Annotated in this window: 112 protein-coding genes, 3 pseudogenes and 1 riboswitch (1 of these 116 cut by a window edge); of the genes and pseudogenes, 69 read left to right on the top strand and 46 right to left on the bottom strand. The window is 61.9% G+C overall.

Translation table 11 applies throughout. From position 1 onward, the window contains the following. Positions 1–1,173, top strand: partial view of a DUF1501 domain-containing protein gene (locus K6N12_RS23285; RefSeq protein ID WP_097625856.1) — the 3' portion only. Its footprint begins 12 nt before the window's first position; only the last 1,173 of its 1,185 coding nucleotides appear in the window; its start codon lies beyond the left edge, outside the window; the stop codon is at positions 1,171–1,173. Positions 1,174–1,442: 269 nt separating this feature from the next. Here the strand turns inward: K6N12_RS23285 and K6N12_RS23280 are convergent, their stop codons facing one another. Together K6N12_RS23280 and K6N12_RS23275 are read right to left on the bottom strand one after the other, a co-directional pair. Then, the gene (locus tag K6N12_RS23280) at positions 1,443–2,030 is read right to left on the bottom strand and encodes a hypothetical protein (RefSeq protein ID WP_097625855.1); all 588 of its coding nucleotides are present in this window, start codon (positions 2,028–2,030) and stop codon (positions 1,443–1,445) included. A gap of 25 nt (positions 2,031–2,055) precedes the next feature. Then, positions 2,056–2,442: an acyl-CoA thioesterase gene (locus K6N12_RS23275; RefSeq protein WP_097625854.1), complete on the bottom strand. Its 387-nt coding sequence runs from the start codon at positions 2,440–2,442 to the stop codon at positions 2,056–2,058. 291 nt (positions 2,443–2,733) lie between these two features. Between K6N12_RS23275 and K6N12_RS23270 the strand changes: the two genes are divergently transcribed. The 3 genes from K6N12_RS23270 (at position 2,734) to K6N12_RS23260 (ending at position 6,506) form a co-directional block, all read left to right on the top strand. After that, positions 2,734–4,554 carry a methyl-accepting chemotaxis protein gene (locus K6N12_RS23270; RefSeq protein WP_097625853.1) on the top strand — a complete coding sequence of 607 codons (1,821 nt, stop codon included), beginning with the start codon at positions 2,734–2,736 and terminating at the stop codon, positions 4,552–4,554. A 151-nt stretch (positions 4,555–4,705) separates the two neighbouring features. Beyond that, the gene (locus K6N12_RS23265) at positions 4,706–6,022 is read left to right on the top strand and encodes an extensin-like domain-containing protein (RefSeq protein ID WP_097625852.1); all 1,317 of its coding nucleotides are present in this window, start codon (positions 4,706–4,708) and stop codon (positions 6,020–6,022) included. Positions 6,023–6,158: 136 nt separating this feature from the next. Further along, positions 6,159–6,506, top strand: a complete 348-nt coding sequence (locus K6N12_RS23260) for a CAP-Gly domain-containing protein (protein WP_097625851.1) — start codon at positions 6,159–6,161, stop codon at positions 6,504–6,506. Positions 6,507–6,555: 49 nt separating this feature from the next. Here the strand turns inward: K6N12_RS23260 and K6N12_RS23255 are convergent, their stop codons facing one another. Continuing rightward, complete coding sequence (locus tag K6N12_RS23255; RefSeq protein WP_097625850.1) at positions 6,556–7,353, bottom strand: class I SAM-dependent methyltransferase; 798 nt, start codon at positions 7,351–7,353, stop codon at positions 6,556–6,558. 250 nt (positions 7,354–7,603) lie between these two features. On the opposite strand from K6N12_RS23255, the gene K6N12_RS23250 reads away from it, so the two are divergent. Together K6N12_RS23250 and K6N12_RS23245 are read left to right on the top strand one after the other, a co-directional pair. Continuing rightward, positions 7,604–7,999, top strand: a complete 396-nt coding sequence (locus tag K6N12_RS23250; protein ID WP_097625849.1) for an Ohr family peroxiredoxin — start codon at positions 7,604–7,606, stop codon at positions 7,997–7,999. Positions 8,000–8,106: 107 nt separating this feature from the next. Continuing rightward, positions 8,107–9,147 (top strand): DUF3095 family protein, encoded by a 1,041-nt coding sequence (locus K6N12_RS23245; protein WP_097625848.1) that lies wholly within the window; start codon positions 8,107–8,109, stop codon positions 9,145–9,147. Between the two features lie 198 nt (positions 9,148–9,345). Here the strand turns inward: K6N12_RS23245 and K6N12_RS23240 are convergent, their stop codons facing one another. The 3 genes from K6N12_RS23240 to K6N12_RS23230 form a co-directional block, all read right to left on the bottom strand. After that, entirely contained in the window at positions 9,346–9,747 is a 402-nt protein-coding gene (locus K6N12_RS23240) for an NUDIX hydrolase (protein ID WP_097626054.1), read from the bottom strand. 27 nt (positions 9,748–9,774) lie between these two features. Further along, positions 9,775–10,266 (bottom strand): MarR family winged helix-turn-helix transcriptional regulator, encoded by a 492-nt coding sequence (locus K6N12_RS23235; RefSeq protein WP_097625847.1) that lies wholly within the window; start codon positions 10,264–10,266, stop codon positions 9,775–9,777. Between the two features lie 147 nt (positions 10,267–10,413). After that, on the bottom strand, positions 10,414–11,184 hold the full coding sequence (locus K6N12_RS23230; RefSeq protein WP_097625846.1) for a siderophore-interacting protein: 771 nt from the start codon (positions 11,182–11,184) through the stop codon (positions 10,414–10,416). A gap of 264 nt (positions 11,185–11,448) precedes the next feature. Between K6N12_RS23230 and K6N12_RS23225 the strand changes: the two genes are divergently transcribed. The 4 genes and pseudogenes from K6N12_RS23225 (at position 11,449) to K6N12_RS23210 (ending at position 14,473) form a co-directional block, all read left to right on the top strand. Then, the gene (locus tag K6N12_RS23225; protein ID WP_097625845.1) at positions 11,449–12,066 is read left to right on the top strand and encodes an O-methyltransferase; all 618 of its coding nucleotides are present in this window, start codon (positions 11,449–11,451) and stop codon (positions 12,064–12,066) included. 208 nt (positions 12,067–12,274) lie between these two features. Then, entirely contained in the window at positions 12,275–12,670 is a 396-nt protein-coding gene (locus K6N12_RS23220; RefSeq protein ID WP_097625844.1) for a Rap1a/Tai family immunity protein, read from the top strand. A 116-nt stretch (positions 12,671–12,786) separates the two neighbouring features. Then, a complete protein-coding gene (locus K6N12_RS23215; RefSeq protein ID WP_097625843.1) occupies positions 12,787–13,746 on the top strand; it encodes an acetylxylan esterase in 960 nt (319 codons plus the stop codon). Next, positions 13,743–14,473 (top strand): annotated as a pseudogene (locus K6N12_RS23210) (esterase family protein). Before K6N12_RS23215 ends, K6N12_RS23210 begins: the two are co-directional and overlap by 4 nt. Positions 14,474–14,487: 14 nt before the next feature. On the opposite strand, the gene K6N12_RS23205 reads toward K6N12_RS23210, so the two are convergent. From K6N12_RS23205 to K6N12_RS23145, 13 genes are all read right to left on the bottom strand, one after another. Next, on the bottom strand, positions 14,488–15,480 hold the full coding sequence (locus tag K6N12_RS23205; protein ID WP_097625842.1) for a dihydroxyacetone kinase subunit DhaK: 993 nt from the start codon (positions 15,478–15,480) through the stop codon (positions 14,488–14,490). A 50-nt stretch (positions 15,481–15,530) separates the two neighbouring features. Further along, positions 15,531–15,941, bottom strand: coding sequence for a hypothetical protein (locus tag K6N12_RS23200; RefSeq protein WP_097625841.1), 411 nt, complete (start codon positions 15,939–15,941; stop codon positions 15,531–15,533). A gap of 1 nt (position 15,942) precedes the next feature. Next, on the bottom strand, positions 15,943–17,550 hold the full coding sequence (locus K6N12_RS23195) for a putative PEP-binding protein (protein WP_097625840.1): 1,608 nt from the start codon (positions 17,548–17,550) through the stop codon (positions 15,943–15,945). After that, the gene (locus tag K6N12_RS23190; RefSeq protein ID WP_097625839.1) at positions 17,534–17,878 is read right to left on the bottom strand and encodes an HPr family phosphocarrier protein; all 345 of its coding nucleotides are present in this window, start codon (positions 17,876–17,878) and stop codon (positions 17,534–17,536) included. Before K6N12_RS23190 ends, K6N12_RS23195 begins: the two co-directional genes overlap by 17 nt. Then, positions 17,878–18,276: a dihydroxyacetone kinase phosphoryl donor subunit DhaM gene (gene dhaM / locus K6N12_RS23185; protein WP_097625838.1), complete on the bottom strand. Its 399-nt coding sequence runs from the start codon at positions 18,274–18,276 to the stop codon at positions 17,878–17,880. Before dhaM ends, K6N12_RS23190 begins: the two co-directional genes overlap by 1 nt. Then, positions 18,273–18,893 carry a dihydroxyacetone kinase subunit DhaL gene (dhaL, locus tag K6N12_RS23180; RefSeq protein ID WP_097625837.1) on the bottom strand — a complete coding sequence of 207 codons (621 nt, stop codon included), beginning with the start codon at positions 18,891–18,893 and terminating at the stop codon, positions 18,273–18,275. Before dhaL ends, dhaM begins: the two co-directional genes overlap by 4 nt. Positions 18,894–18,940: 47 nt before the next feature. After that, positions 18,941–20,581, bottom strand: coding sequence for a dihydroxyacetone kinase subunit DhaK (locus K6N12_RS23175; RefSeq protein WP_097625836.1), 1,641 nt, complete (start codon positions 20,579–20,581; stop codon positions 18,941–18,943). A 53-nt stretch (positions 20,582–20,634) separates the two neighbouring features. Beyond that, entirely contained in the window at positions 20,635–21,663 is a 1,029-nt protein-coding gene (locus K6N12_RS23170; RefSeq protein WP_097625835.1) for an ABC transporter ATP-binding protein, read from the bottom strand. Beyond that, the gene (locus K6N12_RS23165) at positions 21,656–22,753 is read right to left on the bottom strand and encodes an ABC transporter ATP-binding protein (protein WP_097625834.1); all 1,098 of its coding nucleotides are present in this window, start codon (positions 22,751–22,753) and stop codon (positions 21,656–21,658) included. Before K6N12_RS23165 ends, K6N12_RS23170 begins: the two co-directional genes overlap by 8 nt. A 3-nt stretch (positions 22,754–22,756) precedes the next feature. Then, a complete protein-coding gene (locus K6N12_RS23160) occupies positions 22,757–22,969 on the bottom strand; it encodes a hypothetical protein (protein WP_097625833.1) in 213 nt (70 codons plus the stop codon). Then, positions 22,966–23,919 (bottom strand): carbohydrate ABC transporter permease, encoded by a 954-nt coding sequence (locus K6N12_RS23155; RefSeq protein WP_097625832.1) that lies wholly within the window; start codon positions 23,917–23,919, stop codon positions 22,966–22,968. Before K6N12_RS23155 ends, K6N12_RS23160 begins: the two co-directional genes overlap by 4 nt. Beyond that, positions 23,916–24,884: a carbohydrate ABC transporter permease gene (locus tag K6N12_RS23150; RefSeq protein WP_097625831.1), complete on the bottom strand. Its 969-nt coding sequence runs from the start codon at positions 24,882–24,884 to the stop codon at positions 23,916–23,918. The genes K6N12_RS23155 and K6N12_RS23150 overlap by 4 nt, the downstream gene beginning before the upstream one ends. A 119-nt stretch (positions 24,885–25,003) precedes the next feature. Further along, positions 25,004–26,329: an ABC transporter substrate-binding protein gene (locus K6N12_RS23145; RefSeq protein ID WP_097625830.1), complete on the bottom strand. Its 1,326-nt coding sequence runs from the start codon at positions 26,327–26,329 to the stop codon at positions 25,004–25,006. 537 nt (positions 26,330–26,866) lie between these two features. Here K6N12_RS23145 and K6N12_RS23140 point away from each other — a divergent pair. From K6N12_RS23140 to K6N12_RS23120, 5 genes are all read left to right on the top strand, one after another. Further along, a complete protein-coding gene (locus tag K6N12_RS23140) occupies positions 26,867–28,312 on the top strand; it encodes an MFS transporter (RefSeq protein ID WP_097625829.1) in 1,446 nt (481 codons plus the stop codon). 276 nt (positions 28,313–28,588) lie between these two features. Continuing rightward, positions 28,589–29,653 (top strand): sensor histidine kinase, encoded by a 1,065-nt coding sequence (locus tag K6N12_RS23135; protein WP_097625828.1) that lies wholly within the window; start codon positions 28,589–28,591, stop codon positions 29,651–29,653. Between the two features lie 122 nt (positions 29,654–29,775). Further along, on the top strand, positions 29,776–30,327 hold the full coding sequence (locus tag K6N12_RS23130; protein WP_097625827.1) for a DUF924 family protein: 552 nt from the start codon (positions 29,776–29,778) through the stop codon (positions 30,325–30,327). Positions 30,328–30,417: 90 nt separating this feature from the next. Continuing rightward, positions 30,418–32,949 carry a mechanosensitive ion channel family protein gene (locus K6N12_RS23125; RefSeq protein WP_097625826.1) on the top strand — a complete coding sequence of 844 codons (2,532 nt, stop codon included), beginning with the start codon at positions 30,418–30,420 and terminating at the stop codon, positions 32,947–32,949. 112 nt (positions 32,950–33,061) lie between these two features. Continuing rightward, positions 33,062–33,328 carry a hypothetical protein gene (locus tag K6N12_RS23120; protein WP_097625825.1) on the top strand — a complete coding sequence of 89 codons (267 nt, stop codon included), beginning with the start codon at positions 33,062–33,064 and terminating at the stop codon, positions 33,326–33,328. Between the two features lie 6 nt (positions 33,329–33,334). On the opposite strand, the gene K6N12_RS34820 is transcribed toward K6N12_RS23120, so the two are convergent. After that, positions 33,335–33,919: a thioredoxin domain-containing protein gene (locus K6N12_RS34820; protein ID WP_331813643.1), complete on the bottom strand. Its 585-nt coding sequence runs from the start codon at positions 33,917–33,919 to the stop codon at positions 33,335–33,337. Between the two features lie 464 nt (positions 33,920–34,383). Here K6N12_RS34820 and K6N12_RS23110 point away from each other — a divergent pair, with 464 nt between their 5' ends. After that, positions 34,384–35,214, top strand: coding sequence for a response regulator (locus K6N12_RS23110; RefSeq protein WP_003593930.1), 831 nt, complete (start codon positions 34,384–34,386; stop codon positions 35,212–35,214). Between the two features lie 186 nt (positions 35,215–35,400). Continuing rightward, complete coding sequence (locus K6N12_RS23105) at positions 35,401–36,732, top strand: diguanylate cyclase (protein WP_097625824.1); 1,332 nt, start codon at positions 35,401–35,403, stop codon at positions 36,730–36,732. Positions 36,733–36,785: 53 nt separating this feature from the next. On the opposite strand, the gene K6N12_RS23100 is transcribed toward K6N12_RS23105, so the two are convergent. Further along, positions 36,786–37,808 carry a GlxA family transcriptional regulator gene (locus tag K6N12_RS23100; protein ID WP_003564299.1) on the bottom strand — a complete coding sequence of 341 codons (1,023 nt, stop codon included), beginning with the start codon at positions 37,806–37,808 and terminating at the stop codon, positions 36,786–36,788. 295 nt (positions 37,809–38,103) lie between these two features. Continuing rightward, positions 38,104–38,304, bottom strand: a complete 201-nt coding sequence (locus tag K6N12_RS23095) for a hypothetical protein (RefSeq protein ID WP_003593933.1) — start codon at positions 38,302–38,304, stop codon at positions 38,104–38,106. 274 nt (positions 38,305–38,578) lie between these two features. Here K6N12_RS23095 and K6N12_RS23090 point away from each other — a divergent pair, with 274 nt between their 5' ends. The 3 genes from K6N12_RS23090 to K6N12_RS23080 are packed head-to-tail and all read left to right on the top strand — an operon-like array spanning position 38,579 to position 39,291. Next, positions 38,579–38,812, top strand: a complete 234-nt coding sequence (locus K6N12_RS23090; protein WP_012557983.1) for a DUF2171 domain-containing protein — start codon at positions 38,579–38,581, stop codon at positions 38,810–38,812. Positions 38,813–38,862: 50 nt separating this feature from the next. Beyond that, the gene (locus K6N12_RS23085; protein WP_097625823.1) at positions 38,863–39,072 is read left to right on the top strand and encodes a hypervirulence associated TUDOR domain-containing protein; all 210 of its coding nucleotides are present in this window, start codon (positions 38,863–38,865) and stop codon (positions 39,070–39,072) included. A gap of 33 nt (positions 39,073–39,105) precedes the next feature. After that, entirely contained in the window at positions 39,106–39,291 is a 186-nt protein-coding gene (locus K6N12_RS23080) for a DUF3008 family protein (RefSeq protein WP_097625822.1), read from the top strand. Between the two features lie 39 nt (positions 39,292–39,330). Here K6N12_RS23080 and K6N12_RS23075 read toward each other — a convergent pair whose 3' ends face one another. Next, positions 39,331–40,050, bottom strand: coding sequence for an MgtC/SapB family protein (locus K6N12_RS23075; RefSeq protein WP_097625821.1), 720 nt, complete (start codon positions 40,048–40,050; stop codon positions 39,331–39,333). A 228-nt stretch (positions 40,051–40,278) separates the two neighbouring features. On the opposite strand from K6N12_RS23075, the gene greA reads away from it, so the two are divergent. Continuing rightward, positions 40,279–40,761, top strand: coding sequence for a transcription elongation factor GreA (gene greA / locus K6N12_RS23070; protein WP_097625820.1), 483 nt, complete (start codon positions 40,279–40,281; stop codon positions 40,759–40,761). Between the two features lie 131 nt (positions 40,762–40,892). Beyond that, complete coding sequence (locus K6N12_RS23065; RefSeq protein WP_097625819.1) at positions 40,893–41,252, top strand: hypothetical protein; 360 nt, start codon at positions 40,893–40,895, stop codon at positions 41,250–41,252. On the opposite strand, the gene K6N12_RS23060 is transcribed toward K6N12_RS23065, so the two are convergent. After that, on the bottom strand, positions 41,243–42,151 hold the full coding sequence (locus K6N12_RS23060) for a LysR family transcriptional regulator ArgP (RefSeq protein ID WP_097625818.1): 909 nt from the start codon (positions 42,149–42,151) through the stop codon (positions 41,243–41,245). The genes K6N12_RS23065 and K6N12_RS23060 overlap by 10 nt on opposite strands. Before the next feature lie 99 nt (positions 42,152–42,250). Here K6N12_RS23060 and K6N12_RS23055 point away from each other — a divergent pair, with 99 nt between their 5' ends. Continuing rightward, the gene (locus K6N12_RS23055) at positions 42,251–42,859 is read left to right on the top strand and encodes a LysE/ArgO family amino acid transporter (RefSeq protein ID WP_097626053.1); all 609 of its coding nucleotides are present in this window, start codon (positions 42,251–42,253) and stop codon (positions 42,857–42,859) included. A gap of 149 nt (positions 42,860–43,008) precedes the next feature. Here the strand turns inward: K6N12_RS23055 and K6N12_RS34180 are convergent, their stop codons facing one another. Then, positions 43,009–43,227 carry a hypothetical protein gene (locus tag K6N12_RS34180; RefSeq protein WP_097625817.1) on the bottom strand — a complete coding sequence of 73 codons (219 nt, stop codon included), beginning with the start codon at positions 43,225–43,227 and terminating at the stop codon, positions 43,009–43,011. Between the two features lie 73 nt (positions 43,228–43,300). Between K6N12_RS34180 and K6N12_RS23050 the strand changes: the two genes are divergently transcribed. Together K6N12_RS23050 and K6N12_RS23045 are read left to right on the top strand one after the other, a co-directional pair. After that, the gene (locus K6N12_RS23050) at positions 43,301–44,242 is read left to right on the top strand and encodes a LysR family transcriptional regulator (protein WP_172643288.1); all 942 of its coding nucleotides are present in this window, start codon (positions 43,301–43,303) and stop codon (positions 44,240–44,242) included. Positions 44,243–44,341: 99 nt separating this feature from the next. Further along, on the top strand, positions 44,342–44,497 hold the full coding sequence (locus K6N12_RS23045) for an entericidin domain-containing protein (protein ID WP_003540537.1): 156 nt from the start codon (positions 44,342–44,344) through the stop codon (positions 44,495–44,497). Between the two features lie 75 nt (positions 44,498–44,572). On the opposite strand, the gene K6N12_RS23040 is transcribed toward K6N12_RS23045, so the two are convergent. Together K6N12_RS23040 and K6N12_RS23035 are read right to left on the bottom strand one after the other, a co-directional pair. Further along, positions 44,573–44,923, bottom strand: coding sequence for a hypothetical protein (locus K6N12_RS23040; RefSeq protein ID WP_097625816.1), 351 nt, complete (start codon positions 44,921–44,923; stop codon positions 44,573–44,575). A 34-nt stretch (positions 44,924–44,957) separates the two neighbouring features. Continuing rightward, entirely contained in the window at positions 44,958–45,959 is a 1,002-nt protein-coding gene (locus tag K6N12_RS23035) for a glycine betaine ABC transporter substrate-binding protein (protein ID WP_179867119.1), read from the bottom strand. 724 nt (positions 45,960–46,683) lie between these two features. Here K6N12_RS23035 and K6N12_RS23030 point away from each other — a divergent pair. The 3 genes from K6N12_RS23030 (at position 46,684) to K6N12_RS23020 (ending at position 50,524) form a co-directional block, all read left to right on the top strand. Continuing rightward, complete coding sequence (locus K6N12_RS23030) at positions 46,684–48,138, top strand: cobyric acid synthase (RefSeq protein WP_222148977.1); 1,455 nt, start codon at positions 46,684–46,686, stop codon at positions 48,136–48,138. Between the two features lie 265 nt (positions 48,139–48,403). Beyond that, on the top strand, positions 48,404–49,174 hold the full coding sequence (locus K6N12_RS23025) for an SDR family oxidoreductase (RefSeq protein ID WP_097625814.1): 771 nt from the start codon (positions 48,404–48,406) through the stop codon (positions 49,172–49,174). A gap of 261 nt (positions 49,175–49,435) precedes the next feature. Beyond that, the gene (locus tag K6N12_RS23020; RefSeq protein ID WP_097625813.1) at positions 49,436–50,524 is read left to right on the top strand and encodes an adenylate/guanylate cyclase domain-containing protein; all 1,089 of its coding nucleotides are present in this window, start codon (positions 49,436–49,438) and stop codon (positions 50,522–50,524) included. 7 nt (positions 50,525–50,531) lie between these two features. Here K6N12_RS23020 and K6N12_RS23015 read toward each other — a convergent pair whose 3' ends face one another. Next, positions 50,532–52,322 carry a chloride channel protein gene (locus K6N12_RS23015; protein WP_097625812.1) on the bottom strand — a complete coding sequence of 597 codons (1,791 nt, stop codon included), beginning with the start codon at positions 52,320–52,322 and terminating at the stop codon, positions 50,532–50,534. Between the two features lie 279 nt (positions 52,323–52,601). Further along, positions 52,602–52,994: riboswitch (cobalamin riboswitch) on the top strand. Between the two features lie 284 nt (positions 52,995–53,278). On the opposite strand from K6N12_RS23015, the gene cobU reads away from it, so the two are divergent. Genes cobU through cobO form a run of 4 tightly spaced genes read left to right on the top strand, consistent with a single transcriptional unit; the run spans position 53,279 to position 59,408 of the window. Then, positions 53,279–53,803: a bifunctional adenosylcobinamide kinase/adenosylcobinamide-phosphate guanylyltransferase gene (gene cobU / locus K6N12_RS23010; RefSeq protein ID WP_097625810.1), complete on the top strand. Its 525-nt coding sequence runs from the start codon at positions 53,279–53,281 to the stop codon at positions 53,801–53,803. 4 nt (positions 53,804–53,807) lie between these two features. Continuing rightward, on the top strand, positions 53,808–54,857 hold the full coding sequence (gene cobW, locus K6N12_RS23005; protein WP_097625809.1) for a cobalamin biosynthesis protein CobW: 1,050 nt from the start codon (positions 53,808–53,810) through the stop codon (positions 54,855–54,857). A gap of 4 nt (positions 54,858–54,861) precedes the next feature. Next, on the top strand, positions 54,862–58,776 hold the full coding sequence (gene cobN / locus K6N12_RS23000; RefSeq protein WP_097625808.1) for a cobaltochelatase subunit CobN: 3,915 nt from the start codon (positions 54,862–54,864) through the stop codon (positions 58,774–58,776). Continuing rightward, positions 58,773–59,408 (top strand): cob(I)yrinic acid a,c-diamide adenosyltransferase, encoded by a 636-nt coding sequence (gene cobO, locus K6N12_RS22995; RefSeq protein WP_097625807.1) that lies wholly within the window; start codon positions 58,773–58,775, stop codon positions 59,406–59,408. Before cobN ends, cobO begins: the two co-directional genes overlap by 4 nt. Positions 59,409–59,411: 3 nt before the next feature. Here the strand turns inward: cobO and K6N12_RS22990 are convergent, their stop codons facing one another. From K6N12_RS22990 to K6N12_RS22980, 3 genes are all read right to left on the bottom strand, one after another. Continuing rightward, positions 59,412–60,206, bottom strand: a complete 795-nt coding sequence (locus K6N12_RS22990) for a helix-turn-helix domain-containing protein (RefSeq protein ID WP_097625806.1) — start codon at positions 60,204–60,206, stop codon at positions 59,412–59,414. Then, a complete protein-coding gene (locus tag K6N12_RS22985) occupies positions 60,206–60,571 on the bottom strand; it encodes a nuclear transport factor 2 family protein (RefSeq protein ID WP_097625805.1) in 366 nt (121 codons plus the stop codon). Before K6N12_RS22985 ends, K6N12_RS22990 begins: the two co-directional genes overlap by 1 nt. A gap of 110 nt (positions 60,572–60,681) precedes the next feature. Further along, on the bottom strand, positions 60,682–61,467 hold the full coding sequence (locus tag K6N12_RS22980) for a TSUP family transporter (protein ID WP_097625804.1): 786 nt from the start codon (positions 61,465–61,467) through the stop codon (positions 60,682–60,684). 147 nt (positions 61,468–61,614) lie between these two features. On the opposite strand from K6N12_RS22980, the gene K6N12_RS22975 reads away from it, so the two are divergent. The 8 genes from K6N12_RS22975 (at position 61,615) to K6N12_RS22940 (ending at position 68,258) form a co-directional block, all read left to right on the top strand. Then, complete coding sequence (locus tag K6N12_RS22975; RefSeq protein WP_097625803.1) at positions 61,615–62,034, top strand: cobalamin biosynthesis protein; 420 nt, start codon at positions 61,615–61,617, stop codon at positions 62,032–62,034. A gap of 69 nt (positions 62,035–62,103) precedes the next feature. Further along, positions 62,104–63,054 carry a nucleoside hydrolase gene (locus tag K6N12_RS22970; protein ID WP_097625802.1) on the top strand — a complete coding sequence of 317 codons (951 nt, stop codon included), beginning with the start codon at positions 62,104–62,106 and terminating at the stop codon, positions 63,052–63,054. Positions 63,055–63,244: 190 nt separating this feature from the next. Continuing rightward, positions 63,245–64,084 (top strand): uroporphyrinogen-III C-methyltransferase, encoded by an 840-nt coding sequence (gene cobA, locus K6N12_RS22965; RefSeq protein WP_097625801.1) that lies wholly within the window; start codon positions 63,245–63,247, stop codon positions 64,082–64,084. Continuing rightward, positions 64,081–65,388: a cobyrinic acid a,c-diamide synthase CobB gene (locus K6N12_RS22960; protein ID WP_097625800.1), complete on the top strand. Its 1,308-nt coding sequence runs from the start codon at positions 64,081–64,083 to the stop codon at positions 65,386–65,388. The genes cobA and K6N12_RS22960 overlap by 4 nt, the downstream gene beginning before the upstream one ends. After that, complete coding sequence (cobD, locus tag K6N12_RS22955) at positions 65,385–66,428, top strand: threonine-phosphate decarboxylase CobD (protein ID WP_097625799.1); 1,044 nt, start codon at positions 65,385–65,387, stop codon at positions 66,426–66,428. The genes K6N12_RS22960 and cobD overlap by 4 nt, the downstream gene beginning before the upstream one ends. After that, positions 66,425–67,405 carry an adenosylcobinamide-phosphate synthase CbiB gene (gene cbiB / locus K6N12_RS22950; RefSeq protein WP_097625798.1) on the top strand — a complete coding sequence of 327 codons (981 nt, stop codon included), beginning with the start codon at positions 66,425–66,427 and terminating at the stop codon, positions 67,403–67,405. Before cobD ends, cbiB begins: the two co-directional genes overlap by 4 nt. Before the next feature lie 93 nt (positions 67,406–67,498). Continuing rightward, positions 67,499–67,699 carry an ECs_2282 family putative zinc-binding protein gene (locus K6N12_RS22945; protein ID WP_003594021.1) on the top strand — a complete coding sequence of 67 codons (201 nt, stop codon included), beginning with the start codon at positions 67,499–67,501 and terminating at the stop codon, positions 67,697–67,699. 130 nt (positions 67,700–67,829) lie between these two features. After that, a complete protein-coding gene (locus K6N12_RS22940) occupies positions 67,830–68,258 on the top strand; it encodes a L,D-transpeptidase (protein WP_097625797.1) in 429 nt (142 codons plus the stop codon). On the opposite strand, the gene K6N12_RS22935 is transcribed toward K6N12_RS22940, so the two are convergent. Next, positions 68,248–68,970, bottom strand: coding sequence for a Crp/Fnr family transcriptional regulator (locus K6N12_RS22935; RefSeq protein WP_097625796.1), 723 nt, complete (start codon positions 68,968–68,970; stop codon positions 68,248–68,250). The two genes, K6N12_RS22940 and K6N12_RS22935, sit on opposite strands and share 11 nt — an antisense overlap. Positions 68,971–69,397: 427 nt before the next feature. On the opposite strand from K6N12_RS22935, the gene K6N12_RS22930 reads away from it, so the two are divergent. From K6N12_RS22930 to K6N12_RS22900, 7 genes are all read left to right on the top strand, one after another. Further along, positions 69,398–69,676 carry an acyl carrier protein gene (locus K6N12_RS22930; protein ID WP_003540486.1) on the top strand — a complete coding sequence of 93 codons (279 nt, stop codon included), beginning with the start codon at positions 69,398–69,400 and terminating at the stop codon, positions 69,674–69,676. A 116-nt stretch (positions 69,677–69,792) separates the two neighbouring features. After that, positions 69,793–70,275 (top strand): 3-hydroxyacyl-ACP dehydratase FabZ family protein, encoded by a 483-nt coding sequence (locus K6N12_RS22925; RefSeq protein WP_097625795.1) that lies wholly within the window; start codon positions 69,793–69,795, stop codon positions 70,273–70,275. Further along, on the top strand, positions 70,272–71,477 hold the full coding sequence (locus K6N12_RS22920) for a beta-ketoacyl-ACP synthase (protein ID WP_131711501.1): 1,206 nt from the start codon (positions 70,272–70,274) through the stop codon (positions 71,475–71,477). Before K6N12_RS22925 ends, K6N12_RS22920 begins: the two co-directional genes overlap by 4 nt. Before the next feature lie 12 nt (positions 71,478–71,489). Further along, on the top strand, positions 71,490–72,776 hold the full coding sequence (locus K6N12_RS22915) for a beta-ketoacyl-ACP synthase (protein ID WP_012557954.1): 1,287 nt from the start codon (positions 71,490–71,492) through the stop codon (positions 72,774–72,776). A 157-nt stretch (positions 72,777–72,933) separates the two neighbouring features. Next, positions 72,934–73,962, top strand: coding sequence for a zinc-binding dehydrogenase (locus tag K6N12_RS22910; protein ID WP_097625793.1), 1,029 nt, complete (start codon positions 72,934–72,936; stop codon positions 73,960–73,962). Between the two features lie 7 nt (positions 73,963–73,969). Beyond that, complete coding sequence (locus K6N12_RS22905) at positions 73,970–74,905, top strand: lipid A biosynthesis lauroyl acyltransferase (protein WP_097625792.1); 936 nt, start codon at positions 73,970–73,972, stop codon at positions 74,903–74,905. A 287-nt stretch (positions 74,906–75,192) separates the two neighbouring features. Further along, positions 75,193–75,909 (top strand): PAS domain-containing protein, encoded by a 717-nt coding sequence (locus tag K6N12_RS22900; RefSeq protein ID WP_097626051.1) that lies wholly within the window; start codon positions 75,193–75,195, stop codon positions 75,907–75,909. A gap of 31 nt (positions 75,910–75,940) precedes the next feature. Here K6N12_RS22900 and K6N12_RS22895 read toward each other — a convergent pair whose 3' ends face one another. From K6N12_RS22895 to K6N12_RS22885, 3 genes and pseudogenes are all read right to left on the bottom strand, one after another. Further along, positions 75,941–76,300 carry a VOC family protein gene (locus tag K6N12_RS22895; protein WP_003594033.1) on the bottom strand — a complete coding sequence of 120 codons (360 nt, stop codon included), beginning with the start codon at positions 76,298–76,300 and terminating at the stop codon, positions 75,941–75,943. Further along, on the bottom strand, positions 76,301–76,699 hold the full coding sequence (locus K6N12_RS22890) for a polyketide cyclase (protein ID WP_097625791.1): 399 nt from the start codon (positions 76,697–76,699) through the stop codon (positions 76,301–76,303). A 79-nt stretch (positions 76,700–76,778) separates the two neighbouring features. Next, a pseudogene (locus K6N12_RS22885) lies at positions 76,779–77,561 on the bottom strand (DUF6597 domain-containing transcriptional factor); the annotation flags it as partial. Between the two features lie 204 nt (positions 77,562–77,765). On the opposite strand from K6N12_RS22885, the gene gndA reads away from it, so the two are divergent. Next, positions 77,766–79,217: an NADP-dependent phosphogluconate dehydrogenase gene (gene gndA / locus K6N12_RS22880; protein ID WP_179610373.1), complete on the top strand. Its 1,452-nt coding sequence runs from the start codon at positions 77,766–77,768 to the stop codon at positions 79,215–79,217. 169 nt (positions 79,218–79,386) lie between these two features. Here the strand turns inward: gndA and K6N12_RS22875 are convergent, their stop codons facing one another. Next, the gene (locus tag K6N12_RS22875; RefSeq protein WP_097625789.1) at positions 79,387–79,764 is read right to left on the bottom strand and encodes a VOC family protein; all 378 of its coding nucleotides are present in this window, start codon (positions 79,762–79,764) and stop codon (positions 79,387–79,389) included. A gap of 236 nt (positions 79,765–80,000) precedes the next feature. Here K6N12_RS22875 and K6N12_RS22870 point away from each other — a divergent pair, with 236 nt between their 5' ends. The 3 genes and pseudogenes from K6N12_RS22870 (at position 80,001) to K6N12_RS22860 (ending at position 81,736) form a co-directional block, all read left to right on the top strand. After that, the gene (locus tag K6N12_RS22870; protein WP_097625788.1) at positions 80,001–80,495 is read left to right on the top strand and encodes a GNAT family N-acetyltransferase; all 495 of its coding nucleotides are present in this window, start codon (positions 80,001–80,003) and stop codon (positions 80,493–80,495) included. A gap of 22 nt (positions 80,496–80,517) precedes the next feature. Continuing rightward, a pseudogene (locus K6N12_RS22865) lies at positions 80,518–81,025 on the top strand (GNAT family N-acetyltransferase). A gap of 93 nt (positions 81,026–81,118) precedes the next feature. Beyond that, complete coding sequence (locus K6N12_RS22860; protein ID WP_097625787.1) at positions 81,119–81,736, top strand: class I SAM-dependent methyltransferase; 618 nt, start codon at positions 81,119–81,121, stop codon at positions 81,734–81,736. A 17-nt stretch (positions 81,737–81,753) separates the two neighbouring features. Here K6N12_RS22860 and K6N12_RS22855 read toward each other — a convergent pair whose 3' ends face one another. The 4 genes from K6N12_RS22855 to K6N12_RS22840 all read right to left on the bottom strand — a co-directional run bounded on the left by K6N12_RS22855 (position 81,754) and on the right by K6N12_RS22840 (position 85,855). Next, the gene (locus K6N12_RS22855; protein WP_097625786.1) at positions 81,754–82,287 is read right to left on the bottom strand and encodes an AAA family ATPase; all 534 of its coding nucleotides are present in this window, start codon (positions 82,285–82,287) and stop codon (positions 81,754–81,756) included. A gap of 3 nt (positions 82,288–82,290) precedes the next feature. Continuing rightward, positions 82,291–83,367, bottom strand: a complete 1,077-nt coding sequence (locus K6N12_RS22850; protein ID WP_097625785.1) for a D-alanine--D-alanine ligase family protein — start codon at positions 83,365–83,367, stop codon at positions 82,291–82,293. A 33-nt stretch (positions 83,368–83,400) separates the two neighbouring features. Then, positions 83,401–84,018 (bottom strand): C39 family peptidase, encoded by a 618-nt coding sequence (locus K6N12_RS22845; protein ID WP_097625784.1) that lies wholly within the window; start codon positions 84,016–84,018, stop codon positions 83,401–83,403. Between the two features lie 796 nt (positions 84,019–84,814). Further along, positions 84,815–85,855, bottom strand: a complete 1,041-nt coding sequence (locus K6N12_RS22840; RefSeq protein ID WP_097625783.1) for a LacI family transcriptional regulator — start codon at positions 85,853–85,855, stop codon at positions 84,815–84,817. A 455-nt stretch (positions 85,856–86,310) separates the two neighbouring features. Here K6N12_RS22840 and K6N12_RS22835 point away from each other — a divergent pair, with 455 nt between their 5' ends. From K6N12_RS22835 to K6N12_RS22780, 12 genes are all read left to right on the top strand, one after another. Then, positions 86,311–87,546 carry an ABC transporter substrate-binding protein gene (locus K6N12_RS22835; protein WP_097625782.1) on the top strand — a complete coding sequence of 412 codons (1,236 nt, stop codon included), beginning with the start codon at positions 86,311–86,313 and terminating at the stop codon, positions 87,544–87,546. A 173-nt stretch (positions 87,547–87,719) separates the two neighbouring features. After that, on the top strand, positions 87,720–88,625 hold the full coding sequence (locus K6N12_RS22830) for a carbohydrate ABC transporter permease (RefSeq protein ID WP_097625781.1): 906 nt from the start codon (positions 87,720–87,722) through the stop codon (positions 88,623–88,625). Next, positions 88,618–89,562: a carbohydrate ABC transporter permease gene (locus K6N12_RS22825; protein ID WP_003594053.1), complete on the top strand. Its 945-nt coding sequence runs from the start codon at positions 88,618–88,620 to the stop codon at positions 89,560–89,562. Before K6N12_RS22830 ends, K6N12_RS22825 begins: the two co-directional genes overlap by 8 nt. 4 nt (positions 89,563–89,566) lie before the next feature. Next, a complete protein-coding gene (locus K6N12_RS22820) occupies positions 89,567–90,673 on the top strand; it encodes an ABC transporter ATP-binding protein (protein ID WP_097625780.1) in 1,107 nt (368 codons plus the stop codon). 295 nt (positions 90,674–90,968) lie between these two features. Then, entirely contained in the window at positions 90,969–93,428 is a 2,460-nt protein-coding gene (locus K6N12_RS22815) for a beta-mannosidase (protein ID WP_097625779.1), read from the top strand. Positions 93,429–93,467: 39 nt separating this feature from the next. After that, on the top strand, positions 93,468–94,229 hold the full coding sequence (locus K6N12_RS22810; protein WP_097625778.1) for a sugar phosphate isomerase/epimerase family protein: 762 nt from the start codon (positions 93,468–93,470) through the stop codon (positions 94,227–94,229). A gap of 8 nt (positions 94,230–94,237) precedes the next feature. Next, the gene (locus K6N12_RS22805) at positions 94,238–95,371 is read left to right on the top strand and encodes a Gfo/Idh/MocA family protein (protein WP_222148976.1); all 1,134 of its coding nucleotides are present in this window, start codon (positions 94,238–94,240) and stop codon (positions 95,369–95,371) included. A 209-nt stretch (positions 95,372–95,580) separates the two neighbouring features. After that, the gene (gene mgrA / locus K6N12_RS22800; RefSeq protein WP_097625776.1) at positions 95,581–96,612 is read left to right on the top strand and encodes an L-glyceraldehyde 3-phosphate reductase; all 1,032 of its coding nucleotides are present in this window, start codon (positions 95,581–95,583) and stop codon (positions 96,610–96,612) included. Between the two features lie 200 nt (positions 96,613–96,812). Continuing rightward, positions 96,813–98,426 (top strand): glycoside hydrolase family 43 protein, encoded by a 1,614-nt coding sequence (locus K6N12_RS22795; protein WP_097625775.1) that lies wholly within the window; start codon positions 96,813–96,815, stop codon positions 98,424–98,426. A gap of 459 nt (positions 98,427–98,885) precedes the next feature. Further along, positions 98,886–99,812 (top strand): ABC transporter ATP-binding protein, encoded by a 927-nt coding sequence (locus K6N12_RS22790; protein ID WP_097625773.1) that lies wholly within the window; start codon positions 98,886–98,888, stop codon positions 99,810–99,812. Continuing rightward, the gene (locus K6N12_RS22785; RefSeq protein WP_012557935.1) at positions 99,809–100,570 is read left to right on the top strand and encodes an ABC transporter permease; all 762 of its coding nucleotides are present in this window, start codon (positions 99,809–99,811) and stop codon (positions 100,568–100,570) included. Before K6N12_RS22790 ends, K6N12_RS22785 begins: the two co-directional genes overlap by 4 nt. Positions 100,571–100,680: 110 nt before the next feature. Continuing rightward, positions 100,681–101,418 carry an SDR family oxidoreductase gene (locus K6N12_RS22780; RefSeq protein ID WP_097625772.1) on the top strand — a complete coding sequence of 246 codons (738 nt, stop codon included), beginning with the start codon at positions 100,681–100,683 and terminating at the stop codon, positions 101,416–101,418. On the opposite strand, the gene K6N12_RS22775 is transcribed toward K6N12_RS22780, so the two are convergent. The 5 genes from K6N12_RS22775 to K6N12_RS22755 form a co-directional block, all read right to left on the bottom strand. Beyond that, complete coding sequence (locus K6N12_RS22775; RefSeq protein WP_097625771.1) at positions 101,381–102,304, bottom strand: LysR family transcriptional regulator; 924 nt, start codon at positions 102,302–102,304, stop codon at positions 101,381–101,383. The two genes, K6N12_RS22780 and K6N12_RS22775, sit on opposite strands and share 38 nt — an antisense overlap. Before the next feature lie 117 nt (positions 102,305–102,421). Next, entirely contained in the window at positions 102,422–102,859 is a 438-nt protein-coding gene (locus K6N12_RS22770) for an EamA family transporter (RefSeq protein ID WP_097625770.1), read from the bottom strand. 185 nt (positions 102,860–103,044) lie between these two features. After that, positions 103,045–103,746 carry a TIGR02281 family clan AA aspartic protease gene (locus tag K6N12_RS22765; RefSeq protein ID WP_097625769.1) on the bottom strand — a complete coding sequence of 234 codons (702 nt, stop codon included), beginning with the start codon at positions 103,744–103,746 and terminating at the stop codon, positions 103,045–103,047. Next, positions 103,743–103,961, bottom strand: a complete 219-nt coding sequence (locus K6N12_RS22760) for a DUF1289 domain-containing protein (protein ID WP_097626050.1) — start codon at positions 103,959–103,961, stop codon at positions 103,743–103,745. The genes K6N12_RS22765 and K6N12_RS22760 overlap by 4 nt, the downstream gene beginning before the upstream one ends. 18 nt (positions 103,962–103,979) lie before the next feature. After that, a complete protein-coding gene (locus K6N12_RS22755; RefSeq protein ID WP_097625768.1) occupies positions 103,980–104,762 on the bottom strand; it encodes an adenosylcobinamide-GDP ribazoletransferase in 783 nt (260 codons plus the stop codon). A gap of 188 nt (positions 104,763–104,950) precedes the next feature. On the opposite strand from K6N12_RS22755, the gene cobT reads away from it, so the two are divergent. Then, a complete protein-coding gene (gene cobT / locus K6N12_RS22750; RefSeq protein WP_097625767.1) occupies positions 104,951–105,967 on the top strand; it encodes a nicotinate-nucleotide--dimethylbenzimidazole phosphoribosyltransferase in 1,017 nt (338 codons plus the stop codon). A gap of 233 nt (positions 105,968–106,200) precedes the next feature. Beyond that, on the top strand, positions 106,201–106,590 hold the full coding sequence (locus K6N12_RS22745; RefSeq protein WP_097626049.1) for a diacylglycerol kinase: 390 nt from the start codon (positions 106,201–106,203) through the stop codon (positions 106,588–106,590). 48 nt (positions 106,591–106,638) lie between these two features. Here the strand turns inward: K6N12_RS22745 and K6N12_RS22740 are convergent, their stop codons facing one another. Continuing rightward, positions 106,639–108,174, bottom strand: coding sequence for a sensor histidine kinase (locus K6N12_RS22740; RefSeq protein WP_097625766.1), 1,536 nt, complete (start codon positions 108,172–108,174; stop codon positions 106,639–106,641). A gap of 106 nt (positions 108,175–108,280) precedes the next feature. Between K6N12_RS22740 and K6N12_RS22735 the strand changes: the two genes are divergently transcribed. The 4 genes from K6N12_RS22735 to K6N12_RS22720 all read left to right on the top strand — a co-directional run. Further along, positions 108,281–108,838: a thermonuclease family protein gene (locus K6N12_RS22735; RefSeq protein WP_097625765.1), complete on the top strand. Its 558-nt coding sequence runs from the start codon at positions 108,281–108,283 to the stop codon at positions 108,836–108,838. Between the two features lie 4 nt (positions 108,839–108,842). Beyond that, positions 108,843–109,475, top strand: coding sequence for a uracil-DNA glycosylase family protein (locus tag K6N12_RS22730; protein WP_097625764.1), 633 nt, complete (start codon positions 108,843–108,845; stop codon positions 109,473–109,475). Between the two features lie 69 nt (positions 109,476–109,544). Next, a complete protein-coding gene (locus tag K6N12_RS22725) occupies positions 109,545–110,033 on the top strand; it encodes an Lrp/AsnC family transcriptional regulator (protein WP_003540387.1) in 489 nt (162 codons plus the stop codon). Positions 110,034–110,703: 670 nt separating this feature from the next. Beyond that, positions 110,704–110,941, top strand: a 238-nt coding sequence (locus K6N12_RS22720; RefSeq protein ID WP_222148975.1) for a porin, incomplete at its 3' end; no start/stop codon positions are given.

The raw sequence follows: 110,941 nt of genomic DNA, 5'->3' as shown, positions 1-110,941 counted from the left end.
ATGAACCGGATCTCGCTTTCCCGCCGCGGTTTTCTGACCTCAGCCTGCTGTCTCGCTGCCGCTCCCGTCTTCACCCCGGTCACCTTCGCGGCGATGCCGGGTGACAACCGCTTCGTCACCATCGTGCTGCGCGGCGCGATGGATGGGCTGGATCTGGTGCAGCCCTATGGCGATGCCGGCTTTGCCGCGCTCCGGCCGACCTTGGCGCTGACGCCCGATACAGGGCTTCTCGACCTCGATGGACATTTCGGTCTTAATCCCGCCGCCGCCGATCTGATGCCGCTGTGGAAGAGCCGGGAACTCGCCTTCGTGCAGGCGGTGTCGACGCCCTATCGCGACCAGCGCAGCCATTTCGACGGTCAGGATATGCTGGAATCGGGCGGTGAACATGTCGCCGAGGAAAAGACCGGCTGGCTGAACCGGGCACTTGCGGTCATTCCGCGCTCGGATGCGCGCAAGGCAATCGACGTCAATACCTCGACCGAGCTGATCCTCTCCGGGCCGAACGACGTCGATGTCTGGGCGTCGGATTCCAATCTGGCGCCGGCGCGCGACGAGATGCAGTTCCTGGTGCGGCTCTATGCCGGCGATCCGCCGTTTGCCGCGGCACTTGCCGAGGCGACGCGGGCCGACGCCGCCTTGATGATGGTCGAGCCGGATGGCCAGCGCGGCGAGAAGGTTGCCGATGTGGCGGCGCTCGCCGCCAACATGCTGAAGGGCGATTACCGCATCGCCAGTTTCTCGATCACCGGCTGGGATACGCATATCGGCCAGGCCAGCCAGTTCAAGCGGCCGGCACAGGATCTCGTCCAGGCGATCAACACGTTGAAGACGACGCTCGGGCCTGAGATCTGGTCAAAGACCGTGGTGCTCGCCATGACAGAATTTGGACGCACCGCCCGCCAGAACGGCTCCGCCGGCACCGACCACGGTACCGGTGGCTGTGCGCTGCTGGCGGGCGGCGCGATCAACGGCGGCCGTATTCTCGGCAAGTGGCCCGGCATCGGCGACGGCCAGCTGCTCGACGACCGCGACCTGATGCCGACCGCCGACGTGCGCGAGGTGGCGGCGGCGATGCTCTATCGGCTGTTCGATGTCGGGGTGGACGATCTGACGGGGAAGATCTTTCCGGGTTTGGGGTTTGATAAGGGATCGCAGTTTTTGAGAGGGTGAATGGGCTGCTCTCTGTTCTCCCCAGCGGGGAGAAGGTGGCCCGAAGGGTCGGATGAGGGGGCCGCGCGGTACGCCATTCATTGCCCTTCGCTTGCGCTCCGCGCATTCGCGGCCTTGCCGCTCACCCCCTCATCTGGCCTGACGGGCATCTTCTCCCCGCTGGGGAGAAGAGGGAGCAAGCCGCTGCCCGGCCCTTCGCTTGGGCTCAGGGCGTTCGTCGCTGCAATCGATTCACTGGATCGATTGCTCGGGCCGCTCCCGATCGCTCCTCACCCCAGCACATCATAGAGCCGGAAGATGAAACTGACCTGATAGACCAGGTTGGCGATGATGAAGCCGGTGTGGAAGCGGCGGTTGGGGGTCCAGGCGGCGAGGACGCACAGCAGGATGTAGACGATGTTGCGGGCGGGATATTCCCAGCCGAGCGAGAGGATGCGTTCCGGCCCCTTGATCGCCGTGTCGAGGATATCGACGGCATAGATCAGGCCGAGGATGCCGAAGAACCATTTGCGCCGGGAAATGAAATACTCCTCGTAGCCGCCATATTCATCGAGGCTCGCCGGGAAGAGCAGGGCGCAGAGCAGGAAGAACAGGCTGCAGAAGCAGACGAGGAAGAGATAGATGCCGAAGCCGATCGCAGGCACGGCCTGCAGGCGATATTCCCACCACCAGATGTGAATGATGAAGAGGAACAGGGAGAGCGCCCAGCCGAGATGGACGGCATAGACTTTCGCCTTGCCGGGATGCTGGACGATGCCGGCAACGCCGGTCAGCAGCCTGGCAAGCGAAAGGCTGATGACCATGCCCATCACCACCTTGATGTGAAGGAAGACTTCCGGCGCGCTGACCGTTTCCATGCCTTATCCCTCGGTTTCGAGAGTGTTACTCCTCGGGGACGGCCTTCGGTTTGCCCTCTTCGTCGAGCGCCACCATGATGAATGTGGCGGCGGTAACCTTCTCCATCTTGGCGTAACGGGCACGATGCGCCCAAGCTTCGACGATCAGCGTGATCGAGGTGCGGCCGACGCGCTCGATGTCGGTATAGACCGACAGCGTGTCGCCGATTTTGACCGGCAGTTCGAAGGCCATCTCCTTGACGGCGGCAGTGACGACGCGGCCCCTGGCGCGCTCGGCGGCGCGGATACCCGATGCAAGGTCCATCTGCGCCATGACCCAGCCGCCGAAGATATCGCCGGCCGGGTTGGCATCACCCGGCATGGCGAGCGTGCGCAGCGTCAGTTCGCCTCTCGGCTTGGCGGCATCGGTCATCAAGGGTTCTCCATCTGGTGCGGGTCATGGACCGGCGATTCACTGATGAGTACCCTAGTGCAAAGGCTGGAGGCTGTAAAAGACTGCCGGACCAGATCCTTGGGGTAGACGGCGGCCGAAAGATGCCGAACCGGGCACCGATCCAAATTCCATTCAATTTCAATTGGTTGAATATTAAAGCCAATACCTCCCTTACGTTATTTAATTGTCTTCTAATCAAACTTTACGCTCCAGTAATTCTGATGGGCCAGTATGTGAACGATTTCACATAGAAGACTCGCCGGGAACCTCATGCGCAACATCAAGATTTCCACACGCCTTTACTGCCTCGTCGGCTTCACGCTTGCCGTGCTCGCAGCAACGATGGTGTTCTTTCTGAACTATTCCTATTCCGAGCTTCAAGCGGAGCGGAAGGCGGGGTTGGAGAAGATGGAGGCGACGGCGATCGGCATCTTCGACAAATATTACAAGATGGAGCAGGCGGGCACGATGACCCGCGAGCAGGCTCAGGCAGCCGCCAAAGACGTGATCGGCGCGATGCGCTACGGCGCCGACGGCTATTTCTGGATCAACGACATGCATCCCACCATGGTGATGCATCCGATCAAGCCGGCACTGAATGGCACCGACATTTCGCAGATGAAGGATCCGAACGGCAAGTTCCTGTTCGTCGAATTCGTCAACAAGGTGAAGAAGGACGGCAAGGGCTTCGTCGACTATTACTGGCCGAAGCCGGGCGCCGACGAGCCGGTGTTGAAATATTCCTATGTCGCCGGCTTCGAGCCCTGGGGCTGGATCGTCGGTACCGGCGTCTATGCCGACGACCTTGCCGCCCTCTATCGCCAGAATGCGATCTGGGCGGCGGTGCTCTGCCTGCTCGGTGCGGCCGCCACGATTGCCATCGCCTATGCCATCGTGCGCAGCGTCACCGTGCCGATCGCCCGGCTGAAGACGGCAATGAATGCGATCGCCGCCGAGGAAGCATCGGTGGAGATCGCCGGCAGCGATCGTCGCGACGAAATCGGCCAGATGGCCAAGGCGCTGCTGGTGCTGCGCGATTCCGTCGACGAGCGCAGCGCGCTGCGCGGCCGGGAAGACGAAAGGCAGCGGCAGATCGAGGACGAGCGCCGCGGCAACGAGGCGAGCCTGCGTTCGGCTTCCGAGCGGCAGACACTCGCGATGCAGGCGCTCGGCGTCGGCCTGGAAAAGCTTGCGGGCGGCGACCTGACGGTTGCGATCGGCGATATCGGCGAGGATTACGCCAAGCTGAGGGGTGACTTCAACGCCGCCGTCGATGCGCTGAACGGCGTCATCCACGCGATCGCCGAATCGAGCCGCGTCGTCAACGACAGCGCTTCCGATATCAGCGAAGCAACCGGCAACCTGTCGAAGCGGACGGAACAGCAGGCGGCGGCCCTTGAAGAGACGGCGGCAGCGCTCGACGAGATCACCGCCACGGTCAAGACGGCATCCGAGCGGGCGAACGAGGCGCGCGAGATGGTGGCCGAGACCAAGGCGAGCGCCGGACGCTCCGGCGAGATCGTCCGCAATGCGGTAACGGCGATGGGCCGGATCGAGGAATCTTCGAGCCGGATCAACCAGATCATCTCGGTTATCGACGAGATCGCCTTTCAAACGAACCTGCTGGCGCTCAATGCCGGCGTCGAGGCGGCGCGGGCAGGCGAGGCGGGCCGCGGCTTTGCCGTCGTCGCGCAGGAAGTGCGCGAACTCGCCCAGCGTTCGGCCAATGCGGCTAAGGAGATCAAGGAACTGATCAGCCGGTCGGCGACGGAGGTCGAGGGCGGGGTGGCACTGGTGCGCTCGACAGGCGAGGCGCTGCTGGAGATCGAGTCGCTGGTCAACAAGGTCAACGACCACGTCGCGTCGATCGCTACGGCGGCACGCGAGCAGTCGACCGGGCTGAACGAGATCAACGGCTCCGTCAACCATATGGATCAGATGACGCAGCAGAATGCCGCAATGGTCGAGGAGACGACGGCGGCAAGCCGCACGCTGGCCGACGAAAGTACCCAGCTGGAGACGCTTCTTTCGAATTTCCGGCTGCGCGGAGCAGGGCAATCGCCTGGAGCCCGGTACACACGGGCAGCGTGAGTTAAACGACAGATCAAAGGCCGCGAAAGCGGCCTTTTTCATCTCCGTCGCGTTCAGATTGTGCCGGTAAGTTTTCATTCACCGTTTTTAATTAAAATTGGAGTGAGTTTTTTCTGTCACTGCCCAGTCGGCCTGCGGAAGCGATAAGAGTATGGCGTTTGTTTCCTTTCCTCGGCGATCCCTTTTGCCCCTGCTGCTCTCGGCGACGCTGACGACCTGTTCGATCAGCGACGGGCTGGTGCCGCCGGCCAATGTCGACAGCGGCACCAGAGTCAGCTCGATCTCGCCCGCACGGGCGCCGGCGGCACGCATGGCGCCCTCGGTGCGCATGGCGCCGGTGGAAAGTCAGGCTTCCTATCCCGTTTCCAATGCGCCGGTCGGCAATAGCCAGGGCTCGGTCGATTACCTCAATACGCCGAACCTTGCCGGCACCGGTCATGCCGCGCCCTCCCAACCGGCGGCGCGCGGGGGGCGGCTGCCGATGATCGACAGCGATGAGGCGCTGGCGGCGGGCCAGCCGAGCGGCAACTGGGGCGGCACGCAGAACCTTGCGATCCCTTCCGGTGGCGTCAATATGGATGACGAACTTGGAGCAGAGCCGGTCGTCGGGTTGGCGCAGGAACAACAGCAGCAGATCGCCGAGGGCAATGCGACCGAGCCCGTCGTTGACGGCATCGGCACCGATAGTCCTAAGCAGGTGAACCAGCCGCTACGCCAGCCCGCACCGCAGCCGATGCCGCAGCCGGCGGCACAGGCACAGATGAGCCGGGCGCCCGCCTGGAACGACGGCAGCCCTGTGGTGGCGCCGGCACGCGTTCCGGAAGAGGATGAAAGCGAAGAGGTCGCGATGTTGCGGCCGAACAATCCGATGATGAGCGAACCGGCCGCACCCGTCGATCCCAGCGTCATGCCGACCTCCGAGCTTGCCTGCCGGCGCGAGCTGAAGCGCATGGGCGTGCTCTTCGACGAGAAGCCGCCGATCTCGAACGGGCCGGCCTGCCAGGTGCCCTATCCGGTATCGCTGAAGGGGCTTTCCGGCAGTATCGGTGTCAAGCCGGCGGTAACGCTGAACTGTCAGGTGACGCTCGCCTTCGCCAAATGGGTGAAGAACGAGTTGGCGCCGTCAGCCCGCTACCGCTACTGGAGCGGCATCAGGACGATCCAGCCTCTTGGCGGCTATTCCTGCCGCCGCATGAACAACAGCCGGCAGCGATACAATCCGATGTCTGAACACGCCCACGGCAATGCCATCGACGTCGGCAAGTTCGTGCTGAAGAACGGCCATGAGATCGATGTGCGCAAAAAGGGCCTGTTCTCGCTGCGCGAGGGTCGGCTCTTGAAGGCGGTGCGCACTGACAGCTGCCGCTATTTCAACACCGTGCTCGGGCCCGGCAGCAACCCGGAGCACTGGAACCACTTCCACTTCGACCTTCGTTCCCGCAAGAGCGGCAAGGTCTATTGCGACTAATATCTGTCCCCTTGAACCGTGCGGCGCGGGTGCGGCTGTGGTCGCGGCAAATAGGCCTGCTGGCAGAAAATGGTTCATCCTGGCCGCCCGGCGCGCTATAGATTGCCGGGCGGATTGCCGTTTGAGAGTTAGATCCATGAGCTACGATTTCCATGTCGGCCAGAAGGTCGTGTGCATCAATGATACCTTCAAACACGTCAGCATCGACCAGCTCATCCGCAAAGGCGAGATCTATACGATCCGCTGGGTGGGGGAATATACCCATTATGTCGACGGCACATTCATCGGGGTGAAGCTCGCGGAAATCCATCGCGGCAATGACGACGGGCCGGAAGGTTACGGCGCGGCCGACATGCCTTATCGCGCGACGCGCTTCCGGCCGCTGGTGAAGGACAAGATCGCATCACTGCGCAAGCTGCTCGCCCCGACGCCCGATGCACCGGCGGAGCCAGAGGAAAAGGTCAGGAATAAAGAGAAGGCCTGAGGGCCGCTCCTGTACCGGCCTGTCGCCATCTTGAAAGGTGGTGATCCGATCAGACTGGCTTCCTGCTGAGGAACAGGCCGGTCTCCCTGCTGACATCGAGTGCGCCGCTGCCTTGCCTGAAGGCATCGGCGATCGCTTGGCGGAAGCGGGTGAGTTGAGGCTCGCCGGCGCCTTCGCCGGGCGGATAGGAGGTGAGGGCCAGGAAGACATCTTCGGGCTCGGTAATCCGCATGCTTGCCGGATACTGCAACATGGCGACGTTTCCGAATTGCGTCCGCATCATTTGCTCGGCTGCGTCATATCCAAAGGCTACGGCGGCCGGATCGGTCGGCGCGCTGCCGAAGACGGTCGTCAGGCGATAGATCTCGCGCATATTGCCGATGCCGTTGGTGGTGACCGCGAGAAAGCCGCCCGGTTTCAAGACCCTTGCCATCTCCGCGATGCCGGCGGCCGGGTCGGGCAGGTGATAGAGCATATGCATGGCGATCACCAGATCGAAGGCGCCGTCTTCGAAGGGAAGTGCGGCGGCATCGGCCCGGCAGCCTCGAACGGAGCTGAAGGGCAGCGCGCTGCAGCGCGCCACTGCCTCATCGACCATGCCTGACGAAAGGTCGGTCAGCGTCACAAGTAGATCCTCCGGCAGCAGACTTGCCGTTGCCGCCCAGAACCATGCCGGCCCGCAGCCGACGTCGAGTACGCGATCTCCAGGTTTCAGGGGCAACTGCCCGGCAACCCACGGAAACCAGCCGGTTTTGGCGATGGTATATTCGGTATGGAGTCTGGCGCGGGCGGCGAGCTTGCGGCTGTCGCCATACTGCACGGCATTGCCTTCGGCTATGGAGGACATCTCAATTCTCCGTCTTCCTCGTCAAGTCCCGGGGCCTTAAGGCAGAGCCTATAGAGGGCTTCGTTCCCGGACAAGACGCGACTATGCGCCGCTTGGGCCTGCCTGCACGGCAGGCTCAAGCCCTATGGGGGGATAATAAATCGCATCCGATTAAATCGGAATAATGTTGACATCAAAATCGGCTCGGCGTATTAGAGCGCATCCGATTAAATCGGATACGCTAAAAATATCAAACCGGAAGGATACGACAATGACTGAGAAGCTTCTTTTCGCCGGCAGGACCCATATCGCCGGCGGCCGCAACGGCTATGCACGCAGCAGCGACGGCACGCTCGACATCAAGCTGCCGCAGCCGCATCCGGCGGCCGAAAACCTGTTCGGCGCCGCCTGGTCGGCCTGCTATATTGGCGCCATCGAACTCGCCGCCGCGCAGCGGAAGATCACCTTGCCAGCCGGTCCCGAGGTCGATGCAGAGATCACGCTCAACGGCGATAACGGCTCGTACTTCCTGCGCGCACGGCTCAATGTCAGCCTGGCAGACATCGATCGCGGGATCGCGCAGGAGTTGATCGAGGCGGCCCACGGCATCTGCCCTTATTCCAAGGCGGTCCACGGCAATATCGACGTCGAAACCAGGCTCGTCTGAACGGGAAGGGCCGGCCTCGCGCCGTCACCTTCAAGCGGGGGTCTGCCGATTGGCGGCAGACCCGTTTCTGAGCCAACAGTCCAACCTGCCGATCCGGAGGATGCGCCATGATCAACAGCCAGGCCGAGCCGCACCAAGCCTATGACGAGTTTTCGCTTGTGCTCGATCCCGATGTCTACGAGCCGTTGCCTGACGATTGGCTGATCGGCATCACCGACGTCGTCAGCTCGACCGCGGCAATCCGATCGGGGCGCTATGAAGACGTCAACTATGCCGGCGCATCGATCATCGCCGCTCTCGGCAATGCCTGGGGTTCGTTCGATTTTCCCTTTGTGTTTCGCGGAGACGGAGCAGCCTTCGCCTTGCCGGAAAACGGCATCATGGCCGCGACATCGGCCTTGCGTGATGTCGCGGGCTTTGCCAAAGCCGAGCTTCATCTCGACCTGCGTGTCGGGCTCGTCACCGTCGGCGAAATCCGCGCGAACGGGCGCGACGTCAGGATCGCGCGCTATGCCGCTTCCGAGAGTGCGACCTATGCGATGTTTGCCGGAGGCGGGCTCAAATGGGCGGAACAGCAGCTCAAGAAGGGACGCCTTCTGGTCAAGCCCGGCCGTTATGCGATGAAGCCTGACCTGACGGGCTTGAGCTGCGACTGGGCACCGTTCCCGAGCCAGCTCGGCGAGATACTATCGTTGTTGGTCGAGCCGCGCTACCAGACGCGCCCGGAAGTCTTTGCGGCGCTGGCGAAACGCGTACTCGCGGTTTTCGACGCCGCGCCGCGCCGGTCTCATCCGCTGTCCGGAGGGACGAATATGGCAAGAGAAAAGCAGGTCAGCGCGAAACGCTGGTCGGACGTTGCCTCCAATTCGGATTTCCGCAAGTTCGACGACGGCCTGCGCCTGACGCTGGACTGCGCGCCGGAGCAGATCGACAGTGTCGAAGCCATGCTCATTGCGGCCCGGGCACGCGGCGAGATTGATTTCGGTCTGCACCGCCAGTCTCACGCGCTGATGACCTGCCTCGTGCCATCGGGCCGGCCGGATTCGCATCTGCATTTCCTCGATGGAATGGGCGGCGGTTACGCGAAAGCGGCCGAGATGATGGAGGAGGGCGCACTTGCGGAGGTGGCGCGGTCCTGCCCGTTGTAGGCTGGGGTTCGCACTACTTGTCCTCCTTCATTCCTGTGCTTGTCATAGGAATCCAGTGCGCCCAAGTCCTTGGGCGCGGGAGAATATTAAAGGTAAAAAGGAGTCGTTCACCGCGCGGACGCGCGGTGGCTGGATTCCTGTGACGAGCACAGGAATAAGGAGGGTGGGAATGCACTCTCCTTCATCGTGTCTTGCGGGTCACTCCCGCCTGAGCAGCTTTAGGAGCATTTCACCAAGCTGAGGCGGCGCCAGTTCCGCTTCGCATTCTATCTCCGCGGCGGTAAACCATCTGAGCGCCGTGTGTTCATCGCCGATAAGTCGCGGAGAGCCCTGCCATCGGTCGACGTGATAGACATGGAAGATGGCGGATGCCCCAGGCGGGCTTTCCGAAACGAACTTTCCGGCAAACAGCCAGCGCTGCGGCGTCACGCCGATTTCTTCCAGCAATTCGCGGCGCAGTGCGGTCTCGGCATCTTCGCCGTCTTCGACGTGACCGCCCGGCAGGCTCCACCGATCCGGGTGCGTCCTGCGCTCCGAACTTCGCCTGGCGAGAAGAACGCTGCCATTCCCGATCAATGCGCCGATCGCGATCTCGGGCATGTCACCGAATGTCGACATGTGTCGCGATCATGGTTTTTGCGCCCGCGCCCGCAGCAGGTTGTCGCGCAGCCGCGTCACCGATTTCTGCACGATGGGGAAATCGTCGCCGAGGCCGACGGCGTCGATCAGGACAGAGCCGGGATCGGTGTCGAGAAGATCGCGCCCCGCCGGCGTCAGGCTGACACGCACTTGGCGTTCGTCGGCGGGGTCGCGATGACGGGTGATAAAGCCCGAGGACTCCAGCTTCTTGAGAATGGGCGTCAGCGTGTTGGATTCGAGGAACAGTTTTTCCCCCAGCATACTCACCGTCTGATCGTCATCCTCCGAGAGGGCCACCATGGCGATATATTGGGTATAGGTCAGGCCCAGTGCGTCCAGGACCGGCTTGTAGGCGCGGCCGAAGGCGAGATTGGCCGAATAGACCGCGAAGCACAGGAAAGTCGAAAGCTTACGGCGGTCCGCACCTGGGGCGGGGGGTGCAGGCATCTCGGGCTTTTTCGCGGTTTTGGTGGTGGGCATAGGAATCCTATCGACGCTCTGGTTGCTTACGAATACATATATATCGCATCCGATTAAATCGCAATGTGTATCCGGCTGCTTTTCTGACAGTGTATCCGGCCGTCGCTCCGGCTTCCGGAGCGGCGGCCAGCGTCGGCGTCCTACGGGTTAACTGAACTTCTCCGTCGTATCGGCCTTGCCGAATACCCAATAGCCGGATGCCTTGATCCAGCTCAGCGGGTAGCCCCGTTCCAGCAGATGGGCGCGGATCTCGCGTGTCACCGAGGCTTCCGCCGCGACCCAGACGAAGGTTTCCGGCTTGATGTCGATCATGCTCAACAGTTTAAGCAGTGCCGCGGCATCGGTTGCCTCGGAGAGAGGCCGGTGCGCCCAATGGATATCAAGGTCCGCTCGGGTCTCGAAGCTCTGCTCTTCCAGCGGGCCGGTGACGGCGGCGATCGCGGTGATGGCAGTTTCGGCCGCACTCTCCTCGATCCGGCGGCCGATCGCCGGCAGCGCGGTCTCGTCGCCGATCAGCAACCATCGCGTCACCGCCTTCGAAACCACGGCGGAGCCCCTTGGCCCGCCGATCTCGAGCCGGTCGCCTGGGCGTGCGCCGATCGCCCATTGCGTGACCGGACCTCCCTCGTGCAAGGCGAAGTCAATGGTCAATCTGCGCGCGGCATTGTCATAGCGGCGCGGCGTGTAATCCCGGCGCTCTTCTCCGCCATCGGCGGCGGGAACAAAGATCTTGATGTGGTCGTCGGGCGCAAGGCTGGTGAAATCGGCGAGATCGTCGCCGCTCAATGCGATGCGGCGCATGCCGGGGGTGATGTCGATGACGCTTTCGACCGTTAGGGTGCGCCGCCGTGTGTCGTGGCGCACCCGCTCGATGCCGGGGGCCGGTGAAGTCTGCTCTTTGAATTGATTGTTATCCATGTGTCCTCATGAGCTTTTGAAACTCGATCCGCAGGACACAGTCGCGCAGATCGAAGCCGCAAAGCCGTTCGATCATACGCGTTGAGTGACGTTAACGCTTACGTGGCTGGGTGACCCGGCCATTGACGGGTTTGATGTAGCGGAGCGCGGCGGCATGTGCAACCGCAGCGAGGCCGCAAAACCCGATGATTGCCGAACTTTAACTTTTCGCAGCCCGTTCGGTCGGGCAATGTCGGCCAACAATCGAGACAGAAGGGCGGGCCGATGGACAACAGGATCGAGGAAGTGCTCGATATCTATCACAGCATGATCGACACGGAGCGCAACAGCCCGCGCGAGCTGCCTCCCGGCGGCCGCGACGGAGGGCAGGACCAGCGGCTGCGCGCGGTCGGGCCGGAGACCGGGCAGTTCATCAACATCCTCGCCAGGAGCCTCAGGGCGCCGACCATTCTCGAACTTGGCACCTCCTTCGGCTATTCGGGGATATGGCTGGCGGAAGCCGCCCGCGCTTCAGGCGGCCGGCTGATCACCATGGAAATGCACGATTACAAGTCGGCCTATGCGCGCGATATGGCCGTCAAGGCGGGCCTTGCCGACCATGTCGAGTTCAAAGTCGGCGACGCCGTCCAGATGATCGACGCGCTTTCTGAGGGCATCGACTTCGTGCTCGTGGATCTCTGGAAGGATCTCTACCTTCCCTGCCTCGAGGCCTTCTATCCCAAGCTCAATTCGGGCGCGATCATCGTCGCCGACAATATGATCCGGCCCGGGGGCGAGGATGTAAGGCGCTACGGCGAAGCCATCCGCGCCAGGCCGGGAATCTCAAGCGTGCTGCTGCCGGTTGGCAGCGGACTTGAGGTCAGCCGTTTCGACCGCGGTTGACGGCGGGCGATCACGAGAATCCGGTGCGTCCAACTCCTTAGGCGAGGGCGTATCGTGGGATTGCACCGCGTTTTGTCGACCTCGTAACCGCACACATATTGCCGCTCATTGCTACTTTTGAATGCGGCACAAAAGATGACACGTTTGAAGCTCATTTCCGACATTTTCCCGATCGAAGCTCCGCGCCATTGAGACTTGGGGAGATGTGATGTCGGGCATTCTTATCGCCACCCTGTTGGCAACGGTTTCAGCAAAGATTCCCGCCGGATTATCTGGCGGTGACGTTCTCTATTCTGATTGCAGCGGGTCCCGGCAGTTTGTCGTCGGGTATGTTGCCGGCTGGTTGGACAAATGGAATAGTGACGAGTATCTCGCCCGTCGCATTTTTACCGAGGCCGCTCCCACACCCAGCAGGATGGTGAACTCGGCGCATTTTGCAATCGCCGTTGGAGTTAACGTCTGCATTCCAACCGGGGCCACGGCGGAAGCGATCGGCAATGCGCTATGCACGTTCCTCGAAGAAAATCCCGGCATACGCGAGGCGACGGGCGACGAGCTGATGATGACCTTGGCTCACTATAAATACCACTGCCCGATCCCTTAGGGGAATTCACATCGGCTTATTGGCCTGCGGGCGCATGAGCGCTGCTGGTGAGAGCGGGTGGGCAAGTGCCGCCACATCGTCTTGCGCGCCGGGCGCTTTCACGCGACAAAGTCCGGATGAGCATTCCCATAACCCATCCCTTCTCCTTCGATCCGACCTACGGCATGCGGCTCGAGGAACTCCTTGCGGTCGAGCCGCCGGAGGAGCCTGATGGTTTCGACGCATTCTGGAAGGCACGCTATCAAAAGGCGCTGACGGTCGATCCGCAGCCGGTTCTTTCCCGGAGCCAGCTCACCCATCCCGATTGGCACGTGCTCGACCTCGTCTATCTCTCTACGAATGCGTTCCGGATCGGCGGCTGGCTGCTCCTGCCGCGCGGCGGGCAGGTGCGGCGCGGTCTCGTCGTCGGCCATGGTTACGGCGGGCGCGACCGGCCGGATTTCGACCTGCCGGTCGAGGAAACGGCGCTGATCTTTCCCTGCTGCCGCGGGCTGTCGCTCAGCGCCCATCCGCCGATTTCGCAGAATCCTTCCTGGCACGTGCTGCACGAAATCGACAAGAAGGACTCCTATATCATCGGCGGCTGCGTCGAGGATATCTGGCTTGCCGTCTCGACGCTCGCAGCTCTCTATCCCTGGCTCTCGGGGCATATCGGTTATAGCGGCATCAGCTTCGGCGGCGGTATCGGAGCGATGGCGATCGCTTATGATCCGCGCATCGACCGCGGGCATCTCGCACTTCCAAGCTTCGGGCACCAGCCGCTGCGCCTCGAACTGCCGAGCGCCGGCAGTGCGCAAGGAGTGCAGGAATATCAGGCGGAACATGGAAACGTGCTGGAGACGCTGCGCTTCTTCGATGCGGCGACAGCCGCGCGGCGGATCAGGGTGCCGATGCTGACGGCGGTGGCGCTTTTCGATCCTTCGGTCGCGCCGCCCTGCCAGTTCGCTGTCGCCAATTCGATACCGAAATTTAATGAAATCTTCATCCTGGACGCCGGGCATTTCGACTACCCTGGAAGTGCTGAGCAAGAAGCGGTGCTCCGCGACGAGATCGGACAGTTCTTCAGGGTGCCATGAACCGCGAATATCTGCGCTGGTACAGTCAGCGTCTGCATCGAGACATGGAGATGCTGGTGCTCGGCCATGCCGGCGCAAAGGTGCTGGTCTTTCCGACGCGGGAAGGGCGCTTTTTCGAATATGAACAGCTCGGTCTGGTCGCAAGCCTTGCAGACAAGCTGCAGGCCGGTCATCTCCAGCTTTATTGCATCGAGGGACTGGCAACCGAGAGCCTTTACGGCTTCCACCGCCATCCGGCCGATCGCATCCGCCGGCATGCCGCTTTGGAGGATTATATCCTCAACGAGGTGCTGCCGCTGATGGCGGCGAAGAACCCGCATGACTGGACCATCGTGCAGCACGGATGCAGCCTCGGCGCCTTCCAGGCGGCAAGCCTCGTCTTCCGCCACCCGCATCTCTTCCGGAAGCTCGTCGCCTTTTCCGGGCGCTACGATCTGACGATGAAGGTGGAATCCTTCGGCGACCTGTTTGATGGCTATTACGACGTCGGCGTCTATTTCCACACGCCGATGCATTTCCTGCCCGGTCTCGGCGGCGACTGGCGGCTCGACAGGCTGCGCGACGCGACATCGTTCTCACCATCGGCGATGCTGATCCTTTTCTCGACAACAACCGGCATTTCAGTCGGCTGCTCGCGGACAAGAATGTCGGCCATCAGCTGCATGTGTGGGATGGTCGCGCCCACCGTGCCGGCGCATGGCGGAAGATGGCAGCGCTTTACCTCTGACGCCTGGGGAACTTTTACGGCCAATTTAGAGCTGCGGTCGCCACCGGGGCATCCCACAGCGCGATCTCCTCGTTGGTCAGGAGGGCGAGGGTGATGGACAGGCCCTGCATGTCGAGCGAAGTGACATAGGTTCCCACAAGCGAGCGCTCGATCGAGATGCCTCTTTCCTCGATAAAGCGGCGGGCGCCGTTGTAGGCCAGGTAGAGTTCGGCCGGCGGCGTGCCGCCGAGGCCGTTGACGAAGAGCAGTGCCCTTGCGTGAGGCGCTGCCGCGATGTCGCCGGCGATGGTCTCGCAGAGATGGCCGATGATGGCGTCGGAGGCTGCGAAGGGCTGCCTGGCATGGCCGGGCTCGCCATGGATGCCGACGCCCATTTCCATCTCGCCAGGCCCGAGCGCAAACGTCGTGCGCTCGGTCTGCGGCACCGTCACGCCGTTCAGCGCCACACCCATCGAGCGGATGCGGGTGTTCAACCCCTCGCCAAGCTGCTTCAACTCGGCCAGCGGCATGCCGCGCTCGGCCGCTGCACCCAAGAGCTTTTCGACGATCAGTGTTCCGGCGACGCCGCGTCGGCCTCTGCCTTCGCCGATCCGCGACGTTTCGATGTCGTCGCTGACGACGACCATGTCGATGTTGTGGCGGTCGCCGGCCATCTCGATCGCCATTTCGAAATTCATCAGATCGCCGTCATAGTTCTTGACCACGAGCAGGCAGCCGGCGCCGGTATCGGCCTCTTCGATGGCGGCGATGATCTGGCTCGGTGTCGGAGAGGTGAAGATATGGCCGACGCACGCGGCATCCAGCATGCCTTGGCCGACGAAGCCGATATGCATCGGCTCATGGCCGGCGCCGCCGCCTGATATGAGAGCCACCTTGCCAGGGGTGAGATGGCGGCGGCGGATGCATCTGCGCTCAGGCCCGAACACCACGAAGGCCTCATGGGCGCGCACGAAGCCTTCGACGCTTTCGGCGACCATGGATTCCGCAGTGTTCATGAACTTCTTCATCAAGCCCCTCCCAAGGCCAAAGGCATTACGTTACGTCAACCTGCTCACCACTACTCACTCGCCCCTGAAATCGCGACGATCTTCTGCACCAGATCGGAGATCGCCTCTTCCAGCAGCCGATTCTTCCTGTCGTCACCGAAGTCGGGCACCATTAGCGACAGGTGTCGCAATTTCTCGGAATGGCCGAGATCCGGCAACTTGCCGGGATGGGCGGCCTGATAGGCTTCGAGAAAGCGCTCCTCTTCGGCAGCGCTAAAATGGCAGACGCGGACGATGGTCGCGAGATGGCGCGCCGGCAGCGGCGTTGCATAGGTCGGGCTGGTGATCTGGGTGACGAAGCTGCGATGTTTTCCAAGCGCCGTCGCCAGGCGCTGACGCGTGCCCGATGGCCTGTTGTCGATGATCTGCGCCAGAATGGACTTGTAGGCGATAATGGCGTCTTCGGTGTCTTCGCGCGCCATCCTATTCTCCGGCTGCCTTTGTGCCATCGGCGTTGAGGCCGATGATCGCCGATCTTATCGCGGGACGCCGGGCCGGCGCCACGGAAAAATGCCGAAGGCCGGCGGCGAGCAGCCCTGGCAGATAGCTGGGATTGCCGGCCATGTCGCCGCAGATACTGGTGGGCTTGCCGGCGGCAAGCTTCACAGCCTGAGCAATCAGCCGGAGCACGGCGGGTGCGGTCTTGCCGGCATCGGCATCGATGTCGTCGCGCGTGGAGGCGGCAAGATACTGCGTGAGATCGTTGGTTCCGAACGAGAAGAACGCCGCCGCGCCGAACGTGTCGAGCATCAATGCGGCTGATGGCACCTCCACCATCATGCCGATCGGCGGCATCCGGTGGGGAAGCGAACGGCGGCCAAGCTTTTCGGCTTCCTCGCGGAATAGCTCGCGCATCCTGTCGACCTCATCAGGGTAGGTCACCATCGGCAGCATCACCGACAGCCTGCCGAAGACGGCGGCGCGCAGTAGGGCGCGGGCCTGGACGCGGGCAATTTCCGGCTGGGCAAGCAGCAGCCGGATACCACGCAGACCCGAGGCGGCGAGAGCCGGCAGGTCTTCCAGGCCGGCGAGCGGCTTGTCGCCGCCGATATCGAGCATGCGGATCGTTACCGGCTTTTCGCCCGCCTGCTCCAGCACGCGGCGATAGATTGCCAGCTGTCGTTCCTCGTTGGCGGCATCGGCGACCGAGGCAACTGAAAACTCCGAGCGCATCAGGCCGACGCCTGCCGTTGCCGGATCGAGCGCGCCGATCTCGGCAGGATCGTTGATGTTGATGGAGAGCAGGATCGGGACGCCATCCGCCGTGCGTAGCTCGCCGCTTGCTGTTTGCTTGTCGGTGGCAGGAGTTCGTGCGGGCGCCGGCAAGGGGATCAGCATGCCGCCGGCCTTCAGGACGACCGTGCCGGCATCGCCATCCACGCGAACGGGATCTCCATCTGCTGCCGAAAAGCGGCCCGTGCCGACCACCATCGGCACTGATTTCGCCCTGGCAAGCAGGGCGACGTGGCCGGCGGTGCTGCCTGCAAACAGCGCGATGCCGCCGCCTTTCGACCAGTCATGGGCGAGAAAGCGGCTCGGCTCCATATCCTTCCCAACGAAGACCGAGCCGGGCGGGAAATCGGCGATCGGGGTGCCGGCGAGCGCCCCGAGCACGCGGTTCTTGATGTCGAGAATATCGACGGCGCGTGCCCGCATTTGTTCTTCGTCGGCCGCTTCGAGTTCACCGATATAGGCGTCGAGGGTGGCGACCCAGGCGAAGACGACATTCTCGTCGGCCTCCATGCGCGCGCCCGTCGCTTCCGCGATCGTCGGATCGCGCAGCACCTCGATCTGGAAATCGATGATATCCCGGCTTTCGGCATCGGCTCCATCGGCAAGGTGCTCGAGTTCGCCGATCGAGATGTCGATCGCCTTCTCCAGCGCGCTGTATCCACCGACGGCTCGGGATGCAGGGGCGGCGTCCGGCCGCTCGGCAGCGGAAGGAGCCTTCGGCTCCTCCGCGAGAAAGGCCGGGCCGGATGCGATGCCCGGGGATGCGCTCTTCGCTTTCAGTCTAAGCGGTTCGGCCATGCTTCTTTTCCTCATCGAAGTTGCGCTCGATGAGTTCCTTCAGCGCGCGGATCGCCTCTTCGGCGAGAATGCCGTCGGCGCGGATCCTGAGGATCGAACCTTTACGGATTCTCGCGCCCATGATCTTGATGATGCTCTTGCCGTTCAGCCAGATATCGCTGCCGTTGACGGCGACCTCGATCGAACAGGGGAAGGACTTGGCAAGCCGCGTGAAGGTGACGGAGGGGCGGGCGTGCAGCCCGACACCGTGCTTGACTTCCACCTCCGTCTGGCAATTCACGTGCAATGGATCGGGCTCCTGTTTTTCACTACGCAATCCTGGTGTCATCAGGGGGACAGTTCCTCGGCTGTGGCGACGACCTTGGCCAGCGACGCGCCCCCCGACGCCTCGGCAGCAGCGATGACGGCGCCTTCGACGAGCGGCGCGTTGCATATGGAGACGAGGGCCGAGCGGGGAAGGCCCAGCATTTCGATCGCCATCTCGCTGTTGGTTTCGGCGCCGCCGAGGTCGACGAAGACGGCGACGCCGGCCTCGGACCAGGCGGCCTCGATCGCTCTCAGGATGCCGCCGGCATCGGTCCCGAGATCGCCATGGACATTGCCGCCTGACCAAGAGAGCGGCACGCTGTCGCCCACCATCTGCCTGACCATGTCGGCGATACCCCTTGCCACCAGCGGCGAGTGGGAGACGATCACGATACCCACATTTGCGGTCTTTCCATTCATTGCGGACGATGCTCCCCGAGATAGCGGCAGATTGCCGTGGTCAGCAGCGCGCAGCTCGACGCGCCGGGATCGACATGGCCGATCGAGCGGTCACCGAGATAGGCGGCGCGCCCGCGCATCGCCTTCATCGCGGCGGTTCTGTTGGCCGAGCGTTCGGCCTTGCGGGCGACGTCACCGAGTGGAGACCTCTTCGCTAACGCGGCATGCACGGGATAGAGCACGTCGAGCAGGGTCTTGTCGCCGGCATGCGCCCGACCGCGTCTCGCGACGGCGTCGATAGCCTGCTTCAGCACCAGCGAAAAATCGGCCGTCTCGTCGCTTTTGCGAAGCTCGCGACCGATCTCCATCAGCAGCGTGCCGTAGAGCGGCCCGGCCGCTCCGCCGACATTCATCACCAGCGTCAGGCCGATCTTTTCCATGGCGTCGGGGAAGGGCAGGCTGGACAGGCTTTCGCCTTCGGCGCTGACTGCCTCGCAGCCGCGCCGCATATTGGTTCCGTGATCGCCATCGCCGATGGCGCGATCGAGCGCGCAGAGGTGATCGCTGTTTGCCGCGATCGTCGCGCGGCACACCTCGATCAATCCTGCCACAAGCACCGGTTCCGCCTGCACTGTCATCCTCCCTGTCGCCGCATCTCCCGTGCGGCTCTCAAACTTTACTCAGGTCAGGCGAGGCTGGCCACCACCCCGAACGCGCCGGCAACCGCGACGGCGCCGGGATCGGCGACGCCCGCCAGATCTCTTTCGCCGATATAGGAGGCGCGCCCGGCTCTCGCCTTCGTCATCGTCTTCGTCGACTCGGCGCCTGATGCCGCAGCCTTTGCCGCCGCAGCGACATCGCCCGACGCGAGCGCCTGCAGGGCGGGCGACAGCGCATCGACCATCGTCCGGTCGCCGACTCCGGCGCCCCCATAGAACGTCATCCTGTCGAGCCCTGCAAGGAGAGCGGCGGCGAATTCGGCCTTGTCAGCCATCGCCTTTGCCGCCGCGGTGAAGAAGATCGATAGCAGCACGCCGCTCGACCCGCCCATGCTGGTGCCGAGGATATCGCCGAGCGAGGCGAGCGTTGCCGCCGGACGATCTAGCGGCAGCGTGTCGAGGCGGGCAAGCACGCTGCGGGCGCCCGCCGACACTGTCGAGCCGGTATCGCCGTCGCCGACGCGGCCGTCCAGCCTGTTGAGTTCGCTTTCCTGCGAGATCAGATGCTCGCAGAGCGCCGTGATCAAGCGACGGTTGCGCGTGTTTTCCCCGGCTGCGGCCGCGCCATTCATGCCGGCCGGCGTTCTCGGTGCGGCGATGATGTTGATCTCGTGGCGTTCGACGGCAGGCATCCAGGCATGCGGTTCCACCGCCGCCGTCAGCGCCGCCTCGCGAACGTCATCCAGCCGGATCAGCGACAGCGAGAAGCCGTTCATATTGAGCGCGGTCATCATCGGCGCCGGCCCGATGATCAGTCGGACGTGACGGCCAAGCCGCGAGGACAGCACGGCATTTGCGATGACCGCCATTTCGAGCGGCGGCACGGCGCCGAGATTGTTGACGAGGAGGGCGTGGCTTACCCCTTCGCGCAACGTCGGCGACAGGCGCGCCACCATGGTGGCGACGATATCGGCGACCGGCTGCAGCGTGATGCGCTCGATGCCAGGTTCGCCGTGGATGCCGAGGCCGAGTTCGCCCTCGTCGGCTCCGAGACGGTCCTCATGCGCCTGGCCGGGCACGCTGCAAGTGGAGAGCGACATGCCAAGCGAAATGATGTCGCCTGCGGCACTAGCGGCATAGGTTGCGACCGTCTTCAGGTCCTCGCCCCTTTCGGCGTGATAGCCTGCGATCTTGTGGACGAATAGCGTGCCGGCCACGCCGCGCGGCTGGTTGATGCCGGGGATAGCGATGTCGTCGGCGACGATGACCATCTCGACATCGAAGCCTTCGGCGCGCGCCTTTTCGGCGGCGAGGCCGAAATTCAGGCGGTCGCCGGTATAGTTTTTGACGATCAGCAGGGCGCCCTTTTCGCCGGCGACGGCGCGGATCGCCGTCAGCACGGCATCGACACTCGGCGAGGCGAAGATTTCGCCGGAGACGGCAGCCGTTAGCATGCCCTTACCGACGAAGCCGGCATGGGAGGGCTCATGACCGGCGCCGCCGCCTGATATGATCGCCACCTTCGACTTGTCCCAGTCGGCGCGCAGGATCACCTTGATGTCGGGATAGCTGTCGAGGCGGGCAAGACGGCCAGCACCGCTCGTCAGAAGCAGACCGTCCAAGGATTCGGTGACGATGTTTTCCCTGCGGTTGAAGAAATGTTTCATCGATTGACACCCGTCTGTTTGTTTTTCATGCCATCACCACGTCTGTTTGCCGGTCAGGAAAGGCGCTGTCCACTCGCGTCGAAATAAAGCGGATCGCGCAGCGTCAGGCTGATCCGGTCGCCCGGTGCGATCGCCAGATATGGATCTGCAAGTGTGACGAGCTTGTGATCCCGCGCTGGCTGTTTGGGATCGGCAACCCTGATGTGCAGGTGGTTCTGGTCGCCGAGATGCTCGATCCAGTCGATCTCGGCATTGGCATCCTTGCCGACGATTATGTCGAGATGTTCGGTGCGGGCGCCGACTGTCTTCGTGCCGGCCGGCGGCCGGCCGCCCGGCAGGAGGTCCGCCGGCAGAAGGTTGATGTGCGGCTGGCCGAGGCGGGCGGCGACGTGCAGATTGGCGGGATTGCCATAGATCTCGCGCGGTGTTCCGACTTGCATCAGCCGGCCCTCGGCGACGATGCCGATCCGGTCGGCCATGGTCATGGCTTCCACCTGGTCATGGGTGACATAGAGCAGCGTCGAGCCGAGTTCCTTCTGGATGCGCTTCAGTTCCAGGCGCAGTTCGGCGCGCAGCTTCGCATCGAGCGAGGACAAGGGTTCATCCATCAGATAGATCGCCGGCCGGCGCACCAATGCCCGTCCGATCGCGACACGCTGCATCTCGCCGCCGGAAAGCCTGGTCGAGCGGTTCTCCAGCTTGTGGTCGATCCTGACCATGCGGGCGACCTCGCGGACGCGCCGGTCGATCTCCACCGCACTCAGCTTGCGGACCGGCGCCTTCAGCGGGAAGGCGAGGTTCTCGTAAACCGTCATGTGCGGATAGAGCGAATATTGCTGGAAGACGAAGGCAACGTCACGCTCGGCGGGTGCTTCCGCGGCGACATCGCGGCCGCCGATCTCGATGCGGCCGCTATCCGGCCTTTCCAAGCCGGCGATCAGCCGTAGCGTCGTGGTCTTGCCGGCGCCTGTAGGACCGAGCAGCACGACGAATTCGCCGTCGCGGATCGACAGATCGAGATCCGATAGAGCCTGGGTGTCGCCGAAGCGCTTGTTAAGTTTTCTGAGGACGACATCAGCCATGCCGGGTCTCCTGATAGAGCTGGGACGGCACCGCGCGGCCCGACGTGCAATCGAAGAGCGCGAGTTTCAACGGGTTGAATTCGAGGCCGACTGTCTCGCCGATCCGGAAGCTGCGATTGGCGGGAACGCGGGCCTTGATCAGGCCGCCCTGGGTTTCCACGGCCACGACCTGGTTGGTGCCGAGATATTCGCTGCCGTAGATGGCGCCGCGGAGCGCCGAGGCGTCGCTGAATCGGATATGCTCCGGCCGCACGCCGAGCGCGAGCTCGCTTTGGGCCATGTCCTGATGGATCTCCGGAACGGCGACATCGACGCCGTCGAGCAGGATGGAGCGGTCACCGCTTTTCAGTCCCGAGGTGAAGCGCATGAAGTTCATCGGCGGTGAGCCGATGAAATCGGCGACATACATGGTCGCGGGCTTGGCGTAGATTTCCTGCGGCGTGCCGAACTGCTCGATGATGCCATGGTTCATGACGGCAATCTTGTCGGCCATCGCCATCGCCTCGTGCTGGTCGTGAGTGACGTAGACGGTCGTGGCATGGATGCGGTTGTGCAGTTCGCGTAGCTCGTGGACCATGATTTCGCGGAACTCGGCGTCGAGCGTGCCGAGCGGCTCGTCCATCAGGAAGCATTTCGGGCGCCGGACGATGGCGCGGCCGAGCGCCACGCGCTGCCGGTCGCCGCCGGCGAGACCCGAGACCGAGCGGTTGAGAATATGGTCGATCTGCAGCAGGCGAGCGGTCTCTTCGACGCGCTGGCGGATTTCGGCCTTGGGCATGCCCTGCGACAGCAAGGGGAAGCCGATATTCTTGCGCACGTTCATATGCGGGTAGAGTGCGAAGAGCTGGAAGACGAAGGCGATGTCACGGGCGCTGGCGCGGTTGAACGTAACATCCTCGCCGTCGAGATAGATCTTGCCACTGCTCGGCAGCTCGAGGCCGGCGATCATGCGAAGCGTCGTCGTTTTGCCGCAGCCTGATGGACCGAGCAGCGCCAGGAATTCACCGTCATGAACGGTGAAGCTCGAATCCTGCACGGCGACGAAACTGCCGAACTCCTTGCGGAGATTTTCGATCCGGATATCCGCCATGATTTACTCCGGGAATTTCGAGACGATGATGAACATGACGGTGCCCGCAAGGAGGGTGACCAGCGAATAGGTGTAAAGCACCAGCAGGAAGGGCTGGAACAGCATCAGGAAGCCGAGCCCGATCAGAACGGTTGCGATGCTCTCCATCGGGCCGCGGCGCAGGAAGAATGGTCGTTTCGAGCGGGCAGGGGTGCGTGTTTCGATCAGGTGGGTCATTTGCGGACGGCTCCGAAGGTGATGCCGCGCAGCAGCTGCTTGCGCAATAAAATGGTGAAGACGAGGATCGGGATCAGGAAGATCGTCGTGCCGGCGGCGACGGCCGGCCAGTCCTGCCCGCCTTCGCCGATTATCGTCGGGATGAAGGGCGGTGCGGTCTGGGCCTCGCCCGAGGTCAGCAGGGCGGCGAAGGCATATTCGTTCCAGGCAAAGATCAGGCAGAAGATCGCGGTCGCGGCGATGCCGGTGGTTGCCTGCGGCAGCACGACCTTGCGGAAGGCCTGCAGCCTCGTATAGCCGTCGATCATCGCCGCTTCCTCGTATTCGCGCGGGATCTCGTCGATAAAACCCTTGAGCAGCCAGACGGCGAGCGAGACGTTGACGGCGGTATAGAGCAGGATCATGCCCACGGCCGTGTCCGACAAGCCGAGTTCGCGATACATCAGGTAGATCGGGATGGCGACGGCAATCGGCGGCATCATGCGCGTCGACAGGATGAAGAACAACAGGTCGTCGGCAAGCGGGACCTTGAAGCGCGAGAAGCCATAGGCGGCAAGCGTTCCGAGTAAGACCGCCAGGAAGGTGGAGCCGAAGGCGATCACCAGCGAATTGATGAAGCGCGGCAGGAAATTCGACGGACCTGCGATCACCATGTTGCGCTTGCGGGTCACCTCATCACAGGTGTCGACCGGCGCCGGCAGCGAGGCGATATAGTCGGGCGTCTGCCGCGTACGCGTGGTGAACAGGTTGCAATAACCTTCGAGCGATGGCGTGAAGACGATCTTCGGCGGATAGCTGATCGAATCCGGCGGAGACTTGATGCTGGTCAGGAAGATCCAGACGAGCGGAATGAGGGTGATCAGCGCATAGAGGACGACAATCGTGCCGGCGATACGCTTGCTTGAACGGCTCGGTGCGACGACCGAATGGGCTGAGTTGGCGGCGCTCATCGTTGCTTCACCCTATTCAATGCCTTGACATAGATGTTGGCGAGCCCGAACACCGCGACGAAGAGGATGATGGCGAAGGCCGAGGCCCGGCCGGTCGCCCAGCTTTCGAAGGCAGCGCGCTTCAGCGTGATCGAGGCGACTTCGGTGACCGAGCCCGGCCCGCCACCGGTGAGCAGCGTCACCATGTCGAACATCTTGAAATTCTCGATGCCGCGGAAGAGCACGGCGAGCATGATGAAGGGCAGCGCCATCGGTACGGTGATCGACCAGAACTGGCGCCACGGCGAGGCGCGGTCGACCTCGGCCGCCTCGTAGATATAGTCGGGGATCGAGCGCAGGCCGGCGAGGCAGATCAGCATCACATAAGGCGTCCACATCCAGGTATCGACGATGATGATCGCCCAGGGCGCCAGAGTGACATTGCCAAGCATCTGGATATCGGAGGTCGGAATGCCTGATACCAGCGAGACGGCATAGGCGAAGAGACCGATTTGCGGCTCGTAGAGAAAGCGCCAGAAATTGCCGACGACGGCGGGCGACAGCATCATCGGGATCAGGATGATCGTTGTCCAGAAGGCATGGCCGCGGAACTTGCGGTCGATCAGATAGGCAAGGCTGAAGCCGATCACCGTTTGCAGGAGGATGGTCCAGAAGACGAAATGCGCGGTGGTCTGCATCGCCTGCCAGATATCGGGGTCGTTCAGCACGCGCTGGTAATTTCCAAAGCCAACACCCTGGACCGGCGCATTCGGCCGGTTGGCGCGGTAATTGGTGAAGGAGAGATAGATTGCCCAGATCAGCGGGAAGATGTTGATCGCCAGCAGTAGGATGATGGCAGGCGCGATGAACAGCCAGGCGATCGCGCTGTCGGAGAGGCCGCGGACGCGCCGGGCGACCGAGACCGGCGTTGCCCTTGCTGTCGCATCGACTGCATTCTCGACGATGGAGGAATGGGAAATGGTCAATTTTTCACCCGGTCTATTGGGATATGGAAGATCTGGCGGCCCGGCTCGTCTGCCGATCCGGGCCGCCACCCTGGTGAGGATGGCGCGCAGAGGGGTGCCGCCTGTTCCTTCGTCCGGCACTAGATCTTGCCGTCGTCCTTAAAGACGTCGCTCCAGTCCTTCACCAAGCCGTCGAGCGCTTCCTTGGCGGTGCCGTTGCCGGCAACCACGTAGTTATGGACGCGCTTCTGCATAGCTTGCAGCAGCGAGGCGTAGCTCGGCTCGGCCCAGAAGTCCTTGACGATCGCCATCGAGTCCAGGAAGGCCTGGGCATAGGGCTGGCTCTTGGCAAAATCCGGCGCATTGACCACGGAGTTCAGGCAGGAGAACCCGCCGAGCTCCCACCATTTGGCTTGCACATCGGGCTGTGCGAACCACTTGATGTATTGCAGGGCGGCGTCGCGTTTGTCGGAGTAAGAGACCACCGAGATTCCCTGGCCGCCAAGCTGGGCGAAATGCGCCTTTTCAGCAGGATTGGGGAAGAAGCCGATCCTGTCGCCGCCGACCTTCTCGTCCTTGTAGAGGCCGGGCCAGGTGAAGGCGAAGTTCATCTGCATGGCGACTTGGCCGGATTTGAAGGCGTCGGCGGATTCGACCATGTAGACGTTGGAGCTGCCGGGCGGTGTGCAGCAATCATAGAGCGACTTGTAGAATTCGAGACCCTTGACCGCGTCGGCCGAGTTTACAAAGCCCTCCATGTCATAAGGCTTCTTCGGGTTCTCGTACTGGAAGCCCCAGTCGTAAAGGACGTTGGTCACGCCCATGGTGATGCCTTCGGAGCCGCGCTCGGTATAGATCGAGGCGCCGTAGACGGTCTTGCCGTCGATCTCACGCTTCTGGAAGAACTCGGCGATCTGCTTCAGTTCGTCGTAGGTCTTCGGAGCTGCGAGATCGCGACCGTATTTCGCTTTGAATTCCTTCTGCAGTTCCGGCTTCTCGAACCAGTCCTTGCGGTAGGTCCAGCCGACGACATCGCCCATGGCAGGCAGTGCCCAGTAGTTCGGCGTGTTCTTCGGCCATTCCGAATAGCCGACGACCGTCGCCGGCACGAAGTCATCCATCTTGATGCCTTCCTTGTCGAAGAAGTCGTTGAGCTTGACGTAGTGGCCGTTCTCGGCCGAGCCGCCAATCCACTGGCTGTCGCCGATGATGAGGTCGCAGAGCTTGCCATGGGAATTCAGCTCGTTGAGGAAGCGGTCGGCATAACTCGTCCAGGGAACGAATTCGAACTTCATCTGCGTGCCAGTCTTGGCGGTGAAGTCCTTCGACAGCTCGACCAGCGCATTTGCGGGGTCCCAGGCGGCCCAGCACAGCGTCAGTTCCTCAGCTTTGGCGAGATTGGGCAATGCCGACGACATGACGAGTGCCGCAGCCAGCCCCAAAAGGGCTTTCGATGTTTTCTGCATAAGTTCCTCCCAGAACCAATGCCGGCTCCCCGCCGGCGTCGCATGTTCACCCATTTTAGAGAATGCTCACATGAACTCCTCAATCATCATGTTTAGCAATATGTTTAGTGATAGCACTTTATATAAACATTGCAAGCGCCAATCGTTGCTGCACCCAACAGGCCGCTCGCCAAGTGGGTAACGACTTCGCGGACTAATCTCGGCGCTTCCCCGAATTTGGTTTGCGAGAGTACCGATACGGAGAAATCTGACCTCGATGCGAGATGGGCCGCAGGATATGGACCTCGGTGCCGTTCCTGTTTTCCCGGGAGCGGTTCAAACTTGGCCTCGCTCCGGCGGGGCCTTTTTCTTAAAGTCGCGCCGCCCGCCGCGTCGGGAATATTCCCGCGCAGTGCGAGATTTAGCCTTTCCGGCCGCGCGCAACGAGCGTATGCAGCCATTGCGCGGCGCTTTTCCGCGTTCTCTCGCGCGGCAGATCTCCGATCGGCTTCCTTCCCGTTTTCCTGCCGCGGTATCCAAACTTTCATTGGCAGATCGATGACGACGGCAGAGACGAGCGAGAACGGGCAGGAGGCGGCAAGCGGCCGCCAGGCGAAGATCGTGGCGCTTGTCGTTGCCGTTTCCTTCTTCATGCAGATCCTCGACGGCACGATCGTCGCCACCTCGCTGCCGCAGATGGCGGCAAGCTTTAATGTCCAGCCGGTGTCGATGAGCATCGGCATCACCGTTTACATGCTGACGATGGCCGCCTTCATTCCATTGTCGGGCTGGCTCGGCGACAGGTTCGGTGCGCGCCGTATCTTCCTGATGTCGATCGCCGTCTTTACCGCCGCCTCTCTGTTTTGCGGTCTGTCCGGCAGTCTTACGGAATTTGTGCTGTGGCGGGCCCTCCAAGGCGCGGGCAGCGCGCTGATGACGCCGGTCGGGCGCATCATCGTGCTCAAGAACGCCCGCAAATCCGAACTCGTCCAGGCGATTGCGCTGATCACCTGGCCGGCGCTGACCGCACCCGTGATCGGCCCGGTGCTCGGCGGCTTCATCACCACCTATGCCAGCTGGCACTGGAACTTCCTCATCAACATCCCGGTCGGCATTCTCGGCATGGCGCTGGTGCTGCGCTTCGTGCCGGAGCAGCGCGAGACAGATCCCGGCCGGTTGGATTTCGCCGGCTTCGTTCTGAGTGCTGCAGGGTTGACCTTCCTGCTTGCCGCCCTGGAGCTTTCGGTCAAATGGGACGGCGGGCTTTTCCCCGTCATATCAATGCTCGCCGCCGGCATCGTGCTGTCTGTGATGGCGACCCGGCATTTCCTCGCTGTCGACAATCCGCTGCTCGACCTTTCAGCCTTCCGCGTCCAGACCTTCTCGATGTCGACGCTGTCGGCTGGCACGGCCTGCAGGGTGGCGATCAACGCGACGCCGTTCCTGCTGCCGCTCCTGTTCCAGCTCGGTTTCGGGCTGAGTTCGATTGCTGCCGGCACCTATCTGCTCGTCTATTTCCTCGGCAATCTCGGCATGAAGACGGTGACGACACCGCTGCTGCGATTCTTCGGCTTCCGCGTCGTGCTGGTGTTCAACGGGCTGATTGCGGCACTTTCAATCGCCGCCTGCGGTTTCCTCACGCCGGGTACACCGCAGTTTTTCATCCATGCGCTGCTTTTTCTTGCCGGCCTGTCGCGGTCGATGGAATTCACCGCGCTGAACACACTGGCCTTTGCCGATATCGGTCCGGCGCAGCGAAGCTCGGCCTCGACGCTGTCGAGCATGCTGCAGCAGGTGTCGATGCTGCTCGGCGTCGCCGTTGCGGCGGCCGTGCTGAATATCACCTCGGCCCTCAGGGGCGCCGATAATCCCGTTCTTGCCGATTTCCGCTGGGCCTTCGTCGTGGTCGGCGCGATCGGCGTCATGTCGTCGCTGCGCTTCCTGCAATTGCCGGCGGAGGCAGGCGCCGAAGTGTCCGGCCATCGGAAATTCCAGAGGAATTAGCCCGCCGGCGGAACCAATCGGGCCGCTCGGCGTTTCAGCGTTTCATTTCAGGTTTTCCGTTTCCAATCTCCTTGAACGGCTCCATGGGAACCTCCTCCAGGTCAGGTCGTGTTCTGAAAATGCCGGCTTCCAGCCATCCTCCTTCCGCGCCGCCTGCAAGAAGGGCGAGGGATAGCCGCTGTTTACCGCAGGCGGCCGATGCAATACCACATTGCTACGCGGACGACTCGGACGCTTGCGGGCGGTCGTCGCTGCGAGAGAAAGCCGGGAGATGGAATGAGCACTTCTAGCGGCGATGCGGATGCCCTGATCCGCATCCTCTATATCGATGACGACGAGGGACTCGCCCTCTTGATGCAGAAGAACCTCGGCCGGCGCGGCTTTTCGGTCGAATGGGCCGAGAGCGGTGCTGCCGGCCTTGCGAGACTCGGCAAAGGCGGCATCGACGCCGTGGTGCTCGATCATGTTCTGGCCGGCGAGACCGGACTCGACATACTGCCCTGCATCACGGCGCTGCCGGATCATCCGCCGGTCATCTATGCGACGGGTTCGGATGATACCAGCATCGCCGTCGCGGCGCTGAAAGCCGGCGCCGACGATTATATGCTCAAGGGGATCTCGGCCGATTATTTCGACCTGCTCGCCGCTGCCCTCGAACAGGCGCTGGAGCGGGCGCGCTTTCGCCGCGAGACGGCGCAGGCGCAGGAGGTGATCCGCCAGCAGCGCGACCTTGCCGAGATGCTGCTTGCCGAGGTCAATCACCGCATCGCCAACAGTCTCGGCCTTGTCGGCGCGCTGATCCGCATGCAATCCTCGATGACCAAGGACCAGGTGGCGATCGATGCGCTGCACGAAACCCAGATGCGCATCAACGCCATCGCCAGCGTGCACCGCCGGCTCTATACCAACCGGCAGGTCGGCTCGGTGCAGGTGGATGAATATCTGAACAGCCTGCTCACCGAACTCGAAGCCTCGGTGCGCGATGACAAACGGCCGCACCGCATCGTGCTCACCGCTGGGCCCGTCAATCTGGCGACCGACAAGGTGATCACGCTCGGCCTGATCGTCAGCGAGCTCGTCACCAATGCCTTCAAATACGCCTATCCCGACGGCGTGCCGGGCGAAATCCGCGTCGTTGTCGATCAGACGGATGAGGCGTTGAGGGTCATCGTCGAAGACGATGGGGCGGGATTCGATCCGGAGAGCCCGGCGAGGGGAACCGGGCTCGGCACGCGGATATTGACGGCCATGGCTGCGAGCTTGAAATCGGATTTTGCCTATGACCCCGGGCATGATGGGACAAAGGCGACGCTGGTGTTTTCGTTGAGTGAGGGGAAGTAGATAGACGTGGGTGGCTGGAAGTAGGAAGGTCTGCTGTATGGATCATGCCGCACACTATGATCCCTTCTCTGCAATGGCTTACCGACGCCGCATTATCGAACATAACGCTAGGTGAAGCGAACATGACGACGATCCGTACGCCGAGGGAAGTCTATGATTTCTGGTTCGTCCGATGCGGCCGGGAGCTGTGGTTTCGCCCGCCGCCGGAGCTCGACGTCGAGATCCGCGAAGGCTTCCGAGAGACGCATCTGACTCTTGCCGCGGGCATCAGTGATGAATGGCGGGCGGATGCCGAGAGCCGGCTCGCGGCCGTCATCGTGCTCGACCAGTTTCCCCGCAATATTTATCGCGGCACGCCTCTCGCCTTCGCAACCGACGGGCTGGCGCTTCGGGAGGCCAAGCTCGCCCTTGCCGTCGGCGCCGACCAGGTGGTCGAGACCGCCTGCCGCACCTTCTTCTATCTGCCGTTAGAACATGCCGAAGACCTTGGTGAGCAGCAACGTTCGGTGGCATTGTTCGCCGCGCTCGGCGATGAGGAATATCTGGATTATGCGATCCGCCATCGCGACATAATCGCCGCCTATGGCCGCTTTCCGCACCGCAATGCCATGCTCGGACGGGAATCGACGGCTGGGGAACGCGATTATCTCTCCAAGCCCGGGGCCGGCTTCTAAACCTTTCCAGGAGCTTCCGCCTTTCTGTCGCCTTTCTTTGCTAGGAAAAGCTGGAACTCCATCCCGACGACAACCTTTCCGGAGGCGCTTTTGCGGCTGAGGTCCATCCTGCTTCGCACCATTCTTCTCGTGACGCTGGCGCTCGCCGGCGCGCATTTCAAGGGTGCCGCAGCCTTCGCGCAGGAAGCGCAGACGCAGGCGGCCGTGCCGGCGCCTGTCGATACGCCGTTCGACCAGGCGGCGAAAGAGATCGACAAGGCGAAGGTCCAACTGACGGCGCTTCAGGACGGCGTCAAGCAGAATGCCGACAATGACGATGCGCTGGTTGGGCTCGCGACCAAGGCCGACGAGCTCAGCCGCGCCGTCATCACCATATCGGTCAATCTCAGGCCGCGTTTCGACCAGATAAAGAACCGGCTTGCCGAGATCGGCGATCCGCCGAAGGACGGGCAGCCTCCCGAAGCCGAGATCGTCACCCAGGAGCGCAATACGCTCGCTGCCGAGCGGGCGCAGATCAATGCGGTGACAGGCGACGCCGAAAACCTGTCGATCGCGGTGACGAAGCTCGTCAACCAGATCATCGAGATGCGGCGGCAGCTGTTTGCCGATACGCTTTTCAAGCGGACCGAGGTCTCCGCTTCGGTGATCGACGATGCGGCTGGCGCCTTCGTGCACGAGATCAGCGAATTCTCGCAGGCTCTGTCGAGCTGGGCCGTCTTCGTCTGGAAATTCAAGCGTTTTCCGATGTTTGCCGCGATCTTCCTGTCGCTCGCCTCAGCGCTCATCCTGCTTTCCGGCAGCTACCGGCTGTTCGGCGCGTATCTACGCCGCGATGAGGCGGTCGAGGAGCCATCCTATATCGGCCGGTTGTCGATCGCCTTCTGGTCGACCCTGATCCGTACGCTGGCGCTCTCGGTGCTGCTCGTCACCTCGTTCTTCTTCCTGAACGGCTTCAACGTGCTGAGGCCGGATATCGCGCCGGTCATCGGCGCGCTGTTCGGAACAATCGGGCTCGTCTATTTCGTCGGCCGCTTCGTCAACGCCATCTTCGCGCCGCGTGAGCCGCGCTGGCGGCTTGTGCGGCTTTCCAATCTCGGCGCCCGCTCGATCGGCTATTGCCTGCTGGCGATGGCTGTGGTCAACGGGCTCGACTATCTGTTCGGCACCGTCAGCGAGGCGATGGGCTCGCCGCTGGTGCTGACCGTGATCAGAAGCCTGTTTGCGGCGCTGATCATCGGCATGATCCTGATCACGGTCTCCTTCGGCAAGCCGATGCTGGCGAGGAACGGCGATCCCGACGCGCCGGGAAGGCATTGGCCGCGCGGCATGGCGATCATCCTGCGGGTCGTCGGCGCCAGTCTCATCATCGCCGCGCTGACAGGGTATGTCGGGCTCGCGCGCTTCGTCGCCACGCAGCTCATCATCACCGGTGCTGTTGTCGCCACCATGTATGTCGGCCTGCTTTCCGGCAAGGCGATTTCAAGGCAGGAAAGCTTTGGCGATACCTTCTTTGCCCGCTTCCTGACACGCCGCTTCAATCTGGGGCCGGTGGCGATTGACCAGGCCGGCCTGCTCGTCGGCCTTGCCATCTATGCCGTGGCGCTGATCGTCGGCGTCCCGCTGATCCTGCTGCTCTGGGGCTTTCATGTGCAGGATCTGCAGATCATCGCCTATAGGCTGTTTACCGAGGTCAGGCTCGGCGGCATCAGCATCTCCCTGCTCGGCATCTGCACCGGCATCCTGCTGTTTGCCGGCGTCTACCTGCTGACACGCTGGCTGCAGCGCTGGCTCGACGGAAATGTGATGGCAAGAAGCCATGTCGATCTCGGCGTGCGCAATTCGGTCAAGACGGGCATCGGCTATCTCGGCGTCGGCATCGCCGCGATCATCGGCGTCTCGGCCGCCGGCATCGATCTGTCGAGCTTCGCGCTCGTCGCCTCGGCGCTCTCTGTCGGTATCGGTTTCGGCCTGCAGAACATCGTTTCCAACTTCGTCTCCGGCCTGATCCTGCTCGTCGAGCGGCCGTTCAAGGTCGGCGACCACGTCGTCTCGGGCACGGCCGAAGGCATCGTCAAGCGCATCTCGGTGCGCGCCACCGAGATCGAGACTTTCCGCAAGCAGTCGATCATCGTGCCGAATTCGGAGCTGATCAACGGCCTGGTCGGCAACTGGACGCATCGTAACAAGATCGGCCGCTCGGAAATTCCGGTTTCCGTCAGCTACAATGCCGATCCGCAGCAGGTGATGGATATACTGCTGGAACTGACGGCGAAGATACCGCTGGTCATGCGCAATCCCGAGCCGCACGTCGAATTCCTGCGCTTCGGACCCTATTCGCTTGATTTCGAGTTGCGCTTCTTCCTCGCCGACATGGGCGACGGCATGACGGTGCGCAACAATCTCAGGATCGAGATTCTCCGGCGTTTCAAGGCCGAAGGCATCGAGATCCCGCTGCCGCAGAGCGACCTCACCATCCATCGCGATGCTCCGCCTGTCCTTGCCAATGCCGTCAAGGAGCGGACGGACGGCCGGGACACTCCAAAGAACAAGCCCATCGAGGAAGAGGAGCGGCCGGTGCGGCAGCTGCGCGGGCGGACGGCGGATGGCAGCTTGAAGAGCTGAACGGCTCATTCAGCCATCATTCACAGGTCTATGTGCATGATCTCCACCATCGGGATCGCTGCCGAGGGCAGCACCGGTCGTTCGAGGGGAGGGCGCGCCCGCGCCGCCGCACATGATGGCAAGGTTTGCCGCCGTTTTGCTTGTCCCGCTGCTTGCCGCGCCCGCGGTTCAGGCGGCATCCATCACCAACACCGATCCGGCTGCAGTGGTGCTTGTCATCACCGAGAGCGGCCAGCGCGTCGAGGTCGTGGTCGATGCCGGTGCTTCGGAGAACCTCTGCGCTTCCGGCTGTTTCATGACGACGCCCGACGGCGACCGCATCGGGCTTGACGGCGGCGAGACGATCGACATTGTCAAGGGCTCGGCCGTGGTGAAGTAAGCGGGATCAGACGATCCGCTTGCCCTTGGCGTCGAGCACTTTCTCGCCGTCTTCCTTGGTGAAGGCGCCTTTGTGCGTCTCAGGCAGGATTTCCAGTACCAGCTCGGAGGGGCGCGACAGGTGGCGCTTAAGCAGAAATTCCTCACCAGACCGGCGCGCCTCCCGGCATTGCGGCGTGCCGCCAGTCGATCTCTCGAATTCCAGCAGGCCTTCCAGCACATTGATGGTGCTGGCGAAAGGGGAGCGGTAGGAGCCGTCGACCCGCAAGCAGTTCCAGCCGCCGTCGTCGAGACGCTCGCCGGTCAGCCTGTCGACAATTGGCGAGACATCGATGCCGAAATAAGCGCCGTCGGCGATCGTGCGGCGGTTGATGCATTCTTCGACTTCGCCCTGCCAATAGGGCTGGCCGTCTTCTTCCCAACGGGCGTTGGTGCCGATCAATTCGACGCTGCGCCTGGCCTGCCCGCAGGCGGGATCGAGACCGAATTCCCTGAGTTGCGACAGCGAAAAGCTCGTGGCCGTCCATGGCTGGCCGTGCTCGCGCCATTCCTGGGGATCGAAACCGGCGGCAGGAAGGCGCCGCCCGCCCATTGCCCGTCCTCGTCCCGGCAGGCAAGCAGCCTGGCGCCCCAGCCCTCGGTCTCCACCTGGCCCGCTCGGCCATCCATTCCCGCTCCGGGGCGTCCAGCAGGCCGCGCATCACCTGCCACCGGATCGACGGGTCGGAATCGATCAGCCATTCGATCACCGGGTCGGATTGGGTCATGGGCAAGCCTCGTCGGCGGGTCGGTCGTAACCCTGTTTAAAAATGCTTCGGCGGCGCGCTGCCAGCCGATGGGCGCGCGTAAGTGGCGTCTTACCCGCGTGATCGGCCCGTCCTTCGAGGCTGCAGCCTCCGTTTCGCGGCTGATTTCTTAATCATATCTGCAAGAAGTCGGAGGTGGCCCTATCAGGCCGCTTCTTCGTTTCACATCCGGACGCGCCGATTAATAATTACTCAAATCAATTGATGTACCAAATTGATCCGGGGACAGATTTTACATCAAAGGTTTGCTATGGCGTTTCTAGGTATTTCGGGGATGCAATATTCCGGGGAAATGTTTGCTGGTGCGCGTATTATTGTCGCGGAAGATTCCAACGTATTCACCTCGATGATCAGCAAACGCCTCAAGGAGCTGTTCGACATTGACGTCGAGATCTGCCGCAGCTTCGAGGATCTGCAGTTTTCCTACGACAAGTCTTCCGATCCGATCACGCTGGCAATCTCGAACATCAACCTGCCCGGCGCCGAAAACGGCGAAGCGCTTGAATATCTGGTCGATCTTTCCATCCCGACCATCGTCTTTACCGGCACCTTCCACGACGGCATGCGCGACAAGCTGATGGCCAAGGACATTGTCGACTATATCCTCAAGGACAATATCTTCGCCGTCGACCTTCTGGCGGAATCGATTTGCCGGTTCCTGACCAATCATCGTCACCACGTGCTGATCGTCGACGACAGCGCCACGGCCCGCGCGCTGCTGTCGAGCCGGCTGAAACGCTATAATTTCCGCGTCAGCACCGCCGAGAACGGCGCCAAGGCATTGGAGATCCTGAAGGCCAACCGCGATATCGGCCTGATGATCACCGATTACAACATGCCCGACATCGACGGCTTCGAGCTGACGCGGCGCATCCGCTCGAATATCGGCTCGCATGAGTTGCGCATCATCGGCGTTTCCTCCTCCTCGAACCGGTTGCTTTCCGCGCGTTTCCTGAAGGCCGGTGGCAATGATTTCATGCTGCGCCCCTTCATCGACGAGGAGTTCTATTGCCGCGTCAACCAGAACCTCGATACGCTGTTGCAAATCCAGTCGATGCGCAGGGAGCGGGCGGTTGCCTGACGGCCCTTCCAGTATCGATATCGCCAGCGAGGCGGAGATGATGGTCGCAGACCGTCATCGAATTTCTGCAATTACAAGTAACGCCGTCATTTGTCCCCTTCACGCGCGCAGGCCCCTCGGTTATCGTCCGCCGCGCCGGGGAGAGGGCCGAGTCGAGGCCATCGGACGCATGGGGGATTAGCGGCTGTGGCTTTTCAAGCGGATTTTCAGCGAGATGGCATCGGGCTCCGCTCAGGCGGGCTCAAAATACTTCTGGTTGAAGATTCCCGGATGTTTTCCGCTGTGCTCTGCCATCGGTTCCAGACGGAGCTCGGCCTTGCAGTCAAGTCCTGCCCGTCGTTGAAGGCTCTTCGCGAGGAACTTGCCGAGGACGGTCACGGCTATACCATGGCCGTCGTCGATCTAAACCTGCCGGATTCGCCCTATGGCGAAGCGCTTGACTGCACGATCGAGCACGATATCCCGGCGATCGTCTTCACCGCGACATTCGATCTCAACACGCGCAACAGGATCATGGAGCGCAATGTCATCGATTACGTGCTGAAGGACAATGAATTCGCGCTCGACAATCTGGTTGCCACCGTCCGGCGGGCGATCTCCAACCGCAAGACGCGGGTGCTCGTTGTCGATGATGTCGTCTCGGCGCGGCAGGTGCTGGTCGACCTGCTGAAGGCGCAGCAATATCTCGTCGTCGAGGCAAATTCGGGGCTCGAGGCACTGGCAGCACTCGAGGCTTACAGCGATATCGAGCTCGTCGTCACCGACCACCATATGCCCGACATGAGCGGCTACGAGCTGACGCGGCGTATCCGCCACCGCTTCGGATCGGACAGGCTGCGCGTCATCGGTGTTTCCGCCTCCAATGACCGCATGCTGTCTGCCAGTTTCCTCAAGGCCGGCGCCAGCGATTTCGTCTACCGGCCCTTCGTCGCCGAGGAATTGCAGTGCCGCATCGCCAACAATGCGGAAACGCTGGCGCAGATGCGGCAGCTGAGGGCGGCGGCGGCGTGCGACTACCTGACCGGCCTCTACAACCGCCGCTATTTCTACGACAACGGCCCGAAGCTGGTGAATGAGTGTCTGCGGCTGAAAGTGCCGAGTTCCGTGGCCATTCTCGATATCGACCATTTCAAGCGGCTGAACGATACCTACGGCCACGAGATCGGTGACAAGGTGCTGAAGGCTGTCGCGAACAGGCTGTTCACGATCTTCGACGGCAGCGACAATCTGCTCTCGCGGCTTGGCGGCGAGGAATTCGCCATCCTTTTCCCACAGATGGATTCCCTTGCCGCGACCAAGCTTTGCGACGAGATCCGCTCGGACATTTCCCGGCTGAAGGTCACCGCCGACGACGAGGAACTCGGCGTCACGATTTCGATCGGCATTGCCGAAATCGAAGGCTACGAAACTTTCGAGAACTACCTCAACGCCGCCGACCAGTTCCTCTATATGGCCAAGCACAGAGGCCGCAACCAGGTCTATTCCGACGCCAGGATGACGGAAGAAGCGGCGCAATAAGCTATTCAGGCGAAGCGCCGCCCTAATGTCAGGCGGCGCGCTCTTTCAAACTCTCAGGCAGCGACCGCCTGCTGGCGCGCGGTCGCCATGGTCATCTTGCGCTCGGCGCGCTCCTGCTGCGGCGAGCGATGGTAGAGTTCGCGATAACACTTGGAGAAATGCGAGGCCGAGACGAAACCGCAGGCAACCGCGACCTCGACGACGGGCATCGAGGATTGCACCAGAAGATGGCGGGCGCGATCGAGGCGGATTTCGAGATAGTAGCGGGCCGGCGAGCGGCCCATCTCCTGGCGGAACAGCCGTTCGATCTGGCGGCGGGAGAGGCCGGCACCATCGGCGATCTCGATCAGCGACAGCGGCTCGGCCAGATTGCCTTCCATCAGCTCGATGATCGACAGTACCTTGGCGTTCTGCACGCCGAGGCGGGCGCGCAGCGGCAGGCGCTGGCGGTCGTGCGGGTTGCGCACGCGGTCGGTCAGGTGCTGTTCGCAGATGCGGTTGACGAGGCTTTCGCCGAAATCCTCGCCGACGAGGTTCAGCATCATGTCGAGCGAGGCGGTGCCGCCGGCGCAGGTATAGAGATTGCCGTCGATCTCGTAGAGATCGGCATAGACTTCGGCCTGCGGAAAGGCTTCCGAAAAGCCCGGCAGGTTTTCCCAGTGAATGGCGCAGCGCTTGCCGTTCAGAAGGCCGGCCTGGGCCAGCACATGCGCGCCCGTACAGAGGCTGCCGACGGCAACGCCGCGATTGTAGCACTCACGCAGCCAGGCATTGACCGACTTGTTGTTGAACTGCTCGACATCGATGCCGGAACAGACAAGCACCATGCCCGGCCGGTTTTCGCCGCCGAGATGGCGGCGCTCTTCGGCGAGCGAGGAATTGGCCTCGACGCCGATGCCGCAGGAGGAATAGACCTTCTCCCCGTCGAGGGAGGCGAGCCGCCAGGTATAGGCCTGGTAGCCGAGCATGCGATTGGCGATGCGCAAGGTGTCCACGGCCGCCGAAAAGGGCAGCATGGTGAATTGCGGTACCATAAAGAAGACCAGCGAACGCTTCTTGATCTGCATCCTGTTCATAGCGAAATCCATGCTCGAGGGGCGATGATACATTCGTTGCGCGGAATGCGTCGCGCCGATGTCCTGAAAGCGACACTGGCATGGAAAAATGCGGCCGGGAAGAGCAAATATGCGACATTGGTCGCGATCTAGTCAGTCAAACCGCCCGGAGGGCTGAGGATGGGACAAAGATCGGGCTGACGGGCGACTGACATTCAAGCCTGAAAACGGCCTGGGAATGGGCGGTCAGGCCGCGAAAAAGGCGGCGTTGCGTGATGCAGACGCCGCCCTCATCTTGAGAGGAATGTCGCATTCATTACATGGTCCGGTGTTTGTTGTCGTCCGTGCTCGGCCAGCCAATATCCTTGCGAATGTCGAAGGGCATCGCTTCGATTTCACGGGCGGTCCGCCAGCGGGTCCAGGCAAGCACGAGCTTGCGAGCATAATTTGCCAGATCGAAGCGGCCTGCGCCGGAGGTGAAGGGCTTGCCGCCACCGCGATAGGTGAGCGTGGTCATTTTCCGGTTCCTTTCTTAGGTCAGGGACATGGTCATCGATGGGAGGTTCGTCCATGTCCATGATGCCAATATGGCCTCTGGGAACCCATCATTCAAACGAATAGAGTTTATGGATAACATCAGAGATATTGAATGATCATTGCGCCGCTGCCGGGTTTTCTTGAGTCGCTGGATTGATCCCGGCCAGCATAATTCCGGCTGCGGCAAGACGCATCGGAACCATGTCCGCTCCACGTCGTTGCCGCTTCGTAGCAATGACGCAAAGGAGGAAACGATGATTTCCGCAGACCAGATCCGAGAACATATGGAAGTGCGGGCTGCCGACGGCACCCATATGGGGACGGTCGATCATCTCGACGGTCCCACCCGCATCAAGCTGACGAAGACCGACTCGGAAGACGGCAAACACCACCTGATCCCGATCGATTGGGTCGATCACGTCGACGCACATGTTCACCTGTCGAAGAATGCCAGGGATGTCCGCAGCCAGTGGGCCACCATCAACTGACGAGCAATCGGCTGCGGCTTCGGCCGCAGCCCCATATCAAGGGAACACATATGTCCAAACAATTGAAAAAGGGCGACGAAGTAAGCTGGGATACCAGCCAGGGAGAGACCGAAGGCAAGGTGGTGAAGAAGCAGACCAGCCCCACGAAGATCAAAAGTCACCAAGTGAAGGCATCGGCGGCGGAGCCGCAATATATCGTCGAGAGCGATAAATCGGGAAAACGCGCCGCGCACAAGCCAGACCAACTGAGGAAGCTTTAAAGGGCTGCTGATCCCAACGAGAAGGAGATCGATATGCCAGCCAAGTCCAAGGCCCAGCAGAAGGCGGCGGGTGCCGCACTCTCGGCCAAGCGCGGCGATACGCCCAAGAAAGAGCTCAAGGGTGCCTCGAAGCAGATGGAGGAATCCATGAGCGAGAAGCAGCTGGAGGAGTTCGCCTCCACCAAAAGAAAGGGTAAACCGGAGCACGCCTCCAAATAGGTCGAAGAACAGCGGCAGCGATGGCGGGGGTCGTCCTGTTCACGTCGTCGTCGAATGCATCGAGAAATTCGCGACCTCGTGCGTCTCGGAGACGGCGAAAAGGATTGCGCGTGCTGATGCATCCGGATCTTTCGCCAGCCAGCGCAATTCGAACGTCACGCCGATGCGGCCGTCTTCGGCCTGTCCCAGCGAAACGAACAATGCGCTGCACTCAACAGAGTCCAGCACAGCTGACAGGTCGGGAATATTGGAGCTCGAGCCATAGACGACGAGTGTCGCCTTGCGTTCGCAGCGCAGCCAACTGTCCAGGCGTTTCAGTGGCGACAGCACGATGAAGGCAACGACCGTCGCCACTGTGCCGGTGACGACCTGGCCGCCGCCGAAACAGAGGCCGACGACCGTCATGAACCACAAGGTTGCCGCCGTGGTGACGCCGGTCATCATGTCGCCGCGCCTGAGGATTGCTCCGCCGCCGATAAAGCCAACGCCTGTGAGGACGCCGAGCGGAAAACGCAGCACGTCCATCTGCGTGAAGAAACTCAGGGTTTTTCCGTAGGTCGAGAGTAGCAGGTTCGCCTGGACCATTGCGATGCAGGCGGCAAGCGCCACCAGGATCGTGGTCCTGAAGCCTGCGGCGTGGCCGCCGCGCTCGCGATCGAGGCCGATAAGGCCGGCGGCAATCACCGTCAGCATGATGCGCGCGGCGATATCCCACCAGCTCGGCGTCAGCGGCATGGCGTCGGTCAGGAGCGAAGGCATGCCGGGCTCCAGGCTTCGTCTCGCCCTTTACGCTGCTCGTCGGGCATTCGATCCTCCTCAGCCTCGATGCATCAGGGTCTAAACGCCATACGGCGCAGGACGTTTCCGTTGCGCCGCGGCCGCCAGGTCGAGATTGGCGGTTCGGTGGCAGCCGGTGTATGTATGGTTTCAAATATGGGCAGTTCGCCCGTCAACCAAAGGGCGTTGCGCCCAAAACGGAGTATAGAATTGGCTGTCGCCTTCACCAAGGAAGAGAGTTTCGAAACCGCTTCGGAAACCCTGCTGCCCGATCGTCCGGTTTCGCCGCATCTGAACCTGGTCACGGAGGCCGGGCTCACGGCTCTGGAATGGCAGTTCCGGCAAGCTCGCGAGGCTTATGATGCAGCGAGCACAATCGATGACGTGAACGAACGGCGGCGGCAGGCTGCAGGTCCCTTGCGCGACCTGCGCTACCTCGCGGTAAGGCTACGCACCGCCCAACTTATGGCCGATCCTGCGTCAACCGACACTGTTGCCTTTGGCAGCACGGTGACCTTCAGCCGTGACGACGGGCGCGTGCAGACCTATCGGATCGTCGGCGAGGATGAGGCCGATCCCAAGGCCGGATCGATTTCCTATGTCTCGCCGGTGGCGCGGTTGCTGATGGGCCGGGCTGTCGGCGACGTGGTGGAAACGGGCGGCCAGGAACTTGAGATCATCACTATCGCATAGGACGCGATCTCTAAGTGGTGTCGGATTCAGCGACACGCAATTATTGTTATAAAAATGGTACTGCTTGGTACTTTATTTATGAGGCATTTACCAATCGTGACTTAGAAGGTGACATTCCATCATCGAAAGTCATGCTTATGGTCAGCGCAATTTCCAGTTCTGCATCCACCATTCTGAGTTCAGCCGCTTCAACCTCGTCTTCCAGTTCATCGAATCAACTTGCTTCTCTCGAGGCGCAGCTTGCCGAAAAGCAGGCAGCCCTGTCGCAGACAAAGGACGAGAAAGAGAAAGCCACAATCGAAAAATCCATCGAGACGCTGGAAGCCAAGATTGCCAAGCTCGAAGCGTCCGAGAGCAGCAAGGCCGAGGCGTCTGCCGGATCGAAGCCCGCCGCCGAGGCTCCGCAGGAGCTTGCCGGCGAAAGCGACCGTATCGGCACGAAGAATTTCGACGAGACCAGCGAGTTCGGCAGCCGCACCGCTTACGTTTGATCGCAATAGAGGCGGCGCTTCGCCACAGTGACGACTTCGCGCGTCAGCTCCGCCAGGCGGTCGGCGGCGAGGCGGTTGATCTGCCAATAGAGTGGAATATCCAGCGGTGTACCGGGAACGAGTTCCACAAGCCGACCTGAGGCGAAATGTTCGCGGGTCAGCTGAGTCGGGTTCATCCCCCAGCCCATACCCGAAAGGGCGGCCTCGACGAAGCTTTGCGTCGAGGGCAGCCAGTGGGTGGGGTGATCGAGATCCTGTCCGAAGGTCTGCCTTATCCAGCCGCTCTGCAACCTGTCCTTCTGATTGAAGGTCAGCGTCGGCGCATTGCGGATCGCCTCGGCGGTAACGCCATCAGGAAAGTGGCGCGCAACGAAATCGGGGCTCGCCGTGGCGTGATAGCGGAGAATGCCGAGTTCGAAGCGACGGCATCCCCTGATCGGCTTTTCCAGACTGGTGACGGCGGCGATCACCCGTCCGCGCTCAAGCCATTCGGCGGTGTGATCCTGGTCGTCGACGGCGATGTTCAGGAGGTAGGACGCGTTCTTCGCGAAATTCGCCATGGCCTCGACGAACCACGTTCCGAGACTATCGGCATTGGTGGCGATCTGAAGGGTGACCCGCTGGCGCGGCTCGTCGGGATCAAAGAGCGCCGGCAACTGCCCGAGGAGTTCGGCCTCCAACATGCCGACATTCTCCATGTGACGACAGAGCCATTCTCCTTTTTCCGTTGCCGTGCAGGGCGTGCCTCTGACGATGAGCACGGTGCCAAGACGCTCTTCGAGTTGCTTCACGCGCTGCGAAATCGCCGATGGCGTGACGTTGAGGATGGTCGCGGCGCGTTCAAAGCTGCCGGTCTGGACAACGCTTGCGACCGCGCGCAGGGCGGGATAATCGAGCATGGATTAGTTTTTCTTAATTGGGATGAGTTGGATTAATTAGTCTAATTCGCGGAATGGCGATAGCCCACCGTTACCGAAGTGAGGGTGTTCGCCGAAGCAATGAATTTTTCGATCTATGCCACCGGCCTGATGATGGGCCTCAGCTTGATTGTCGCAATCGGTGCGCAGAACGCTTTCATCCTGCGCCAGGGTCTGCGCAATGAACATGTTTTCGCCGTCTGTCTCGCCTGCGCGCTCTCAGATGCCGTGCTGATCGTGCTCGGCGTGACCAGCCTGCAGCAGATCGCCCGGTTCATGCCCTGGCTCGATCCGGTCATGCGTTATGGAGGGGCGGCGTTTCTCGCCTGGTATGGCACGAAAAGCCTCTATTCCGCCTTTCGGTCATCCGCTACCCTCTCGGCGGCAGAAGCCAAGACTTCAAGCTTTCGCCAGACGCTCGCAACCTGCCTCGCGCTCACCTGGCTGAATCCGCACGTCTATCTCGATACGGTCGTGCTGCTCGGCACGATCTCGACGCGTTACCCCGAACAGCAGGCTTCGTTTGCCGCGGGAGCGGTAACGGGTTCCTTCCTGTTCTTCTTCTCTCTCGGATATGGCGCGACATGGCTGCGGCCGATTTTCTCGAAACCGTCGTCCTGGCGGATGGTGGAAACAGTCGTCGCTTTCACCATGTGGATCATCGCCTTCAAGCTGCTCGGCGGGATGTAGACGACTCAACGGTCGGCTTTACGCACGGTGACGAATTGGCGAGCCGTCCTTGCGGTTCCTGTTCAGCAGACCCGTGCGCAGACCAAGTCAGAACCTGCGACAAATTGCAAGCTCTGCGCGTCTGAAAAAAGCGGCGCTGGCGGCGCGCCTTATGCGCGGCTCGGTGATTCTACGATCCTCAGCGCCCGCTTCGGCCGAGCGGCCCTGTTCACAAGCGGCGGCTCCATTTCACGCTGACAATCGGCCATCAGGTGCGACGGAAATCGCTTCAATTCCCGCAACGCATGCTCGTGGTTCGCATCTCTGCGCCGGCGCGACTTGAATGCGGAAAGAGCCTGTACGATATTCCATGTGCTTGATTGTGCCATGTTCGGCCTCCTTTGCTTGCTTTAGCCTCCGATACCCAGAATATGAGTGCCGATTGACATTCAATCAAACAAAATGATATGGGGTTATAAATCAGAAAAATTGAAAGATGCGACGATGAGCCTTCCCTTTCGCCGTCCCATTCCTTTGCTTGACAACGATGTACTGCGAACCTTCGTGGCCATCGCCGAGACAGGCAATTTTTCGACTGCCGCTGAGGCGGTCTTCCGTACGCCTTCGGCGGTGTCGATGCAGATCAAGAAGCTCGAGGAACAGCTGGGCGCAACACTGTTTTTGCGTGACGCGCGCTCGGTATCGCTGACGCGCCACGGCGAGATGCTGCTGTCTTACGCCCGCAACATCCTGGCACTGTCGAACGAGGCGGTGTCGCGCTTCATCATGCCGGAGCTCAGCGGTGTCGTCAGGCTCGGCGCGCCGGAGGATATCGGTGAGCGGCTGCTCCCGAGCATCCTGAAGAGTTTCGCTGAAAGTTATCCCGGCATCATGGTCGATGTGACGATTGACATGAGCATTGGGCTGAAAAAGCGCATGGAGGAGCAGCGGCTCGACCTGGCCTTGATCAACTGTGCGACGCGGCCGTTCCCGACAGGTGGCGAGGTGGTGTTCCGCGAGCGGCTGGTCTGGGCCGGCGCCAGGTGCGGTTCGGCGCATCGCCGCGATCCACTGCCGATCTCGATCTGGGAAGACGGCTGCATCTGGCGCCAGGAGGCGCTCTCCCAACTCGAACGCAATAAACGGCACTATCGCGTCGCCTATCTCAGCGGCCACACCATGGCACAACGCGCCGCCGTGCTCTCCGATCTGGCCATTGCGCCGCTGCCGCTATCCTATGTCAATGAAGACATGGCGATCCTGGGCCCGCAGGAAGGCCTGCCGGAACTCGGCGCTTTCGATATCCGCCTGCTGACCGCCTCGCAAGTATCAGGGCCGATCGAGACGGTAGCCGACAGCATTCGTGGCGCCTTTGCCGAGAGAGCGAAGGCGGTTGCTGCCTGACGATCTCTTTCCAGCGTTGAACCTTTTGTCCCCTTGTGCGTTATCGGCGCGAACGGCATAAGTCCCGTTCGGGGTTGATTTCAAACAAGGATATTCGAAATGACGACAACGGCCAAAATCGCCGCAGCCTTGATGGTTCTTCTGGCGCTCTCCTCCTGCGGCAACACGATCCGCGGCATAGGAAAAGATACCGCAAACACCGTGAACGCCACGCAGGACGCCGGCCGCTCGGTTGACCGCGCTGCGAAGAAATAACGGCCGTTCGATTCCTGCGGGAATCGGCCGATCAAGTCCTGCCCGGGAACCGGATCAAATGTTGACCGGGCCGGATCAAGAGTTGACCGGGGGATAAGCCTTTTCCAGGCCGCCGGATCGGTCAAGACCGGTCCGGAAGGCTTGGTAAGCAGGATGCTGGCTGGAACGGGCGGTTTCCATCAGCCGGATCTGCAGCCGATCCGGTGCTTGAGCTCCGAGCCACAGGCCGAGATTTTCGAGCTTCAGCGAGTTCAGGAAACGCGAACCCGCGGCGAGATCGAGATGGCGGCGCAGGCCGTCAAGCAGGTTATCGTCCTGAGCGACATTTTCCATGAGCAGCGTCAGATATGATTTGTCCGTCTCCGACAGCGCGGCGAGCTTTTCCGCAACGGTATCGCGGTCGGGAAAGGGAACATTGCCATTCATGTCGAATCGTCCGGTCGTTGATCGTCTCCTGCCGTTATAAGCTCGCCTTGACCTTCTCGGCTACATCGGCCGGAACCCATTTCATCCACAGACCCTCGTAATTGCGAAGGAAATGGATGGCGGCATCCTCGTTGCTTTCGTGGTTTTCGTCTTGCCAGGCGAGAACCTGATTGATCGTCTGATTGTCCCATTTGCGGGTCTTGAGATAGGTGGTGACAGGTCCGGAGCGGCTGGCAAAAGACCTGGTCATCAAGGTGAAGGCGCGCGAGACCGGGTAGGAATTGACTTCCGGCCTCAAGCAGCCGGCAACCGCCGTGCAGCGGTCCCACTCTGTCTTGTTGTGGCCGACGCCGAAGCTCAGCCGCGTCATGTCGTATTTACCGAGGACGGCCGTTGGCGCCCAATAGTATCCGAGCCAGCCGACCTTGTTTTCGAAGGCGCGAGCAATCGAGGCATCGAGCCGTTCGGGGCTGCCGGTTTCGACGAGTTCGAAGCTCTTCTTGTCCGCGGCAAGCGCCTTGAACAGGTTGGTGGTCGATATCTGGCAGCTCCAGTCGGCGGGACAATTGTAGACCGCGCCCTTCGACACATCGTCCTCGGCGGGGAACAGTTCGGGATGTTTCAGCGCATCTTCGACCGACCGGATGTCGGGATTGGCGTCGGCAATGAATTTCGGGATCCACCAGCCCTCGACCGCACCGTCGGCCAGGATCTCGGCTCCCTGCACCAGCCGTCCGGCGTTGACGGCCTGATCAAGCAAGGCTCTGACGGAATTGATCCAATATTCAGAGGCGATGTCCGGAGTGCCTTTCTCGTTCATCGAGGCGAAGGTCGGCAGCGTGTCGCCGTCGACGATGGTGACCGAGCAGCCGTAGCCCTTTTCCAGGATGATCTTGTCGAAATTCGCCGCAATACCGGCTGAGGCCCATTTCATCTCGGCGATCGAAACCTTGCCGCACTCTGCGGCTTCGGCCGGCGCAACGGTAGAAAGAGCCGCGGCAAAGACGGCTGGAATCAGAATCGTCTTCATCGTCATTCCCCGAATTCTTCTTTACAGCGCCGCGTCTTTTCAGACGCGCTAAGGATGCTGGGAGACATTTACCGATGCGCAGCCGGGGGTCGCAAATCAGCGACAAGTTTCTCCGGCGCCCAAAAGGAAATGCCGCGATCCCGCGACAAACGTTTTCCGCTTCATGGGGCGCCTTCGTCCTTGCGGCTCCGGCAGCTTATCGCAGGTCATGGTTCGAAAATGGCGTTTTTGGAAAGCCTACGCGTTCGCTCGCAGAAATCAACCGTCTTCTGCTGATGGTTGCGGGACTAAATGATTGAATTCGAAGAATTTATCTCAATATCCCGAAAATGGCGCCTTTAAGCAGTTTGCACGCTCTTGGCGATCGCCGGTGGGGCTTCGGCAGAAATTTCGGCGAGAAAGTCAAAAAAAGTCAAAATTAACATTTGCGTAAGGCTTCAATAACTCTCCGGTAAGAATGTGCCGTTATCAGTTGGGTCGTGGCGGCAATGACCGCCGCTTCCCCGGTTCAGGTAGTGCGTACCGGGGAAAGCGAGCTTCGCCGTGTAGGGGCGAAGACGCCTGAGTTTTCGGCAAACCGCGCAGAGCCAAGGCCATGCGCGGTTTTCGCGTTTCTGCGGGACGCTTGAGCAGGGTCAAGTCCTGACTCAGAACACGTCTTGACCGAGGGCACGCCTTGACCCGGGATCGTCGCCCATTGTAGGCCTCGCCTCAGCGAAAGGCGGCCACTATGGCAAGAGCGATCATGCTGCAGGGAACCGGCTCGGATGTCGGCAAGACGGTGCTGGTCGCCGGCCTTTGCCGGCTGGCGGCCAATCGCGGGCTTGCCGTCCGGCCATTCAAGCCGCAGAACATGTCGAACAATGCGGCGGTTGCCGATGACGGCGGCGAAATCGGCCGGGCGCAGTGGCTGCAATCGCTGGCGGCGCGCACGCAGTCCTCGGTGCACATGAACCCGGTGCTGCTCAAGCCGCAATCGGAGAATGGCAGTCAGATCATCGTGCAGGGCAGGGTGTTCGGACAGGCGAAAGGGCGGGATTATCAGCGGCTGAAGCCGCAGCTGCTCGGCGCAGTGCTCGAAAGCTTCGAAAAAGTCGCTGCGGGCGCCGATCTCGTCATCGTCGAGGGTGCCGGATCGCCGGCCGAGATCAATCTCAGGGCCGGCGATATCGCCAATATGGGTTTTGCGACCCGGGCCGGCGTGCCTGTCGTGCTCGTCGGCGATATCGACCGCGGCGGCGTCATCGCCTCGTTGGTCGGCACGCATGCGATTCTCGATCATGGGGACCGGGCGATGATCGCGGGCTATATCATCAACAAGTTCCGCGGCGACATCTCCCTGTTCGACGACGGCATCTGCGCCATCGAAGGCTTTACCGGCTGGCCGTGTTTCGGCGTCGTGCCGTGGCTGCCGGGTGCGGCGCGCCTGCCGGCCGAAGATTCGGTCGTGCTCGAACGGCTGGCGAAGGGCAGGACCGGGGCGCTGAAGATCGCCGTGCCGGTGCTGCCGCGCATCGCCAATTTCGACGATCTCGACCCGCTGCGGGCCGAGGCGGACGTCGAACTGGTCTTCGTGCGATCGGGCGAACGGCTGCCTGCCGATGCGAGCCTCGTCATTCTTCCCGGCTCGAAAGCGACGATATCGGATCTCGCCGATTTCAGGGCTGAAGGCTGGGACCGCGATCTCCATATGCATGTCAGACGCGGCGGCCGAGTGATCGGCATTTGCGGCGGCTACCAGATGCTCGGCCGCACGGTGCACGATCCGCTCGGTCTCGAGGGCGGGACACTCGAGACGCCGGGGCTTGCGCTGCTCGACGTCGAGACCGAGATGGCGCCTGAAAAAACCGTGCGCAACAGCCATGCCCGCTCGACTGAATACGACGTGCCGCTTGCCGGCTACCAGATCCACCTCGGCATCACCCACGGCCCGGATTGCGACCGGCCTTCGGCGATTATCGACGGCGCACCCGACGGGGCGCTTTCGGCCGATGGCCGGATCATGGGCACCTATCTGCACGGGCTCTTCGGCAGCGACGCCTATCGCGCCCTGCTGCTTCAAAGCTTTGGGCTCTCGGGGGAGCAGAGGAATTACCGCGAGAGCGTCGAGTGGGCGCTGGATGAAATCGCGAGTGACCTGGAGAAGCATCTCGATGCGCGCTGGCTTGCGGGGTTGCTGGGGTAGGGATGGATGTGTGTTAGGCGGGGATTGCCGCGCTGCCTTGCTCCCGCTGGAAGCAGGTCCCCTATGTTCGGTTGATCTGAGGTGCTTAACCTCTTCTCCGTCATTCCTGTGACAAGCGCAGGAATGAAGGAGGAGGAGAGTTGGGGCGCCATCGAATGCTCAGAGCAGCGACTTGCGCCCACTGTCTGCCGCTCCACTCTTGCCAAATTAGTTGACTGAGTCCATTAATTCTCTCACCACGAGAATTCGGTCGAGAGCATAAACCATGAGCGTAATGGATAGATTTTCACTGGCTGGTCAGGTGGCGCTCGTGACCGGGGGCGGCCGCGGTCTGGGCTTCGAGATGGCGCGCGTGCTTGCCGAGGCCGGCGCGCATGTCATCATCACCGGACGGACGGCGGCGACGCTGGACGAGGCCCTAAGAACGCTGCGTGCGGCGGGCGGCTCGGCGGAGGCTGCCGTGTTCGACATCGCCGACCGCGAGGCCCAGCGTTCTGTGATGGCCGATATCGAAAAGGTCCGCGGCCGTCTCGATATTCTGATCAACAATGTCGGCGCCCGCGACAGGCGGCCGCTGACCGAATTCGACGATGAGGCCATCATCGAGCTGCTGCACACCGATCTGGCCGCGGCAATGATGCTTTCGCGCGATGCCGCGGTGCTGATGAAGCGGCGCAATTATGGCCGCCTGATCGCGGTGACCTCGATCAGCGGTCATGTCGTCATGCCCGGCGACTGCGTCTATCCGGCTGCCAAGCAGGGTCTGACCGGACTGATGCGCGGCATGGCAGTCGAATTCGGCCCTTACGGCATCACCAGCAACGCGATCGCACCCGGCTGGTTCGCCACGGAGACGAACGCGGCAATGGCCGCGAATGAGGAATTGATGCCCTTCGTGCGCCAGCGCATCCCGGTCCAACGCTGGGGACGCCCGGACGAGATCGCCGGTGCAGCACTGTTTCTTGCAAGCGGCGCCGCATCCTTCGTCAACGGCCACGTATTGACCGTCGACGGCGGCATGACGGTCCGGATGTGAGGACGATACCCGCCGGCGTTGTGCCGGCTTCGGATGAAATGACTTGCCGTTGATAACGGCTGGAAATATCGGTTTGGCGCGACTATCAATTGATAGGGCGGCAGCCGGTTCGGCATCGCCGCCCATTTGCCCGATTTGCCGTCATAAGGTTGCGCCGGCTCATGTGGAGGTTCGGAAATTAACGGTCATATTCAGTGGATTATAGAGCAGGGAATCACCAGCGAGCATATTGGCGACCTCGTTTCCGGCCTGTGTAAGCGGCTGATCGCGGACGGGTTTCCGATCTGGCGGGCGAGTATCAGAATGCCGTCCCTGCATCCGATGTATCGCGGCGTCGCGGCCAATTTCATGCGGGGCGGTGAGACCGTCCTTGAAAATGCCGAGCACGGCAGTGCTACGGAGCGTGACTTCGAGAAGACGCCGATCTTTTACCTTTTGAGCCGCGGCGAAAGAACGGGGCGATGGAATTTGGCGAGGGGCGAGGGTCTCGATTATACCGAGCTCAACGAATTCGCGCTTTCCGGGGGCACGGATCACGTGATTAGCCTGTTCGAATTCCCGAAGGAAGTCGCGTTGCGCGGGCTCGGTTTCTCGCTGACGAGCGATGCGCCGGGCGGATTTTCCGATGATCAACTGGCGATCGTCGCAGCGCTATTCCCGGCACTCGGACTGGCGGCCTACCGCGTGGCGGTTTCGAAGACGGCGAGCGATATCCTCGCGGTCTATACCGGCGCTAGGACGAGTGCGCGTATCCTTGCCGGCGAAACCCGCAGAGGAATGGGCGGTTCCATCGATGCCGCCATCCTACTGGCCGACCTTCGCAATTTCACGGCCTTGACCGAGGTCTATCAGCCCGCGGAGATCGTCGGGTTTCTCAACGAGCATTTCGAGCTGATCGACCGGCATGTCGAGGAAAATTCCGGCGAGATCCTCAAGTTCATGGGCGACAGTGTACTGGCGATCTTTCCGACTGAGGCGGAGGATCCGCAAAAGGCCTGCAGGGCAGCGTTGGCTTCGGCTCAGAATCTGCTGAAGGCCAACGAAGAGCTTAATCGCGAGCGGACACGCAACGGAGGCCCCGATATCGGCATCGATGTCGTGCTGCATCTCGGCGAGGTTTTCTACGGAAATGTCGGCGCCCACGGCCGGCTCGACTTCACGGTGATCGGCAGGGCTGTCAACGAAGCCTCGCGGCTGGAAAAGCTCTGCGGAATGCTCGAGCAGCACCTGCTGCTGTCGGAGAGCTTCGCGGCGACCTCAGCCGTCCCCTGCGAGTATCTCGGCTCTTTCGAATTGCGGGGCGTTTCGAAGAAGGCCGACGTCTTCCGGCTGGCCGGCGCCGCGTCATAACACCCCTTCAGATTTCGCCGGAGACTTCGCGACGGCGGCGGTCCAGTTCTTCGCTGTAGCGGCGCAGCGTATAGCTTTCGCTGAGCTGGCCGATCACCTTGCGCTCGATCAAATTGTTGACGACGGCGAGTGCTTCGCTTTCGCTCTTATCGAAGATCGCCGCCGCCTGCCTTGCATTCATCTGTGGCTGCAGGAAATCGTTGCGGTAGTGGATGAAATCGGCAAGCGTCTTGCCCTCGTCCTGGGTGTCGGTCGGGTTGGCGTAGATCTCCGGCACCAGCACGAGGCCGGCATATTTGTCGCTCTCCTCGACAAGGATGACACGCTGGGTCGAGCCGATTGGGAAGGCCTGCTTGAATTCCTCCAGCGAGATGCCAGCCCTTGCCGTCTTGACGTCCGCGCGCATCAGCTTGTCCACCGTCAGGTTGCGGATCCAGCCGACGTCATGGGCGCTGCGGATGCTTTCGCCGCGCAGGTGGAAGCGCCATGTGGCGAAGGAGTAGCCGAAGGTCGAGCGCACGACGAGCGAGGAGGTGATGACGGCGGCGAGCACCAGCGCGGTGATCGGGAAGTCGCCGGTGATTTCGAGCGCCAGGAAGGTCATCGTCAGCGGCCCGCCGATGACGGCGACGGCAAGCGAACTCATGCCGACCACGGCATAAATGACGGGCGTCAGCGTCGCATCGGCAAAATAGGGGCCGCAATAAGCAAAGAGCTTGCCGAGCAGGGCGCCCATGAACAGCGAGGCGAAGAACAGGCCGCCCCTGAAGCCCGAGCCGATCGAGATCGCCGAAGCCAAGGATTTCAACAGGAAGAGGCCGATCAGCGCCGGGATGGCGACGTCGCGGGAGAGGTTCAGATGCAACGCGCCATGGCCGGCCGAAAGCACCTGCGGCGAGATCATCGCCAGCAGCCCGACGATGATGCCGCCGAGGGCCGGGCGGAAGGGCGGGGCGATCGCGCTCTTGCGCGCCAGTTCTTCGACAAAGGCGACACCCTGCATGATCAGGATGCCGACGCCGGCTGAGACCGCGCCGAGCAGCAGCGCCGGGATATAATCGGCCGGCACGACCGCGCCGAAGCCGCCGATATCGATGGTGAAATCGCCGTGGGTGAGCAGCCTTGCGATCAGGGTGGAAACAAGGGCCGAAACCACCACAGGGGTCAGCGAGACGATCGTATAAGTGCCGATGATCAGTTCGAAGGCATAGAAGGCGCCGGTCAGCGGCGCGTTGAAGGCGGCGGCGATGGCGCCGGCTGCGCCGCAGCCGACGAGGACGCGGAGATCCGAGCGGCGAAGCTGCAGCTTCAGGCCGAGTTTCGAGGCGAGCCCTGCGGCAAGCTGGGTATAGCCGGCCTCCAGGCCGACGGAGGCGCCGAACCCGTTGGAGATCAGGTTCTGCACGGCGACGATAATGCTGTCAGTCAAGGACAGGCGGCCGCCATGCAGCGCATTGGCCTCGATCGGGTCGACCATCGGCTTCTTGCGGCGTTTGGCCAAAATGAAGAGCAACAGGCCGAGCAGGATGCCGCCGATGATCGGGGCGGTGAGCAGCAGCAGCTTGTCGTCGATCACCGACGAGCTCAACCTTTCGCTGTCGGCGATACCGAAGACCAACTGATGCAGTTCATTGGACACGAAGCTCATGCCGGTCACGGCAAGACCGGAGGCAATGCCGACGACAGCGCCCGCCAGAGACAGACCGACTTCGCTGCGGCGGGTCAGCGCCCGCAGCCGCCCCGGATCGAAGAAAACACGCAGCGCTCGGAACCGGCGCCGATCCAATTTCATAAGCATGGCAAGACAACTAGGCAGGAAGAGGCCCGGTCAAGGGCGATGGCGCAGTCCGCTTGCAGCGCAATTGCGGCGAAAAGCCGGCGGGCGCGTCAAATATTTATGACGTAAGCCTCTGATAAATGACGATATTCCTGGTCGAGTAAGTCGTGTTTGGATGAGCGTGCCTGCCTTGCCGCCCACGGCCGACCGCCAAGGCCGGTTGACTTCACTCCTGAGCTTGCCTAACCATCCCTCAACGGATGGTCGCCAGACCATCCCACGCGGATGGTCATCTGGCCATCCTCGGATATAACGGATGGTTCCGGATCGGCGTTACGCCTTCCGGATGAAAAGGGAATGTGACGGGGCGGACCCACACCGGGCGCCTTCATCACAGCCGACCCCGCGACTGTAGAGCGGTCAGGGTCTTCCATCCGGCATCGAGCCCTTCCTGCCCGCTTGCAATCATGCAGGCGGGCGTGACGGGCGACATGCCGGAAAAGCCACTGGACATGCATGGTGATCAACCGGGGTCGGACGCCTCTATTTCTACGAATCGTCCACCTCTTCACCAATGCAGCCGGGAAGGCGAGGCAGATCCGCTGGCACGATCAGGGGCGACCGGTTTCCGGTCCGCCCCGATCGCGGCCGACAACCGCGAGCCAGGAGACCTGCCATTCGTGCCGGGCGAAAAGCCCAATCCTGGGCAAGAGACCCGCTGCCAGCACGGAGGTTGTTTTGGCTGAACGATTGAATTCGGCGTTGCCTCGTGGGGTACTGGAGCGCATTTCCCTCTCCTCCCTCATTCCTGTGCCCGTCACAGGAATCCAGTGCGACCAAGTCCTTGGGCGCGAGAGACTTACTTCCCGAATGAGAGTCATTCACGGCGCGGACGCGCCGTGCCTGGATTCCTGTGACAGGCACAGGAATGAGGGAGCGTGGTGGGGTGTCGCATTCTCCCAGCAGGCCGTCTGCGCATGACGACCGCTCTCTCCAATGCCATTTTCATCCTCGGCGGCGCACGCTCCGGCAAATCCCGGTTTGCCGAAAACCTCGTCGTTGCAACCGGCCTCGATCGTCACTACGTCGCGACCGGCCGGGCGTGGGACGAGGAGATGCAGTCGCGGATTGCCCAGCACAGAGCCGATCGCGGCCCGTCATGGACGACGCATGAGGAACCGCTCCATCTCGTCGGCAGGCTCGCCGCCATCGACGGCGAGGGCCGGGTCGTGCTGATCGACTGCCTGACGCTCTGGGTCACCAATCTGATGATGGAGGAGCGCGATATGGCGGCGGATTTTTTGGCGCTCGCCGATTATTTGCCGCGGGCAAAGGCGCGGCTCGTTTTCGTGTCAAACGAGATCGGCCTCGGCATCGTGCCGGACAATCGCATGGCGCGGGATTTTCGCGATCATGCCGGCCGTCTCCACCAGCTGATCGCGGCAAAGGCCGCCGAAGTCTATTTCATCGCGGCAGGCCTGCCGCTGAAAATGAAGGGTTAAATCCATGAATCAACAGAAGATTCCCGCAACCGTCATCACCGGTTTCCTCGGCGCCGGCAAGACGACGATGATCCGCAACCTGCTTACCAATGCCGGCGGTAAAAAGATCGCGCTGATCATCAATGAATTCGGCGATCTCGGTGTCGACGGCGAGGTGCTGAAGGGCTGCGGTGCGGAGAACTGCAGCGAGGACGACATCATCGAACTGACTAATGGCTGCATCTGCTGCACCGTCGCCGACGATTTCATTCCGACGATGACGAAGCTCTTGGAACGTGAGCAGCGGCCCGACCATATCGTCATTGAAACCTCGGGCCTCGCTCTGCCGCAGCCGCTGGTCGCCGCCTTCAACTGGCCTGACATTCGCACCCAGGTGACCGTCGACGGCGTCATCACGGTGGTCGACAGTGCGGCTGTTGCCGCCGGCCGGTTCGCCGACGACCACGATGCCGTCGAGGCGGCGCGCAGCGAGGATGAATCGCTCGATCACGAGAGCCCGATCGAGGAACTGTTCGAGGATCAGCTCACCTGCGCCGATCTCATCGTGCTCAACAAGACCGACCTGATCGACGTGGCCGGCCTCGGCCGGGTGCGCGACGAGGTCGCCGCCCGCACCTCGCGCAAGCCGGTGATGATCGAGGCGAAAAACGGCGAGGTGCCGGCCGGCATCCTGCTTGGCCTCGGCATCGGCACGGAGGACGATATCGCCAACCGCAAGTCCCATCACGAACTGGAGCATGAGGACGGCACGCCGCACGATCATGACGAATTCGACAGCTTCGTCGTCGATCTCGGCCCGGTCGCCGATCCGGCCGGCTTCATCGAGGCGCTGAAGAGCATCATATTGGCCCATGACGTGCTGCGCCTCAAGGGCTTCGTCGATGTTTCGGGCAAGCCGATGCGCCTGCAGCTCCAGGCAGTCGGCAGCCGCATCGACCACTATTTCGATCGCGCCTGGGCGCCTGGGGAAAACCGCGGCACGCGCCTCGTCGTCATTGGTCTGCATGAGATGGATCAGGGTGCGGTGAGAGCGGCGATCGAGGCGCTGGCGTAGGCCCATGCATCTGCTTCTGGCCCAGCAGGGAATGATCAGCGACGGCGAAGAGGCGATCGATCTCGGTCAGACGCCGGGCGATATCCTGTTTCTGTCGGCCGCCGACAGCGAGCTTGCGGCGATCGCGGCCGCCCATCGCGCCTGCGGTGGGCCGCATTCGCTGCGGCTTGCCAGCCTGATGAGCCTCAAGCACCCGATGTCGGTCGATACCTATGTCGAGCGCACGGCGCGGCACGCCAGGCTCATCATCGTCCGTGCGCTCGGCGGCGCCAGCTATTTCCGCTATGCGCTGGAGGCGCTGCATGCTGCAGCGTCCCGCGCCGGCGCGCAGATTGCGGTGCTGCCGGGTGATGCCAGGTCGGATGCGGGGCTGGTACCCTTCTCGAACATCGAGGTCGACGATCTCGATGCGCTCTGGGCCTATCTCATCGAGGGCGGCGAGGCCAATGGGCGCGCCTTTCTCGATTATGCCGCGGCGATGCTGTCGGGCGCGGAGAAGCCCGCGCCGGCGGTACCGTTGATGAAGGCGGGGATCTGGTGGGCGGGGCGAGGGCTGATCGGGGTCGAGGAGTGGCGGCGGGTGACAGAGAAGGTGGCGGTGGAGCCAATCGTCGCCATCAGCTTCTACCGAGCGCTCGTGCAGAGCGGCGAGACCAAGCCGATCGAAGCGCTGATCGAAGCCTTGCAGGCGCACGGTCTCCGGCCGCTGCCGGTCTTTGCCTATAGCCTCAAGGACCCCGTTTCGACCGGCATTATCGAGAGCGTGTTCTCAGTACTGAAACCCGATGTCGTGATCAACACGACCGGCTTTGCCGTCTCCGCGCCTGGTGCCGACCGGCAGCCGACGGTGCTGGAGGCGAATGGGGCGGTGGTGCTGCAGGCGATCTTGTCTGCGTCCTCCAAGGAAGCGTGGGCGGCCTCCTCGCAAGGCCTGTCGGCGCGCGATCTCGGCATGAACGTGGCGCTGCCCGAAGTCGACGGCCGGGTGCTGGCGCGGGCGGTCTCCTTCAAGACGGCGGCGCGTTACGATGCAGCCGTCGAGACCAACATTGTCGCCAGCGAACCGGATGCCGGCCGGGTGCGCTATACGGCGGAACTGGCCGCCAATTGGGCGCGGCTGCGCGCTACTCCGGCTCGCGACCGGCGCATCGCGCTCGTGATGGCGAACTATCCGAATCGCGACGGCCGGCTCGGCAACGGGGTTGGCCTGGATACGCCGGCCGGCAGCATCGAGGTGCTTCGGGCGATGGCGGCAGCGGGTTATCCGCTCGCCGATATTCCGGCCGATGGCGACGCGCTGATCCGGCATCTGATGCAAGGGCCGACCAATTCAGGTCATGACGGCAGGGTCATTCGCGAGACCCTTTCCCTGAGTCTCTACAACGGCTTCCTGGATACTCTTCCTAATAAGATTCAGGATGAGGTGAGGGCCCGCTGGGGCGATCCCGAGAACGATCCGTATTTTCTCGACGGCGTCTTCGCCCTGCCTTTCGCCCGCTTCGGTAGCGTCCTCGTCGGCATTCAGCCGGCGCGCGGTTATAATATCGATCCGAAGGAGAGCTATCATTCGCCGGATCTCGTGCCGCCGCACGGTTATCTTGCCTTCTATGCTTTCCTGCGGCGCGCGTTCGGCGCCGATGCCGTCATCCACATGGGCAAACACGGCAATCTCGAATGGCTGCCGGGCAAGGCGCTGGCGCTATCGGAGGAGTGTTATCCCGAGGCGATCCTCGGGCCGCTGCCGCATCTCTATCCCTTCATCGTCAACGACCCGGGCGAGGGCACGCAGGCCAAGCGCCGGACTGCCGCCGTCATCATCGATCATCTGACGCCGCCTTTGACGCGGGCCGAGAGCTATGGGCCACTCAAGGATCTGGAAGCGCTGGTCGACGAATATTACGAGGCCTCCGGCAGTGATCCCCGCCGCATTCGCCTGCTCAGCCGGCAGATCCTCGATCTGGTGACCGATATCGGCCTCGACCGGGATGCCGGTATAAAGAGCGGCGAAAGCGAAGGCGAAGCGCTGAAGAAGCTCGACGCCTATCTCTGCGACCTCAAGGAAATGCAGATTCGGGATGGGCTGCATGTGTTCGGCGTGTCGCCGGAGGGGCGGTTGCTGACAGATCTCACCGTGGCGCTGGCGCGGGTGCCGCGCGGGCTGGGCGAGGGCGGTGATGCGAGCTTGCAGCGGGTGATCGCGGCGGATGCGGGGATGGGCAATGTGCCTGGGGCACCCCCCTCTGTCCTGCCGGACATCTCCCCGACAAGGGGGGAGATTGAATCGGAGCGCCGGCCTCCCCAAACAATCGATATAGAGCGATTGTCTTACTCCTTGCCGATCTCCCCCCTTGTGGGGAAGATGTCCGGCAGGACAGAGAGGGGTAACTCCACGTTCGACCCTCTCGACTGCGACATGGCCACCCCCTGGACCAGAACACGTCCCGCCATCCTCGCCGACGTTCTCGATGCACCCTGGCGCACCAATGGCGACGCCGTCGAGCGCGTCGAACTGCTGGCAGCGAAGTTCGTTTCCGGCGAAATGGAGTGCCCAGCAGAGTGGAAGGCTACGCAGGCTGTACTCTCCGAGATCGAAACCCGCCTCAAGCCCTCCATCCTCGCCTGCGGCCCCGCCGAAATTCACGGTCTACTCAACGGGCTCGACGGTCGCTTCGTCGCACCTGGCCCATCCGGCGCGCCAACACGCGGGCGGCCCGACGTGCTGCCCACGGGCCGAAATTTCTATTCGGTCGACAGCCGCGCAGTGCCGACACCGGCCGCTTACGAACTCGGCAAGAAATCCGCCGAGCTGCTGGTGCGCCGCTATGTGCAGGATCACGGCGAATGGCCTGTTTCCCTGGGGCTGACGGCATGGGGAACGTCGAATATGCGCACCGGCGGCGACGATATCGCCCAGGCGCTGGCGCTGATTGGCGTCAAGCCGCTCTGGGACATGAGTTCTCGCCGCGTTACCGGCTATGAAATCATACCGCAAGCCATGCTCGGGCGGCCGCGTGTCGACGTGACACTCCGCATCTCCGGCTTCTTCCGCGACGCTTTTCCCGAGCAGATCGCTCTGTTCGACAAGGCGGTCCGCGCCGTCGGCGCGCTTGAAGAGGACGAGGCCGACAATCCGATCGCAACGCGCATGCGCGGCGAGGCGGCAAGGCTTGCGGCTGCCGGCCTCGACGCCGCCGCGGCGAAACGTCGGGCGGGCTACCGGATTTTCGGCTCGAAGCCCGGCGCCTACGGCGCCGGATTGCAGGCGCTGATCGACGAAAAGGGTTGGGAGCGACGCGCCGATCTCGCCGAGGCCTATCTCGTCTGGGGCAGTTATGCCTATGGCGCCGGTGAGGAGGGCAAGGCCGAACGCGGCCTGTTCGAGGAGCGGCTGCGCTCGGTGCAGGCCGTCGTTCAGAACCAGGACAATCGCGAGCACGACCTGCTCGACAGCGATGACTACTACCAGTTCGAGGGCGGCATGGCGGCGGCGGCCGAGGCGCTCAGCGGCGCGCGCCCCTCGATCTACCACAATGATCATTCGAGGCCGGAGCGGCCGGTGATCCGTTCGCTGGAGGAAGAGATCGGTCGCGTCGTGCGCGGACGCGTCGTCAATCCCAAATGGATATCCGGCGTCATGCGCCACGGCTACAAGGGTGCGGCCGAAATTGCCGCCACCGTCGACTATCTCTTCGCCTTCGCGGCGACGACGGGCGCGGTCGGTGCGCATCATTTCGAGGCGGTCTACCAGGCTTTCGTCACCGATCCGGCTGTGCGTAGCTTCATGACGGAAAAGAACCCGGCGGCATTCGACGAGATGACAGCGCGGCTGCGCGAGGCGATCGACCGCAGCCTCTGGACGCCGCGCAGCAATTCGGCCCGGTTCGACCTGGCCAAACCACAGAATGAGGTGAACCGATGAGTGACGAAATCCCGGACAACGAAACGGGCAAGGATGATGCGCGCCACGCCGAGAAGATGGCGAAGAAGAAGGCCGCGCGCGACAAGATCATGGCGACCAAGACCGACGGCAAGGGGCTGATCATCGTCCATACCGGCAAGGGCAAGGGCAAATCATCCGCCGCCTTCGGCATGATCTTTCGCCACATCGCCCATGGTAAACCCTCGGCCGTCGTGCAGTTCATCAAGGGCGCGATGTGGACCGGCGAGCGCGATCTGATCGAGAAGCATTTCTCCGATCTCTGCCAGTTCCACACCATGGGTGAGGGGTTCACCTGGGAAACGCAGGACCGCGCCCGCGACGTTGCCGCCGCCTCGGCTGCCTGGGAAAAGGCCAAGGAACTGATCCGCGACGAGCGCAATTCCATGGTGCTGCTCGACGAGATCAACATCGCGCTACGCTACGACTATCTCGATATCAACGAGGTGGTGGAATTCCTGAAGACCGAGAAGCCCGCCATGACCCATGTGGTGCTGACGGGGCGCAACGCCAAAGAAGAACTGATCGAGATCGCGGATCTGGTGACCGAGATGGAGCTTGTCAAACATCCCTTCCGCTCCGGCATCAAGGGGCAGCCGGGGGTAGAATTCTAGGCATCAGTTGAGGGAAAGGCCGCGCAGGATCGCGGCTGTTTCCTCATCCGCCGGGAAGAAGGATTCCACGGCCAGTTCCGACAGAGTGATGTCGACGGGCGTGCCGAAGACTGTGGTCGTCGAGATCAGGGATAGCGGGCCGGCCTTGGTCGAAAGCTTCAGCGGAACGGCGATGCCGGCGTGGTCGCTATGCGCGTCGTTCGCCGCTTCGGGCACCGGATAGGACAGCAGTTCTTTCAGCAGCCTTTCCAATACCGGATCGCCCGAGGCCGATATTTGCTGGCGCAGCCGGTCGATAAGGTGGGCGCGCCATTCCGGGAGGTTTGCAATGCGGGGCGCCAGTCCTTGCGGGTGCAGGCTGAGGCGCAGCACATTGACCGGGGGTTCCAGCAGGGACGGATCGGCAATGCCTGAGATGAGCGGCGCCAGCGCCGCGTTGGAGGCAACGAGGGTCCAGTGGCGGTCGATCGCGAGCGCCGGGAAAGGCTGATGAGCCTTCAACACCATGTCGATGGCGCGGCGCGCTGGTTCCAAGGCGGGATCGTCGAGCGCACGCTCGGTAAAGACGGGAGCGAAACCCGCCGCCAGCAGCAGCGGGTTCCGGTCGCGGAGCGGCACGCCGAGGCGTTCGGCAAGATGCAGCAGCATGTCGCGGCTCGGCGTCGAGCGCCCGCTCTCGATGAAGCTCAGATGCCGCTGCGAGATATCGGCCTCCAGCGCCAGGTCGAGCTGGCTCATCCGGCGGCGCTGGCGCCATTCGCGCAAATGATCGCCAAGAGAGCGGGCGGTCGGCGCCATCAGGCGGCTTCCGGCAATTGGTCGATGAAGCCGCGGACGGATTTCAGCTTGCCACCCTCAAGCTCGGCAAAATCCGTGCCCTTGATCAGTGCTTCGCCATTGGCAGGCCCGAGGCCCCAGGAGAAACGCAGATTGTCGCCATAGCCGTCAGCCGTGCCGATCAGTTCGAAACGAAAACCGGGAAAGCGGTTCTGCACGGCCTCCACCAGCGAATTGATCTGCTCGTGGCCTTCGCCGCACATCAGCGGATCGACGTAGGTTGCGGCTTCCACCCAGCTCTCGGCGATGAGAGCGCGGCGGTGAGCCGCATCCGTCTCGTTCCAGACGGCGAGGTAGCGCTCGGCATTGCTGTTTGCGTCGTTCATCGGGTCATCTCCTTTTGATCGCCCGTTCACTCCAGGCAGCGCGATCATGCGGGAAGGCGATGCGGCCTATCAATTACGTCAGAGGTAATGGAGGCGGTCAAATATTTAGGCTAAACGCCGAGCCAGACGCGCAGCGGATTTGCCGGATCGGCGAGCAGTTTGACTGCAAGGGCGACGCAGACGATGACGAGCAGCGGCTTGATGAGCTTTGCGCCGATACGCATGGCGAGCCGCGAACCGAGCTGCGCGCCGAGGAATTGGCAGACGCCCATCAACAGGCCGATCTTCCACAGTATTGCGCCGAAACTTGCGAAGACGATCAGCGCGCCGAAATTCGAGCCGAGATTGAGAAGCTTGGTGTGCGCCGTCGCCTTCAACACGCCGAAGCCGGCGAGGGTGACGAAGGCGAGCATGAAGAAGGAACCGGTGCCGGGGCCGAAGACACCGTCATAGAAGCCGATAGCCGGGACCAGTGTCAGACCGAAGGCGAAGGGCGTGATGCGGCGATGGGTATCGACGTCGTTGAGGTTCGGTTTGACGGCAAAGAAGATCGCGATCGACAGCAGCAACACCGGCATGATCGCCTGCAGGACTTGTCCGGGCACGATCGTGGCAAGAGCGGCGCCGAGCGCCCCGCCCATGACCGCCATCAGCGCCATCGGCAATTGTTCGCGAAGCTGCACGTGGCCCTTGCGGGCATAAGCGAGCGTTGCCGAGGCTGCGCCGAAGATCGACTGCACCTTGTTGGTGCCGAGCGTCTGCAGCGGCGGAATGCCGGCAATCAGCATGGCGGGAACGCTGATGAGACCGCCGCCGCCCGCGATCGAATCGACGAAACCGGCAAAGAAGGCAGCCGCGCAGAGCAGCAGAAGCAGATGAGGAGCAATGTCAGGCAAGATGGTATTCCGGAGAGCTTTCGGGTGGCTTTGTTGCATTTCCCATTCTAAGCTGCAATGGCTGCCAGAGCATGATGCCGACAAGCAGGAGCGGTTTCCCGACGGCATCATCTTCTGGGACACAGCAGAGCGCATTCGACGGCTTCCATGAGTGATATTTCCTTCGATACGGCACGACGCCACGTGCTCGGCCTTGGTTGCGAGCGCGGGACGCCCTCTGCGGAGGTTCTAGCGCTGGCGATAACGGCCCTCGATGCGGCCGGTATCGGCGGGGCGGAGCTTGCTGCCATCGCTTCCATCGACAGCCGGAGGCAGGAGGCGGCAATCCTTGCCGCTGCCGAGCATTTTTCCGTGCCGGCGTTGTTCTTCGATGCGCCGCGGCTGGAAGCGGCAACGCCGCGGCTCAAAAATCCCTCGGAGATCGTCTTTGCCCGCGTCGGCTGTCACGGCGTGGCGGAATCGGCGGCACTTGTGGCCATCGGAGCGGATGCGGAGCTCTTGCTCGGCAAAATCAAATCCGCGCATGCGACGGCGGCGGTCGCCCGCATCGGGTTGCAGAAAGCCTGACGGGCGTTATGGTGGCGGCAATTCGCGGCGCCGTCCGGCAGCTCGCGGTTTGCACATAAAGGATATTCCATGCACAAGGTCATTTATGACACGGATCCGGGCGTCGACGACGCCATGGCGCTTCTTTTCCTGCACCGCCATCCCGAAATCGATCTGATCGGTATCACCACCGTTTTCGGCAATGCCTCGGTCGAGACGACAACGCGCAATGCGCTTTTCCTGAAGCGCGAATGGAGTATCGCAGCGCCGGTTGCCAAGGGCGCCAGCGTCACCATCGATCCATCGCGCGCCGAGCGGGAATGGCCGGCGATGGTGCATGGCGACAACGGCCTCGGCGATATCGAGGTGCCGGAAAAGATTGATGTGGCACTCGATCCGCGTCCGGCGCATCGCTTCATCATCGACACCGTCCGCGCCAACCCAGGGGAAGTGCGCCTCGTCGCCGTCGGCCGGATGACCAATCTGGCACGGGCGCTGAAGGAAGACCCGGAGATTGCGGGGCTGGTCAAGGACGTCGTCATCATGGGCGGCAATTTCTATGTGCCGGGCAATGTCTCGCCGGTCGCCGAGGCCAATATCCACGGTGATCCCGAAGCGGCCGACATCGTCATGACCGCGCCCTGGAAGGTCGCCGTCATCGCCCTCGACGTCACCTCGATCACCACGATGAGCCGGAGCTATCTCGGCGAGATGGCTGCCAAGGGCGACGAGGCTGTAAAGCTGCTCGACGCACTGTCGCAGTCCTATATCGATTTCTACAAGCATGCGGTCGAAGACGGCATGATGGTGCATGACAGCTGCGCTGCGGTCTATGTCGTGGCGCCGGAATTGTTCTCGTCGATATCGGGTGCGGTGCGCGTCGTGTGCGGCGGCATTGCCGACGGCCAGACAATCATCAAGCCGGACGGTCGCCGTTTCCCGCCGGGCGACTGGGATGGTCTACCGAGCCAGATCATCTGCACCGGTATCGAATCGGAGAAAGTCATCGACCTTATCCGCAAGGCGCTGCTTCGCGTTTGACCGACTGGGAGGCCGGCTGCATCGCGGCCGGCTTTTGCGATCATATGATAATATATTCATATTGTTATTCGGATTTTCGGAGAATTCGAATCCGCTTTCTCGTAAAGTGAGTCATGGTCATCTCAGCAACTTCAAGTGAGGCGGGGCAGGCGGCGTTGACCTTGCTCCTCGCTGGGCCTAGATCAACAAAATGTTGAATAGCCAACTCTCTCATCTTCCGGCGCTGGAGCCGGGCAGCGTCTGGCTCGTCGGGGCCGGCCCCGGTGATCCCGGGCTGTTGACGCTGCTGGCTGCCAAGGGACTTTCCGAGGCTGATGTCATCGTGCACGACGCGCTCGTCAACGAGGAATGCCTGGCGCTGGCGCGGCAGCAGGCGGTGGTGGAATTTGCGGGAAAACGCGGCGGCAAGCCTTCGGCGAAACAGCGCGACATCTCGCTACGGCTGGTTGAGCTGGCGCGGGCCGGCAAGCGAGTGCTGCGGCTAAAAGGCGGCGACCCCTTCGTCTTCGGCCGTGGCGGCGAAGAGGCGCTGACGCTGGTCGAGCACAACATCCCCTTCCGCATCGTGCCCGGCATCACCGCCGGCATCGGTGGGCTTGCCTATGCCGGCATTCCGGTGACACATCGCGACATCAACCATGCCGTCACCTTCCTCACCGGCCATGATTCCTCCGGCATCGTGCCCGACAGGATCAACTGGGAGGCGATCGGCCGGGGTTCACCTGTCATCGTCATGTATATGGCGATGAAACATATTGCCGAGATCAGCGCCCGGTTGATCGCCGCCGGCCGGCCGCCGTCCGAACCCGTTGCCTTCGTCTGCAACGCCGCCACCGGCCGGCAGCAGGTGCTGGAAACGACGCTTGGCGACGCGCCCGAGACAGTCGCCGCCTCCGGGCTCGAGCCGCCAGCGGTGGTCGTCGTCGGCGAGGTGGTGCGGCTCAGAGCCTCGCTCGACTGGCTCGGCGCCCTGGCGGGCCGGCGCCTGCAATCCGATCCATTTCGCCGGTCCGGCCAGGTGCTGATATGAGCGGCCTTCTGATCGCAGCCCCTTCCTCCGGCGCCGGCAAGACGACGGTGACGCTCGGGCTGCTGAGGGCGCTGCGCCGACGCGGCGTTGCGGTGGCACCCGGCAAGGCCGGGCCGGATTACATCGATCCCGCTTTCCATGCGGCGGCAAGCGGCACGCCTTGCCTGAATTTCGATCCCTGGGCGATGCGCCCGGAACTGATCTCGGCCAATTCAGCCCTTCACCGCTCCGGCGACCGCATCCTCGTCATCGAGGCGATGATGGGACTTTTCGACGGAGCGGCCGACGGAAAGGGGACGGCGGCCGATCTTGCCGCCCAGCTCGGCCTCTCCGTGGTGCTGGTCGTCGATGCCTCGCGCATGTCGCAATCGGTGGCGCCGCTGGTATCAGGATTCGCCGGCTTTCGCGCCGATGTCCGCGTTGCCGGCGTCATCCTCAACAAGGTCGGCAGCGAACGGCATGAGGCGATGCTGCGCCACTCGCTCGAAGCGATCCGCATGCCTGTTGTCGCCGTGATCGCCAGCGACAAGACGCTTGCCTTGCCGGAGCGCCATCTCGGCCTCGTCCAGGCCGGTGAACATGCGACGCTTGAGAATTTCATCGACCATGCGGCGGACGCCGTTTCCGAGGAATGCAATTTCGAATTCCTGCTGCGCATCGCAAGGCAGGGGCTCAACCGGCCGTCTGCCGCCAATATCGATCGGCTGATGCCGATCGGCGCCCGCATCGCCGTGGCGCGCGATGTCGCCTTCGCCTTTTCTTACGAGCATATGCTGCTGGGGTGGCGCCGCCGCGGGGCCGATATTTCCTTCTTCTCGCCGCTCGCCGACGAGGCGCCGGCCGGCAACGCCGATGCGATCTATCTGCCGGGCGGTTATCCCGAGCTGCATGCGGGACGGCTCTCCCAAGCGCAGAATTTCCGCGCCGGCATGCTCGATGCGGCGGCGCGCGGCATCAGGATCTACGGCGAGTGCGGCGGCTACATGGTGCTCGGCGATGGGCTGATCGATGCCGAGGGCAAGCGCCATGAAATGCTCGGCCTGCTGCCTGTTGTCACCAGCTATGCCGAGCGCCGGCGTCATCTCGGCTATCGCCGTGTGACACCGCTCGACGGCGCCTTCTTCGCGCGGACGATGACGGCGCATGAATTCCACTATTCCAGCGTTGTTTCCGAGGGCGAGGGAAAGCGGCTGTTTGCCGCACAGGACGCTTTGGGAACCGATCTCGGTGCTGTCGGGCTCCGGCGCGGCCAGGTAGCTGGCTCCTACATGCATCTGATCGATCTTGCGAGAGCGGCCGCGTGAGCGCGCCGATCGCCCACGGCGGCGGCATTACCGCCGCAGCCGCTGCTTTCGGCGGCAGGCCGGAAGACTGGCTCGACCTTTCCACCGGCATCAACCCCTGTCCCGTCGCCCTGCCTGACATCCCGGCAATGGCCTGGCACCGTCTGCCGGACAGGCATCTCGTCGACGAGGCAAGATTTGCGGCGCGCGATCATTATGGCAGCGGAGCGATCCTGCCGCTGCCGGTGCCCGGGACGCAATCCGTGATCCAGCTCCTGCCGCGCCTGCTTCGACAGGGAGGCCGGGGCGCCGCGACGGACGACAGGGTCGCCGTGACGGACAATAGGATTGTCGTGGTATCGCCGACTTACGGCGAATATGCGCGCGCCTTCGCCTCTGCCGGTTTTGTCGTCGATGCGGTCGATGATATTGCTGCGACCGGCGGTGAACACAGGCTTGCGGTCGTCGTCAATCCGAACAATCCGGACGGCAGGGTCTGGCCGGCCAAAACGCTGATCGGCCTGCACGACAGGATGAAAGCGGCAGGCGGGATTCTCGTCGTCGACGAGGCCTTCGGTGATGCCGATCCGGCGCGGAGCCTCGCAGCCCACGCGCAAGAGCTCTCCAACCTGATCATTTTCCGCTCCTTCGGGAAGTTTTTCGGGCTTGCCGGCCTGCGGCTCGGTTTTGCAATCGCGCGCGAGGATATTCTGGCTCGTATCGAGGACTGGCTTGGCCCTTGGGCGGTCTCCGGCCCGGCGCTGTCGCTGGCCGCCTCGCTGTTTCGCTCCGACGTCTCCGCGATCCGCCACTCTCTCGATAAACGTAGCGCCGCGCTGCAGGCGACGCTGACTTCGGCCGGGTTGAGGATCAGGGGAGGAACGGCATTGTTCACCCTTGCCGCCGATAGCAGGGCGAGCGACATTTACACGCATCTTTGCCGGCATCATATTCTCGTCCGCAAGTTCGATTATGCGCCGGATTGGCTGCGGTTCGGCTTGACGCCCGATCCGGCGGCGGACAGGCGGCTTGGCGAAGCCCTTCAGGGATTTGAGCGATGACGATCGACGAAAACCTTCTTGTGCTGCTTCTGGCGCTGCTGCTCGACCGGATCGCCGGCGATCCGCAGTGGCTGTGGTCACGCGTGCCGCATCCCGTCGTCATGTTCGGCGTGGCGATTTCCTATGCCGACCAGCAGCTCAATCCCTCAAGCCTTACGGGCTCCCAGCGCCGGATGAACGGCGTCGCGGCAATCCTGGCGCTGCTGCTGCTGTCGATCGCCGCGGGCTTCGTGTTCGATCGGTTCTTCGCGCTCTTCGGCCTTGCCGGCCTCGTGCTGGAGGCCGGTCTGGTGGCGATTTTCCTGGCGCAGAAGAGCCTTGCCGATCATGTCGCGGCCGTCGCGACCGCCTTGCGCGGCGAAGGGCTCGCCGGCGGCCGGAACGCTGTCTCCCGCATCGTCGGCCGCGATCCCGAAACGCTCGACGAGCCGGCCGTCTGCCGCGCGGCGATCGAAAGCCTTGCGGAAAATTTCTCCGACGGCGTCGTGGCGCCGGCCCTATGCTATGCCATCTTCGGCCTCCCGGGCCTGCTTGCCTATAAGATGCTGAACACGGCCGATTCGATGATCGGCCACAGATCGGAAAAATACATCGATTTCGGCTGGGCCGCTGCCCGGCTCGACGATATCGTCAACTGGCCGGCCGCGCGGCTCTCCATCCTGCTGATCGCCGCCGGGGCCTGTATCCGGCGCGGCATGAGCCCCTGCCGCGAGGCGATCCGCGTGGCGATGCGCGACGGCGGCCTGCACCGCTCGCCGAATTCCGGCAGGCCGGAGGCGGCCATGGCCGGCGCCCTCAATGTCCAGCTCGCCGGACCGCGCATTTATGGCGGTGTCGTCGTGACGGAGCCGATGATCAACAACCCGGGGCGGGACGTCGCCACCGCCGCGGACATTGAAGACGGCGTGTCGGTGTTCTATGCCAGCTGCATGGTGCTCACCGGTCTGATCTTCGGGTTGTTTCTGTGTTTTCTGTAGGGCGCCACGCAGCGCGTCCACGCCCCGGTGGACAGCTCCGCCGCAAAGGTTTATGCGAAGCGCCTCATATCTCATCAGACCGGAAGCAGAGCGATGACAGTTCAGGTTGAATTACCGTGCCCGAAGTGCAAGAGCACCAAGATGAAGTTCGAGCGGCCCGAAATCCGGGAGACCGATATCATTACCTGTGCCGCCTGCGGTCACAATCTCGGCACGATGGCCTCTATCCGCGAGAAGATGAACAAGGCCTATCAGCGCGTCAGCCGGCCTGCGGCCGGGCGCAAGCTCCAGTAGGTTAGTTGCTCACGGCTTAAACGTGTTAAAATTGTGATTACCATTCGGATTAAAGCAATATAGAAAGTATTGGCTTAGTCTCTCTGTCGTGAGGGCGCAATAAACTGCGCGGGTGCGAAGAGGGGCTATCATGAAGACGATTTTGGCGGCTGCGGCCGCAAGTTTATTGCTGCAGTTTTTTCCCGTTGCCGCCGAGGCAGCAATGCTGGTTGCCAATATCAGCATCGGCAAGCAGACGATGACCGTCACCGAGAACGGCTTCGTCAAGTATCGCTGGAAGGTTTCGACCGCACGCAACGGCTACGTCACGCCCACCGGTTCGTGGAGCGCCAAGTGGCTGTCGCGCGATCATCGTTCCCGGAAATACGACAATGCGCCGATGCCCTACGCTGTGTTCTTCAACGGCGGTTACGCCGTTCACGCCACTTTCGACCTGAAGCGCCTGGGCCGGCCGGCCTCGCATGGCTGCGTCCGCCTGCATCCCGACAATGCGGCCGAGTTCTTCTCGCTGGCGCGTCAGGCCGGCCTTGCCAATACCCGTGTGGTGATTACGCGCTGATTTTCTTTTCCAGCTCATCCATGCCGGGGACGACGATATGCCGGATGTTCTCGATGCGGATGACTCCCTCTTTGCGCAGCCGGGTCAACTGGCGGCTGACGGTTTCGATCGTCAGCCCGAGAAAATCGGCGATGTCGGCGCGCGATAGCGGCAGATCGAAGGCGGTGCTGGTGGCCGTTTGCGGCTCGGCATGCGTGGCGATGAGGTGGAGCAGGCTTGCGACCTTCTCCTCGGCGGTGCGCCGGCCGAGCGTCAGCATCCATTCGCGCGCGGCATCCAGCTCCTTCAGTGCCTGATCGTGGAGGCTGCGCTGCAATTCCCTAGTCTCTGATATCATGCGGTCGAGCAAGTTGCGGGGGACGACGCAGATTTCGGCATCGGTCGCAGCCTCGGCCGACAGCGTGCTCTCGCGCACGAAAGGCCTGCCGACGAAATCTGGGGCGAATTGCAGGCCGACGATCTGCTGGCGACCGTCCGGCATCACCTTGCAGAGCTTCACCACCCCGCGCATGATGTTCGAATAGAAAGAGCTTTCCGACGCTTGAGCGACGATCTCAGAGCCCGCATCGACCTTGCGGCGCAGCGAATGGCGGCCGAGCTCTCGCAACTGGCTGCTCGACAAGGCGCCACAGACGACGCCGTGCCGGGCCTGGCAGGAACGGCAAGCGACGGGCGTGCCGGCCTCGGAAACCTTACTGCGTGCGACGTCCATTTCCTGATCCCTTCGAAATCCGGATGCACCCGGCATGCCCGGGCATGGCTGGCTCTTCCGAGACGATTACGCCGCGATTGCGAGTTGGTTCGGCTATCCCGATTTCTTCCCGCGTCGCTTGATGATTATCAAATTTTCGGGGCCTGCGATTTGATCCAGATCAACTGTCCGGGCTTGCGGCTCCGGCCGGGGGCGCTTGCTTCGAGGCGAGGCCGTCCGCGGCTTTGATTCGGATGCTTGTTGCGCCGTCGGCGCAGGGGCTGCAGCGGCATCGCCCCGCCTCGGGTGACGGGAACGGCCTGCATTCCATTGCTGTTTAGGCAACACCCCGCCGGCAAATTGCCGCAACGCCGGGACGAAAGCATTGGCTTTTGAAATGGATTTGCCTATGAGGAGGTTTAAATCGTCATTTCATGAGGTACAGCGCGTGACCGCTACATTCGATAAAGTTGCCGACATTATTGCAGAAACCAGCGAGATCGACCGCGCGACGATCACGCCGGAGAGCCATACGATCGACGACCTCGGTATCGACAGCCTCGATTTCCTCGACATCGTCTTTGCGATCGACAAGGAGTTCGGCATCAAGATTCCGCTCGAAAAGTGGACGCAGGAAGTCAACGAGGGCAAGGTTTCCACCGAAGAATATTTCGTGCTGAAGAACCTCTGCGCCAAAATCGACGAGCTCAAAGCAGCCAAGGCCTGAGGACATAACCGTCTTTTTTTGAGCGCCCTGCCGCCTGACTATGGCGGCTGGGCGGTTTCGTTCCTAACTAGGCGTCACCGGCGGGCGGATCTGGCCTGTCGGGCCGGAGGATCCGAATGCTGCTGGAATATTTCCAGATGATTGACCGCGTCGAAGCGGTGGACCTGAAAAAGGGCACGCTGAACGCGCGATCCGTCGTGCCGGCCAAGAGCCCTGTCTTCGAGGGTCATTTTCCCGGCATGCCGCTCGTTCCCGGTGTGCTGTTGATCGAGACCATGGCGCAGGCCTCCGGCATGCTGGTGCTTGCCGTCACCAACTTCGCCGCCATGCCTTTCCTGATGTCAGTCGACGGCGCCAAGATGCGCACGTTCGTCGAGCCGGAAGCCGTGCTCGACATCGAGGCGGTGCTTGAGCACGACGGTTCGGGTTTCGCGGTTACCAAGGCTAAAATCACCAGCGCCGGCAAGAAGGTCTGTGATGCGCAGCTGAAGCTTCGCACCATGCCGTTTTCCGAAGTGCCGCTCGGCGATATCGTCAAAAAACGTGCCGGCGAGATCGGGCTTCTCGAAGCGATCGCGGCGCAGGGAGTGGTTGGATGAGCAAGGCTGCAAACGACGTCGTCATCTCAGGCATCGGCATCGTCACCTGTCAGGGCGTCGGTAAGGATGCGCATATCGCGCTACTTTCGGCGGCAAGCGCGCCGAAGGCGATCGTCGAGACTGAGAAGTTCAAGCCCTATCCGGTGCATCCGCTGCCCGAAATCGACTGGTCGCAGCAGATCGCCAAGCGTGGCGACCAGCGCCAGATGGAGAACTGGCAGCGCATCGGCGTCTTCGCCGCAGGCTTGGCACTCGACGATGCCGGCTTCAAAGACAATCTCGAGGCCTGTGGCACGATGGACATGATCGTAGCGGCCGGCGGCGGCGAGCGCGACATCAATGTCGATACGCTGATTGTCGACGAGGCGCTGAAGCGCAACGACCGCGAATTGCTGCTGAACGAGAAGCTGACGACAGAGCTCAGGCCGACGCTGTTCCTCGCCCAGCTTTCCAACCTGCTCGCCGGCAACATCTCGATCGTGCATAAGGTCACCGGCTCGTCGCGTACCTTCATGGGCGAGGAAGCGGCAGGGATTTCAGCCGTCGAGACCGCCTTCTATCGCATTAAATCAGGCGAATCCTCGCATGCGCTGGTCGGCGGCGCCTTCGCAGCGGAGCGGCCGGATATGATCCTGCTCACCGAAGCGATCGGCGCCCATGCGCGCGGCGACTGGGTGCCGCTCTGGTCGCGCAAATCAAGCGACGGCGGCGGCATGATCACTGGTTCGGCCGGCGCCTTCCTGGTGCTGGAATCGCGCCAGCATGCGGAAGCGCGCGGCGCGCATATCTATGCTGTCATCGATGCGGTCGAGGGCGACCGCGGCAACCGCAATGCCGGCAATCTCGAGGTCCGGCTGGAGCGGCTTTTAGCACCCGCCACCGGGCTTGCCGCCGAAAGCACGGCGATCTTTTCCGGCTCGACCGGCATGCACGATCTTGCCGCCCGCGAGCGGGCAGTGCTCGAACATCAATTGCCCGGTGCTGCAATCCGTGGCTTTGGCGGCGTCACCGGCCATACGATCGAGACGCAGTTCACGCTGGGTCTGGCGCTTGCAGCGCTTGCCGTCGACGGCAAGGCCAAGGTTCCGGCCTTCGATGCTGCCCATGAAGCGCCGATGCGGGCAGGCGCCACCGCCGCCGTCGTGACCGCGGTCGGACACCAGCGCGGCGAGGGCGTTGCCGTCCTTTCCGCAAATGCGTGAGGAGTGAAAGATATGACAGCTTCCGCTTACAGGGATCACCTCGGCCGTCCGATCGTGGCCGTGACCGGCATGGGTATCATCACCTCGCTCGGTCAAGGCCTCAGCGACAACTGGGCAGCGCTTTCGTCAGGCACCTCGGGCATCCACGAGATCAACCGTTTCCCGACCGAAGGATTGTCGACGCGGATCGCCGGCACCGTCGATTTCATCGGCATCCCGGCCCCGAATGCCGTCGAGCGCTCCTACGCCTTCGCCCGCGAAACGACGATCGAGGCGCTTGCCGATGCCGGCCTTTCCGGCGATTTCAATGGCCCGCTTTTCCTCGCCGCTCCGCCGATCGAGCCGGAATGGAGCGCCCGTTTCGAGCTTGCCGACCGTTCGCCGGCCTCCGAGCATCCTGGTGATGCTTATGAACGTTTCCTGACGGCGTTGCGTCAACGGCCAGATCCGGCCTTCCATGAGGCGGCCCTGTTTGGCGCGATTTCGGAGCGGCTTGCCGACCGGTTCGGCACGCGCGGCCTTCCGGTCACGCTGTCGACGGCCTGCGCCTCCGGCGTTACGGCGATCCAGCTCGGCATCGAGGCGATCCGCCAGGGCCGCACCGATCGCGCCCTGACGGTTGCAACCGACGGCTCTCTCAGCGCCGAAGCGCTGATCCGCTTCTCGCTGCTGTCGGCCCTTTCGACGCAGAACGATCCGCCGACCAAGGCATCCAAGCCGTTCAGCAAGGATCGCGACGGTTTCGTCATCGCCGAAGGTGCGGCGACGCTGGTGCTGGAATCGCTGGAAGCGGCGGTCGCCCGCGGCGCCAAGGTGCTCGGCATCATGAAGGGCGCCGGCGACAAGGCAGACAGCTTCCACCGCACCCGCTCCTCGCCGGACGGCGGCCCGGCGATCGCGACGATCCGCGCGGCCCTTGCCGATGCCGGCATCGACGAAAGCGGCATCGGCTACATCAACGCGCACGGCACCTCGACGCCGGAGAACGACAAGATGGAATATGGGGCGATGTCGGCCGTCTTCGGCGAGCGGCTCGTCGGCATTCCGGTTTCCTCGAACAAGTCGATGATCGGCCATACGTTGACGGCGGCGGGCGCCGTCGAGGCGGTGTTCTCGCTGCAGACGATGCTGACAGGGACGCTGCCGCCGACGATCAACTACACCAATCCCGATCCGTCGATCGTTCTCGATGTCGTGCCGAACAAAAAGCGGGAAGCGCAGGTTTCCGCCGTGCTTTCCAACTCCTTCGGCTTCGGCGGGCAGAATGCCAGCCTTGTCATGGCGCTCGAACCGGCTTAAGCGGTTCCCGACACATTTTTGAGATGAGATGAAGCCTACAGCATCGGCCCGAAAATCGGGCGATTTTCGGAAAGCCTGATGCGTAGATTTAAAGAGTTAGAGCGTCCTTTGTGCGTCCGAACGGACGCACGGCGCTCTAACGGCGAGGGATTTTGCCATGCGCGCTTTGCAACTGATCGATGACCGCAAGCTTGAGATCACCGACCTGCCGGAACCGGATGCGCCTGCCGCCGGTGAGGTGACGCTGCGCGTCAAGGCGGTGGCGCTCAACCATATCGACGTCTGGGGCTGGCGCGGCATGGCATTCGCCAAGCGCAAGATGCCGCTGGTCATCGGTGCGGAGGCTTCCGGCGTCGTGGAAGCGATCGGCCCGGGTGTCGCCAACGTGCTGCCGGGACAGCTCGTTTCCATCTACGGTGCGCGCACCTGCGGCCTTTGCCGCCCCTGCCGCGAAGGCCGCGACAATCTCTGCGAACATGTCTCCGGCGTGCACGGCTTCCATCTCGACGGCTTTGCGCAGGAGAAGGTCAACCTTCCCGCGCGGCTGCTGGTGCCGGCTCCTCCCGGCGTCGACGCGATCGGCGCGGCACTCGCTCCCGTCACCTTCGGCACGGTCGAGCACATGCTGTTCGACAATGCCAAGCTTGAACCTGGCGAAACGATCCTCGTCCATGCCGGCGGCTCCGGCATCGGCACGGCAGCGATCCAGCTTGCCAAGAAAATCGGCTGCACTGTCATCACCACGGTCGGTTCGGACGACAAGATCGAAAAGGCCAAGGCGCTCGGTGCCGATCATGTCATCAACTACCGCACGGACCGCTTCGAGGGCGTGGTGCGCAAGCTCACCAAGAAGAAGGGCGTCGACGTCGTCTTCGAACATGTCGGCAAGGATACCTGGGCGGGTTCGATGCTCTGCATGAAGCGCGGCGGGCGGCTCGTCACCTGCGGCTCTACCTCGGGTGTTTCCACGGATATGAACCTGATGATGCTGTTCCAGCAGCAGCTGAAGCTTTTCGGCTCCTTCGGCTGCCGCATGGAGAACATGGCGGATGCGATGCAGAAGATGGGCCGTGGACTCGTCCATCCCGTCATCGATACCGAGGTCAGCTTCAGCGATATCGATCGGGCGCTGGAGCGGATGGAATCGCGCCAGATCTTCGGCAAGATCATTCTGAAAATGGATTGAGCCCCAAGTGAAGCTCCTCATCACCCGGATCGTTCTGGCGCTCAGGCACTTCCAGCAATGGCTGGTGGCGCAGGTGATGTTCGGCTTTCTGAATGTGCTGAAGCTGTTTCCAGCTGATGGCGCGATTCGCTTCGCCGACAGGATGACGCGCCGACTCGGCCAGCGGACGCGCCGCCACAAGCTGATGCTCGTCAATCTGCGCAACGCCTTCCCTGAGAAAAGCCAAGCTGAGATCGAAGAGATCGCGCTCGCAAGCTGGGGCAATATGGGCCGGCTGGCGGCCGAATACGTCTTCCTCGACCAGCTGTTCGACTATGATCCCGCAAATGCCGAGCCGGGCAGGGTGGAGGTGTCGGGCATCCCGATCTTTCTCGATCTGCGCGACAATCCGCGCCCCTTCATCGTCTTTACCGGCCATACCGCCAATTTCGAGCTGCTGCCGGTGGCCGGTGCCGCCTTCGGGCTTCATGTGACCGTGTTGTTTCGGCCGCCGAACAATCCCTATGTCGCCAAGAAGGTCTTCGATTTCAGGAGCGCGCGGATGGGCAAGCTGGTGCCGTCGCATGCCGGCTCCTCCTTCGCGCTCGCCCGTCAGCTGGAAGTCGGCCAAGGCGTGGGCGTGCTCGTCGACCAGAAATTTGGCAAGGGGCTGAAGGGCACCTTCTTCGGGCGCGACGTCAAGACCAATCCGCTGCTGCCGAAGCTGGTGCGCCAGTTCGACTGCGAGGTCTATCCGGCGCGCTGCATCCGGCTGCCAGGCAACCGCTATCGGCTGGAAATCGAGCCGCGGCTGGAAATGCCCCGCGACGCCAAAGGCAATCTCGACCTGCCGGCTGCCGCGCAGCTGCTCAACGACAAGGTGGAAAGCTGGGTGCGGGAATATCCGGAACAGTGGCTCTGGTATCACGACCGTTGGCAGATCAAGCAGACGCTCAGCTCCTAAAGCGCGACGCGATCTATCGGATTCGCTCTCGCGCGTCAGTTCTTTGTTTTGGTGCATGTCGTTATCTGCAAAACCGCGACACGCTTTTGCGCGACATGCTTTCAGAATATCCACCCCCAATTATCAGCGGTGAAAAGCGGCAATGGTCTCGGATTGAAACTGAGTGCATTTTTATGTTACCCGTCACTACCAGGACGCGAATAATGTCTACCGAAGGGCGCATTTTTCGAAATGTGCAGCCATAATAGGTCTCGGACCGTCTCTTGGGCCAATGGGAGTTGGGCGTCTTGCTGGAGCTTTTTCGAGCTTTTTCCTTGCGTTGCACGCAGATAGAGGAAGCCATACGCCTGGGTGATGATAAGCGCGTCACGGCGCTCGACGGCCATGTCGAGCCGCTGGTCGAGGCAATCCTCGCCCATCAAGCGGTCAATCTGCTCGAAGTCTACATGCAGCTGCAGTTTGTGACTCATCTCATCGGCCAAGACGCCGACGACAGCGCCAGCGTTACCGAGCACACGACGGTGCTTTCCTACCTGCTTGACCGCTATTTCGGCACGCATGGCCCGGACTGGCGCGTGCCGTCGCCGCAGGACGTGCGCATCGAGCCACCGCCGGCCTATGTGCCTGATACCGACAACGGCCAGTTTCTCAATTCGGCGATCCTCGAAAGCCTACCGGACCGGGTGGTGGTGCTGACCAGGGATTATCGCTTCCTCTATTCCAACCCAGCCAACTGCGCCTATCTCAACAAGAAGCCGATGGAACTCATCGGCCGCCATCTTTCCGAATTCATCGGAGAGGAGCTGTTTGCCGCGTGCGCCAAATACAAGCTCGACGACTGCTTTGCCGGTGAGCAGATCGAATACGCCTATGAGTGTCCGAACGGCAGCGGCGGACCGGGGCAAGTGCGCTGTCGCATGTCGCCGCTACGCGATGTCGGCGGTACGGTGATTGGCGCGCTGCTCGTCATGGAGGATATCGAGCCACAGCAGCCAACTGGCTGATCAATAGCTGGCCGCAACCAGCCAGGCACCTTCAGGCAGTCGCCCAGACGGCGAGTTCATATCCGTCGCGGTCGAGGAAATGGAAGCGGCGGCCTCCGGGAAAATCGGTGATCGGCCGGACGATGGTGCCGCCGGCTCTCTCGACCGACGTCAGCACCTCTTCGAGATCCCTGGCGTAGACGACAACCAGCGGGCCACCCGGTCGAACGGGGCCGAAATCGGTGAAGCCGCCCTTCAGCCGGCCATCGTCGAATTCGCAGTAATTGGGGCCGTAATCGGTGAAACGCCAGCCGAAGGCCGAGCCGTAAAAGGCTTTGGCGGCGGCGATGTCGGCAACGTTGAATTCGACATAATCGATGCGGCGATCGTGGTTTTCTGACTTCTCGGACATCTATCTCTCCATCAGGGCTTTCAGCATGGCGAGATCCTTCTCGACATGGGCGGCATCGGCTGAGAACTGCGCATCGGTCATGCCGGGCAGGCGCAACAGCGTGAACATGACCTCGCAGCCGTCGCCGTTCGGCACGATGCGCAGCGCATTATAGACCCGGAGACCAGATTCGATCGTCACCGTGTGGTCGATCACGCCGAATTCATTGGTCTGCACGAAGCTCACTTTAACGGTGCCAAGCGCGCCATGGGCAATCCAGTCGGCGCCGTTCGGCTCGAGGCCGCTCGCAAGGCCAGAGGCCCAGAGCGGCATGTTCTCCGGCTTGCCGGCGAAATCATAGACGTCGCGCCAGTCGCGCTCGATTGATTGGTGGATGATTTTCGCGGGCATCGTCGACATGGCTTGCAGGTCCTCGATATTGGGTCTTGCTGTCATAACAGGCCGATCCGCGGCGTCTTGAACAAAACGGTCGGCCCGGCCTTTTCGGCATGCTGAGTTGGCCAAGAATGGCGCCAGGTGTCAGGCCCGAGAGCTCGCCGACCTCGCGCGTCATGTGAGCCTGGTCGGCAAAGCCCGCTTCGAGTGCAAGATGGGCAAGCGGTATCGTGCCTGTCCTGCGGCAGAGGTCGAGGAAACGCTGGAACCGACGGATCCGTTCCAGCGTCTTGGCGCCATAGCCGAAATGGTGGTGACAGCGGCGGCGCAGCTGCCTTTCGCTCATGTCGAGCCGGCCGAGCAGCCCGGACGCCGGGCGGCGGCCGTCGGCAGCGGCGAAGATCACGGCGGCATCCTCAGCGGGTTCGTCCGCATCGCGCACGGCCTCTTCGAGCAGGCGGCCGAATAGCGCCATGGCATCGGCTGGATCGGGGCAATCGCCAAGCCGTGCCTCGAATTCGGCCGCGTGCTCCCAGCCGATGTCGGCAAGCGGCACCGAACAGCCGACCAGCGCCGAGAGCGGCGTCTTCAGCCAGGGTGCCGCGGCGCCCGGCGCAAAACGTGCGCCGATGACCGTGGTGCCCGGCCGGAGAGTGGGAAAGGCCGCCGTCCTGTCGGGCCCGGCGACTGCCAGCCGGCCATCGATCCAGAGGAGGTCGCAATAGCCGTCCGGCACGATCGCCACCTTTGCCGGCGGTCCGTCATGGAGCGCATGCGACCAGAACCGGTTGAAATGGCGTCGCAGCGCCGGCGGCGGCGCATATTCGCGGTAGCGGCCGGCACGGGCAGCGAGCAGCGCCGTATCTTTTCGTCTTTCCGGTGCCAAGACAGTATCTCCCGAAACGCCGATGATACCATCAGATAGGGCATCAAGGGCAGGTCGTGCGAAAACTTGGTTGCCGATGAGCGGGCGCAAGTGGTTGTCGGACAAGTCGGGATATTGCAAGCGTCATTTCATTGCTTTTGCGAACCGATTAGACCCTTGCGAGACTTGCCGTTTGACCGAGACAGTGCCACAACACCGGTCCAAATGACACATCGGAGGTTTGTCGTGGAAAAGGCAGAAATCGGACTGATCGGTCTTGCGGTCATGGGCTCCAACCTGGCGCTCAACATCGCGGAGAAAGGCAATAAAATTGCGGTCTTCAACCGTACGCCTGAGAAAACCGACGAATTCTACGAAAGCGCCGGCGATCTGAAAAAGCAGATTATTCCCTGCAAGACGATCGAAGAGTTCGTCGATGCAATCCGGCCGCCGCGCCCGATCATCATCATGATCAAGGCGGGGGATGCCGTCGATCAGCAGATGGAGGCGTTGCGCCCGCATCTGTCCAAGGGCGACATCATGATCGATGCCGGCAACGCCAATTTCCGCGATACCGTCGCGCGCTTCGACCGCCTCAAGGACACTGATCTCACCTTCATCGGCATGGGTGTTTCCGGTGGCGAAGAAGGTGCGCGCCATGGCCCGTCGATCATGGTCGGCGGCACGGAAGACTCCTGGAAGCGCGTCGAGAAGGTGCTGACCTCGATTGCCGCCCGCTACAATGACGAACCCTGCGTCGCCTGGCTTGGCAATGACGGCGCCGGTCATTTCGTCAAGACCATCCATAACGGCATCGAATATGCCGACATGCAGATGATCGCCGAAATCTACGGCATCCTGCGCGACGGCCTCGGCAAGAGTGCCTCCGACATCTCCGGCATCTTCGGGGAATGGAACAAGGGCCGGCTGAACTCCTACCTGATCGAGATTTCCGAGAAGGTGCTTGCGGCGACCGATCCGGTTTCCGGCGGCCCGATGGTCGACATGATCCTCGACAAGGCCGGCCAGAAGGGCACCGGCAAATGGTCGGCGATCGAAGCGCAGAACATGGGCATTCCGGCAACGGCAATCGAAGCCGCGGTCGCCGCCCGCAGCCTCTCCTCGATGAAGTCGCAGCGCGAAGCGGCGGAAAAGATCTTCGGCACGCAGGCCGTTTCTTTCCCGATCGCTTACGGTCCCGAGCTGAACAAGGATCTGGAACTGGCGCTCTTTGCCGCCAAGATCGGCGCCTATGCCCAGGGCTTCGCGGTGATGGCGGAAGCCTCGCGTGAGTTCAACTGGTCGCTGCCGATGCCGACCATTGCCCGGATCTGGCGCGCCGGCTGCATCATCCGCTCGCAGTTCCTCGATGAGATCACCTCGGCCTTCACCAAGGCGCCGGACGCTGCGAACCTCATCGTCACGCCCGCCTTCTCCGACATGGTCAAGGAATCGATCCCGGCGCTGCGCCGCGTCGTTGCCGCCGCCATCTCAGCCGGCCTGCCGGTGCCGGCACTGACCTCGGCACTCACCTATTTCGACGCCTACCGCCAGGGCAGGGGCACGGCAAACCTCATCCAGGCGCAGCGCGACTTCTTCGGCGCCCACGGCTTCGATCGCCTGGACGGCAAGGATTTCCACCACGGCCCCTGGGGCAGCGGTGCGGCGAGCTTCTAAGGTTTGCCGAGAAGAGATCGAGGAAGAGTCCGGCCGTTGCGTCGGGCTTTTTCACAGCCCACAGCCGCCCGGCACCAGTCTTGATCCGGCGTTCGCCGCGGAATTCCGGTGTTTTCCAGCGCTGGATGGGGCTGTATCCGCATTCCCCATCCAGTGCCCATCGGCCCGGCTAGATCGGTTGACCGACGTCGATGCGGTTGCCGTCGGGATCTTCGAACACAAAGGCCCGCAATCCGTAGTCCTTGTCCTGAAGGCTTTTGATGATCCTCAGCCCATATTGTCGGCAAAGCGCATGCAGTGCGTCGACATCGTCCACGATCAAATGCGCGACATTGAAGTCCGCAGCCTTGTGGGTCGGCTGCAAGGTGAGATGCAGCTCGCCCTGATCGCGCTTCAGGATCATAAAGCCGACAGGATTTCCGTTCTCGAATATTTTCTTGAAGCCGAGGACATTGGCGTAAAAGTCGTAGGCCTTGGTCATGTCCTTGACTGGCAGCATGGCGGCAATTCGTCCGAAACGAACACCGTGATCGGCGATATCATTCATCGCAGAACCTCTGATTGCGAAGACGCACACAGCCTCCGGACGGTGCCGGCAGAGATGTTACGCTCCGATGTTTCGATCAGCAGGACGGTGCCCACGGGCCTTAGTTTATATCCTCGGATAATCTCCGGCGGAAGAGGGCAACGGATTCCCGCAGGATTCTCTCGGATCTACGACATTTCGTTTCAATGGGGTAAGACACTGCTTGCGCGAGACAACACGCCTGGGAATTGACAAAGATGCTCATCCGAATCGAGACGCCTGATGATATCGACGCAATCCATGATCTGACATCGATTGCTTTTGAGCCGATGGCTTACAGCGACGGCACGGAAGCGGCGATCATTGGGAGGCTTCGCGCCAGCGGCGATCTGACGGTGTCGCTGGTTGCCGAAGAGGACGGCGAGATTCTCGGGCATGTCGCGTTTTCGCCGGTAACGATCGACGGCATCCATGCGGGTTGGTTCGGGCTCGGCCCGATCTCGGTCAAGCCGGACAGGCAGCGGCAGGGCATCGGCAAGGCGCTGATCGCCAGCGGGCTGGAATTGCTGGAGGAGATGGGCGCCAGCGGATGCGCGCTGATCGGCAATCCCGACGTCTATCGCGGCGCGGGCTTCAGCAGCGACGGGAGACTCAGCTATCACGATCTCGATACGCGGCTCGTCCGACACATTGTCCTCCACGGGCCGGCGCCGAGCGGTACGCTTCGGTTCGCTCCGGCGTTCGAAAGCTAGATGTTCAACAGAAGGCGATGACATGTCCGGAACCGGCGCGATCACTCTCCGAACCGAGCGGCCAATTCTCCGGAAACCCGAGATCGATGATTTCGAAGCCTATGCGAGGCTGATGGCTTCGCCGCGGTCGGCCGGAATGGGCGGCCCGTTCGATCTCAGGGCCGCGTGGGGGATGTTCTGCCACGACGTGGCGCTCTGGCAGCTTTTCGGGCATGGGGCTTTGATGATCGCGCTTGCCGAGAGCGGCGAATGCGTCGGTCAGGTGGGGATCAATCATGGGCCGCTCTTTCCGGAAAAGGAACTGGGGTGGTTCGTCTATGGGCCATGAGGGCAGGGGTTATGCGACCGAGGCGGCCCTGGCGCTGCGGGACTGGGCCTTTTCGACGCTCAAGTTGCCATCGCTGGTAAGCTATATCGCTCCCGGCAATGCCGCATCCGTTGCCGTTGCGGAGCGGCTTGGGGCGCGTCTCGATCCCGCAGCGCCCCGAACCGTTCCTGCCGATCTTGTCTATCGTCACTCGGCCTCGTGAGATCAAGTTCGCAGGCGTAAGGCGGTTGACGGACGTCTCAATCCTTACATCTTGATAGGTCAGGATCGGGCTCTGCAAGAGATGGGGTGCCGGATGACGGACGCGAAGCGTGAACATTGGGACGAGGTCTATCGCACGAAAGCGGCCGACAGCGTCAGTTGGTATCAGCAGACGCCCGGGCCTTCGTTGCATGTGCTCGATGAGCTGCAACTGCCGGCCTCGGCTTCGCTGATCGATGTGGGGGGCGGGGCATCGAGCCTTGTCGACCGTCTCGTCGAGCGCGGCTGGTCCGATCTCACCGTGCTCGATATCGCCGCGCCGGCCCTCGACGTCGCCAAGGCGCGGCTCGGGGACGAAGCCGTTCGAATCACCTGGTTGGTTGCCGACGTCACCGCATGGAAACCTGATCGCCGGTACGATGTATGGCACGACCGGGCCGTTTTTCACTTCCTGACCGATCCCGGGCGGCGGCTGGCCTATCGCCATGCGCTCGAAACCGGTACGGAGCCGGGAAGCATCATGATCATCGCGACCTTCGCGCCGGACGGGCCGGAGCGGTGCAGCGGTCTGCCGGTCCAGCGTTACGACGCGGCAGCGCTTGCGACCGAATTTTCGTCCGCCTTCGCGCTCGAACGCGAGTGGCGTGAGGAGCACACGACACCCGGCGGCGGCCGGCAGTCTTTTCAGTGGTGTGTCTTTCGCCGGCGCTGAGAAAGCGGACGGAGCGGTTACTTTGCTTCCAAGCGATCGAGGATGAAATCCGCCCGTTCAGCAACCGCGATTTTCGGCAGCGTGACGACGTCGTAGCCAAGCGTTGGGTAGATCGCGGCAAGCCGGCTATATTCTGCGACCGCCTCGTCAAAGCCGTGGCGGCGCTCGGGGTCGGTGAGATAGATTTCCGGCCATGGCGGGGTGATAAAGACCCTGGTGTTATAGCGGTGGAAAGCGCTCAATTTTTCCAGGATCGGTTCTCCGGTCAGGTGCTGAAGCGCCGACGCGGCATCGATCAGCCCACGATCGAAAAAGGTCCAGCCGGCCTGCCCGCGCGCCGCCGCGTGGTCGGCCGCCGCCATCTCGATCGCGCGGCGGGCGAAGGCCGCGATGTCGATCCAGGGCAGGGCCGCGCCGTCGCCTTCGAGCTCCTGCTTGACGATCCGTCGGCCAGGCTCTTCGACGATCGCATGACCGCGACGGCCGAGTTCAGCAAGCAGGGTCGACTTTCCGCCGCCGGAACATCCGGAAATGAGCACCAACCTGTTCATGATTTAGCCGGCCCGGCCCGCGCGCGCCACGCCATGTTCCACCAGCCGGTCGATGACTTCGGCATAGCTGATGCCGCTTGCCGCCATCGCCTTGGAATACATGCTGATATCGGTGAAGCCGGGGATGGTGTTGAGCTCATTGATGACGAAGCGCATATCCGAGGTCAGGAAGAAATCGACGCGCGCCATTCCATCGCAGCCTACGGCCCGGAAGGCTTCTGCCGCTGCGTCGCGCATGGCGGCTTCGACCTCGGCCGGCAGCTCGGCCGGCACCTTCAGCGCCGCGCCGTTCTCGTCGATATATTTGGCATCGTAATTGTAGAAGCCGTGGCTTTCCGCCGGGACGATCTCGCCGGGGCGTGAAACGAAAAGCTTTCCAGCCGCATCCTCCAGCACGCTGAATTCGATCTCGCGGCCGGTAATAAACTCCTCGGCGAGCAGGGTGCGATCGTGGCGGAAGGCTTCGGCAAGAGCGCCTGCGAATTCTTGGCTGGCATGAACCTTGGCGACGCCGATCGACGATCCCTGGCGCGCCGGCTTGATGAACAGCGGCAGGCCGAGTTCGTTCTCGAGCGCTGCGAGCGACGGGGTCGTCCCTTCATGGATCGTCACGGCGCGGGCGACCGGTAGGCCGGCCGCCCTGAGCAGCCGCTTGGCGATCTCTTTATCGAGCGCTGCGGCCGAGCCGAGGATGCCGCAGCCTGCAAGCGGCACACGCGCCACCTGCGCCACCCCCTGTACCGATCCGTCTTCGCCATGGAGGCCGTGCAGCACGGGAAACAGCATGTCGATCGCCGCCAACTCATGCGGTGCGCCATTAGCAGGGATCGCCATTACCCGGCCGCAGCCGCCCGGCACGAGGCAGATTTCCGTGCCCGATGAAGGTGTCGCCAAGGCGCCGTCCACGAAGCTGCTCGTGAGCCACCGCCCCTCGCGGGTGATGAAAATAGGAAAGGCGTCATACTTCTCGGGCTTGAGCGCACCCATGACGTTGGCTGCTGAGAGCACGGACACCTCGTGCTCGGCCGAGCGGCCGCCGAAAAGCACGGCGATGCGCAGCCTGTTGGGGGAAGGGGTCATGTAAGCCTCCGGAAGGGTCAGGTTTTGAAAGGGTCAGGCGTCGACAGATATGCCGCGATTGGCGAAGAAACGGTCGAAGACGGCAAGCGGCAGCGTCACATCAGCCTGGCTTGCCTCGTCATGGCCGGACGGGTTGTGGAAGCGGATCGCCTCGTCGCTCGCCGCCGTCACCAGCACCAGATGACCGCCCTTCGACGGCGGCTGGCGCTCTGGCCAGCGGATGCCCGAATGCACAGAGGCGATAAGGAAGCGCCGCTTTGATAGAAGCTCTGGAATGGCAGACGTCTCGACGCCTGTCACCGTCTCCGCGCTCAGCGCGAATCGGTCGGCGGCAAAGCGGACGAAGGGTGCGTAGATCAGCCCCTTGATCGAAGCATCGATCTCGTCGACGACATAACCGCCATAGGCCGTGCAGGCGCGGGCAAGCTCAAGGGTCGGATGGATCTCACCGCGGGCGGCAAGGATCATCTTCAGGCAGGCCATGCCGCAGACATTGACTGCCCAGCGCGCATATTCCTCGATCGTCGCGGCGCCGGAATGGCGCCAGAGCGGATCGCCGAGCAGGGCCTGCGCCCCCTCGGCAAGCACCGGCAGCGTCATGCCGGGTGTTTCCCATTGGCTGAAATAGGGCACGCCGCTCTGCTGCTGCATTCTGTCGATATCCCCGTGGCTCGCTGCGAGATGGCGGGCAATCTTGGCTTTTTTTCGAGCGTGCCGAGGAATGTGGAGGAGGGCTGACCGGGCCTCCTGGTCGGCCTCACGCCGATATTTGACGATGAGTGAAAGCTCTTCATTTGAGTCTGGCGGCGGTCGCGTTTGCGCCAATTGTTGATATTGCGATCGCCTTCAAAGCCGATAGTATCCGTAGCATTCTACGTCTGCCCCAAGCCGAGGAGCACATGATGCGGGACGATGAAGCCAACCCTAGTCTTGCTCTTGGCCTTTACAGGTCAGCGTACTTGTTGGCTTTATCGTCATTGTCACATATTTCTTCTGGGAGATGTTCAGCGCGACCGCTGCCGTTAATCGGCTTTCAGTTGCAGCAAACAATTTCCACTACATTGAGCGGTGTGATTCCAACGGCAATCTGATTGACACAGGCGAACCTAACTGCGTTGATCTGGGTGATTATCTGCTCATAAATGGCCCTGTTCTCAAGGCTCTTCGAAGAGCATGTGCCTATGGTTCAACACCGGCTATGCTGATCCTTGAGAAAGGCAAAGCGTCGAGAATCGACATCGCTCGTGTGGAAAAGTCCTTGGCTTGGCGAGTGACAAACAAAGTAACCGGCCCCTGCTAACCGCCTACCACAGCACGACGGAATCAAACTTCAATCCTTCCGCAATGACTGCCTCGGGCCGAAAGCGGCTAGCGGCTTTTACTGGCTAGCGGCGTGGCAATATACACCGCGCCACGCCGCAGGTCTTCACTCCCATGCGCCATCACCCTATCTTTCAGCCTCCGGCCAGATCGGCTGGCTGATGCTCTGCAGCAGTTCCGGTTCGACGCCGTCGATGCGGGCGATGACGGCTTTGGCCATTTCGCGGCCGGCCTGACGCACGTCTTCCTGGACGGTGATGATCTCCGGGCGGATCCAGTTGAGGATCGGCACCGATTGCTTGGATACCATGTCGAGGTCGCGGCCGAGCGCCTTGCCGGCGGCCTCGATGCCGGCATTGACGGCGATCGCCGCGCTGCCGGCCGAACAGACGATGCCGTCAGGGGCATTGGGTGAGCGCATCATCACCTCGACGACGTCGCGAATGTCGGCGAGTGGCGCGTCACTGTTGACGCGCAGCGGCACTTCCTCGGCGCCGTAATCATGCAGGCCGGTCTGAAAGCCGATGCGGATATGGGCGTAATAGGTGAGCTTGCTCGGCGGCTGCAGCAGGGCGATGCGCCGCCGGCCGCGTTTGACGAGCCGTTCCACCGCCTGGTGGGCGAAGGCTTCGTTGTTGAAGTCATGGAAAGGATGTGTGAGACCGGCGTCGGTGCGCCCATGGGTGGCGAAGGGCATGCCGCGCTCGGTCAGCAGCCGCACGCGCGGATCGTCCGGCTCGATGCGCGAGATGATGACGCCATCGGCCGAGCCGGTATCGAGGATATAGCGCACCGGCAGCATCGGATCCTTGCTGTGGGAGTGCGGCGTAACGACAATATGATAGGGCGTGCCGGACAGGACCTCGGAGATGCCGAAGACCATCTGGCTCGAAAAGCCCATGATCTCTTCGTCGATGCTGAGGACCAGGGCAATGACGTTGGTCTTGCCGGTGCGCAGGCGTACGCCGGCCCTGTTTGGCTGGTAACCGAGCTGGCGGGCGACCATGCGCACCCGCTCTTTGGTTTCCGCCCCGATGTCGGGCGCATCCTTCAGGGCGCGTGACACTGTCGTCACGCCGAGCCCGGTCATGAAGGCGATCGTCTTCAACGTCGGGCGTTCGCGCGCCGCTGGCGATGCTGCTTGCCCGAAATTTCCCTTGTTTTCCATCCCTGCAGGCCTGCCTCGCGCGAATTGGTGTCGCTTATAGAGGCTTTTTCAGGCGCCGTAAGCCCGCCGCCTGCCGAAATCGCGCCTCCCTAAGAAGCGCAATCTGTAACGATACAGTTGAAATGTCGAGAATTTTTTCCTGTGTGCATTGCGGCATTGTGTGCATAGGTTGAATCCACGGCTCATGCCCTGATTTTTTGCACTTGCGAAATGGATGCGGCGGAATTTAATACAACTATTCAGAATTTACTGTGTATTATCAATTTTTTAAATTGAAAGTGCATGTGCGAGATCGTTCGCCTGAATGCCCGTTCGGTGGGGATGGTCGGGCCGCCAGGAAACATGCACAAGTAGTAATTCCCATTGTCGCGGAAAAATTTGAAGGCGGGCGGTTGCGTGCTGAAATCGATTGATCTAAGTTTTTCCGGCAACGTTTCAGTGAGGGAGGAAAACTCATGAAAATTCGTATTATGGCGGCTCTGCTTGCCGCTTCGGTCGCGCTTCCGCTCGGCGCCGCCAATGCTACCGATCTCGAAGTCACGCATTGGTGGACATCAGGCGGCGAATCGGCTGCTGTGGCCGAGCTGGCGAAGGCGTTCGACGCGACCGGCAATCACTGGGTCGACGGCGCGATCGCCGGTTCCGGCGGCACCGCCCGTCCGATCATGATCAGCCGCATCACCGGCGGCGACCCGATGGGCGCCACCCAGTTCAACCATGGCCGCCAGGCTGAGGAGCTCGTTCAGGCTGGCCTGATGCGCGACCTGACCGACGTAGCGACTGCCGAGCACTGGAAAGACATCATCCGCCCGGCGAGCCTGCTCGATTCCTGCACGATCGACGGCAAGATCTATTGCGCTCCGGTCAACATCCACTCCTGGCAGTGGCTGTGGCTGTCGAATGCCGCCTTCAAGAAGGCCGGCGTCGAGGTTCCGAAGAACTGGGACGAGTTCGTCGCCGCCGCTCCGGCCCTCGAAAAGGCCGGCATCATTCCGCTCGCAGTCGGCGGCCAGCCGTGGCAGGCGACAGGCGCCTTCGACGTGCTGATGGTCGCCGTCGCCGGCAAGGATACCTTCAACAAGGTTTTCAAGGACAAGGATGCGGAAGTTGCCGCCGGTCCTGAAATCGCCAAGGTGTTCAAGGCCGCCGACGATGCGCGGCGTATGGCCAAAGGCAGCAACGTCCAGGACTGGAACCAGGCCACTAACCTCGTCATCACAGGCAAGGCCGGCGGTCAGATCATGGGCGACTGGGCGCAGGGTGAATTCGCGCTCGCCGGTCAGAAGGCCGGAACCGACTACACATGCCTGCCGGGCCTCGGCGTGAACGAGATCATCTCGACCGGCGGCGATGCCTTCTACTTCCCGCTGCTGAAGGACGAGGAAAAGTCCAAGGCGCAGGCCGTGCTTGCCAAGACCCTGCTCGATCCCAAGACCCAGGTTGCCTTCAATCTGAAAAAGGGCTCGCTGCCGGTTCGCGGCGATGTCGATCTCGCCGCCGCAAACGACTGCATGAAGAAGGGTCTCGACATCCTCGCCAAGGGCAACGTGATCCAAGGTACCGACCAGCTGCTTTCGGCCGACAGCCAGAAGCAGAAGGAAGACCTCTTCTCCGAATTCTTCGCCAACCCGTCGATGACGCCGGAGGACGCTCAGAAGCGTTTCGCCAAAATCATCGCTTCGGCTGACTGATCGGTAGATTCGCTGCCTTTGCGATCCGGCTCTTGAGGAGCCGGATCGTCCCCCGGACCAATGGTCCGGCCGGCGGCGTGTCTCCGGCATTCCGGCGAATCCCGGGACAGGATGGCAAACGCTGCCAACCCGTTCTGCTACGGGTCGCAGCTGCGAATTGAGGAGAAGTGTTCATGACGGGTCAAGCGCAAGCAGGCCGGCCAATCAAGTTACTGCGCAATCTGAATGCCAAGATTGCGTCCATTCCGATGATCCTGACAGCGCTGGTGATCTTTGTCGGCGGCACGTTCTGGACGGTCTTTTATTCCTTCACCAATTCCAAGCTCCTTCCGCGGTTGAGCTTTGTCGGCATCGATCAGTACGAGCGCCTCTGGGCGGCACCCCGCTGGGTGACGGCGATCGAGAACCTGGCTCTCTACGGCGTGCTCTCGCTGATCTTCAGCCTGGTCATCGGTTTCATGCTCGCCGCGCTGATGGACCAGAAGATCCGTTTCGAAAACACCTTCCGCACCATCTTCCTCTATCCCTTCGCGCTGTCCTTCATCGTGACGGGCCTTGTCTGGCAATGGGTTCTGAACCCCGATTTCGGCATTCAGTCGGTCGTGCGTTCGATGGGCTGGACGAGCTTCACCTTCAATCCGCTCTATACGCCTGAAATCGTCATCTACGGCATTCTGATCGCCGCGCTCTGGCAGGGAACGGGCCTCGTCATGTGCCTGATGCTTGCCGGCCTGCGCGGCATCGACGAGGACATCTGGAAAGCGGCGCGCGTCGACGGTATCCCGATGTGGAAGACCTATCTATTCATCGTGATCCCGATGATGCGGCCGGTGTTCATCACCACAATCGTCATCATCGCCTCCGGCATCGTCAAGGTCTACGACCTCGTGGTGGCGCAGACATCGGGTGGGCCGGGCATTTCCTCGGAAGTGCCGGCGAAATACGTCTACGACTACATGTTCCAGGCGCAGAACCTGGGGCAGGGCTTTGCTGCCTCGACCATGATGCTCGTCACCGTCGCGATCATCATCGTTCCGTGGGCCTATCTCGAATTCGGCGGAGGGCGCAAGCGTGGCTGATGTAGGAACTCTCAACACCACCGTTGCCGGTATCGATGCCGTCGCACCGAGACTCGGCGAAGGCCCGAGCGGCGCGAAGCCGCGCCCGGCGCTGTCGTCGCGCAACATCATGCTCTACGGAACGCTGACCATCGCGGCGCTCTATTATCTGCTGCCGCTCTACGTGATGGTCGTGACGTCGCTGAAGGGCATGCCGGAAATCCGCCTCGGCAATATCTTCTCGCCACCGATGGAAATCACCTTCGAGCCCTGGGTGAAGGCCTGGGCGGAGGCCTGCACAGGCTTGAACTGTGATGGCCTGTCACGCGGTTTCTGGAACTCGGTGCGCATCACCGTGCCGTCGGTCATCATCTCGATCGCCATTGCCTCGGTGAACGGTTATGCGCTGGCAAACTGGCGCTTCAAGGGGTCAGAGCTGTTCTTCTCGATCCTCATCATCGGGGCGTTCATTCCCTATCAGGTGATGATCTATCCAATCGTCATCATCCTGCGCGAAATCGGCATTTACGGCACGCTGACCGGCCTTGTTATCGTGCATTCGATCTTCGGCATGCCGATCCTGACACTGCTGTTCCGCAATTATTTCGTGTCGCTGCCGGAAGAACTGTTCAAGGCAGCGCGTGTCGACGGCGCGGGCTTCTGGCAGATCTTCCTTAAGATCATGCTGCCCATGTCGCTGCCGATCTTCGTCGTCGCGATGATCCTGCAGGTGACCGGCATCTGGAACGACTTCCTGTTCGGCGTGGTCTTCACCCGGCCGGATACCTATCCGATGACCGTGCAGCTCAATAACATCGTCAATTCCGTCCAGGGCGTGAAGGAATACAACGTCAACATGGCGGCAACGATCCTCACCGGTCTCGTGCCGCTCATCGTCTACTTCGTGTCGGGACGGCTTTTCGTCCGCGGCATCGCCGCTGGCGCAGTGAAGGGTTGATCCCATGAACGTGAATTCAAGTGTCTCCAACTCAAGCGTTTCCATCAAGGATCTGTCGCTGAATTTCGGCGCGGTGAGCGTGCTGAAAGATCTCAACCTCGACATCAACGACGGCGAGTTCCTGGTGCTGCTCGGCTCGTCCGGCTGCGGCAAGTCGACCTTGCTGAATTGCATCGCCGGCCTGCTCGATGCCTCTGAAGGGCAAATCTTCATCAAGGGCAAGAACGTCACCTGGGAGGAGCCGAAGGACCGCGGCATCGGCATGGTGTTCCAGTCCTATGCGCTTTATCCGCAGATGACGGTCGAGAAGAATCTGTCCTTCGGCCTTCGCGTTGCCAAGGTGCCGCAGGCCGAGATCGACAAGCGGGTGGCACGTGCCTCCGAAATCCTGCAGATTCAGCCACTGCTGAAGCGCAAGCCGGCTGAGCTTTCCGGCGGCCAGCGCCAGCGCGTGGCGATCGGCCGGGCACTGGTGCGCGATGTCGACGTCTTCCTGTTCGACGAGCCGCTGTCCAACCTCGACGCTAAGCTGCGCTCGGAGTTGCGCGTCGAAATCAAGCGCCTGCACCAGTCGCTGAAGAACACGATGATCTACGTCACCCATGACCAGATCGAGGCGCTGACGCTTGCCGACCGCATCGCCATCATGAAGAGCGGCATCATTCAGCAGCTCGATGATCCGACGACGATCTACAACAGGCCGCGCAATCTCTTCGTCGCCGGCTTCATCGGCTCGCCGTCGATGAATTTCCTGCGCGGCGAACTGGTCAAATCAGGCGACGGCATTGCCTTTTCCGCCAACGGCGTCATTTTCTCGCTCGCTGCCTACGACGCCAATGAGGTGCTGCAGCCCGGCCGCAAGGTGGTGCTCGGCGTTCGCCCAGAGCATATCAAGGTCAACGAGAATGTCGGCGGCGAAGAGCATGACGCGACCGTCGATATCGAGGAGCCGATGGGTGCGGACAATCTCCTGTGGTTGAAACATGCCGGTCACACGATGTCGGTACGCGTCAACGGTGCGCGCCGCTTCAACGTCGGAGCCAAGGTAAAGCTGAGCTTCGACATGACGGTGGCTTCGGTGTTCGACGCCGAGAGTGAGCTGCGTCTCTAAGGAAATTTGCGGGCGGGCCGGAGATCGGGCCGCCTGCCTGCTGTAGGGCTGTTTGTATGAATTCTACCAACGCTCCACCCTCCCTGAGGCCGGCGCCAGCTTGGCAAGAGGCTAACTTCGCTCTCCGTCATCCTCGGGCTTGACCCGAGGACCCATGCCGAGGCTGCCGATTGATGCCGAGTGGATGCTCGGGTCAAGCCCGAGCATGACGGGGAAGAAGGGTCACAACGAACGACAATGGCCGGACGGCGATCATGCGCCGTCCATTTCAAAACCGTAATTCGGAAACGACATCGTGACGCATTCATCGACCAACCCCAATATCGACCTTTCCGGTTCGTGGCAGCTCGCCTCCGTCGATGGCGAGATTCGAACCGCGATCATGCTGCCGGGCGACATACATACGGCGCTCCACCGGGCAGGGCTGATCCCCGATCCCTATTTCGGCCGCAACGAGGAAAAGGTGCAGTGGGTCGCCGAGCGTGAATGGGCGGTGGAGCGCAGCTTCACGCTGCAGGAGGTCGACGGCGACTGGTATCTGGATATCGACTACCTCGATACGGTCGCCAGCGTCCACGTCAACGGCTTCCTGGCGCTCGAAGCCGACAACAGCTTCCGCCGCTACCGGCCCGATGTGTCCAGCATGCTGAAATCTGGCGACAATCTCATCCGCATTGTCTTCGCCTCCAACCCCGCCGTCGGGGCCGAGCGGCAGAAGAAGCAGCCCTTCTATATCCCCTACAGCACGGGCAATTCGCCGATCCCGGATGGCAACATGCTGCGCAAGCCGCAATGCCATTTCGGCTGGGACTGGAATATCGCCATTGCGCCGTTCGGGCTTTACGGCACGATCGCGCTGAAAAAGCTCGAGACCGCGCGCATCGAACATGTCGTCACCCGCCAGACGCATAATTTTGACGGTTCGGTCGATCTGACGGTGACGGCGACGCTCTATTCCAAGGGGCCGAGTATTGCGCAGGTCTATTTCGATCTCGATGGCGAGCGCGTGCGCCTCGATGTCGGCGTCCATGGCGAGACCCATGTCAACCATCTCTTCCATATCGACAATCCGCGGCTATGGTGGCCTTCCGGCAGCGGCGAGCAGGCGCTCTATAGCCTGTCCGTCGAATTGCCGACGGATGAGGTGACGAAGCAGATCGGTCTTCGCACCATCGAGCTGATTACCACGCCGGATGCATCAGGCAGCCGCTTCGCCTTCAAGGTCAACGGCCGCGAGATCTTCTGCCGCGGCGCCAACTGGATCCCGGCCGACGCGCTGTTTTCGCTGTCTTCGCCTGAAAAGACCGAAGATCTGCTGCAATCGGCCGTAGCCGCCAACATGAACATGATCCGCGTCTGGGGCGGCGGCTTTTACGAGCAGGATCATTTTTACGATTTGTGCGACCGGCTGGGCCTGATGGTCTGGCAGGACTTCATGTTCGCCTGCAACCTCTATCCCTCGACCGAGGACTTCCTCGACAATGTGGCTGTTGAGGTCGACTACCAAGTGCGCCGGCTTTCCTCACATCCCTCGATCGCGCTCTGGTGCGGCGACAACGAGCTTGTGGGAGCGCTCACCTGGTTCGAGGAATCACGGAAAGACCGCGACCGCTATCTCGTCTCCTACGACCGCCTCAACCGGACGATCGAGCAGGCGGTGAAGAAGGCGCTGCCCGGCGCGCTCTGGTGGCCGTCGAGCCCGGCATCGGGTTATCTTGATTTCGGCGATGCGTGGCATGCCGACGGCTCAGGCGACATGCACTACTGGTCGGTCTGGCACGAGAACAAGTCGTTCGACAATTACCGCTCGGTGCGGCCGCGCTTCTGCTCGGAATTCGGCTTCCAGTCCTATACCTCGCTGCCCGTCATCAAGACCTATGCCGAGGAGAAGGACATGAACGTCGCTTCACCCGTTATGGAACTGCACCAGAAGAATGCCGGCGGCAACGAGCGTATCGCCGGCACGATGTTCCGTTATTTCCGTTTCCCCAAGGATTTTCCGAATTTCGTCTATCTCTCCCAGATCCAGCAGGGCCTCGCCATCAAGACGGCGGTGGAATATTGGCGGTCGCTCAAACCCCATTGCATGGGCACGATCTACTGGCAGCTCAACGACACCTGGCCGGTCGCCTCCTGGTCCAGCCTCGACTATGGCGGCCGCTGGAAGGCGATGCATTATCTCGTCAAGCGCTTCTTCCAGCCGGTCGCGGTCGCAGCCATTCCTTCCGAGGACGGCAAGACGATCCGCCTCTCGCTGGTCAACGACACGCTTGAAGATATCAGCATCGATCTTTCGATCTCGGCTCTGACCATGAAGGGCGAGCGCCTGCACCTGAAGGACGTGCAAGCCGTGTGCTCGCCGGATGCGGCGGTGACGGCTGCGAGCATCGACGTCTACGAAATTCCCGCCGACACGCTGCTTGCCTGGCATTTCACCGCGTCGAACGGCATGGGCGGCGAGGGGCATTATGTCAACGGCACCTATAAGGCGCTGGAATTGCAGCCTTCGGGCCTGACCGCCACTCACGAATATGTCGAGGAGAGTGGCGCGATCGATATCAACGTCACCGCGAGGGGACTTGCGCTCTTTGTGATGATCGAGACCGGTACGGACGGCAAATATTCCGACAATGCCTTCGACCTTGCAGCCGGCGAGAGCCGCCGCATCACCTTTACTCCGGCACGGCCGCTTGATCGCGGCGCGCTTCCGGAGTTCCGGTTCTACGACCTGCATTCCTGCCAATCGGCGGATTGATCCTTCCCAAGCATGGGCACGAGGCCCGAGGAGAATATGATGACGAAACTCAGCTACCAACTGTACAGCGCGCGCAACTTCCAGCCTTATTCGGCGATTTTCGAAAAGCTCGGCAAGGCGGGTTATGCCGAAGTCGAGGGCTTCGGCGGCATTTATGCCGATCTCGACGATGCGGGGCTGAAGAGCCTTCGCGCCGATCTCGACAAGAACGGCCTGGTGATGGCGACCGGCCATTTCAGCCCTGATTTCCTGGAAAAGGACGTGCAGAAGTCGCTGAACATTGCCAAGATTCTCGGCATTGATTCCATCTATGCGCCGCATCTGGCCGCTGAGCAGCGCCCTACCGACGCTGCCGGCTGGGTCGCCTTCGGCAAACACCTGCAGCAGATGAGCAAGCCGTACAAGGAAGCCGGCTACGAATTCGGCTGGCACAATCACGATTTCGAATTCGTCAAGCTGGCCGACGGCTCGCTGCCGATCGAGCGCCTCTTCGAGGGGGCGCCTGATATTTCCTGGGAAGCCGATATCGCCTGGGTCATTCGCGGCAATGCCGATCCTTTCGCCTGGATCGAAAAGCTTGGCTCGCGTATCACTGCCGTGCATGTCAAGGACATCGCGCCGGCTGGCGAGGCCAAGGACGAAGACGGCTGGGCCGATGTCGGCCACGGCAAGGTGGAATGGGGCAAGCTGATGACGGCCCTGCGCGCCACCAAGGCGAAGCACTTCGTCGTCGAACATGACAATCCCAAAGATATCGACCGCAACATCAGCCGCTCGATTGCATCCTTCCAGACTTATTGAGGCACATCATGACCAGGGAACTTGGCGTCGGCATCATCGGATGCGGCAACATCTCCACCACCTACTTTTCGCTGGCACCGCTCTTCAAGGGGCTGAAGGTGCTGGCCTGCGCCGATATCAACGTGCAGGCGGCCGAGGCGCGCGCCAAGGAATATGGCGTCAAGGCGCAGACGATCGACGCGCTTCTCGCCAATGACGAGATCGACGTCGTCGTCAACCTTACGATCCCGGATGCGCATTTCCGGGTGTCGAAGTCGATCCTCGAGGCTGGAAAACACGTCTATTCCGAAAAGCCGCTGGTGCTTTCGCTTGAGGAGGGTGAAGAGCTTCGCCACATCGCTAGGGAAAAGAACCTTGCCGTCGGCTGCGCGCCGGACACCTTCCTCGGCGGCGCCCATCAGCTCGCCCGCAAGTTCATCGACGACGGCGGCATCGGCCGGGTGACGTCGGGCGCCTGCTACGTGATGAGCCCCGGCATGGAGATGTGGCATCCGGACCCGGATTTCTTCTTCCTGCCGGGCGGCGGCCCGATCCTCGATCTCGGCCCCTATTACATCGCCAATCTGATCAACCTGATCGGTCCGGTGAAACGCGTCGGCGCCATGACCTCGATGGCGTCGCCGACCCGCACCATCACCAGTGAGCCGCGCAATGGCGAGATCATCCCTGTGAAGACACCGACGACGATCCAGGCGCTGCTCGAATTCGTCAGCGGCGCCACCGTGACGCTGTCGGCGAGTTGGGACGTCTGGTCGCATCGCCATGCCAATATGGAGCTCTACGGCACCGACGGCTCGCTCTACGTGCCGGATCCGAACTTCTTCGGCGGCACGGTCGAGGCAAGCGGCCGCGACAAGAACATCAAGCCGCTCGATGACTGGGAGCATCCATTCGGCAAGATCAATCAGGAAAACCCGAACGGAGCGCGCGCCAACTACCGCACCGCCGGCCTTGCCGACATGGCGATGGCGCTGATCGAAGGCCGCGACGCGCGCTGCTCGCTCGACCGCACGCTGCACGGGGTCGACGTCATGACCTCGATCCTGAAATCGGGCGAGGACGGGCGTTTCATCGACCTCACCACGACCTGCACGCAGCCGGCCGCTCTCGGCATCGAGGAGGCGCAGGCGCTGTTGAGATAGCGGAGCTCGCGTCGTACGCTTGCCGTATCGGCGCGGTTGTTTCAATAGTTTCGTCATGCTCGGGCTTGTCCCGAGCATCTACAACGTTCTGTTGGCAGATCCTCGGCACAAAGGCCGAGGATTGACGGCGGAGATGTTTAAGCCTTCGGCCGCCGTTAAGCGCGGGTAAGAAGGAGAGGCGCCTTTAGATAGGTTCAGGAGACCTTCAGATGAGCTGGCAACCAGCCGCAGACCGCTATTCGAAAATGAAATATAACCGCACGCGTCGTTCCGGCCTGAAGCTGCCGGCCGTTTCCCTTGGCCTCTGGCATAATTTCGGCGGCGACACACCGCATGACCGCAAGATCGACATGTGCCGCACGGCCTTCGACCTCGGCATCACCCATTTCGATCTCGCCAACAATTACGGCCCGCCGCCCGGCAGCGCCGAGACTGCCTTCGGCGAGATCCTGCGCACCGAATTTTCCGGACTTCGCGACGAGCTGATCATTTCCTCCAAGGCCGGTTACGACATGTGGCCGGGGCCTTATGGCGAATGGGGCAGCCGAAAATACGTGATCGCTTCCTGCGACCAGAGCCTGAAGCGCATGGGCCTCGACTATGTCGACATCTTCTATTCCCACCGTTTCGATCCTGACACGCCGCTGGAAGAGACCTGCGGCGCGCTCGATCATATCGTCCGCTCCGGCCGAGCGCTCTATGTCGGCATCTCCTCCTACAATTCGCAGCGTACGCGCGAAGCGGCCGCCATCCTCAAGGAACTCGGCACACCCTGTCTGATCCACCAGCCGAGTTATTCGATGCTCAACCGCTGGGTCGAGGATGACAGTCTGCTCGACGCGCTCGACGAGGTCGGCATGGGCTCGATCGTGTTCTCGCCGCTTGCCCAGGGCATGCTGACGACGAAGTATCTCGACGGTATCCCGGTCGACAGCCGCGCGGCGCAAAACCATTTTCTAAAGCGCGACTTCATCCGTCCCTCGATCATCGACAATATAAAGAAGCTCAACGACATCGCCGAGAAGCGCGGTCAGACGCTGGCGCAGATGGCAATCGCCTGGGTGCTGCGCGGCGGACGCGTGACCTCGGCGCTGATCGGCGCCAGCCGCTCATCGCAGATCGTCGATTGCGTCAAGGCGCTGGATAATTTGGAATTCACGGCCGAGGAGCTTGCGGAGATTGATGTTTATGCCCGGGAGGCTGATATCAATCTGTGGGCGAAGTCGGCGGAGCGGGAGTAGGGAAGGTCGGGGCAATTAAGACCCGGAGTTCGGCACAGAGATCCAGCCAGCCCAAGTCCATGGGGTGAAAGGATTCTTTCGCCGCGCAGACGCGCGGCGGCTGGATTCCTGTGACAAGCACAGGAATGTGGGCGAGACGTGAGATATCTCGGCCCCGTATCTGACGTACGTACCACAATAATAGCTAGGAGGAGGCCTTCATGATCCGCAATCCCATCCTGCCCGGGTTCAACCCCGATCCGTCAATCTGCCGCGTCGGCGCGGATTATTACATCGCCACCTCGACCTTCGAATGGTATCCCGGCGTGCAGATCCACCATTCGCGCGACCTGGTGAACTGGACGCTGGTGCGGCGGCCGCTGGAGCGCCGATCGCAGCTCGACATGCGCGGCAATCCCGACAGCTGCGGCATCTGGGCGCCGTGCCTTTCCTATGCCGACGGGCAATTCTGGCTCGTCTATACCGACGTCAAGCGCTTCGATGGCAGTTTCAAGGATGCACCGAACTATATCGTCACCGCGCCCTCGATCGAGGCCGAATGGTCCGATCCCGTCTATGTCAATTCCTCCGGCTTCGATCCCTCGCTGTTCCATGACGAAGACGGCCGCAAGTGGTTCGTCAACATGCAATGGAACCACCGCACCGAAAGCTATGGCGGCTCGCCGAAGTCGCCGGCCTTCGACGGCATCCTGCTGCAGGAATGGGACCCGGCGACCAAGGCGCTGAAAGGCCCGATCAAGAATATCTTTGCCGGCAGTCCGCTCGGCCTCGTCGAAGGCCCGCATCTCTTCAAGAAGAACGGCTGGTATTATCTGACGACCGCCGAGGGTGGTACGGGCTACGACCACGCCGTCACCATGGCGCGCTCGCGCCGCATCGAAGGGCCTTATGAGATGCATCCGAACATGCATCTCATCACCTCCAAGGATCATCCCGGCGCGGTGCTGCAACGGGCAGGACACGGCCAATATGTCGAGACGCCGGAGGGTGAGGCCTATCACACCCATCTCTGCGGCCGACCGCTGCCGCCGAAGCGGCGCTGCACGCTGGGGCGGGAGACGAGCCTGCAGAAATGCGTCTGGGGCGATGACGACTGGCTCTATCTCGAAAATGGCACCTCGGTGCCCGATGTCGATGTGCCCGGCCTCTTCGGCGCCGTGCCTGCGGAAAAGCCGATGCGCAGCGAATACAGCTTCGACGGCGGCACGCTGCCGGCCGATTTCCAATGGCTGCGCACGCCCGAGCCCGAGCGCATTTTCAACCTGACGGACCGCCCCGGCCATCTCAGGCTGATTGCCCGCGAAAGTATCGGCTCCTGGTTCGAGCAGTCGCTGGTCGCCCGTCGGCAGGAGCATCACAGCTTCCGCGCCGAGACCGTTGTCGAGTTCGCGCCCGACACCTATCAGCAGGTCGCGGGGCTGACGCATTATTACAACCGCCATAAATTCCACGCCGTTGCCGTGACGCTGCACGAAACACTCGGCCGCTGCGTGACGATCCTCTCCTGCAATGGCGATTATCCGAACGGACGCCTCAGCTTCCCCGCCGAAAGCGGTGTGGCGATCGCTGCTGAGGGCCGTGTCCAGCTCGCCATGGAAATTCGCGAGAACGATCTGCAATTCTTCTGGCAGACCGAGGGCAAGGGCGCTTGGCAGCCGATCGGCCCGATCCTCGACGCCGGCATGATTTCCGACGAGGGCGGACGCGGCGAACATGGCTCCTTCACCGGCTCCTTCACCGGTGTGTTTGCCTTCGATACGTCGGGACGCGGGAAGATCGCGGATTTCGACTGGTTCAACTATGACGAATTGTGAGGGAGCACTGCTCACCGCCCGCCCACGCCTTTGAAGTTTCGACCTGCCAAAAAGAAAGCCGGCGCAGGGCCGGCTAAGACGAACGCGGCTGAACAGGGGATGCTGGCCGGTTCCAAGCACTTCGTGACTGAACAATAACTTTCACTACATGCCGAGGCAGCGGAAAATGGGTGCAACGAGAACACCCGAAGACGGCTCCGCAAGGAATGGGCGGCGGGGCGGATGCCGGTGCTGGCCTCGGTTCCTTTATCGGGCACGAAGATCACCGGATGATGACATCGACGGCGGCTATATTTCTTTTCACCGGAACGGGGCGGCTCTCGCAAAAGATCCGACGCCAGTGGGCAGCCGTGTGTTGGCAAGGCGCGAATGCAGTGTTCACGTTCCCAAGGATGTCAAAGCGTCATGAAGGCATTATATAGCGGGCCGAAATACTTCGATAATCCTCAAGAGTAACGCATGGCCCCCATCATTTCCGTTCAGAATCTTACCAAGACCTACGCCAATGGGTTCGAGGCGCTGAAAGGCATCAACCTCGACGTCGAAAAGGGTGAGATCCTGGCGCTGCTCGGGCCGAACGGCGCGGGCAAGACGACGTTGATTTCGATCATCTGCGGCATTGCTAATCCGAGCGGCGGCAAGGTGCTGGTCGCCGGCCACGATGTCGTCAAGGATTTCCGCGCCACACGCGGGATGATCGGGCTGGTGCCGCAGGAACTGACCACCGATCAGTTCGAGACGGTGTTCAATACGGTGAGCTTTTCGCGCGGGCTGCACGGCAAGAAGGCCAATCCCGCCCATATCGAGAAAGTGCTGCGCGCGCTTTCTCTCTGGGACAAGAAGGACAATATGCTGCGCCAGCTCTCCGGCGGCATGAAACGGCGTGTGCTGATCGCCAAGGCGCTCTCACATGAGCCGGATATCCTTTTCCTCGACGAACCCACAGCCGGTGTCGATGTGACGTTGCGCAAGGACATGTGGAATGTCGTTCAGGAGCTTCGGGCCTCGGGCGTTACCATCATCCTGACCACCCATTATATCGAGGAGGCCGAGGAAATTGCCGACCGCGTCGGCGTGATCAACGGCGGGCAATTGCTGCTCGTCGAAGACAAGGCGGCTTTGATGGCAAAGCTCGGCCGCAAGCAGCTCATCCTCGATCTCACCGAACCGCTCGAACGGCTTCCGGATTGTTTTACCGGCAACGGGTTGACGCTGGAAGCCGGCGGCGGCCGGCTGACTTACGATTTTGACGCCGACAACGAGCAGGAAAGCATTGCGGCGCTGCTGACCCGGCTGGGTGAAAACAATATCCATTTCAAAGATCTCTCGACGCGGCAGAGTTCGCTCGAAGACATCTTCGTGGCGCTGGTAGGAGCGGACAAATGAACGTCGAGGCGATCAAATCGATCTATTTCTTCGAGATGGCGCGCACGCGCCGCACGCTGCTGCAGAGCGTCATCTCGCCCGTCATCTCGACCTCGCTCTATTTCATCGTCTTCGGTGCGGCTGTGGGATCGCGTATCCAGGAGGTGGAGGGCGTGTCCTACGGCGCCTTTATCACGCCGGGCCTGATCATGCTGACGCTGCTTGGCCAGTGCATCAGCAACGGTTCCTTCGGCATTTATTTTCCGAAATTCACCGGCACGATCTACGAAGTGCTCTCCGCGCCGGTGGCGATGACCGAGATCCTGCTCGGTTACGTCGGGGCCGCCGCCACCAAGGGCATGATCATCGGCTTCATCATCCTGCTTACGGCCAATCTCTTCGTCGACGTCAGGATCGAGCATCCCTTCATGATGATCCTGTTCTTCTTGCTGACGGCCGTCACCTTCAGTCTGTTCGGCTTTATGATCGGCATCTGGGCCGGCAATTTCGAGCAGCTGAACCTCATTCCCATGCTGGTCGTGCCGCCGCTGACCTTCCTCGGCGGCAGCTTCTATTCTGTCAATATGCTGCCGCCCTTCTGGCAGGCGGTCAGCCATCTCAACCCGGTGCTCTATCTCGTCAGCGGCTTCCGCTGGAGTTTTTACGGGATCGCCGACGTCAACCCGGCGATTAGCCTGGCGATGATCACGGTGTTCCTGGCGATATGCCTTGGCACGCTCGGCTGGATCTTCAAGACCGGCTACCGGCTGCGCAATTGATCGTTTCCTGAACAGCATCATCGGGAAAGCCGATGATGCTATCGGTTTCTTCCGTTTTTCTTCTGCTTCGAGTCGAGGCATCTGCTCTCCCATTCAAATGGAGATGCGAGATGACTACAATCAAGATCGAAGGTGCGAAGGTGTTGATCGTCGGCGGCAGCTCGGGCATGGGGTTCGCGCTTGCCAGGCGCCTGCTCGATGAGGGCGCCTCGGTGACGATCGCGGGGCGCAGTCAAGAGAGGCTTGCGGCAGCTTGCCGCCAGCTCGGCGACAACCCGAAACTTGGAACCCACGCTTTCGACATATCGCAGGAGGAGGAAGTCGCGGCACTCTTTCGCATCACCGGGGCGGTCGACCATATCGTCAGCACGGCCGCCGATATTGAAGGCGCCTATCAATTGCTGCCGTCGATCGAGCTTGCCGCGGCGCAGCGCGTGGTCGCGAGCAAATTTTACGGGCCGCTGCTGCTGGCGAAATACGGCGCCGACCACCTGCCGCCGTCGGGATCGATCACCTTTACCTCTGGAGTCGCTGCCTATCGACCGGCAGCGCGCGGATCGGTGGTCGCCGCCGTCAATGCGGCGCTTGAAGGTCTGGTCAGGGCGCTCGCCGTCGAATTGGCGCCAATCCGTATCAATGCCGTGTCACCGGGATGGGTGGATACGCCGATCTGGAGCTTCGTTGCTGGGGACGCCAAGCAGGCAACGCTGGATGCGATGGCGCAGCGCCTGCCCACCGGACGTGTCGGCCAGCCGGAGGATATCGCCGATGCGATCCGCTTCCTGATCGGCAACGGTTTCACCACAGGCACTATCCTGCATGTCGAAGGCGGGCATCGGCTGGTCTGAGGGGCAAAAGTTCTTCGCTGGCCGATTGCAGGAGGAGAGCGAGCGTCGGCGGCTGCACGCGCCGGCGCCGCCACATCATCACCAGCGAAGCGGTGGGCGGTTCGCCCGGCCACGGCAATTCGACGACATCGCTGCGCCCAGCGTCCGGGCCGACTGCAATACGCGGGACGAGGCCGTAACCGGCGCCCGATGCAACGAGCCGGATGATCGTCGCGATACTGTCAGCTTCCGTTACGATGGGCGGCGCAGTCACGCCCGCCTCTGCAAAGGCTGTATCGAACAGGTGGCGATAGACGCAACCGGTTTCGGTCGCGACAAAGGGCGCCATGCTCAGCGCCGCAAGGCTTTCAAATGACGGGACCTGCGAATCGCGGCCCGTGATCAACACCAGCGGTTCGATGGAGATGCGGCGCGTCGCAAAGCGTTCGTCCTGCTCACCGCGATCGAAGGTGAAGGCGACGTCAATCGAGCCGTGCCGCAATTGGGCAAGCAGCTCGCCGCTGCCGCCAATCTTGAGTTTGAGAACGAGGCCGGGGTTTTGCCTGCGGAAGAGAGAGAGCCAGGGTGCCAACCTTTCGGCGGCGATGGTTTCGAGCGTGCCCAGGAAGATGGACTGCTCGCTTCTGCCGGCTGCAGCATAGACGGCGGCCTTTGCCTCGTCATTCAGCGCCAGGATCTCCTCCGCATAGGCTTTTAGCGCCGCACCTGCCGGCGTCGGGGCGACACCCTGGCGGGAGCGGAGAAAGAGTTCCACGCCAAGCTCTTCCTCCAGCGCCTGTATCTGGTCGCTGAGGCTCGATTGGGCGAGGTTGACCTCGGCGGCGGCGCGGGTGAGATTTTGATGCCGTATCACTGCGAGGAATGTCTTTAATTGTCGTGGATTCATCTCAAGCTCCGCTGGTCGCGCAGGCGCCTTGACGCAGGATATCAACAAAGCGGAACCTGCTGCAACGCGGGAGCATTTTTGGCGACGAAGGGCCCGCCTGTGTTGTGCCCTTTCCGCTCAGGCGCTGCTGACCAGCAAAGCACCCGACAGGATGAGGAGGGTGCCGGCGACGAGCCTCACAATGTCGAGTTCGGCAGCTTCGCCGAGAAACGCAGCGCCGATTGCCAGCGTCACCAGCACGTTGCAGCTCCAGATGGGCGCGAGTTTCGACACCGGGACGCCATAAGCGAAGAGCGCGAAGCTGATGAGGCCGGTGCCGACGGCGAAGCAGGCGCCGGCGGTGGCGGCAAAACCGAGGCCTTCGGCGGTCCAGGGGGCAGGGCGCCAGATCAGCGCGGCAATCAGGCCGGCAAGCGCGCAGGCGGCGCCGAAGGCGATCAGATAGACGGCGGATCCGGTCGCGGCGGTGGCGCTCTGCTTCTGGAAGATAGCGGTGATGCCCCAGAAAATGGCGGGCAGAATACCGCCGATGATGATCGGCCAGAGTGAATTCATCGCGAAACTCCTGTCGCACCCATGGGTCAGGGCCTTTGCCGCAGGCCAAGGCCGGTCGAGCATGCGGGGTGCCACCAGACTAGGAGTTTCTTTTTGCTCTTTGTGGTCTTGTTGTTGCGCCTGAAGGTGACAGATGCGAACGCTGCCGTAAAGCCGTGCCGACTGCGGATCGCGAGCGCTGCGGCTCAGTCGCGCATGCGCAATTCGTCGGTCTGCATCTGCAGGGAGCCGAGCGTTTCCAGGAAGCTCATGCCGAGCAGGCTCTGGTCGAGCCGGCCGTCCTCGGCGACGCTGGCTGCGACATTGTTGCGGACGATCGGGCCGATTGCCACCTGGTCGAGCGTGACGGGTGCTGCGCGGCCGCGGCCGTTGGCGGTCATGACAGTCATCGAATAGCTGAGGCCGGAGAGGTCGATGCCGATCCGCTCGGCATCTTCGTGGGACAGCGCCACCATGCTGGCGCCGGTGTCGACGAGCATCTCGATCGTTTGGCCGTTGACGGCGACATCGGCTTCGAAATGGCCATTCAGCAGCTTGTGCAGGATGATCTCCTGGCCGCCTTCGCTTGTGGTGGCGACGACGGCGCGGCCGGGAACGAGGCCGGCGAGCAGCCGGTTGCCGACGCCGAGCGCTTCCTGACGATAGAGATAGACGGTCACGAGCGCCAGGATGATCACCAGCCAGATTATCATCTGGCGCATCGTCTCACTAACGCTGTTCCGGCGCGCCCAGATGCCGGCCGACAGCATCAGCGCGATCGGCAGCAGATAGACGACGCGGACGAAGTCATCGCTCTGCAGGCCGAGGATCCGGCTGCTGTCATTGTTGACGATCAGCACCGCAAGGCCGATGCCTATCACGACGAGGAAGACGGTCAAACGGATCATGAAGGTCGCTCCGGCCCGCTGGCGTGGCCTGTTTTCATGTCGTTCGATAGCGCAGCGGCGCCCGCAAGCCTTGCCGGCAGCAAGGCCATGATCCGTCTCCGCTCGATGTCGGAGTAGCTCATCCAGCTGCCGATTTCCTGAAGAGTCCGGCCGCATCCGGCGCAAAATCCGGTGGCGGAAACCATGGAGCAGACGTGAATGCAGGGTGTTTGCATGAAGGACATATCGGAGTTTCAAAGAGCCGTGGCAAGGGCGCAAAGCGTGGCGATCTCGCAAATTTGCTGCGTCGCGCCCAGCGTGTCGCCGGTGTGGCCGGCAAGCTTGCGGCGGATGAAAGCGGTAAAGGCAAGCGCAGCGATGCCGGTGGCAAGCAGGCTAGCGACCAGCGGACGCAGGCCGAGGGCAGGCCAGATCAGAAGCGCTGCGACAAGGCCGGCCGAGGCGAGGGCAAACTGCATTGCCGCCTCATCCGGCTGGCCGGTAGAGGCGGCGACGCCATCGGCCTTAGCCGGCGGCAGCCGCTGCCAGTGCCAGGCGATGGCGCCGCGGCTGAGTGCTGCGACGGCGGGAATGGCAAGGGCTGAAGTGAGCGGCGAGGCGTGGCGGGCGATGGCGGCAAGTGCTGCCGCGCGGATCGCGAAGGAGAGGACCAGCGCGATCGCGCCGTAGCTGCCGATCCGGCTGTCCTTCATGATCTCGAGGCTTTGCTCGCGGCTCTTGCCACCGCCGATGCCGTCGGCAGTATCGGCCAGGCCGTCCTCGTGCAGTGCGCCGGTGACGACAGCCTGGGTGGACAGCGCGATCAGGGCAGCCATCAGCGGATCGGCGCGCAGCCCCAGAAGGAGGAGCAGGGCGAGTGCGGGAACAAGGCCGATGACGATGCCGGCGAAGGGAAAGGCGCGCACCAGCCGGCCGAGCCTGCCGTCGTAGGTTTTGAACAGCGATGGCGGCATGGGAATGCGGCTGAGGAAGGCGACGGCGCGGGCGGTATCGACCGCATGGTCCTTGATCTTCATTCTGCTTCGTTCTGTCCAAGGTTTCGGCTTTTGGCCCCGGCTTATGGTCGCGGCGGCGCTTTTGCTGTTGTTCGCCCCGGCTGGCCGCTTTAAGAGGGTTGCGACCCGCAAAGAAGCTGATTTGCCCGACGCAAACAAGTGGTTTGCGTGAAAACAAGAATACCCGGATTCATAGGAAAGCCGCACAGATGAGCGTTTCAGGCCTGCCGTTCGACGATTTCCGTACCCTGCTCCGCGACCTGCCGGGGCCGGATGCCCGTGCGCTGGTGGCCGCACGCGAACGCGACGCGCAACTGACCAAGCCTCCGGGCGCGCTCGGACGGCTTGAAGAAATCGCATTCTGGCTTGCCGCCTGGACTGGCCGCCCCCCTGCCGTCAACCGGCCGCTGGTGGCGATCTTCGCCGGCAATCACGGCGTCACCAGGCAGGGAATCACACCCTTTCCGCCGGCCGTGACACAGCAGATGGTCGAGAACTTTGCAGCCGGCGGCGCTGCGATCAATCAGATCTGCGTCGCTTACGATCTCGGGCTGAAGGTTTTCGATCTGGCGCTCGATTATCCCACCGGCGACATCACCGAGGAGGCAGCTCTTTCCGAGCGCGATTGCGCCGCGACTATGGCCTTCGGCATGGAGGCAATCGCCGGCGGCACCGACCTGCTCTGCATCGGCGAAATGGGCATCGGCAATACGACGATTGCCGCGGCGATCAACTATGCGCTCTATGGCGGTTCGGCACGGGACTGGGTCGGACCCGGCACCGGTTCGCAAGGCGAGATGCTGGAGCGCAAGGTCGCGGCGGTGGAAAAGGCCGTGGAACTCCACGGCGATCATCTCGACGATCCCCTGGAAATCATGCGCCGGCTCGGCGGCCGTGAGATTGCGGCGATGGCCGGCGCCATCCTTGCCGCCCGCATGGAGCGCATCCCGGTGCTGATCGACGGTTACGTCGCAACCGCCGCTGCGGCGATCCTCAAAGCCGCCAATCCATCTGCGCTCGACCATTGCCTGATCGGCCACGTCTCCGCCGAGCCCGGACATCTGCGCGCGATCGAGATGCTCGGCAAGACGCCGCTTCTGGCGCTTGGCATGCGGCTCGGCGAAGGTACCGGGGCGGCACTCGCCGCCGGCATCGTCAAAGCAGCCGCTGCCTGCCATTCCGGCATGGCGACCTTTGCCCAGGCCGGCGTGACCAACAAAGACTGACGCCGCGGTCGGCGCCGCCTAAAGCGCGTCGCGTCAAACTCGATGCATGCGACCTGCTTTAGCTCTTTGTTTTTACGCATGTCGTTGCCGCAAAACCGCTGCACGCTTTTGCGCGACATGCTTTATCCGCACGCGGCTTCGCTTGCGCCGCCCAGATGGATTCGGTATCTGCGTATTCGGTCATCAAGCGGGGCGGCAAAGCCTTTCCCGGTCTGCAAGAGGAGAGGGGCGCCTTGACGAAGCGTGCGGTGACGAAAGAGACCGGATTTCGGCATTTCACCGCCGCCGCCAGCTATTCCTGGGCAGGCTTCCTGCGCGTTCTGAGAGAAGCAGCCTTCCGCCAGGAACTCGGTTTCTTCGTCGTTTCGATCGCGGCGCTGGCGCTGGTCGGGGCGACCGCCGGCGAGATCGTCGTAGCGGTGGTTCTGTTTCTCGGGCTGTTTTCGATGGAGGCAATGAATACCGCTGTCGAGGAGGTGATCGACCGGATTTCGCCGGAGATTTCGATCGTCGGCAAACATGCCAAGGATCTCGGCTCCTTCGCGGTGAGCTGCATGATTGCCGCCTGCTGCCTCTATCTCGGCTTCGTCCTCGGCAAACATATCTTCTTTGGATCCGCATGATGTCGTCCGAAAACCGCTCACACTTTTCGGCATCATGCTTTAGCTGAATCAGGCAAAACTCTTGCGCTTGCGCGCGACCGCCTGAGCCTCTTCCACGGCCGGCAGGCTCTGCAGCACGCGCTTGGCCGGCAGGATGGCGATGACCTCGGTGCCTTCGCGCAGCTTCGACTTCAGCAGGAATTGTCCGTCATGCTTGGCAAGGATCGCCTGGACGATCGGCAGGCCGAGGCCGGTGCCCTGTTCGGCGCTCTTGATGGCGATCGAGCCTTGGCCGAAGGCCGACAGGACGACGGGAATTTCCTCTTCCGGAATACCGGGGCCGTTGTCCTTGATGGAGATGTACTGTCCGCCGCCGGCGGTCCAGCCGACCTTGACGTGAATTTCGCCGCCCTGCGGCGTGAACTTGACCGCATTAGAGAGAAGGTTGAGCACCACCTGGCGCATAGACTTTTCATCCGCCCAGATGGCCGGCAACTGACGTTCGAATTGATCCGAAATGGCGATGTTCTTGGCGCGGGCCCGCAGCTGGACCATGCCGATGCAATCTTCGGTGATATCGAGAAGCGAGATCGCCTCCTCGCTGAGCTCGTATTTGCCGGCCTCGATGCGGGAGAGGTCGAGGATCTCGTTGATGAGATCGAGTAGATGCTGGCCGGAGCGGTGGATATCGCCGGCATATTCCTTGTAGGTCGGATTGGCGAGCGGCCCCATGACTTCCGCCGACATCACCTCGGAGAAGCCGAGGATGGCGTTGAGCGGGGTCCTGAGCTCGTGCGACATGGAGGCAAGGAAGCGGGACTTGGCGAGGTTTGCCTCTTCGGCGCGGCGACGCGCCTCGTCCGACATCGATTTCGCCACTTCAAGTTCGGCGATCAGGTCGTCCTTCTCCGACTGGTAGGAAAGGATCCTGAGGTTCGACTTGAACAGCCGATCGCTGATATAGTTGAAGAAGACGAGGGTACTGGTGAAGAGCCCCGTCAGGCTGATTTCGAGGAGATCGCGCGACAGGCCGCTCTTGGCGGCAAGCGCCAGGATCGCCGGCGAGAAGGCGACAAGCACGGCGGGCGTCAGCATGAAATTGGACATCGCCGTGACGGAGAGCGCGATCAGCAGCGTCGCGCCCTTATAAAGGATGAAGCTGGACGGCTCGCAGGTGTCGCAGCCCTGCAGCGCGAAGACCGCCCAGCAGCAGCCGAGCAGGAACTGGCCGAGCAGCAGCAGGCGGCGCCATTTGCGGGCGCTCTCCGGGGTGATTTCCTGCCGGCGCGCGCGCCGGGCAAGCAGGATATTGCCGGTTTGACAGGTGAGCGTCAGCAGCGCCCAGAAGAGCAACTGCGTATCTTCAGTGATATAGACGCCAAGCGCGGTGATGAGGACGATGAAGAGCGGCATGATCGTCGCGCCCTGCAGCATCGACGCTACATACATCTTGAGCACGTCACGATCGAAGGAAGAATTGGACGCATGGCCGGACTGAAGACGTTCGCGCGTTTGCCGCACGGCCTTGGAAACGGCCTTGTTGCGGTGGCTGCGCGACCTGTCGACGATAATCTTGTCGGTCGATGTGCTGACGCCGGTACTCATGTGCACGTTGAAACTTCATCCCAGGGTGGATAAGAGCTTAACCGGCAATTCTTAAGAAGATGTTTGCCATCTTTGCCAAGGATTTGTTTTTTAAGGAGGCGAAAGCGTGACACGGAGCCTGCGCCTGATTCGCGACGGCGTGACCGCTTTTGCTCTGCTGGCGCTCCTGGCGCTGATCGCCGCCAAGTTCAACGATGCAGCAAAAATTGAGCATGCGGGCGCTTTCCATGCTGCCGATGGCGACAGTCTAAGCTTGGGAGATGTACGTTTGCGCCTTGAAGGCATCGATGCACCGGAGCTTAACCAAAGCTGCGAGCGGGCGGGACATGCCTGGGCCTGCGGGCGGGCGGCGCGCGAGGCGCTGCAAGGCATGGTCGTGGCATCGGGAACGCTTTGCCAGGGGAGCCGGCGCGACCGCTACGACAGGCTGCTCGTCATCTGCCGGAGCGGGACGGGCGGCGACATCAACGCGGCTATGGTGCGCCGGGGCATGGCCATCGCCTATGGCGGTTATGGCAGGGAGGAGGCCGAGGCGAGGGCTGCCAAGGCGGGCCTCTGGGCCGGAACTTTCGAGCGGCCGCGCGATGTGCGCGACCATGCGCGCCAGAGTTCCGATTTCCACGGCCCGCTACGCTTCATCAGGCGGATCGTCGGATGGGAGTGAAGCGATGAGCGACGAAGCCAGGCTGGAGATGCTGCGGCTGGAGATCGCCTCCTGCCGCATCTGTCGTGACGCGCCGGCAAAAGGCCTTGCATATCGGCTGCCGCACGAGCCACGGCCTGTGGCTGTGATTTCGTCGAACGCACGCATCCTGATCGCCGGGCAGGCGCCCGGGCTCCGAGTGCATGAGAGCGGCCTGCCGTTCGACGATGCTTCGGGCGACCGGCTGCGGACATGGCTCGGCGTTGACAGGGCAAGCTTTTACGACCGCGATCGATTCGCCATCGTGCCGATGGGTTTCTGCTTTCCCGGCTATGACGACAAGGGTGCAGATCTGCCGCCGCGTCGCGAATGCGCGCCGTTGTGGCGGGAAAAGGTGATTGCGGCCATGCCGCAGATCGAACTGGTGCTGGTCATCGGCCAATATGCGCAGGCCTGGCACATGGAGGGCGAAAGGCGGGGCAATATGACCGAAACGGTGCGGGCATGGCGGGACGCTCTTCTGTCTAACCGGTCACCGGCGGTGCTGCCGCTGCCGCATCCGAGTTGGCGCAACAGCGGGTGGCTGAAGCGCAATCCATGGTTCGAGAAGGAATTGCTCCCAGTCCTGCAGGATCGAACGAAAATGCTGCTTTCCTGAAACAAAATTCTTTTCGTCGTGCGGAATCGCGTTATACAAAGAAAATAATTCGAAAGGACTGTTGCGCGAATGGACCGCCTCGACCGAAAAATACTGCGTCTGCTGCAAGAAGATTCGACCCTTGCCGTGGCCGATCTCGCCAAAAAAGTCGGGCTTTCGACGACGCCATGCTGGCGGCGCATCCAGAAAATGGAAGAAGACGGCGTCATCAAGCGCCGGGTCGCCATCCTCGATCCGGAGAAGGTCAACACCAAGGTCACCGTGTTCGTGTCGATTCGCACGGCCACCCATTCGATCGAGTGGCTGCGGCGCTTTTCCGAAGTGGTCGCCGAATTCCCCGAAGTGGTGGAATTCTATCGGATGAGCGGAGATGTCGACTATCTCTTGCGAGTCGTCGTGCCCGATATTGCCGCTTATGATGCCTTTTATAAGCGGATGATCGCCAAGATCGAGATTCGCGACGTCTCCTCCGCCTTTGCGATGGAGCAGATCAAGTATTCGACGCAACTGCCGCTCGACTACATGATTCTCGACAATGCCAAATCCAACGAGGATTGAAATCGCCGTGCGGCCTTGCAGCCGCACGGTCCAGAGACGCGAAGAGTGTGCTGTCTCGGTCGATTCCGCCACATTCTGATTTCACGGATCCGGCAAGGGTAGCAGCGGAATGTCATCCTGACTGCAAAAAAGCCCAGGAAATAGCGAAAAAACGCTCGAATCCCACCAAGATTCCGAAAAAATACATAGCCTGGTAAGGAATACGGCGCTATGTTGAACACAGCCAACGAGCGCTATGTCATTATTTCGTCTCATTGGTATCGAATTCAGGACACCATGTTCCAAACCGCTGCCTTGTATGTGTTGATTAGCCGGCGGTAGAGTTTATGCACTTCACCAATAATGTTCGACGGGGGTCGAACGGTGAAGATTTGACAAATGGGGTATAGCATTTGCGGCTTGCGATGGAGGATTTCCGTCGCGGAGCCGCTTGGTGTGTTTTTCTCTCTATATAATTGAAATTGTTGTATAAAAATCACGCTGTTGGGGAAAGTTGCTTTGCGGCAGCCATCCGGCGTGTATCAAGAATTGCTTGATAAAGCTTGGTATGTGATGACGGTTTGGCGGTTCGATCGATCCGCACGCCGAGATGGCTGTTCAAACTGGGCCGGCTTCAAATCGACTACCCGATTGGAAGCCAGCCCCGATCGACAAAGGAATGGATTGGTAAATGAACATCAGAATGGTTTTGCTTGCATCAGCAGCAGCGTTTGCTGCATCGACGCCGGTTCTTGCAGCTGACGCTATCGTTGCTGCTGAGCCGGAACCGGTTGAATATGTTCGCGTCTGCGACGCTTACGGCACCGGCTATTTCTACATCCCGGGCACCGAAACCTGCCTCAAGATCGAAGGCTACATCCGTTTCCAGGTCGACGTTGGTGATCAGCCGCTCAATGGCTCGGTCAGCA

The organism is Rhizobium redzepovicii (assembly GCF_019793435.1).
GTDB lineage: Bacteria > Pseudomonadota > Alphaproteobacteria > Rhizobiales > Rhizobiaceae > Rhizobium > Rhizobium redzepovicii.
The sequence above is the reverse complement of the archived record's forward strand: the minus strand, read 5'-3'. Positions and strand labels throughout refer to the sequence as shown.

What these genes read in the sequence shown, in the direction of transcription:
- K6N12_RS22790 (WP_097625773.1), top strand. Translation starts at nt 98,886, where the DNA reads ATGGCCCCCATCATTTCCGTTCAGAATCTTACCAAGACCTACGCCAAT.
- K6N12_RS23170 (WP_097625835.1), bottom strand. Translation starts at nt 21,663, where the DNA reads ATGGCTGATGTCGTCCTCAGAAAACTTAACAAGCGCTTCGGCGACACC.
- K6N12_RS23035 (WP_179867119.1), bottom strand. Translation starts at nt 45,959, where the DNA reads ATGACGATGAAGACGATTCTGATTCCAGCCGTCTTTGCCGCGGCTCTT.
- K6N12_RS23080 (WP_097625822.1), top strand. Translation starts at nt 39,106, where the DNA reads ATGCCAGCCAAGTCCAAGGCCCAGCAGAAGGCGGCGGGTGCCGCACTC.
- K6N12_RS23165 (WP_097625834.1), bottom strand. Translation starts at nt 22,753, where the DNA reads ATGGCGGATATCCGGATCGAAAATCTCCGCAAGGAGTTCGGCAGTTTC.
- K6N12_RS23250 (WP_097625849.1), top strand. Translation starts at nt 7,604, where the DNA reads ATGACTGAGAAGCTTCTTTTCGCCGGCAGGACCCATATCGCCGGCGGC.
- K6N12_RS23190 (WP_097625839.1), bottom strand. Translation starts at nt 17,878, where the DNA reads ATGACACCAGGATTGCGTAGTGAAAAACAGGAGCCCGATCCATTGCAC.
- K6N12_RS23265 (WP_097625852.1), top strand. Translation starts at nt 4,706, where the DNA reads ATGGCGTTTGTTTCCTTTCCTCGGCGATCCCTTTTGCCCCTGCTGCTC.
- K6N12_RS23040 (WP_097625816.1), bottom strand. Translation starts at nt 44,923, where the DNA reads ATGAATGGCAATGTTCCCTTTCCCGACCGCGATACCGTTGCGGAAAAG.
- K6N12_RS22935 (WP_097625796.1), bottom strand. Translation starts at nt 68,970, where the DNA reads ATGGACGTCGCACGCAGTAAGGTTTCCGAGGCCGGCACGCCCGTCGCT.
- K6N12_RS22970 (WP_097625802.1), top strand. Translation starts at nt 62,104, where the DNA reads ATGCACAAGGTCATTTATGACACGGATCCGGGCGTCGACGACGCCATG.
- K6N12_RS23245 (WP_097625848.1), top strand. Translation starts at nt 8,107, where the DNA reads ATGATCAACAGCCAGGCCGAGCCGCACCAAGCCTATGACGAGTTTTCG.
- K6N12_RS23030 (WP_222148977.1), top strand. Translation starts at nt 46,684, where the DNA reads ATGGCAAGAGCGATCATGCTGCAGGGAACCGGCTCGGATGTCGGCAAG.
- K6N12_RS23130 (WP_097625827.1), top strand. Translation starts at nt 29,776, where the DNA reads ATGACGACGATCCGTACGCCGAGGGAAGTCTATGATTTCTGGTTCGTC.
- K6N12_RS23090 (WP_012557983.1), top strand. Translation starts at nt 38,579, where the DNA reads ATGATTTCCGCAGACCAGATCCGAGAACATATGGAAGTGCGGGCTGCC.
- K6N12_RS23160 (WP_097625833.1), bottom strand. Translation starts at nt 22,969, where the DNA reads ATGACCCACCTGATCGAAACACGCACCCCTGCCCGCTCGAAACGACCA.
- K6N12_RS22945 (WP_003594021.1), top strand. Translation starts at nt 67,499, where the DNA reads ATGACAGTTCAGGTTGAATTACCGTGCCCGAAGTGCAAGAGCACCAAG.
- K6N12_RS23240 (WP_097626054.1), bottom strand. Translation starts at nt 9,747, where the DNA reads ATGCCCGAGATCGCGATCGGCGCATTGATCGGGAATGGCAGCGTTCTT.
- cobT (WP_097625767.1), top strand. Translation starts at nt 104,951, where the DNA reads ATGAGCGTTTCAGGCCTGCCGTTCGACGATTTCCGTACCCTGCTCCGC.
- K6N12_RS23275 (WP_097625854.1), bottom strand. Translation starts at nt 2,442, where the DNA reads ATGACCGATGCCGCCAAGCCGAGAGGCGAACTGACGCTGCGCACGCTC.
- K6N12_RS22845 (WP_097625784.1), bottom strand. Translation starts at nt 84,018, where the DNA reads ATGCAGCAGCAGAGCGGCGTGCCCTATTTCAGCCAATGGGAAACACCC.
- K6N12_RS22920 (WP_131711501.1), top strand. Translation starts at nt 70,272, where the DNA reads ATGAGCAAGGCTGCAAACGACGTCGTCATCTCAGGCATCGGCATCGTC.
- K6N12_RS22780 (WP_097625772.1), top strand. Translation starts at nt 100,681, where the DNA reads ATGACTACAATCAAGATCGAAGGTGCGAAGGTGTTGATCGTCGGCGGC.
- K6N12_RS22915 (WP_012557954.1), top strand. Translation starts at nt 71,490, where the DNA reads ATGACAGCTTCCGCTTACAGGGATCACCTCGGCCGTCCGATCGTGGCC.
- gndA (WP_179610373.1), top strand. Translation starts at nt 77,766, where the DNA reads ATGACACATCGGAGGTTTGTCGTGGAAAAGGCAGAAATCGGACTGATC.
- K6N12_RS23260 (WP_097625851.1), top strand. Translation starts at nt 6,159, where the DNA reads ATGAGCTACGATTTCCATGTCGGCCAGAAGGTCGTGTGCATCAATGAT.
- K6N12_RS23050 (WP_172643288.1), top strand. Translation starts at nt 43,301, where the DNA reads ATGATATGGGGTTATAAATCAGAAAAATTGAAAGATGCGACGATGAGC.
- K6N12_RS22925 (WP_097625795.1), top strand. Translation starts at nt 69,793, where the DNA reads ATGCTGCTGGAATATTTCCAGATGATTGACCGCGTCGAAGCGGTGGAC.
- K6N12_RS22960 (WP_097625800.1), top strand. Translation starts at nt 64,081, where the DNA reads ATGAGCGGCCTTCTGATCGCAGCCCCTTCCTCCGGCGCCGGCAAGACG.
- K6N12_RS22870 (WP_097625788.1), top strand. Translation starts at nt 80,001, where the DNA reads ATGCTCATCCGAATCGAGACGCCTGATGATATCGACGCAATCCATGAT.
- K6N12_RS23095 (WP_003593933.1), bottom strand. Translation starts at nt 38,304, where the DNA reads ATGACCACGCTCACCTATCGCGGTGGCGGCAAGCCCTTCACCTCCGGC.
- K6N12_RS22860 (WP_097625787.1), top strand. Translation starts at nt 81,119, where the DNA reads ATGACGGACGCGAAGCGTGAACATTGGGACGAGGTCTATCGCACGAAA.
- K6N12_RS22990 (WP_097625806.1), bottom strand. Translation starts at nt 60,206, where the DNA reads ATGGCGCCGACCGCCCGCTCTCTTGGCGATCATTTGCGCGAATGGCGC.
- K6N12_RS23155 (WP_097625832.1), bottom strand. Translation starts at nt 23,919, where the DNA reads ATGAGCGCCGCCAACTCAGCCCATTCGGTCGTCGCACCGAGCCGTTCA.
- K6N12_RS22810 (WP_097625778.1), top strand. Translation starts at nt 93,468, where the DNA reads ATGACGAAACTCAGCTACCAACTGTACAGCGCGCGCAACTTCCAGCCT.
- K6N12_RS23255 (WP_097625850.1), bottom strand. Translation starts at nt 7,353, where the DNA reads ATGTCCTCCATAGCCGAAGGCAATGCCGTGCAGTATGGCGACAGCCGC.
- K6N12_RS23065 (WP_097625819.1), top strand. Translation starts at nt 40,893, where the DNA reads ATGCTTATGGTCAGCGCAATTTCCAGTTCTGCATCCACCATTCTGAGT.
- K6N12_RS22855 (WP_097625786.1), bottom strand. Translation starts at nt 82,287, where the DNA reads ATGAACAGGTTGGTGCTCATTTCCGGATGTTCCGGCGGCGGAAAGTCG.
- K6N12_RS22770 (WP_097625770.1), bottom strand. Translation starts at nt 102,859, where the DNA reads ATGAATTCACTCTGGCCGATCATCATCGGCGGTATTCTGCCCGCCATT.
- K6N12_RS34180 (WP_097625817.1), bottom strand. Translation starts at nt 43,227, where the DNA reads ATGGCACAATCAAGCACATGGAATATCGTACAGGCTCTTTCCGCATTC.
- K6N12_RS23220 (WP_097625844.1), top strand. Translation starts at nt 12,275, where the DNA reads ATGTCGGGCATTCTTATCGCCACCCTGTTGGCAACGGTTTCAGCAAAG.
- K6N12_RS23200 (WP_097625841.1), bottom strand. Translation starts at nt 15,941, where the DNA reads ATGGCGCGCGAAGACACCGAAGACGCCATTATCGCCTACAAGTCCATT.
- K6N12_RS23140 (WP_097625829.1), top strand. Translation starts at nt 26,867, where the DNA reads ATGACGACGGCAGAGACGAGCGAGAACGGGCAGGAGGCGGCAAGCGGC.
- K6N12_RS23045 (WP_003540537.1), top strand. Translation starts at nt 44,342, where the DNA reads ATGACGACAACGGCCAAAATCGCCGCAGCCTTGATGGTTCTTCTGGCG.
- K6N12_RS22890 (WP_097625791.1), bottom strand. Translation starts at nt 76,699, where the DNA reads ATGTCGACGATGCCCGCGAAAATCATCCACCAATCAATCGAGCGCGAC.
- K6N12_RS23120 (WP_097625825.1), top strand. Translation starts at nt 33,062, where the DNA reads ATGATGGCAAGGTTTGCCGCCGTTTTGCTTGTCCCGCTGCTTGCCGCG.
- K6N12_RS22760 (WP_097626050.1), bottom strand. Translation starts at nt 103,961, where the DNA reads ATGCAAACACCCTGCATTCACGTCTGCTCCATGGTTTCCGCCACCGGA.
- mgrA (WP_097625776.1), top strand. Translation starts at nt 95,581, where the DNA reads ATGAGCTGGCAACCAGCCGCAGACCGCTATTCGAAAATGAAATATAAC.
- K6N12_RS22765 (WP_097625769.1), bottom strand. Translation starts at nt 103,746, where the DNA reads ATGATCCGTTTGACCGTCTTCCTCGTCGTGATAGGCATCGGCCTTGCG.
- cobW (WP_097625809.1), top strand. Translation starts at nt 53,808, where the DNA reads ATGAATCAACAGAAGATTCCCGCAACCGTCATCACCGGTTTCCTCGGC.
- K6N12_RS23235 (WP_097625847.1), bottom strand. Translation starts at nt 10,266, where the DNA reads ATGCCCACCACCAAAACCGCGAAAAAGCCCGAGATGCCTGCACCCCCC.
- K6N12_RS22795 (WP_097625775.1), top strand. Translation starts at nt 96,813, where the DNA reads ATGATCCGCAATCCCATCCTGCCCGGGTTCAACCCCGATCCGTCAATC.
- K6N12_RS23085 (WP_097625823.1), top strand. Translation starts at nt 38,863, where the DNA reads ATGTCCAAACAATTGAAAAAGGGCGACGAAGTAAGCTGGGATACCAGC.
- cobU (WP_097625810.1), top strand. Translation starts at nt 53,279, where the DNA reads ATGACGACCGCTCTCTCCAATGCCATTTTCATCCTCGGCGGCGCACGC.
- K6N12_RS23055 (WP_097626053.1), top strand. Translation starts at nt 42,251, where the DNA reads ATGAATTTTTCGATCTATGCCACCGGCCTGATGATGGGCCTCAGCTTG.
- cobO (WP_097625807.1), top strand. Translation starts at nt 58,773, where the DNA reads ATGAGTGACGAAATCCCGGACAACGAAACGGGCAAGGATGATGCGCGC.
- K6N12_RS22730 (WP_097625764.1), top strand. Translation starts at nt 108,843, where the DNA reads ATGAGCGACGAAGCCAGGCTGGAGATGCTGCGGCTGGAGATCGCCTCC.
- K6N12_RS22875 (WP_097625789.1), bottom strand. Translation starts at nt 79,764, where the DNA reads ATGAATGATATCGCCGATCACGGTGTTCGTTTCGGACGAATTGCCGCC.
- K6N12_RS22785 (WP_012557935.1), top strand. Translation starts at nt 99,809, where the DNA reads ATGAACGTCGAGGCGATCAAATCGATCTATTTCTTCGAGATGGCGCGC.
- K6N12_RS23280 (WP_097625855.1), bottom strand. Translation starts at nt 2,030, where the DNA reads ATGGAAACGGTCAGCGCGCCGGAAGTCTTCCTTCACATCAAGGTGGTG.
- K6N12_RS23075 (WP_097625821.1), bottom strand. Translation starts at nt 40,050, where the DNA reads ATGCCTTCGCTCCTGACCGACGCCATGCCGCTGACGCCGAGCTGGTGG.
- K6N12_RS22985 (WP_097625805.1), bottom strand. Translation starts at nt 60,571, where the DNA reads ATGAACGACGCAAACAGCAATGCCGAGCGCTACCTCGCCGTCTGGAAC.
- K6N12_RS22850 (WP_097625785.1), bottom strand. Translation starts at nt 83,367, where the DNA reads ATGACCCCTTCCCCCAACAGGCTGCGCATCGCCGTGCTTTTCGGCGGC.
- K6N12_RS22820 (WP_097625780.1), top strand. Translation starts at nt 89,567, where the DNA reads ATGAACGTGAATTCAAGTGTCTCCAACTCAAGCGTTTCCATCAAGGAT.
- K6N12_RS23110 (WP_003593930.1), top strand. Translation starts at nt 34,384, where the DNA reads ATGGCGTTTCTAGGTATTTCGGGGATGCAATATTCCGGGGAAATGTTT.
- K6N12_RS23015 (WP_097625812.1), bottom strand. Translation starts at nt 52,322, where the DNA reads ATGCTTATGAAATTGGATCGGCGCCGGTTCCGAGCGCTGCGTGTTTTC.
- K6N12_RS23205 (WP_097625842.1), bottom strand. Translation starts at nt 15,480, where the DNA reads ATGAAGAAGTTCATGAACACTGCGGAATCCATGGTCGCCGAAAGCGTC.
- K6N12_RS22895 (WP_003594033.1), bottom strand. Translation starts at nt 76,300, where the DNA reads ATGTCCGAGAAGTCAGAAAACCACGATCGCCGCATCGATTATGTCGAA.
- K6N12_RS23135 (WP_097625828.1), top strand. Translation starts at nt 28,589, where the DNA reads ATGAGCACTTCTAGCGGCGATGCGGATGCCCTGATCCGCATCCTCTAT.
- K6N12_RS22975 (WP_097625803.1), top strand. Translation starts at nt 61,615, where the DNA reads ATGAGTGATATTTCCTTCGATACGGCACGACGCCACGTGCTCGGCCTT.
- dhaM (WP_097625838.1), bottom strand. Translation starts at nt 18,276, where the DNA reads ATGAATGGAAAGACCGCAAATGTGGGTATCGTGATCGTCTCCCACTCG.
- K6N12_RS23215 (WP_097625843.1), top strand. Translation starts at nt 12,787, where the DNA reads ATGAGCATTCCCATAACCCATCCCTTCTCCTTCGATCCGACCTACGGC.
- K6N12_RS23060 (WP_097625818.1), bottom strand. Translation starts at nt 42,151, where the DNA reads ATGCTCGATTATCCCGCCCTGCGCGCGGTCGCAAGCGTTGTCCAGACC.
- K6N12_RS22910 (WP_097625793.1), top strand. Translation starts at nt 72,934, where the DNA reads ATGCGCGCTTTGCAACTGATCGATGACCGCAAGCTTGAGATCACCGAC.
- cbiB (WP_097625798.1), top strand. Translation starts at nt 66,425, where the DNA reads ATGACGATCGACGAAAACCTTCTTGTGCTGCTTCTGGCGCTGCTGCTC.
- K6N12_RS23025 (WP_097625814.1), top strand. Translation starts at nt 48,404, where the DNA reads ATGAGCGTAATGGATAGATTTTCACTGGCTGGTCAGGTGGCGCTCGTG.
- K6N12_RS22940 (WP_097625797.1), top strand. Translation starts at nt 67,830, where the DNA reads ATGAAGACGATTTTGGCGGCTGCGGCCGCAAGTTTATTGCTGCAGTTT.
- K6N12_RS34820 (WP_331813643.1), bottom strand. Translation starts at nt 33,919, where the DNA reads ATGGGCGGGCGGCGCCTTCCTGCCGCCGGTTTCGATCCCCAGGAATGG.
- K6N12_RS22840 (WP_097625783.1), bottom strand. Translation starts at nt 85,855, where the DNA reads ATGGAAAACAAGGGAAATTTCGGGCAAGCAGCATCGCCAGCGGCGCGC.
- K6N12_RS22740 (WP_097625766.1), bottom strand. Translation starts at nt 108,174, where the DNA reads ATGAGTACCGGCGTCAGCACATCGACCGACAAGATTATCGTCGACAGG.
- K6N12_RS22830 (WP_097625781.1), top strand. Translation starts at nt 87,720, where the DNA reads ATGACGGGTCAAGCGCAAGCAGGCCGGCCAATCAAGTTACTGCGCAAT.
- K6N12_RS22835 (WP_097625782.1), top strand. Translation starts at nt 86,311, where the DNA reads ATGAAAATTCGTATTATGGCGGCTCTGCTTGCCGCTTCGGTCGCGCTT.
- K6N12_RS22805 (WP_222148976.1), top strand. Translation starts at nt 94,238, where the DNA reads ATGACCAGGGAACTTGGCGTCGGCATCATCGGATGCGGCAACATCTCC.
- K6N12_RS23145 (WP_097625830.1), bottom strand. Translation starts at nt 26,329, where the DNA reads ATGCAGAAAACATCGAAAGCCCTTTTGGGGCTGGCTGCGGCACTCGTC.
- K6N12_RS23100 (WP_003564299.1), bottom strand. Translation starts at nt 37,808, where the DNA reads ATGAACAGGATGCAGATCAAGAAGCGTTCGCTGGTCTTCTTTATGGTA.
- K6N12_RS22775 (WP_097625771.1), bottom strand. Translation starts at nt 102,304, where the DNA reads ATGAATCCACGACAATTAAAGACATTCCTCGCAGTGATACGGCATCAA.
- K6N12_RS23225 (WP_097625845.1), top strand. Translation starts at nt 11,449, where the DNA reads ATGGACAACAGGATCGAGGAAGTGCTCGATATCTATCACAGCATGATC.
- dhaL (WP_097625837.1), bottom strand. Translation starts at nt 18,893, where the DNA reads ATGACAGTGCAGGCGGAACCGGTGCTTGTGGCAGGATTGATCGAGGTG.
- K6N12_RS22755 (WP_097625768.1), bottom strand. Translation starts at nt 104,762, where the DNA reads ATGAAGATCAAGGACCATGCGGTCGATACCGCCCGCGCCGTCGCCTTC.
- cobN (WP_097625808.1), top strand. Translation starts at nt 54,862, where the DNA reads ATGCATCTGCTTCTGGCCCAGCAGGGAATGATCAGCGACGGCGAAGAG.
- K6N12_RS23195 (WP_097625840.1), bottom strand. Translation starts at nt 17,550, where the DNA reads ATGGCCGAACCGCTTAGACTGAAAGCGAAGAGCGCATCCCCGGGCATC.
- cobA (WP_097625801.1), top strand. Translation starts at nt 63,245, where the DNA reads ATGTTGAATAGCCAACTCTCTCATCTTCCGGCGCTGGAGCCGGGCAGC.
- K6N12_RS23270 (WP_097625853.1), top strand. Translation starts at nt 2,734, where the DNA reads ATGCGCAACATCAAGATTTCCACACGCCTTTACTGCCTCGTCGGCTTC.
- K6N12_RS23175 (WP_097625836.1), bottom strand. Translation starts at nt 20,581, where the DNA reads ATGAAACATTTCTTCAACCGCAGGGAAAACATCGTCACCGAATCCTTG.
- K6N12_RS22725 (WP_003540387.1), top strand. Translation starts at nt 109,545, where the DNA reads ATGGACCGCCTCGACCGAAAAATACTGCGTCTGCTGCAAGAAGATTCG.
- K6N12_RS23230 (WP_097625846.1), bottom strand. Translation starts at nt 11,184, where the DNA reads ATGGATAACAATCAATTCAAAGAGCAGACTTCACCGGCCCCCGGCATC.